Annotated in this window: 97 protein-coding genes and 1 pseudogene; 54 read left to right on the forward strand and 44 right to left on the reverse strand. The window is 64.5% G+C overall.

Features of this window, described 5'->3' with window-relative positions; translation table 11 throughout:
• From N5C28_RS03730 to N5C28_RS03740, 3 genes and pseudogenes are all read left to right on the forward strand, one after another.
• A pseudogene (locus tag N5C28_RS03730) lies at positions 1-190 on the forward strand (cysteine hydrolase); the annotation flags it as partial.
• Between the two features lie 106 nt (positions 191-296).
• On the forward strand, positions 297-1,733 hold the full coding sequence (locus tag N5C28_RS03735; RefSeq protein WP_279820340.1) for a catalase: 1,437 nt from the start codon (positions 297-299) through the stop codon (positions 1,731-1,733).
• A gap of 97 nt (positions 1,734-1,830) precedes the next feature.
• The gene (locus N5C28_RS03740; protein WP_279820342.1) at positions 1,831-2,883 is read left to right on the forward strand and encodes an aldo/keto reductase; all 1,053 of its coding nucleotides are present in this window, start codon (positions 1,831-1,833) and stop codon (positions 2,881-2,883) included.
• A gap of 78 nt (positions 2,884-2,961) precedes the next feature.
• Here the strand turns inward: N5C28_RS03740 and N5C28_RS03745 are convergent, their stop codons facing one another.
• Positions 2,962-3,258, reverse strand: coding sequence for a LasR-specific antiactivator QslA (locus tag N5C28_RS03745; RefSeq protein ID WP_279820344.1), 297 nt, complete (start codon positions 3,256-3,258; stop codon positions 2,962-2,964).
• Positions 3,239-3,520, reverse strand: a complete 282-nt coding sequence (locus N5C28_RS03750; RefSeq protein WP_279820345.1) for a hypothetical protein — start codon at positions 3,518-3,520, stop codon at positions 3,239-3,241. Before N5C28_RS03750 ends, N5C28_RS03745 begins: the two co-directional genes overlap by 20 nt.
• A 689-nt stretch (positions 3,521-4,209) precedes the next feature.
• Between N5C28_RS03750 and N5C28_RS03755 the strand changes: the two genes are divergently transcribed.
• The 4 genes from N5C28_RS03755 (at position 4,210) to N5C28_RS03770 (ending at position 6,760) form a co-directional block, all read left to right on the forward strand.
• Positions 4,210-4,584 (forward strand): hypothetical protein, encoded by a 375-nt coding sequence (locus tag N5C28_RS03755; RefSeq protein ID WP_279820346.1) that lies wholly within the window; start codon positions 4,210-4,212, stop codon positions 4,582-4,584.
• 39 nt (positions 4,585-4,623) lie between these two features.
• On the forward strand, positions 4,624-4,932 hold the full coding sequence (locus N5C28_RS03760; RefSeq protein ID WP_279820347.1) for a hypothetical protein: 309 nt from the start codon (positions 4,624-4,626) through the stop codon (positions 4,930-4,932).
• Entirely contained in the window at positions 4,929-5,618 is a 690-nt protein-coding gene (locus N5C28_RS03765) for a hypothetical protein (protein ID WP_279820348.1), read from the forward strand. The genes N5C28_RS03760 and N5C28_RS03765 overlap by 4 nt, the downstream gene beginning before the upstream one ends.
• A 518-nt stretch (positions 5,619-6,136) precedes the next feature.
• Positions 6,137-6,760 (forward strand): cell wall hydrolase, encoded by a 624-nt coding sequence (locus tag N5C28_RS03770; protein ID WP_279820349.1) that lies wholly within the window; start codon positions 6,137-6,139, stop codon positions 6,758-6,760.
• A 125-nt stretch (positions 6,761-6,885) separates the two neighbouring features.
• Here the strand turns inward: N5C28_RS03770 and N5C28_RS03775 are convergent, their stop codons facing one another.
• Positions 6,886-7,782, reverse strand: coding sequence for a LysR family transcriptional regulator (locus N5C28_RS03775; RefSeq protein WP_279820350.1), 897 nt, complete (start codon positions 7,780-7,782; stop codon positions 6,886-6,888).
• 133 nt (positions 7,783-7,915) lie between these two features.
• On the opposite strand from N5C28_RS03775, the gene N5C28_RS03780 reads away from it, so the two are divergent.
• The gene (locus tag N5C28_RS03780; RefSeq protein WP_279820351.1) at positions 7,916-8,767 is read left to right on the forward strand and encodes a nitroreductase family protein; all 852 of its coding nucleotides are present in this window, start codon (positions 7,916-7,918) and stop codon (positions 8,765-8,767) included.
• Positions 8,768-8,825: 58 nt separating this feature from the next.
• Complete coding sequence (locus N5C28_RS03785) at positions 8,826-9,701, forward strand: DMT family transporter (RefSeq protein WP_279820352.1); 876 nt, start codon at positions 8,826-8,828, stop codon at positions 9,699-9,701.
• 105 nt (positions 9,702-9,806) lie between these two features.
• Here N5C28_RS03785 and N5C28_RS03790 read toward each other — a convergent pair whose 3' ends face one another.
• Entirely contained in the window at positions 9,807-10,766 is a 960-nt protein-coding gene (locus tag N5C28_RS03790; protein ID WP_279820354.1) for a LysR family transcriptional regulator, read from the reverse strand.
• A 90-nt stretch (positions 10,767-10,856) separates the two neighbouring features.
• Between N5C28_RS03790 and N5C28_RS03795 the strand changes: the two genes are divergently transcribed.
• The 10 genes from N5C28_RS03795 to N5C28_RS03840 all read left to right on the forward strand — a co-directional run bounded on the left by N5C28_RS03795 (position 10,857) and on the right by N5C28_RS03840 (position 21,581).
• Entirely contained in the window at positions 10,857-11,675 is an 819-nt protein-coding gene (locus tag N5C28_RS03795; protein WP_279820355.1) for an NAD(P)H-dependent oxidoreductase, read from the forward strand.
• Positions 11,672-11,962: a hypothetical protein gene (locus N5C28_RS03800; protein ID WP_279820358.1), complete on the forward strand. Its 291-nt coding sequence runs from the start codon at positions 11,672-11,674 to the stop codon at positions 11,960-11,962. The genes N5C28_RS03795 and N5C28_RS03800 overlap by 4 nt, the downstream gene beginning before the upstream one ends.
• Positions 11,963-12,484: 522 nt before the next feature.
• Positions 12,485-13,408 (forward strand): LysR family transcriptional regulator, encoded by a 924-nt coding sequence (locus N5C28_RS03805; protein ID WP_279820360.1) that lies wholly within the window; start codon positions 12,485-12,487, stop codon positions 13,406-13,408.
• 511 nt (positions 13,409-13,919) lie between these two features.
• Positions 13,920-14,657: an SDR family oxidoreductase gene (locus N5C28_RS03810; protein ID WP_279820363.1), complete on the forward strand. Its 738-nt coding sequence runs from the start codon at positions 13,920-13,922 to the stop codon at positions 14,655-14,657.
• Positions 14,658-15,105: 448 nt separating this feature from the next.
• Positions 15,106-16,818 (forward strand): sigma-54-dependent Fis family transcriptional regulator, encoded by a 1,713-nt coding sequence (locus N5C28_RS03815; protein WP_279821057.1) that lies wholly within the window; start codon positions 15,106-15,108, stop codon positions 16,816-16,818.
• A gap of 298 nt (positions 16,819-17,116) precedes the next feature.
• Positions 17,117-17,695 (forward strand): nuclear transport factor 2 family protein, encoded by a 579-nt coding sequence (locus N5C28_RS03820; RefSeq protein ID WP_279820365.1) that lies wholly within the window; start codon positions 17,117-17,119, stop codon positions 17,693-17,695.
• A gap of 237 nt (positions 17,696-17,932) precedes the next feature.
• Positions 17,933-19,408: an aldehyde dehydrogenase family protein gene (locus tag N5C28_RS03825; RefSeq protein ID WP_279820367.1), complete on the forward strand. Its 1,476-nt coding sequence runs from the start codon at positions 17,933-17,935 to the stop codon at positions 19,406-19,408.
• Between the two features lie 382 nt (positions 19,409-19,790).
• Positions 19,791-20,342 (forward strand): AraC family transcriptional regulator, encoded by a 552-nt coding sequence (locus N5C28_RS03830; protein WP_279820370.1) that lies wholly within the window; start codon positions 19,791-19,793, stop codon positions 20,340-20,342.
• 149 nt (positions 20,343-20,491) lie between these two features.
• A complete protein-coding gene (locus N5C28_RS03835; protein WP_279821058.1) occupies positions 20,492-20,674 on the forward strand; it encodes a polymorphic toxin type 44 domain-containing protein in 183 nt (60 codons plus the stop codon).
• 214 nt (positions 20,675-20,888) lie between these two features.
• Positions 20,889-21,581: a YetF domain-containing protein gene (locus tag N5C28_RS03840; protein WP_279821059.1), complete on the forward strand. Its 693-nt coding sequence runs from the start codon at positions 20,889-20,891 to the stop codon at positions 21,579-21,581.
• A 36-nt stretch (positions 21,582-21,617) separates the two neighbouring features.
• Here the strand turns inward: N5C28_RS03840 and N5C28_RS03845 are convergent, their stop codons facing one another.
• A complete protein-coding gene (locus tag N5C28_RS03845; protein ID WP_279820372.1) occupies positions 21,618-22,157 on the reverse strand; it encodes a hypothetical protein in 540 nt (179 codons plus the stop codon).
• 270 nt (positions 22,158-22,427) lie between these two features.
• Here N5C28_RS03845 and N5C28_RS03850 point away from each other — a divergent pair, with 270 nt between their 5' ends.
• Positions 22,428-22,874 carry a hypothetical protein gene (locus tag N5C28_RS03850; protein WP_279820374.1) on the forward strand — a complete coding sequence of 149 codons (447 nt, stop codon included), beginning with the start codon at positions 22,428-22,430 and terminating at the stop codon, positions 22,872-22,874.
• A 44-nt stretch (positions 22,875-22,918) separates the two neighbouring features.
• Here the strand turns inward: N5C28_RS03850 and N5C28_RS03855 are convergent, their stop codons facing one another.
• A complete protein-coding gene (locus N5C28_RS03855; protein ID WP_279820377.1) occupies positions 22,919-23,500 on the reverse strand; it encodes a hypothetical protein in 582 nt (193 codons plus the stop codon).
• A gap of 70 nt (positions 23,501-23,570) precedes the next feature.
• Positions 23,571-24,875, reverse strand: coding sequence for an FAD-dependent oxidoreductase (locus N5C28_RS03860; RefSeq protein WP_279820380.1), 1,305 nt, complete (start codon positions 24,873-24,875; stop codon positions 23,571-23,573).
• A 267-nt stretch (positions 24,876-25,142) separates the two neighbouring features.
• Here N5C28_RS03860 and N5C28_RS03865 point away from each other — a divergent pair, with 267 nt between their 5' ends.
• The 5 genes from N5C28_RS03865 (at position 25,143) to N5C28_RS03885 (ending at position 30,290) form a co-directional block, all read left to right on the forward strand.
• Positions 25,143-26,576: a PLP-dependent aminotransferase family protein gene (locus N5C28_RS03865; protein WP_279820381.1), complete on the forward strand. Its 1,434-nt coding sequence runs from the start codon at positions 25,143-25,145 to the stop codon at positions 26,574-26,576.
• A 183-nt stretch (positions 26,577-26,759) separates the two neighbouring features.
• Positions 26,760-28,076 carry a PAS domain-containing methyl-accepting chemotaxis protein gene (locus N5C28_RS03870; RefSeq protein WP_279820384.1) on the forward strand — a complete coding sequence of 439 codons (1,317 nt, stop codon included), beginning with the start codon at positions 26,760-26,762 and terminating at the stop codon, positions 28,074-28,076.
• A gap of 316 nt (positions 28,077-28,392) precedes the next feature.
• Positions 28,393-28,848 carry a nuclear transport factor 2 family protein gene (locus tag N5C28_RS03875; protein ID WP_279820386.1) on the forward strand — a complete coding sequence of 152 codons (456 nt, stop codon included), beginning with the start codon at positions 28,393-28,395 and terminating at the stop codon, positions 28,846-28,848.
• On the forward strand, positions 28,841-29,272 hold the full coding sequence (locus N5C28_RS03880) for a PaaI family thioesterase (protein ID WP_279820388.1): 432 nt from the start codon (positions 28,841-28,843) through the stop codon (positions 29,270-29,272). The genes N5C28_RS03875 and N5C28_RS03880 overlap by 8 nt, the downstream gene beginning before the upstream one ends.
• Positions 29,273-29,276: 4 nt before the next feature.
• Complete coding sequence (locus N5C28_RS03885) at positions 29,277-30,290, forward strand: alcohol dehydrogenase catalytic domain-containing protein (protein WP_279820390.1); 1,014 nt, start codon at positions 29,277-29,279, stop codon at positions 30,288-30,290.
• Between the two features lie 5 nt (positions 30,291-30,295).
• Here N5C28_RS03885 and N5C28_RS03890 read toward each other — a convergent pair whose 3' ends face one another.
• Positions 30,296-30,763, reverse strand: a complete 468-nt coding sequence (locus N5C28_RS03890; RefSeq protein WP_279820392.1) for a MarR family transcriptional regulator — start codon at positions 30,761-30,763, stop codon at positions 30,296-30,298.
• Positions 30,764-30,853: 90 nt separating this feature from the next.
• Here N5C28_RS03890 and N5C28_RS03895 point away from each other — a divergent pair, with 90 nt between their 5' ends.
• The 3 genes from N5C28_RS03895 (at position 30,854) to N5C28_RS03905 (ending at position 34,125) form a co-directional block, all read left to right on the forward strand.
• Positions 30,854-31,462 carry a glutathione S-transferase N-terminal domain-containing protein gene (locus tag N5C28_RS03895; RefSeq protein ID WP_279820393.1) on the forward strand — a complete coding sequence of 203 codons (609 nt, stop codon included), beginning with the start codon at positions 30,854-30,856 and terminating at the stop codon, positions 31,460-31,462.
• 191 nt (positions 31,463-31,653) lie between these two features.
• Positions 31,654-33,015 carry a CSLREA domain-containing protein gene (locus tag N5C28_RS03900; protein ID WP_279820396.1) on the forward strand — a complete coding sequence of 454 codons (1,362 nt, stop codon included), beginning with the start codon at positions 31,654-31,656 and terminating at the stop codon, positions 33,013-33,015.
• Positions 33,016-33,162: 147 nt separating this feature from the next.
• Positions 33,163-34,125, forward strand: coding sequence for a LysR family transcriptional regulator (locus N5C28_RS03905; RefSeq protein WP_279821060.1), 963 nt, complete (start codon positions 33,163-33,165; stop codon positions 34,123-34,125).
• 20 nt (positions 34,126-34,145) lie between these two features.
• Here the strand turns inward: N5C28_RS03905 and N5C28_RS03910 are convergent, their stop codons facing one another.
• Positions 34,146-34,607, reverse strand: coding sequence for a Rid family hydrolase (locus N5C28_RS03910; RefSeq protein ID WP_279820398.1), 462 nt, complete (start codon positions 34,605-34,607; stop codon positions 34,146-34,148).
• 277 nt (positions 34,608-34,884) lie between these two features.
• Here N5C28_RS03910 and N5C28_RS03915 point away from each other — a divergent pair, with 277 nt between their 5' ends.
• From N5C28_RS03915 to N5C28_RS03940, 6 genes are all read left to right on the forward strand, one after another.
• Positions 34,885-35,571 (forward strand): hydrolase, encoded by a 687-nt coding sequence (locus N5C28_RS03915; protein ID WP_279820400.1) that lies wholly within the window; start codon positions 34,885-34,887, stop codon positions 35,569-35,571.
• Positions 35,572-35,635: 64 nt separating this feature from the next.
• Positions 35,636-36,211, forward strand: a complete 576-nt coding sequence (locus N5C28_RS03920) for an antibiotic biosynthesis monooxygenase (RefSeq protein ID WP_279820402.1) — start codon at positions 35,636-35,638, stop codon at positions 36,209-36,211.
• Between the two features lie 137 nt (positions 36,212-36,348).
• Entirely contained in the window at positions 36,349-38,190 is a 1,842-nt protein-coding gene (locus N5C28_RS03925) for an amidohydrolase (RefSeq protein ID WP_279821061.1), read from the forward strand.
• Positions 38,191-38,240: 50 nt separating this feature from the next.
• Entirely contained in the window at positions 38,241-39,467 is a 1,227-nt protein-coding gene (locus N5C28_RS03930; protein WP_279821062.1) for an OprD family porin, read from the forward strand.
• A gap of 1 nt (position 39,468) precedes the next feature.
• Positions 39,469-41,070: an MFS transporter gene (locus N5C28_RS03935; protein WP_279820404.1), complete on the forward strand. Its 1,602-nt coding sequence runs from the start codon at positions 39,469-39,471 to the stop codon at positions 41,068-41,070.
• Between the two features lie 207 nt (positions 41,071-41,277).
• Positions 41,278-42,987 (forward strand): amidase, encoded by a 1,710-nt coding sequence (locus N5C28_RS03940; protein ID WP_279820406.1) that lies wholly within the window; start codon positions 41,278-41,280, stop codon positions 42,985-42,987.
• Positions 42,988-43,137: 150 nt separating this feature from the next.
• Here N5C28_RS03940 and N5C28_RS03945 read toward each other — a convergent pair whose 3' ends face one another.
• The gene (locus N5C28_RS03945; protein WP_279820408.1) at positions 43,138-43,584 is read right to left on the reverse strand and encodes a GNAT family N-acetyltransferase; all 447 of its coding nucleotides are present in this window, start codon (positions 43,582-43,584) and stop codon (positions 43,138-43,140) included.
• A 205-nt stretch (positions 43,585-43,789) separates the two neighbouring features.
• Between N5C28_RS03945 and N5C28_RS03950 the strand changes: the two genes are divergently transcribed.
• On the forward strand, positions 43,790-46,537 hold the full coding sequence (locus N5C28_RS03950) for an autotransporter outer membrane beta-barrel domain-containing protein (protein ID WP_279820411.1): 2,748 nt from the start codon (positions 43,790-43,792) through the stop codon (positions 46,535-46,537).
• Between the two features lie 224 nt (positions 46,538-46,761).
• On the opposite strand, the gene N5C28_RS03955 is transcribed toward N5C28_RS03950, so the two are convergent.
• The 3 genes from N5C28_RS03955 to N5C28_RS03965 all read right to left on the reverse strand — a co-directional run bounded on the left by N5C28_RS03955 (position 46,762) and on the right by N5C28_RS03965 (position 49,884).
• Positions 46,762-47,718, reverse strand: a complete 957-nt coding sequence (locus tag N5C28_RS03955) for an LLM class oxidoreductase (RefSeq protein ID WP_279820413.1) — start codon at positions 47,716-47,718, stop codon at positions 46,762-46,764.
• Between the two features lie 105 nt (positions 47,719-47,823).
• Positions 47,824-48,810, reverse strand: coding sequence for an MBL fold metallo-hydrolase (locus N5C28_RS03960; RefSeq protein WP_279820416.1), 987 nt, complete (start codon positions 48,808-48,810; stop codon positions 47,824-47,826).
• 63 nt (positions 48,811-48,873) lie between these two features.
• Positions 48,874-49,884 (reverse strand): NAD(P)-dependent alcohol dehydrogenase, encoded by a 1,011-nt coding sequence (locus N5C28_RS03965; RefSeq protein WP_279820419.1) that lies wholly within the window; start codon positions 49,882-49,884, stop codon positions 48,874-48,876.
• Positions 49,885-50,049: 165 nt separating this feature from the next.
• Between N5C28_RS03965 and N5C28_RS03970 the strand changes: the two genes are divergently transcribed.
• From N5C28_RS03970 to N5C28_RS03980, 3 genes are all read left to right on the forward strand, one after another.
• Positions 50,050-50,964, forward strand: coding sequence for a LysR family transcriptional regulator (locus N5C28_RS03970; RefSeq protein ID WP_279820423.1), 915 nt, complete (start codon positions 50,050-50,052; stop codon positions 50,962-50,964).
• A 613-nt stretch (positions 50,965-51,577) separates the two neighbouring features.
• Entirely contained in the window at positions 51,578-51,847 is a 270-nt protein-coding gene (locus N5C28_RS03975; RefSeq protein ID WP_279820426.1) for a hypothetical protein, read from the forward strand.
• Positions 51,828-52,124: a LasR-specific antiactivator QslA gene (locus N5C28_RS03980; protein WP_279820429.1), complete on the forward strand. Its 297-nt coding sequence runs from the start codon at positions 51,828-51,830 to the stop codon at positions 52,122-52,124. The genes N5C28_RS03975 and N5C28_RS03980 overlap by 20 nt, the downstream gene beginning before the upstream one ends.
• Before the next feature lie 66 nt (positions 52,125-52,190).
• Here N5C28_RS03980 and N5C28_RS03985 read toward each other — a convergent pair whose 3' ends face one another.
• Entirely contained in the window at positions 52,191-53,867 is a 1,677-nt protein-coding gene (locus N5C28_RS03985) for an inverse autotransporter beta domain-containing protein (RefSeq protein WP_279820431.1), read from the reverse strand.
• A 411-nt stretch (positions 53,868-54,278) separates the two neighbouring features.
• Here N5C28_RS03985 and N5C28_RS03990 point away from each other — a divergent pair, with 411 nt between their 5' ends.
• Together N5C28_RS03990 and N5C28_RS03995 are read left to right on the forward strand one after the other, a co-directional pair.
• Positions 54,279-54,707 carry a DUF2231 domain-containing protein gene (locus N5C28_RS03990; RefSeq protein ID WP_279820433.1) on the forward strand — a complete coding sequence of 143 codons (429 nt, stop codon included), beginning with the start codon at positions 54,279-54,281 and terminating at the stop codon, positions 54,705-54,707.
• Entirely contained in the window at positions 54,704-55,996 is a 1,293-nt protein-coding gene (locus N5C28_RS03995; RefSeq protein ID WP_279820436.1) for a sorbosone dehydrogenase family protein, read from the forward strand. Before N5C28_RS03990 ends, N5C28_RS03995 begins: the two co-directional genes overlap by 4 nt.
• Before the next feature lie 36 nt (positions 55,997-56,032).
• Here N5C28_RS03995 and N5C28_RS04000 read toward each other — a convergent pair whose 3' ends face one another.
• The 6 genes from N5C28_RS04000 to N5C28_RS04025 all read right to left on the reverse strand — a co-directional run bounded on the left by N5C28_RS04000 (position 56,033) and on the right by N5C28_RS04025 (position 73,143).
• A complete protein-coding gene (locus N5C28_RS04000; RefSeq protein WP_279820439.1) occupies positions 56,033-56,425 on the reverse strand; it encodes a GFA family protein in 393 nt (130 codons plus the stop codon).
• Positions 56,426-56,599: 174 nt separating this feature from the next.
• Positions 56,600-60,820, reverse strand: a complete 4,221-nt coding sequence (locus tag N5C28_RS04005) for an OmpA family protein (protein ID WP_279820440.1) — start codon at positions 60,818-60,820, stop codon at positions 56,600-56,602.
• On the reverse strand, positions 60,817-67,275 hold the full coding sequence (locus tag N5C28_RS04010; protein ID WP_279820443.1) for an SdrD B-like domain-containing protein: 6,459 nt from the start codon (positions 67,273-67,275) through the stop codon (positions 60,817-60,819). Before N5C28_RS04010 ends, N5C28_RS04005 begins: the two co-directional genes overlap by 4 nt.
• A gap of 368 nt (positions 67,276-67,643) precedes the next feature.
• On the reverse strand, positions 67,644-69,977 hold the full coding sequence (locus N5C28_RS04015) for a TonB-dependent receptor (protein WP_279820446.1): 2,334 nt from the start codon (positions 69,975-69,977) through the stop codon (positions 67,644-67,646).
• 2 nt (positions 69,978-69,979) lie between these two features.
• Positions 69,980-72,355 (reverse strand): ATP-binding protein, encoded by a 2,376-nt coding sequence (locus tag N5C28_RS04020; RefSeq protein WP_279820449.1) that lies wholly within the window; start codon positions 72,353-72,355, stop codon positions 69,980-69,982.
• On the reverse strand, positions 72,352-73,143 hold the full coding sequence (locus tag N5C28_RS04025; RefSeq protein WP_279820451.1) for a helix-turn-helix domain-containing protein: 792 nt from the start codon (positions 73,141-73,143) through the stop codon (positions 72,352-72,354). Before N5C28_RS04025 ends, N5C28_RS04020 begins: the two co-directional genes overlap by 4 nt.
• A gap of 144 nt (positions 73,144-73,287) precedes the next feature.
• Between N5C28_RS04025 and N5C28_RS04030 the strand changes: the two genes are divergently transcribed.
• Positions 73,288-74,259 (forward strand): LysR family transcriptional regulator, encoded by a 972-nt coding sequence (locus N5C28_RS04030; protein ID WP_279820454.1) that lies wholly within the window; start codon positions 73,288-73,290, stop codon positions 74,257-74,259.
• A gap of 6 nt (positions 74,260-74,265) precedes the next feature.
• Here the strand turns inward: N5C28_RS04030 and N5C28_RS04035 are convergent, their stop codons facing one another.
• Positions 74,266-74,823 (reverse strand): hypothetical protein, encoded by a 558-nt coding sequence (locus tag N5C28_RS04035; RefSeq protein WP_279820457.1) that lies wholly within the window; start codon positions 74,821-74,823, stop codon positions 74,266-74,268.
• Between the two features lie 118 nt (positions 74,824-74,941).
• Here N5C28_RS04035 and N5C28_RS04040 point away from each other — a divergent pair, with 118 nt between their 5' ends.
• On the forward strand, positions 74,942-75,985 hold the full coding sequence (locus N5C28_RS04040; RefSeq protein ID WP_279820459.1) for a hypothetical protein: 1,044 nt from the start codon (positions 74,942-74,944) through the stop codon (positions 75,983-75,985).
• Between the two features lie 63 nt (positions 75,986-76,048).
• Here N5C28_RS04040 and N5C28_RS04045 read toward each other — a convergent pair whose 3' ends face one another.
• Complete coding sequence (locus N5C28_RS04045) at positions 76,049-76,444, reverse strand: ester cyclase (RefSeq protein ID WP_279820461.1); 396 nt, start codon at positions 76,442-76,444, stop codon at positions 76,049-76,051.
• Between the two features lie 230 nt (positions 76,445-76,674).
• Between N5C28_RS04045 and N5C28_RS04050 the strand changes: the two genes are divergently transcribed.
• The gene (locus N5C28_RS04050) at positions 76,675-77,715 is read left to right on the forward strand and encodes a GGDEF domain-containing protein (protein WP_279820463.1); all 1,041 of its coding nucleotides are present in this window, start codon (positions 76,675-76,677) and stop codon (positions 77,713-77,715) included.
• Positions 77,716-77,756: 41 nt separating this feature from the next.
• Here the strand turns inward: N5C28_RS04050 and N5C28_RS04055 are convergent, their stop codons facing one another.
• The 5 genes from N5C28_RS04055 to N5C28_RS04075 all read right to left on the reverse strand — a co-directional run bounded on the left by N5C28_RS04055 (position 77,757) and on the right by N5C28_RS04075 (position 82,122).
• Complete coding sequence (locus N5C28_RS04055; protein ID WP_279820466.1) at positions 77,757-77,987, reverse strand: transmembrane sensor/regulator PpyR; 231 nt, start codon at positions 77,985-77,987, stop codon at positions 77,757-77,759.
• Between the two features lie 26 nt (positions 77,988-78,013).
• Entirely contained in the window at positions 78,014-79,213 is a 1,200-nt protein-coding gene (locus N5C28_RS04060; protein WP_279820469.1) for an FAD-dependent oxidoreductase, read from the reverse strand.
• A 200-nt stretch (positions 79,214-79,413) separates the two neighbouring features.
• The gene (locus N5C28_RS04065; protein ID WP_279820471.1) at positions 79,414-79,806 is read right to left on the reverse strand and encodes a response regulator; all 393 of its coding nucleotides are present in this window, start codon (positions 79,804-79,806) and stop codon (positions 79,414-79,416) included.
• Between the two features lie 82 nt (positions 79,807-79,888).
• Positions 79,889-80,542 (reverse strand): response regulator transcription factor, encoded by a 654-nt coding sequence (locus N5C28_RS04070; protein ID WP_279821063.1) that lies wholly within the window; start codon positions 80,540-80,542, stop codon positions 79,889-79,891.
• 83 nt (positions 80,543-80,625) lie between these two features.
• Complete coding sequence (locus N5C28_RS04075) at positions 80,626-82,122, reverse strand: ATP-binding protein (RefSeq protein WP_347881253.1); 1,497 nt, start codon at positions 82,120-82,122, stop codon at positions 80,626-80,628.
• Positions 82,123-82,452: 330 nt separating this feature from the next.
• Here N5C28_RS04075 and N5C28_RS04080 point away from each other — a divergent pair, with 330 nt between their 5' ends.
• A complete protein-coding gene (locus N5C28_RS04080; protein ID WP_279820475.1) occupies positions 82,453-83,388 on the forward strand; it encodes a LysR family transcriptional regulator in 936 nt (311 codons plus the stop codon).
• Between the two features lie 7 nt (positions 83,389-83,395).
• Here the strand turns inward: N5C28_RS04080 and N5C28_RS04085 are convergent, their stop codons facing one another.
• From N5C28_RS04085 to N5C28_RS04100, 4 genes are all read right to left on the reverse strand, one after another.
• On the reverse strand, positions 83,396-84,337 hold the full coding sequence (locus N5C28_RS04085; protein ID WP_279821064.1) for a DJ-1/PfpI family protein: 942 nt from the start codon (positions 84,335-84,337) through the stop codon (positions 83,396-83,398).
• A 400-nt stretch (positions 84,338-84,737) separates the two neighbouring features.
• A complete protein-coding gene (locus N5C28_RS04090; RefSeq protein ID WP_279820476.1) occupies positions 84,738-86,540 on the reverse strand; it encodes an ATP-binding protein in 1,803 nt (600 codons plus the stop codon).
• Between the two features lie 162 nt (positions 86,541-86,702).
• Positions 86,703-87,242: a hypothetical protein gene (locus N5C28_RS04095; protein WP_279820477.1), complete on the reverse strand. Its 540-nt coding sequence runs from the start codon at positions 87,240-87,242 to the stop codon at positions 86,703-86,705.
• 238 nt (positions 87,243-87,480) lie between these two features.
• Positions 87,481-88,500: an AraC family transcriptional regulator gene (locus N5C28_RS04100; RefSeq protein ID WP_279820478.1), complete on the reverse strand. Its 1,020-nt coding sequence runs from the start codon at positions 88,498-88,500 to the stop codon at positions 87,481-87,483.
• 251 nt (positions 88,501-88,751) lie between these two features.
• On the opposite strand from N5C28_RS04100, the gene N5C28_RS04105 reads away from it, so the two are divergent.
• Positions 88,752-89,591, forward strand: a complete 840-nt coding sequence (locus tag N5C28_RS04105; RefSeq protein ID WP_279820479.1) for a metal-dependent hydrolase — start codon at positions 88,752-88,754, stop codon at positions 89,589-89,591.
• A 309-nt stretch (positions 89,592-89,900) separates the two neighbouring features.
• Here N5C28_RS04105 and N5C28_RS04110 read toward each other — a convergent pair whose 3' ends face one another.
• From N5C28_RS04110 to N5C28_RS04130, 5 genes are all read right to left on the reverse strand, one after another.
• Positions 89,901-90,842, reverse strand: a complete 942-nt coding sequence (locus N5C28_RS04110) for an alpha/beta hydrolase (RefSeq protein WP_279820481.1) — start codon at positions 90,840-90,842, stop codon at positions 89,901-89,903.
• A gap of 175 nt (positions 90,843-91,017) precedes the next feature.
• Positions 91,018-93,753: a LuxR C-terminal-related transcriptional regulator gene (locus N5C28_RS04115; protein WP_279820483.1), complete on the reverse strand. Its 2,736-nt coding sequence runs from the start codon at positions 93,751-93,753 to the stop codon at positions 91,018-91,020.
• A gap of 218 nt (positions 93,754-93,971) precedes the next feature.
• Positions 93,972-95,339, reverse strand: a complete 1,368-nt coding sequence (locus N5C28_RS04120; protein ID WP_279820485.1) for a DUF1329 domain-containing protein — start codon at positions 95,337-95,339, stop codon at positions 93,972-93,974.
• Positions 95,340-95,370: 31 nt separating this feature from the next.
• Positions 95,371-97,323 carry a DUF1302 domain-containing protein gene (locus tag N5C28_RS04125; RefSeq protein WP_279820487.1) on the reverse strand — a complete coding sequence of 651 codons (1,953 nt, stop codon included), beginning with the start codon at positions 97,321-97,323 and terminating at the stop codon, positions 95,371-95,373.
• Positions 97,324-97,553: 230 nt separating this feature from the next.
• Positions 97,554-99,236 (reverse strand): fatty acid--CoA ligase, encoded by a 1,683-nt coding sequence (locus tag N5C28_RS04130; protein ID WP_279820489.1) that lies wholly within the window; start codon positions 99,234-99,236, stop codon positions 97,554-97,556.
• 183 nt (positions 99,237-99,419) lie between these two features.
• On the opposite strand from N5C28_RS04130, the gene N5C28_RS04135 reads away from it, so the two are divergent.
• Positions 99,420-100,595, forward strand: a complete 1,176-nt coding sequence (locus N5C28_RS04135) for an acetyl-CoA C-acyltransferase (protein ID WP_279820490.1) — start codon at positions 99,420-99,422, stop codon at positions 100,593-100,595.
• Between the two features lie 188 nt (positions 100,596-100,783).
• Here N5C28_RS04135 and N5C28_RS04140 read toward each other — a convergent pair whose 3' ends face one another.
• Positions 100,784-101,413, reverse strand: coding sequence for a LysE family transporter (locus N5C28_RS04140; protein ID WP_279820491.1), 630 nt, complete (start codon positions 101,411-101,413; stop codon positions 100,784-100,786).
• 80 nt (positions 101,414-101,493) lie between these two features.
• Here N5C28_RS04140 and N5C28_RS04145 point away from each other — a divergent pair, with 80 nt between their 5' ends.
• The 4 genes from N5C28_RS04145 (at position 101,494) to N5C28_RS04160 (ending at position 104,870) form a co-directional block, all read left to right on the forward strand.
• The gene (locus N5C28_RS04145) at positions 101,494-102,459 is read left to right on the forward strand and encodes a 2-hydroxyacid dehydrogenase (protein WP_279820492.1); all 966 of its coding nucleotides are present in this window, start codon (positions 101,494-101,496) and stop codon (positions 102,457-102,459) included.
• 27 nt (positions 102,460-102,486) lie between these two features.
• A complete protein-coding gene (locus N5C28_RS04150; protein WP_279820494.1) occupies positions 102,487-103,485 on the forward strand; it encodes a class I SAM-dependent methyltransferase in 999 nt (332 codons plus the stop codon).
• Between the two features lie 246 nt (positions 103,486-103,731).
• The gene (locus tag N5C28_RS04155; protein ID WP_279820496.1) at positions 103,732-104,316 is read left to right on the forward strand and encodes a TMEM165/GDT1 family protein; all 585 of its coding nucleotides are present in this window, start codon (positions 103,732-103,734) and stop codon (positions 104,314-104,316) included.
• A 110-nt stretch (positions 104,317-104,426) separates the two neighbouring features.
• Positions 104,427-104,870 (forward strand): ketosteroid isomerase-related protein, encoded by a 444-nt coding sequence (locus N5C28_RS04160; protein ID WP_279820498.1) that lies wholly within the window; start codon positions 104,427-104,429, stop codon positions 104,868-104,870.
• A 7-nt stretch (positions 104,871-104,877) separates the two neighbouring features.
• On the opposite strand, the gene N5C28_RS04165 is transcribed toward N5C28_RS04160, so the two are convergent.
• Positions 104,878-105,867: an NAD-dependent epimerase/dehydratase family protein gene (locus tag N5C28_RS04165; protein WP_279820499.1), complete on the reverse strand. Its 990-nt coding sequence runs from the start codon at positions 105,865-105,867 to the stop codon at positions 104,878-104,880.
• Between the two features lie 63 nt (positions 105,868-105,930).
• The gene (locus N5C28_RS04170; protein WP_279820500.1) at positions 105,931-106,752 is read right to left on the reverse strand and encodes a M48 family metallopeptidase; all 822 of its coding nucleotides are present in this window, start codon (positions 106,750-106,752) and stop codon (positions 105,931-105,933) included.
• A gap of 221 nt (positions 106,753-106,973) precedes the next feature.
• Between N5C28_RS04170 and N5C28_RS04175 the strand changes: the two genes are divergently transcribed.
• Positions 106,974-109,124 carry a methyl-accepting chemotaxis protein gene (locus tag N5C28_RS04175; RefSeq protein ID WP_279820502.1) on the forward strand — a complete coding sequence of 717 codons (2,151 nt, stop codon included), beginning with the start codon at positions 106,974-106,976 and terminating at the stop codon, positions 109,122-109,124.
• Positions 109,125-109,133: 9 nt separating this feature from the next.
• Here N5C28_RS04175 and N5C28_RS04180 read toward each other — a convergent pair whose 3' ends face one another.
• From N5C28_RS04180 to N5C28_RS04190, 3 genes are read right to left on the reverse strand one after another with little or no spacing between them, the layout of a single operon-like run.
• Positions 109,134-109,751 carry an SOS response-associated peptidase gene (locus tag N5C28_RS04180; RefSeq protein ID WP_279820503.1) on the reverse strand — a complete coding sequence of 206 codons (618 nt, stop codon included), beginning with the start codon at positions 109,749-109,751 and terminating at the stop codon, positions 109,134-109,136.
• 45 nt (positions 109,752-109,796) lie between these two features.
• On the reverse strand, positions 109,797-110,057 hold the full coding sequence (locus N5C28_RS04185) for a DUF2007 domain-containing protein (protein WP_279820505.1): 261 nt from the start codon (positions 110,055-110,057) through the stop codon (positions 109,797-109,799).
• Complete coding sequence (locus N5C28_RS04190) at positions 110,057-110,239, reverse strand: CPXCG motif-containing cysteine-rich protein (protein WP_279820507.1); 183 nt, start codon at positions 110,237-110,239, stop codon at positions 110,057-110,059. Before N5C28_RS04190 ends, N5C28_RS04185 begins: the two co-directional genes overlap by 1 nt.
• 93 nt (positions 110,240-110,332) lie before the next feature.
• On the opposite strand from N5C28_RS04190, the gene N5C28_RS04195 reads away from it, so the two are divergent.
• Positions 110,333-111,502 carry a 1-acyl-sn-glycerol-3-phosphate acyltransferase gene (locus N5C28_RS04195; protein ID WP_279820509.1) on the forward strand — a complete coding sequence of 390 codons (1,170 nt, stop codon included), beginning with the start codon at positions 110,333-110,335 and terminating at the stop codon, positions 111,500-111,502.
• Between the two features lie 60 nt (positions 111,503-111,562).
• Here N5C28_RS04195 and N5C28_RS04200 read toward each other — a convergent pair whose 3' ends face one another.
• Complete coding sequence (locus tag N5C28_RS04200) at positions 111,563-111,844, reverse strand: hypothetical protein (RefSeq protein ID WP_279820511.1); 282 nt, start codon at positions 111,842-111,844, stop codon at positions 111,563-111,565.
• A 370-nt stretch (positions 111,845-112,214) separates the two neighbouring features.
• Between N5C28_RS04200 and N5C28_RS04205 the strand changes: the two genes are divergently transcribed.
• On the forward strand, positions 112,215-112,421 hold the full coding sequence (locus N5C28_RS04205; protein WP_279820513.1) for a hypothetical protein: 207 nt from the start codon (positions 112,215-112,217) through the stop codon (positions 112,419-112,421).
• Between the two features lie 67 nt (positions 112,422-112,488).
• Here N5C28_RS04205 and N5C28_RS04210 read toward each other — a convergent pair whose 3' ends face one another.
• Complete coding sequence (locus tag N5C28_RS04210; RefSeq protein ID WP_279820515.1) at positions 112,489-113,076, reverse strand: YajG family lipoprotein; 588 nt, start codon at positions 113,074-113,076, stop codon at positions 112,489-112,491.
• Positions 113,077-113,245: 169 nt separating this feature from the next.
• On the opposite strand from N5C28_RS04210, the gene N5C28_RS04215 reads away from it, so the two are divergent.
• Positions 113,246-113,479: a hypothetical protein gene (locus N5C28_RS04215; RefSeq protein ID WP_279820516.1), complete on the forward strand. Its 234-nt coding sequence runs from the start codon at positions 113,246-113,248 to the stop codon at positions 113,477-113,479.
• The last annotated feature ends 19 nt before the right edge of the window (positions 113,480-113,498 follow it).

A 113,498-nucleotide genomic window follows, 5' to 3' on the forward strand; every position in this document is an offset into this window, starting at 1 on the left:
TGCCGCCGTGGATTTCGGCTACGACACCACGGTGCTGCACGACGCTTGCGCCACCCTCGACCTGGAGTTCAACGGGGTCAAGGTGCCGGCCGAGCAGGTGCATGCGGCGTTCATGGCCGCCCTCAGCTTCGGCTATGCGCCGGTGATCTCCACCGCCGAGTACCTCGGCAAACTCAGACACGCCGCCTGACGGCCTGCTGACTGGCGGACCGTGGGCGAGTCATCCGGCCGAACCGGAACTCGCCCTGCCGCACCGTGATGTTCAAGCCCCCTCCCCTCATTCGAAGAAGCCAACCATGAAGAAGCTCACCACCGCCTTCGGCGCCCCCGTCGTCGACAACCAGAACATCCAGACCGCAGGCCCGCGCGGCCCCGCATTGCTCCAGGATGTCTGGTTCCTTGAAAAGCTCGCCCACTTCGACCGCGAAGTGATCCCCGAGCGGCGCATGCATGCCAAAGGCTCCGGTGCTTACGGCACCTTCACCGTGACGCACGACATCACCCGTTACACCAAGGCCGCCCTGTTCGCACAGGTCGGCAAGCAAACCGACATCTTCGTGCGTTTCTCCACGGTGGCCGGTGAGCGCGGGGCGGCGGATGCCGAGCGTGATATCCGGGGTTTCGCCCTGAAGTTCTACACCGAGCAAGGCAACTGGGACCTGGTCGGCAACAACACACCGGTGTTCTTCCTGCGCGACCCGCTGAAGTTTCCCGACCTCAATCACGCGGTAAAACGCGACCCGCGCACGGGCATGCGCAGCGCGCAGAACAACTGGGACTTCTGGACCAACCTGCCGGAAGCCTTGCACCAGGTCACCATCGTCATGAGCGACCGGGGCATCCCCCGCAGCTACCGTCACATGCATGGCTTCAGCAGCCACACCTTCAGCTTCATCAACGCCGCCAATGAGCGGCACTGGGTCAAGTTCACCTGGCGAACCCAGCAAGGCATCCAGAACCTCTCCGATGCCGAGGCGGCCCAGCTGGTCGGTGGCGACCGCGAGAGCCACCAGCGCGACCTCTTCGAGAGTATCGAGAACGGCGACTTCCCCCGCTGGACCCTGTACGTGCAGGTGATGCCGGAGAACGACGCCGGCAGCTACCACCTCAACCCGTTCGACCTCACCAAGGTCTGGCCCCACGACGACTACCCGCTGATCGAGGTCGGCACCCTGGAGCTCAACCGCAACCCGGACAACGTCTTCGCGGAGGTCGAGCAAGCCGCGTTCAACCCCGGCAACGTGGTCCCCGGGGTGGGCTTCTCGCCCGACAAGATGCTCCAGGGGCGGCTGTTCTCCTACGGCGACGCGCAGCGCTACCGCCTGGGCGTGAACCACTCGATGATCCCGGTGAACGCGCCGCGCTGCCCCTTCCACAGCTACCACCGCGACGGCCAGATGCGCGTCGATGGCAACCAGGGCGGCCGCCTCGCCTACGAGCCCAACAGCGCGGGCGAATGGGCCGATCAGCCGGATTTCGCGGAGCCGCCACTGAGCCTGGAAGGCGCAGCCGACCACTGGAACCACCGCGTCGATGACGACTACTACTCGCAGCCCGGCGCCCTGTTCCGCCTGATGTCACCGGCGCAGCAGCAAGCGCTGTTCGACAACACCGCGCGTGCCATCAACGGCGCCTCGTCCGTGGTCATCGAACGGCACATCGGCAACTGCAGCAAGGCCGACCCCGCCTACGGTGCCGGCGTCGCCGCGGCCATCGAGCGCCTCGGCCAGTAACCGTTCAGTCCCTTGCATGGGGCGGCCGCTACCAGCCCCCCATGCTTTTTTACACCCTCGGGTCGCCACCGGGCGGCCTGTCACCAGGAGATCCCCCATGCGTTACAGCACATTTGGCCGGCGTACCGGCTTGCGCGTATCCGAACTGGCCCTGGGCACCGGTAACTTTGGCACGGGCTGGGGCCATGGCGCCGAGCGTGACGAAGCCCGGCAGATTTTCGAAGGGTACGTCGAAGCGGGCGGCAACTTCCTCGACACCGCCAACGGCTACCAGGCCGGCCAGGCGGAAGCCCTGCTCGGCGAATTCATCGCCTCCGACCGCGATCACTTCGTCCTGGCCACCAAATACACCCTGGGCACGACCCCGGCCGCTGGCGTCTCCCAACTGGGCAACAGCCGCAAGAACATGGTGCGCGCCGTCGAAGAAAGCCTTCGACGCCTGAACACCGACCATATCGACCTGCTGTGGGCACACATCAGCGACGGCCTGACGCCCATGGAAGAAATCATGCGTGGCTTCGACGATCTGGTCAGCGCCGGCAAGATCCATTACATCGGCCTGTCCAACTTCCCGGCCTGGCGCATTGCCCGCGCCGACCTGCTGGCGGACCTGCGCGGCTGGTCTCCAGTGGCGGGCATCCAGCTGGAATACAGCCTGGCCGAACGCAGCGCCGACCGCGAGCTGATCCCCATGGCAGAAGCCCTGGGCCTGGCCGTCACCCAATGGTCACCGCTGGCCGGGGGCTTGCTGACAGGCAAGTACCGCAACGGCAACGACAACAGCCGCGCGACCAAACTGGGCATGCTCGTGCATGCCGAAACCAGCGCCCGGGAAACCGCGATCATCGACACCCTGATCGATATCGCCGGGAACCTGGGCAGCACCCCGACCGAGGTCGCGGTTGCCTGGCTGCTGCACAAGGCCCGGCAGTCCAGCACCAGCCTGATCCCCATCCTGGGCTCGCGCACCCGCGCGCAGTTCGATGCCACGCTCGGTGCGCTGCGCCTGAGCCTGTCCGAAAGCGACTACGAGCGCTTGAACGACGCCAGCGCCATCGCCCTCGGCGTGCCCCACGAGCAGACCCTCGAGATGCAGGCCGCCCTGGCCGGCGGACGTCACCTCGAACCAGCCAGGATACCCGTCAGCTAAACCCATCCCGCCTGGCCACTCACCAGGCACCAGCAACGGATAGAGAAGCAGGGCGCTCAGCGCAAGCGCCCTGCCGGGCTACAACCTCAGCAGCGTTTGCCGCGCCTGGTGATTGCCGCCCAACGGCGAACACAGACGCTGGTGCACACGGCTCAGAAAGCCCACCTCGAACGCCCGCCGCTCGATGCCGCTGGGCAACGCATCGCGCTCCACGATCAGGTTGGCCCACAGCCACCCCGAACCGTCGCTGCCCAGCCAGGCATTGGCGCACGCCACCCCGTCGCTGAACGCCTGCTGGCAATCCTGCGACCAGGCGATGGACGCCCCGGCATGACCGTCATGGCTGACCAGGTGACTATCGAAGGGCCTGTGCATCACGCGCCCTCCTCTCGGCCTCGACCAGGGCGTTGCCGTACAACTGCGCGACCTCACGCAGCAACTCGCGGGCATGCCGATACTGCTGCTCAACATCGTTCGCCAGCTCGGGCCGAACCCGGGCGTGCGCCAGCGCCTTGAACAACCGGCGCAGCATCGCCAGCCGCAACTCGGCCTGGGCCTGGAATGGGCAGCTTTGCCGCGGTTTATCGTGTGAAGGTTTGGGGTTTAGTGGAAAGGGAATGATCGTGTCATCGCGCATGACACACCTCCAGGCTGGAGGTTGATGGCACAGCAGGCAGCCCAAGGTGGAGCCCTTGGGTAAAAGGGGGAAAATGCATAATCCGTATGCTCCTTCGTGTTGGTAAAGACCGCCTCTTTCGCTACCACACGAATGGAGGCGGACCGTGCAAGGGTGGTAGACCAGCTCACGAAGGAACGCCGGCCAGGCCGAAGCCTGCCTCACACGGCCCGCCATAACTGCACGAGAAAACAGCAGGCACAAAAAAAGCGCCTGCTCTCGGCTATGGCGCTACCGCGCCTTCGTGAAAACTCCGGGCTACCACACCCGGCCGCGGGATTGACCGCGACGGAGGGACTTTAGCGTGAGGGTGGTTTGAAGGGCAAGGCTGTAGGTTGGTTTTCCAGTCGCACGGGGTTCGGGCCAACTCTCGCAGCGCCGAAGGTGTTAGACGCTATACGCCCCTATACATATCAACCAAGTACCATCATGATTCGGCCACTCGCGTAGAATCATTTCGACAGTACGGACACCTCGGCATCCTGGCAAATGGACTTGGTCAAATCCACCATGATCTTCATAGCCTCACTCCCTCGCCAATCAAGGGGCGGGTACAAAAACTATTGCAGCGCCCCTCCTTACTCGCTGAGTAGGCGACGTTTCTGGCTGCCCAAGAAACACACTATTAATCATCCCTAACGAGATAAACCATGACTAAAAAAACATTTATCGCACTGACATTACTGGGTCTGTCCGCAAGCGTCAGCGCAGCAAATTTTGTACACCCGATGGAATTTGACGGCTCAGAAGCGCAAAAACAGCAAGTAATCGCCTACATCAAGGAACGGGTGAAGCATGACTACTGCGAAAGCGGTCTCGACATGTGCCAAAACACAACATTAAGAATGATGGAAGAACAAAGCCTCACTGCATTCAAATCGGCCACCAAGGCAACAGACCGAGCGGTAATGGATCGCGTAATCAAAGACTACTGCCAAAGCGGTTTGGATATGTGCAACTACCCGACCATTTTCATGATGTATCAGCAAAATGAAAAAGCTGGAGCCAAGTCACTAGAGTGGTAATGCCTGAGGCTAGCGCGAAACTGCTAGCAGGCGATAACGATGAATGATCCGCTCATAGATATCCATGACTTATTGCACAAAAACAGGCATGAAGACGCCCTTGGAAAAATATACGACAAAACCAGGGGCCTCATAAAAAATATTGCCAGATCGATGAGAATCATGCCTGACATAGCGGATGAAATATTCTTCAAGCAGTCCAACTATGAAGTGGCCGCGCACTTATTCAAGGAATCACTAAAAAGCCGCGAGGATGACATCAAAGTCTGCTGCGCTCTGGCCAATGCTTATTCGGCAACGGACGATCGCTACAGGAAGCCACCTAACGAATACGGATGCCAACCATGAGACTCTTACTGAACGCATTCCTGGCCGCCGCTTTAATTTTTTCCCCCGACGTGAGGCCTCAAGAATATTTGTCTCCTCACAATTCAACGCTAGGAATGGCAGGGCAGTATTCAGAAAAGCTAAAAACTGTATTCAAGGATGCATACACCAGTGATTCAACTATACAGGTCCTGATCCGCAGCAGCTTGCCGGAAAGGGTGATATACATTAAAGACACTGCGCAAGGCCATAAACTTTCTATCTCAACAGCATCGGCGCGAGTGTATGACTTTGATATCAAGGACAACTGGCAAGAAATCGAGCAAGCTCGCGGAGTAAAATTTCAAAGACTCGATGCACTACAGTCCTTAGGTAGCGTGCAAGATATAAAGTTATCAACAAAAAGTCGCAACATCAGCCCAGAGCTGTACGCAAAAATTAGAACGCTATGGCAACAGGAGCTGATGTCTGTAAGACGTAACACAGGAGGCAAGCCAAACTTAACTCTGGACGGGGCAACTTACGACTACTCGATGCGACTCTCGCGAATGGTATTTATAAGTGGCACCGCAGCAGACGGAGCAAGTCAGCGCCTCGACAGGCTAGCCTCAATTGCTTACGACCTTGGCTCTTTCGTTGATGGAAAAAAGTCTGAGGCCGAGATCCTCGAAGAGATATCTATCTTCAATAAAATACCTGCCACGTAGGCTTGCATTAACAGATAAAATATCAAAAATTCAAAATTGTTAATCGCAAAACTACCCACAGTTCCATTTATGCCACAGTCAAAATGGAATTTTACTCATGCAAACATTAATCGAAAACCGTCAACCACCAAGAAACAGGCAAATCAATCATGCGATCACGGCTTGCAAACCAAGGCAACGAGACAAATATCGACGCCGACTACGTTGCAAAAGAACTGCATTCAAAGCGGGCAGGTTTCTACAGAAGCGATAGAAAAATTTATACCCCATGACTACTCCACTTTGAAAAAAGGGACAGATTTATTTATTGGGATCGCTGTCCCTCCTGGCCGATTGCGGACCTCCGCGAGTGGCAGCTATCGGTTGAATCCACAGCCAAAAGCAGACGCGTGGACTATGAATAATTTGTCCGCCCCTTTGCCACCAACGGGAAAGAAAACGGAACCGGGTTGTCTCCTTTGTGCACCGAGTACACTCGGCACTATCACTACCCTGCGGTTTAACAGGAAGTACCAACCATGCACGGCCTCTCAAAAGTCATTTGCGTCAGCCTCATGCTGTGTGGGGGCCAACTTCACGCCGCCGACGCCCAACCGGCGGTAAAAACCGCCGCCGAAGACAAGGCTGAAGTGCTGGAGCTAAAAGCCGCCGAGAAGGACAGTTTGAAGGCCGCCCCACAAGCGACGCCGCTGAGCAAAACTGAAGTTCAGGCCGTCGACCCCGCCGGCAAGGCCCCCATGGACGACGCCATTACATGCCTGTCACGGACGATTTATTGGGAAGCAAAAGGCGGTGCGATTGAGGATATGGAGGCGGTGGCGAATGTGGTGCTGAACCGCCTGGGCAGCAAGGATTTTCCCGATACGGTTTGTGCAGTGGTCAAGCAGGGTTCGGAAAAAAGTCCCTGTCAGTTTTCCTGGTGGTGTGACGGTCGGTCCGATCAGGTCGAGGAGGAAGATCGCTACACCATCGCCAAGGAAATCGCCCGCAAAGCCCTCAACCAGCAACTGCCAGACCGCACCAATGGGGCGCTGTTCTTCCACGACCGCAGCGCTTCTGTGGATTGGTCCAAGACGTATATCAAGACCAAGGAGATCGGCAGTTTCCTGTTCTATAAACCCAGAGGGGTGGCCGCGCGCTAGCGGCGAGGTTTGGCCGGTAGCAGCCAGCAAAGAGGGACTGCTTCCGGCCAAGAGCGGACATGCACTGAAGACTGCTTCTGGCCGATTGCTATCTGTGGCGATCGGAAGAAGTCGACCAATCGCGGCTATCGATACTCAGAAAAGCGCTCGATGATCCAGTCCAAAAAAACTCTGAGGCGGGCGTTAAGCTGCTGAGTCGGGGGATAAATAATTGATATTGGAATCACTGAGTTCGTGCACGTGTCCAAAACCGGCACAAGTTCACCCGATTGCAGAAACCGATTAGCTACAGAGCGGAAGGTCTGACCGACACCCATGCCATTCACCATCATCCCGATCAGCGCAGCGCTGTCGTTAGCCGCAATATCAAACCGAACAATTTGATGCTCCTTGCCCCGATTGCGAAAACGCAGCGGCCATACCTCTCCAGACGCAGCACTGAAATACCCTACAATCTTATGGCTGTTTTCCAGATCGGTCGGATTTCTAGGCACGCCGTGGCGTTCGAGATAGCCAGGGCTGGCGCAGGTGATCAGTTGATCTCTGTAAAGCGTTTTTGCAATCAGAGAGGAGTCCGCCAACTTACCTGCACGGATCACGCAGTCGACACCCTCCTCGATAAGGTTCACGGGCCGATCACCTACGCCAAGCGCTAACTGAATGTGTGGATAACGCTCTCGAAACTCCTCAAGAACAGGTATCAGCACAAAGTTCGCCATTGATGAGTGCAGGTCTATCCTCAGCCGACCGCCAGCGGCGGCGCCCATTCCGCGCATGGCCTCCTCGGTTTCGTCCAGCTTGTCGACGAGTGTGCTGATCCGGCGGTAATACTCGGCGCCCTCCATGGTCAACGCCACCGATCGGGTGGTGCGTTGTACAAGCTTGGTGCCCAGATGCGCTTCCAGGTCTTGGAGTGCCTTGCTCACGGTCGAACGAGGCATGCCCAAGTGCGCAGCGGCCTTGGTGAAGGAGCGCGTCTCAACGATGCGCTGAAAGGTGCGAATAGCGACGAGATGATCCATGCCAGCATGCTACCTACATCTCGGGGATTGTCCATGAGTATGAAAACAGAAGGCGGCTTTGACGGGATTATCCGACGGCTCAAGCCACGTATTCTGCGGTCATTGAATTTTCTCAGTTACGGAGATACATCACATGATCGGCCCTACAGACAACCAGGCTGCATTACTTGAACAACGGTATGGCTCGGCTCAGCAAAAGCCGGAGCACATCATCTGGACACCCCAGGTAGAAGCGATGGTGAGCCACAAGTCCGTCAGGACGTTTCTGCCGGACGCACTTCCTCAAGGTGCCCTTGAAACGATGGTGCTTGCGGCTCAGTCCGCCTCAAATTCATCGGGGTTTAACCAATGGAGCCTAATTGCCGTAACCGATCCGGAATTGAAGCAGAAGCTGTCTGACACCATTGCTCGCACCGTACCTACAGATCGCATCCCTTGGATCGAGGAAGCGCCTGTGCTCCTGCTGTGGATCGCAGATCTGTCTCGGAACGCTGAAATCACCAAAGAGCAAGGCAGCGATCCGGTGGTTCTTGAATATCTCGATTCGTTTCTGATGGCATCCATCGACGCCACCTTGGCCGCACAAAACGCATCGCTGGCCGCAGAGTCCATGGGGCTGGGCATCGTATTTCTGGGGGTAATGAGAAACGCCGCCAAAGAAGTCGCTGAGATCATCAACCTGCCGCACAACAGCTTCGTCAGCTTTGGCATGGCTGTGGGCCGCCCTGACATTTCTCGTACCAGCAGCATGCGACCACGTCCGGCCCAACCTGTAGTCCTTCACCATAACAGCTATAACCATGGCCGATATCGGGAGTATCTCGAACGCTACGAGCAAGCGTGTCTTGAATTCCGTACCACGCAGGGAATGAAGCCCAAGACCTGGCAAGGCGCGGTGCATGAAGGCGCAACGAGCATGGACTACATGGGTGGTCGTGAAAACTTGCGGGACATGGTTGCCAACCAGGGCTTCAAACTGCGCTGAAGACTATCTGACCGGATGAAATAGCACTCGTAACGCCGCCTGCTGAGGACTGCGCACAATGGACAGAGTAACTGGGCCTCAATCTCGCCAGCAGCCTTGGCTATGGTTTGCTGCGACGGCTTTCAGTCTCATCGCCTTTGCAGCGAACTCAGTTTTTTGCCGTCTAGCGCTGCGGAACGGAGATATAGATCCTAATTCCTTCACGGCAATACGTTTGCTCGGCGGCGCTCTCTTTCTTCTACCGCTCTGCTTGAAACCGTTCCGGTCAGGCTCGCTCGGTGGCAGCTGGCGCGGCGGTATACATCTCTTTGTGTATGCCTATCTATTTTCACTGGCCTATGTGCAGCTAGATGCAGGCGTCGGGGCATTGATTTTGTTCGGCGCCGTGCAGCTTACGATGTTCACCCTAGGCTGGAGGAACGGAGAGAAGCTTCGCGCGCGAGTGGCATTGGGAATGATGGTCGCGTTTTCCGGCGTAATCGTTTTGTTATCTCCAGGCGGGGAGGCGCAGCCCCCTAAAAGCGCTTTTCTCATGATGATCGCCGGTATCGCCTGGGGTTGTTATTCAGTGCTCGGCAAGCGCTCTGCGAGCCCTGCTCGGGATACGGCAGGAAACTTCCTGCGGAGCCTGCCGTTAGTGGCTGCTGTCGCGGTTGTAGCATTCTTGCAAGCGGATCTGTACATCACCTCGGCAGGCGCACTGTACGCCGTAGCATCCGGAGTTCTAGCATCCGGGGCAGGTTACGTAGTCTGGTACGCAGTAGTGAAACGCCTTCAGGCGCAAACAGCCGCAACCCTTCAGCTCAGCGTTCCAGTGCTTGCTTCTATTGCAGGTGTGATGCTGCTCAACGAGCCGCTTTCAGCCCGGATAGTAGTGGCGTCCTTAATCGTCCTGGGAGGCATTGGATTAGCTCTGCTTGGATCGAAGCGTTGAGGCAGGTACCACATCCGGGAACGTCCGCTTCTGGCCGGAAGCGGCCCCTCGTCGCCTGCTGCTACCGGCCAATAGCGGACGTGAGGCTGCATTCAAGCAATGCGCCTAACTGCCAGGCGCAGTGCTCGATTCAGGTTGAGCCGGTTCGACGCTGTTAAGGGATGCCCGAGAATCGGCCACGAGAGCGATGAACTCACGCACCCATTTGAAGCCGGCGTGCCCATCCGACCGCTCATGCCAGAACATGCCAATCGCAAAACCTTCCACCGGCAAGGGAGGGGCTACGCACAGCAGCTGCTCGCTACGCCCCTCTACGAGACGACGGGGAACCAGGGCCACACAATCCGACTGAGCGACCAACTCCGGTACTGGAAGGAATGACGACGCTGACAGCACCACGTTACGCCGCAGCCCCCGCGCTACCAAGGCGTTATCCACCGAGGTAGAGAAGCCTCCGCCGCGTAGCGACACCACGACATGTTCCAGCTGCGCGAACTCCTCCACCGTCAGGTCCGCGCGCAGGCTTGGATGCCCACGGCGCCCGATCAGCACGTAACGCTCGTCATAGAGGTGTTGCGAGTGCAGTGCGGGTGGAACCCCGTTCATGTTGATCACGGCCAGATCCACCTCGCCGCGGGTCATCTGCAGCTCCAGTTGCGGTACATCGAGGATGCGCAGTGCGATACGGACACCCGGCGCTTCGCGTCGCATGGCGACCACGAGGTGTTTGATCAAGGCCGCCTGCACGTAATCCGTGCAGGCGATCGATACAGTCAAGTTCGCCGTCGCGGGCTCGAAATTCAGGTGAGTGGTGACGGTGGCCCTTACCTGGTCGAGTGCCTGGCGAAGCGGGACGAGCAGCTCCAGGGCTTTGACGGTGGGTGTCATTCCACGCTGCGCGGGGACCAGAAGCGGGTCGTTGAAGACGTCGCGCAGGCGACTCAACTGTGCACTGACCGCTGGCTGGCTCAAATGCAGACGGGCGGCCGCCCTGGTCACGTTCTGCTCAATGAGAAGGGCCTCCAGTGTCACAAGCAGATTGAGATCAAGGCGTCTGGTATCCATCGGGCTGATGCTAGCAGGAAAATTTTGCGATTTCACAGGTTGTCCGAGCCCCGCGACACTCCCTCCGACATCACAGCGGAGCCGTCATTCATGTCGAAAAAAGTACTGATCATCTATGCCCATCCCGAGCCTTCGTCGCTGACGCGGCAACTGGTGGATGTGTCTGTTGAATGCCTGACTGCCCAAGGGCACGAGGTCCTGCAATCCGATCTATACGCCATGGGCTGGAAAGCGACGTTCGACGAACACGACTTTCCCGAGCGGGCCAACCTTCAGCGGCTGTCGTTCGGCGCAGAGTCCGCCCACGCCTACCGTCATAACCGCCAAAGCCCTGACGTGGCGGCAGAGCAAGAAAAGGTGTTAGCGGCAGATGCTGTCATCTTCCAGTTTCCACTGTGGTGGTACGGCATGCCGGCCATCATGAAGGGGTGGATAGATCGCGTCTGGGCCGCCGGACTCGCCCACGGCTACAAGGGCGCTGGCAACGCCTATCGCTATGGTGACGGGGCCTTCAAGGGAAAGCGGGCCATGTTGTCGGTCGCTGTCGGCGGGCCCGCTGAAGACTACTCACCCCGCGGTATCAACGGCCCACTTGAGCAGTTGCTGTTCCCGATCACGCACGGCTCGCTCTACTTCCCGGGGTTTGATGTGCTGCCTACGTTCGCCATCTACGGCACTGGCAGCTTGACCGCCACAGGTGCTGTCGCAGCCAAAGAGGCTTGGCGCAGACGCCTCGAGGATTTGTTCACCGACACGGCCATACCGTTCCGGTCCCAGAACGGAGGGGACTACACCCCCAGCCACGAGCTCAAACCGCACGTGGCCGTCGGCCAGACCGGCATAATGGCGCACGTTGCTGACGGCGCAACAACCCAGCGACAGCCGCTGGAAACGGAGGGGGTGTTATGAAAACCTTCGTGATTCTGACTCGCCGCGCTGATGGACCGGCAGAGGACTTCAAGCGACTCGCGGAGCCGGAGGTATTACACGTCTGGCAAGGCCTCGCCGACGGCATCGTTCGCGCCGTCCATGGGCTGGCCGCGGGTCCCGGTGCAGCGTTTGAACTGGAGTCCGCCACCTTCGAAGAGGCGCGTGGATATATCGAGGCGCTGCCTTACGTCAAAGAGAATCTGCTGCATGTGCAGTACTGTGCGCTCAAGCCGTTCTCTGACTACGAGAAACTGGTTTCCGCTTGATTGACGATCAGCGCCAAGCCGGGACTCGTTTGATGCGAGGTGGGCTGGAGCAATGCGCTTTAGGACCTCTCAAAGCGCAGGTAATGAGCCAGACGGTGCCCGTGCGCTGTGCTCTACCCAATCGATTTGAATTAATTTCCCGGATCAGGCCTTAGGCCTGTACCGGGGTGTCGTAGAGCTCAATAGCAGAATTTTTCTCAATTGCGGTGAGCGAAACAGCCGTTTACTGAACTTATGAGGCAGCGGCGCGCAGTGGAGCTATGAGGAAACCAAGTCGTTCCTGCTTCATCATTTGAACGTTGATAGGCGGCGGTGAGCTTCACCACCTAACCACCCAGCGCAACCCATGAGTAGCTGTCTTCTGGCCGGTTTGGCTAACCACCCGTGTCCCGCGGAGGACAATTCCATAGAGGTCCCTGGACCCCGCCGATAAATTTGCTTTCTGCTGATATTGTGCAGAACAAGCAGCCCTTGGGCGGTCAGTCTAAAAAAGCATGCAAGTCAATTTCTGTGGATAAGAACATGAATAAACTATCTGAAATGCATGCTTTCGTGGCTGTAGTGGACACCGGGAGTATTTCCGAGGCCGCTCGTCGTTTGGGCACAGCCAAGTCGATGGTTTCCCAGCGCATTCAGCAACTAGAGAAACGCCTAGGATGCATCCTACTGGAGCGTGGCCGACAGACCCGTCTGACTGAGTCGGGTGAGGTTTTTTACCGTCATTGCACCGGAATTCTTGCTGACATAGAAAATGCCGAGAATGCAGTTCTGACCTCACAGTCGAGTGTCCGTGGAAATCTGCGTATTGCTGCTCCGGCGGCTTTCGGTATGCGCTATCTGACGCCGATTTTGGCATCTTTTGCCAAGCAGTATCCTGAGTTGTATCTGGACGTTGAGTTCGACGACCGGCGCGTCAACTTGCAGGAAGAGGGTTTCGATGCCGCGGTTCGTATTGGTGAATTGCCGGACTCTTCGCTGGTGGCCAAGACCATTACTCCCAACCGCCATATCATCTGCGCCAGCCCTGATTACTTGAATGCTCATGGCACACCACAGACACCGCAAGACTTGGCTCAGCATTTCGCCATGCTGTATGTGAATCGAGAACCACATGGCATGTGGACGCTACCGGTGAACGACGCATTGGAGTCATTCCGTGTGCGCTGCCGGATGCGTACCAATTGTGGTCATCAACTGATGGAGGCGGCCAAGGCAGGGCTTGGGCTTGCCATACTGCCCACATTCCTGGCCGCGCAGGCCATTGTGAATGGTGAGTTGAAAGAGGTGCTGGAACCCTATGCGCCGCGTGGCGGCAATATATCTGTGGTCTATCGCCAGTCGCAGAGAGCTTCGCCCAAGCTGCGTGTGCTAAGTAGCTTTCTCAGTGAGCAGATCGGTAGCCCACCGATCTGGGATCAGATGCTGACAGACCATATGCGTCCATAGGTTGAAGCGTTCGAGAAAACCGAAACAGCTATTCATTTTTCTCTGGATTATGGATCGGTAAACCCTTGCTTATCCTTTTTCCAACAGGCGCTTTATCTGTGTCTGAAAAAAATAGGGAAAGGTGTCGATGACAAATACCTTAAGCCTCTTTTCGCCGGTGGTGTGGCTGCGGCTACCCTTGCAGCGGACAGATAGCTCTGTCCAGCAATAGCCAATTCGGCGTGGCGGCGCGATATCGATTGCTCATTACGGATTGCCCGCGGGTTCAAGGTCGGTGCTGTATGGGGCAATGATCAGGCTGTCGTCTACGACGTTTTCGAGGGGGCAGTGTCAAGCGATCGGGCCGAGATCACCAGAACAAATCACGGCGATGGATGATTTACAAACACGCCGCTTTCAATACTGCCTCACATCACTACTACACCGATCTCGCCGATTGTCATCAATCAGCAACGGTATCTTTATTCAACCCTGGCTAGACATGCCTTGCTGTCTTCATGGAGGGCACAGTATGAATCTCATTGGCAAACGTGCACTGGTAACCGGAGGCTCCCGCGGTATTGGTGCCGCGATCGCACAGGCCTTGGCTGCAGACGGCGCGGACGTTGCAATCACTTATCGGCGCTCTGCTGAGCAGGCAGAACACATTGTGGCTTCCATGGAAAAAATGGGTAGACGCAGTTTGGCCATTCAGGCCGATAGTGCTGATCCGGAGGCTATCCAGCGGGCCGTCAGGGAGATCGTCGATACATTGGGTGGCCTCGATATCCTCGTCAACAGCGCGGCCATCGGTTTGGTAGGACCGGTCGCGCAGGTCGACCTCGCAGAATTTCAGGCGATGATGGATGTTAACGTCCGCGGGCCGTTTGTGGCCGCACAAGCCGCAATACCGCACCTGAGCGAAGGCGGCCGTATTATTTCGATCGGGTCGGCTTTGGCTGAGCGTGTCCCGTTTCCGGGCATCACGGCTTATGCCATGTCGAAGTCGGCACTTCTTTCGTTCACCCGTGGCCTGTCACGTGAACTGGGCCCGCAGGGCATTACGGTCAATCTTGTCCTGCCCGGATCGACCGATACTGAGGCGAATCCTGCCAATGGCGAAAGTGCTGATTTCCAGCGAGGTCTGACATCGATAGGGCGTTACGCCGAGCCGCGAGAAATCGCCAGCGCAGTCGTATTTCTTGCAAGCCCTGCCGCGAATATGGTGACTGGCATCAGCCTGACGGTCGACGGCGGTGCGAATGCATAGAATCGGAATGCATATCTAGAAGGGAATGCCTGACAACGCTGGTGTAGCGTCAGTCATATCGTTCCCCCGGCCCACGAGCGGGCATTTGCCGAATGTCGGGCTCCTGGTCGGGTAAAGGTCGTAGATATTGACCCGACTTTTACCTGGTAAGTCGTGAGTTGTTGTCCACGGCTATGTCCAGCCTGGCTGCAGGTATCGGCCGTCTGTATATGAATCGCCCCTCTTAGCGGTTGCAGTGACCAGCCTTCGTCGTTGAAGCGACAATCGAGGCTGCGGTGTTTTCCGTAGAGCCGGAGAGCGCTATCTAGCTAGCTTCGCGTTGTGAAGATAGCCCTTGCTCAACACGCTGCACGGACTCGTACCGGTTGGCATCACAGATGCTCTTTTCGCACCTCTTATCCAGGGGCGAAATCAAGACCTCCCCAAAACAACAATCGAGGCCTTACTGATGACTACCAGTTACAACGCGACGCTTAAATACTCCGACTATCAGGACCTGAGTGAGCAGATTCGCTTTCAAAGCACAGAAGGCAAGATCTGGTTCGGCGAGCAGCGCATGTTGCTGATGCAGGTGTCGGCGATGGCAAATTTCCGCCGTGAACTCATCAATAGCCTGGGTATCGAGCGCGCCAAGGGATTCTTCCTGCGACTTGGCTACCAATCTGGACTCAAAGACGCCGAAATGGCCCGCAAGCTGAGACCGAACAGTCCAGAGCTGGAAATGTTCCTGGTTGGACCGCAGTTGCACTCCTTGAAGGGCATGGTCAATGCGAAGCCCATTCAGTTGGAAGTGGACCAGGAGGCTGGCCATTTTTACTGCGAGCTTGAATGGATTGATTCCTTTGAGGTCGAGAGCTGCCTGACCGAGGTGGGCCTGATGGATGAGCCCGTTTGCTGGTCCCTGCTTGGCTACGCATGTGCGTACAGCTCCTCGTTCATGAAACGCGAGATCATCATCCAGGAAACCAGCTGTCGCGGGTGCGGCGATGAACGCTGCATTATTATCGGCAAACCCGCCGAGCAGTGGGAAAACGCCGCGGAATTCAGACGCTACTTTCAAGCCGATCCAATCATCGAGGAGCTGTATGAACTGCAATCGCAGATCAGTTCGCTGCGCACGTGCCTGGAGAGGCAAGAGGGCCAGTACTACGGTATAGGACGCTCTCCCGCCTACATGACCGTTTGCAAGACGATCGACAAGGCAGCCAAGGGCAAAATCTCCGTCCTCTTGCTCGGAGAAACCGGCGTCGGCAAGGAGGTAATCGCACGGAGCGTCCATCTTCGCAGCGATCGCGCCGAGCAAGCGTTTATCGCCGTGAACTGCGCTGCCATCCCGCAGGACTTGATTGAGGCCGAACTGTTCGGCGTTGAGAAAGGGGCGTTTACCGGCGCCAATCAGACCCGCCCAGGGCGCTTCGAGCGCGCCAGCGGCGGGACCATCTTTCTGGACGAAGTGGTAGAACTGACGCCCAGAGCGCAGGCGACCTTACTAAGGGTGCTGCAAGAGGGGGAACTCGAACGCGTAGGCGGCTCTCGGACCCACAAGGTCGATGTGCGGGTCATTGCTGCCACCAATGAGAGCCTCGCCGATGCGGTCGAGGCAGGCCGGTTTCGCGCGGATCTTTATTACCGTCTGAATGTGTTTCCGGTTCAGGTCCCTCCGCTTCGCGAGCGGCTTGAGGACCTGCCGCTGCTGGTCGAGCACTTCCTAAGCAAGTTTCATCTGCAGTATCACAAGCGCACGTTAGGTTTGTCAGACAAGGCTCTAGAGCTGTGTCTCAGTTACGCTTGGCCGGGCAATATCCGCGAATTGGAGAATGTGCTTGAGCGCGGCGTCATTCTGACTGACAGCAATGAAACCATAGGGCAGGACGCTCTTTTTGCGGTCTCCCCGAAAGCGGGCACTCTGCATGGTAATCGTCTCAATGCCGATGGCTCGCTGATTCAGGCTGAAGACAGGGAAAGCGCAGCCGATTGGGTCACGCAGATATTCGAACGAAGCATAAGCCTGGAAGCGGTGGAAGAGCAGCTGATGCGACGCGCAATGGATCTTGCTCAGCAAAACGTTGCGCAAGCCGCTCGAATCCTCGGATTAACTCGGCCTGCGCTGGCTTACCGTCTCAAGAAGAGCGGCATCCTTGATGAGGATGCGACTGAGTGAGTTCGCTTACCTTCGCGAATGGGACAAATCGATCGTGAAGTTTCTGTGACTTAACCAAATAATCAGTACGCCGCCATGATTTATCAAATGATTAATTCCGCTCTCTTCGACAAACAATAGATTTGCTCTGAACTTCTTCCATCACCACCCTATCTCGCTGATAAATATAGATTTTCTATACGCCCTCCGGTGATGGCATACCCTTTGCTGATGTACTAACAGTTACTAAGTGCGCACCAGCACTTAGCGACGTATTAGGTCTCACGCCTCACAAACGGTAGTTAAACGGAGAAAGCTCATGATCATCCTTAACATCAAGTCGCTATTTGCAGCAATCACGCTAGCTGCGTGCCTTGTGACCGTTACTCCAGCGGTAGCGCAGTCAACTAGCGAAGCACAGTCCGCGGCTTCACTTTCGGTAGTCATGGAGTTCCTGGCCAATACTGCGCCCGATAAAGTTGAGGCAGCTGCCGAGAAACTGGCGGCTCCCGACGCCACTTATGTTTCTCTCAACTTTGACAACCCCGAGCTGAGGGAAATCATGCCTTGGACGGGTACAAACAAGGGGCCGAAAGCCTTTAGTTCATTATTCCTGCAGGTCCAGGATTACTGGAAAATCGAAGACTTTACCATCAGCACTAAAATAGCCTCCGGAGAGGACGTGGCGATTTTCGGTAAGTTCACCTATCGGTCCGTGGCAGTCGACCAGGTATTCACGTCGCCGTTCTCCATCCATGCCAAGGTGCGTGACGGCAAGATGACCTATTTCCAGTTCATGGAAGATACCTACGCGTCTGCCAGTTCCTTCCGACAGTCTGGCTCCTGGACTGTGAAGACCTCTGCGAACGCAGCCCCCTTTACAGTGGCCGCGGATTAACGATTTCGGTCGCGAGGACGAAGCCTTGCGCCGGCATCCCAGAGAACGAAAGCATTCCTGGCGTGCCGGCAGATGGCGCCCAGAGGGGGAAGCACATCATTGCCAACCTCTCTCTGTGCGCCGTTTCCAGAGATGCCGTTGGTGCCAACCAGAGTGACCTAATGGTCACCGAACGGATCGCAACCATGCGGGGACAGGTCCCGATACTTCACATCAGGCAACACGCAGGAGTTAGCCATGAATATTCATACCCCACACGCATCCAGACATGCGTTGAATTGGGTGGGTGGCGAGTGGATGGGCGGGGATACGATCCGTGGATCCATCAACCCTGCCACCTACGAGGTCATAGGTACCTATGCCGAAGGGGGTGTTGAAACCGCCGAAGCGGCCATCGCCGCGGCGAAACGCGCAATGCACGAGACCGATTGGGTGCACGATCGCAAGCTGCGCGCGCGCGTGCTCGACAACCTTGCAGACGTGTTCGAACGCAACCGGGGCGAGCTTATCAAGATCCTCTGCACCGAAAACGGCAAGATTCAACGCGAGGCCAGCTTCGAAGTCGATCTTTGCGCGCCGTCACTGCGATATTTTGCCGGTATTGCGCGCACTGAGGCCGGACGGGTCGTGGATTCCAAGCCGGGCAGAATCGCGATGATGATGCGACAGCCGATGGGCGTGGCGGGAATCATCGTGCCTTGGAATTCCCCGATAATCCTGACGGTACGATCACTCGCACCTGCATTGGCGGCCGGCTGTGCGGTAATCGTCAAGGTGCCGGGCAAGAGCGCGCAGATCGCCTCGACCTTATCCAAGATCTTCAGCAACGTAACGGCACTGCCCCGCGGCGTGATTAATATTTTTACCGACGAGACTGGCGATGGAGCCAAGCATCTGGTCGCCTCACCGAAGGTTCCGATCATCAGCTTTACCGGTAGCACGGGCACCGGCAAGGCGATCGCGCTCAGCGCCGCACCACACTTCAAGCGCGTTGGACTGGAGCTCGGTGGAAAGACGCCATCGATCGTGTTCGACGATGCCGATCTCGATCTAGCGCTACCGATCCTCGAAAAGTCAGTGACGGTGTTTGCGGGCCAATTCTGTGTGACGGGTCAGCGGGTGATTGTGCAGGAAGGGATCGCCGACGAGTTTCGCAAACGCTTTGCCGAGCGCCTACGCACGGTAAAGGTCGGGCCTGCAGCAGACCTGTCGAGCGACATGGGCCCGATGATCGACCGCGAGAACGTCGAGCGCGTCGATAACCTAGTTGAGTGCGCCATTGCGCAGGGCGCGGAGGCCATTGTGCGAGGCGGTCCGGTGGTCGAAGGCCCGCTGTCGAAAGGCGCATTCTTTCGCCCCGCGTTCCTAGAGGTGAACGATCCGACGATGCCAATCGTCCAGGAAGAGACGTTCGGGCCGGTGGTCACCATGCAGAGGTTTGCTACGGAACAGGAAGCCGTTGTGTTGGCCAATGACAGCATCTATGGCCTGGGAGCGAGCATCTGGACGCGCGATCTCTCCAAAGCGCTGCGGATCGCGCCCCGTATCGAAGCGGGTATGGTCTGGATCAACGAGTGGGGCGCACTCGGCGAAGACACCGAAGAAGGCGGTTCCAAGCAGTCGGGCCTCGGCCGTCTGAATGGTGTGGCTGCGATTGAGGACTTCACCGAGATCAGAACGATCACACTCAACCCGGGCCAGATAAGTAACTAAGCGTGCTCTTATGTCATGGTGCGATACGTCAATACCAGGGCAACTTCAACTTCAGCGATCAAGGTGTCGCCCAACAGTGTAATCATGAGAATGTCGATGTATTTTGGCGGCAAATGCCACGCAACTGGACATCTAGTTCATCTAGCCCCACTAGTGGGGCCATAAAAGTACGGAATAAAGAAACAGTCGTTGACTGCAGTACATGTGTACCGGTTGAGTCAGTTTGCTTCTTTGAGCGGTTCCCGCAAATTTTGGCGGCGCTACAAGCATCAAAAATATTTCTCAAATAATTGTCATGATCTCAATTATTTTGAGAACCACCCATTTGGCCATCTCGTAAGTAACACTCATGAATTAACCACCCAATCTTGGGGCGCGAGCTATGAACGGAATTATCGATACGGGTATCATGTTGAGTAACCGTGACACCGGTCATCCTGATCGTGCAGAACAAGCAAGACGACTGTTGATGTTGCTAATGGAGACGGAAAGGGCAATTTATCGTGATCCTGACATCGCTTCGACTTATCTGAATCAGGCAATTAGCTTGCTGACGGTCACCAAGCATAACAAACAAAACCCATGCAGGCCTCGCGGAGGGCTGGCGAGTTGGCAGATATCACGAGTAGATAAATTCATAACTGACAATATCAGCAGCAGTATACGGACAATCGAGCTTGCCTCATTGCTAAGGTTGAGCGTCAGCCATTTTACACATGCGTTCAAACAAACGACCGGCACGACCCCTTTGATATATATAGCGACCATTCGCATAAAGGCTGCGCAGCAATTCATGCTTTGCTCTACGCATTCATTAAGCGACATTGCGCTAAGTCACGGCTTCTGTGATCAGGCACACTTTTGCCGTGTATTCAGACGGGAAACAGGCTTGTCGCCACAAACTTGGCGAAGGTTATATGCCTCTAACGCCTGACTATTTGATCCATGATTTCAAAAGCTTCCTGGATATGCGCGCCTTTCACCGCCTGATTTTCAGGCAATGGAGCTTGATAACACCGCTGCGGCGATGGCCACTTGGGCTGAGCGGGTCGGCCGAATCGGCCATGGGATCACAAGTCCGCGATTGGGCAACAGTTCGGCGGGGCTTGGCAGAATTGCGGTCAGATGGACTACGTCTACGATATCTGGTCGAACATCCACTATGGCTACGTAAGACGCGCGGGATTTTTTTCTGAAAGCGTTCTGCCGGACGGCGCAGGACTTGAGCAGATTGCATCAGACTCCATTCGGAAAATTCAGAAATGAGACGAACGAAAAGGGCCTCACCGCTCAGCGGACATCAAGAGAATGAGGGCTTGGGATGACATCGGCGACCGGATTTCCATCAGCATCCAACCAAAAGGGGACAGATTTATTTTCATAACCCCGGGTGTGCCTGACGGCACCTGCTCGCGTGAAACTGATCCGTTCGCCGATCCGATGGTCTCAACGGTATGTGAATCGCTCGGTGGGGCCGCAGATGATCGCTTTCGATTGGCAACGCATACTGTTGGATGATTTTCCGGTTATGTTCCTGGGCGAGGTCGCGTTTCGCGCCTTCTTCGCTTTCGCTGTCGTGTTTCTGTTTCTCAAGATCAGTGGTCGCCGTGGCATTCGCCAGTTGTCGCTGTTCGAACTGGTGATGATCCTGACACTGGGTTCGGCAGCCGGCGATGTGTCGTTTTATGAAGATGTGCCCCTGCTGCCAGTGGCAATGGTATTCGCCACGCTGCTGTTGCTTTATCGCTTCACCGTCTTTGCGATGAGTCATAGCTCGCGGCTTGAGAATTGGATGGAAGGCAAGCCGGTGACGATCATCAAGGATGGGCTGTACGAGCTGAACAGCCTGGACCGTCTCAATATTTCGTCCGACGAGTTTTTCATGGAGCTGCGTCAGCAAAGCGTCGACCACCTCGGTCAGATACGCCTCGGCATTCTTGAAACCGACGGCGATGTCAGTCTGTTCTTCTACTCCACCGAGGACACCAAGCCAGGGCTGTCTGTCCTGCCGCCGGAACACCGGCCGGTGTACGAACGGGTTCCCGCGAGTGATCTGTATGCCTGCGTCCGTTGCGGTAATACGCAACGGCTGGAAGGCCAGCAGCAAGGATGCTGCAGTCGCTGTGAGCACGGCAGTTGGTCAGTCGCGCTGACGCAGCCCCGGTTGCGCTGACACCTGCCCCTGCGGGCGGGATCTCATCTGTAACCTTTACAGCCTCACCGCACTCAACTGCAACCACAACGAAAACGCCCCCAGCACCCACCAGAACACGGCGAACAGCCAGGGCGAGCGGAGCGAGAACAGCAGGGATTTGTGGTAGTTGTCCTTGCTCGATTCATGCTCGCTGAACAGCGGGGAGTCGTCGTAGGCGTGGCCGAACTGGGGTTCGCTGCGCAGCAGGTGTTCCTGCTTGAAGTGCCAGTGGCCGATGATGTGTGCCGAGGCCTTGATGCCCGGCCAGGCGTGCAGCGAGCTGACGATACCGAGCAGCGCCAGCAGCACCGGCACCACCAGGGTGAAAAGGTCACCCCACTCGGTGTTGGCGTTGGCCATGGATGAGGCATAAGCGATCACCAGGAACGACTGCGCCGACAGGTAGGCGTTGGTGCGATTGGCCAGCAGGCTGGTTTCGTACTGGATTTCCCGCCGGTAGAAATCCAGCCGCTCTTTCGGGGTGCCGAACATCAGCGAGTTCGAGACATCGCTGGGCTCTGGGGCGGGGTTTTCAGGGGAGATGATTCTGGACACGTTCGGCTACCGTTTCGCTGGGCATCCCTGGTCGCTACACACCTGGCACGGCCTCGTGCCCCACCTGCTGGTGGGACTGGGCCGGGCAATCATCGGTTCAGACTCTTTGCGGCATGGCCAGGCCCAACCTGCCCTGAAGGCGAAGCGCGCCACACAGGCCAGCAACCTGAACGGTCGCTCAAACCGGGCATGACGCGTGGCAATGGACCGCGCAGTTGCTTAGGCTATGCGCGCCACACTCGCCTCATCCCATTTCCAGGAAGGAAACCCATGTCCGCCAACCCTTACCAGGCCCCTGAAGCCGACCTCGCACGCCCTGAAGTTCAGGTCGAGATTCCAGACAAGATCGCCAGGAAGATCAAGCACTGCTGGGTGGCCGGGGTCATCTCCTCCAGCGCCACACTGTTCCTGATCGCCAGGCTGCTGAGCAGCGGCGCGACATCCGCTAACGGCATCGATGAATGGGCACTGATCGACGTGGCGATCATGCTGGGGCTGTGCTTTGGCGTGTACAAGAAGAGCCGTGCGTGCGCGATCCTGATGGTGCTGTTCTTCACCATCGGCAAGCTGTCGATGCTTGCCGACGGCGCCTCGCTGATCGCGCTGCCCATCGCGCTGGTGTTCCTGTGGTTCTTCGCCCAGGGCGTGGTCGGGACGTTCCAGTTTCACCGCTGGAAGCGCGCGGCCAGCGCGGCCCCTGCGTCGAACATCCCGTAAGGCTCCCCTGTGCCCTGCCCGCCCATAGGTGGCAGAACACCCACTCAGGCGTGGGTGTCGACGTTCTCGCCCGGAGCAGACGCGGACGAGCTGGACGGTGAGGCGGAGTAGACCGGCGATGCCCCGTCCGGTGTAGGGCTCGCCGAGCCTACGGCGGCAGCCTCGGGAGTCTCCGCGGCCTCCCCGGTCGTGGTCGGGGCGCTGCTGTCCGCCGATTCGGCGATCTCTTGCCCGGCCTCGAGAATGGCCTGCGCGTCCGCGCTCGACGCCTCGAGGATCTTCTCTTTCTCTTCCTGTTCGGCCCGGAGCTCGGCAATGTCGACGAGGCTCTTGTTGGCCTGCTCCAGGGGCTTCAGCAGCTTCTGTTTGGCCACTTCGGACAACGACGTGTCGTTGCGGATTTCCATCATCTTCACGGAGGTTTGCAACAGCGCGCTCAACTGGCCCGAACTCATGCCCGGCGCGGACATCGGCTTGGCCATGCTGGACGCGCCCGTGGGTTTCATCGCCGAGAAGGACGCCGCCGGTTCGCTGCGCGCCGTACCGTTCTGGGCAGGGGCTGCCGGGGGCTTGGCCGCGTCGGTCCTGGTGGCTGCTGGCATGGGCGGTAGAGAAGGGATTTTCATCGTTGTCTCCTGGGATCACCGATGCATCTATCGGGTATCGGCATAGGGGGCGAAAACGTGATCAAGCACCTCACGGCTCACACGCCGCTGCAGGCTGAGCGCGCGCATGGCGGTGCTTGGGTGGAAACGGCGACAACCACAGGCGCACCGCCCGCGCCGCCTTGATGGCGCTGGCGGCGGCCGCGTCGGCGATCATGCCCTCCTCGCCCACCCAGTCGCCGGCCAGGAACAGACCCGGTGCATCGGCCACGCTGACGCCGGGGCGGGGACGATCCCAGCGCGGCAAGCCATTGGAGACGGGCATGCCGCGCAAGGTCTGCCGCGAGACTTCCAGCTCACGCCAGCCGGGCATCGCCAGGTCGGCGACGGCCTCCAGCTCGGCGACCACATCGCTGGGTGTTTCGCCAACCGGCAGGTACTTGGCGATATGCACCAGCGCCCCGCCCACCGGTGCCAACCGGGCCGAGCCGGAGTGCACGGACAGGTAGTGCGCGGTGTCGATGCCCAGGACGAAATCATGGGCCTGGGACGGAAAGCGTCGCAGCGCGAGGTCCAGGGTGCTGGCCCGCACCGCCCGCACCTGCTCCGCCGCCTTTGCCAGGGAGTCGACCTCCGGGGCCAGGGCAGCGGCTTCGTGCGGTGCAACGGCCAGGATCACGACATCGACAGTGATCGACTCGCCGCCGTGCAACAGCAGGTGCAGCCCCTCGTCGCTGCGCACCACCTGGCTGACGCGCGACTTTACGCGCAGCTCGGCCCCTGCTGCACGCGCGGCATCGGCCAGGCCGTGCACCAGGCTGATCCAGCCGCCGTCGACGTACATCGTGCCGCCGGTGGTGAGGCGAATCTGCTCCAGCAGCGCCCGTGCGGAGATCTCTTCGGCCCCGTTGGCATAGCTCGACAGGCGCCCCACGGCCTCGACCACGGCACGCACCCGGGGCGGCAGGCGCTGCTCGTCCAGCCAGTCGGCAAAGGAGCTGGCGCCCGTGGCACCGCCCATGATGGCCCTGAACACGCGGATATAGGCGAGCTTCTCGCGCAGCCCGAACAGCGAGGTGCGCAGGATCGAGCCCAGGCTCGTGGGCAGCTCATGCAGCTGCCCATCGAAGATGGCCTTGCTCGAACCCGACAGCGAGCGGCCGCCGGAATAGGCAATGCCGAAGCGGTCCAGTTCGCGCTTGAACGCGCCCTGGCAATACAGCGCGTGCGGGCCTCGATTGAACAGGAAGCCCTCGACCTCGCGGGTTCGGGCACGGCCGCCGAATTCCCCTGCTGCCTCGTGCACCACGACCGTTACCCCGGCTCGCGCCAGCTCGATGGCGGCCAGCAGCCCGGCGATGCCGCCGCCCACGATGTGAACCGTCCGTTTCGTCATTTCCCTACCTGCCTTCTGGTGATACTGCCTGCGTTCACCGCGCTGCACGCCCTGGCCGAGTGCGGCGCTGATCAGGGCGATGGCAACGCACAGGTCGACGTTGGCCAGATGCGCGTTCAGCGGCGCGTCGATCCGACGCCTGTATCCGGTCGACGAGATCCATCGGAACGAATTCATATGGTTTCTCATGTCGCAGTGCCGCTAAATTAGGCACGCCTTGGCCTAACGGACAGGGGCAAATAGTGAATGGATAAATAGGACAGCTTCATGGACCTGCAGCACCTGACACCCTCTCGGGAGCACGACGCGCCGATCTACCTACAGCTTTACCGCCGTTACCGGGAAGCGATCGCCAGTGGCCGGCTCAACCCGGGGGACAGGGTGCCCTCCGTGCGCAGCCTGGCCAGTGAGTTGAACCTGGCGCGCGGCACGGTCGAGGTGGCCTACCAGATGCTGGTGAGTGAAGGCTATTTCATGACCCGTGGCACCTCGGGCACGGTCGTCTCCCCCCACCTGGGCAACCTCCTGGAGCCCGACCACAGCGCACGTTCAGCGCTCGAGGTGTCACCAGCGCCCCACCTGACGCTCAGGTCCAGTGAAGCCCTGCCGTTCCAGCTCGGCCTGCCGGCGCTGGATGCATTTCCGCGCAAGGCGTGGGTGCGCCTGACCGGGCGCCGTTTGCGCACGCTGGAGACCGTCGCGATGACCTATCCCGATGCAGCGGGCTACGAGCCATTGCGGCGGGCCATTGCGACCTACCTGGGCATCTCCCGGGGAATCGCCTGTTCGCACGAGCAGGTATTTGTAACGGCTGGCTACCGGGGCTCGCTGGAGCTGATCTGCCGGGCGCTGCTGCAACCCGGTGACCTGGGCTGGTACGAAGAACCGGGGTATCTGCTGGCCCGGCATTTCCTCGAACACGCCGGCATGCGCCTGGAGCCAGTGCCTGTCGACGAGCAGGGGCTGAACGTAGCGCAGGGGCAGCAGCAGGCCATCGACGCGCGCTTCGCCGTGGTCACCCCCACGCACCAGAGCCCGACGGGCGTCGCCTTGTCACTGCCCCGGCGGCTGGCACTGCTGGATTGGGCGAGCCGGCGCCAGGCCTGGATCATCGAGGACGACTATGACAGCGAATTCCGCTACCACGGCCGCCCGTTGCCGGCACTGAAAAGCCTGGATCGTGACGGCCGGGTGCTCTACAACGGCACGTTCAGCAAAGTGCTGTTCCCCGGCTTGCGGCTAGCGTACCTGGTCGTGCCGCAGGCCCAGGTCGACAGGTTCAGAATCGCCGCCGCCCAGTACTCCAGCGCCGGCTCCAACATGACGCAGGCCATGGTGGCCGACTTCATGGAGCAGGGCCACTTCACCCGGCACCTGCGCAAGATGCGCCCCGTGTACGCCGAGCGGCGCCAGCACCTGGTAGAGGCGCTGGCCCAGGTGATGGGCGAACGCCTGCAGGTGCAGCCACAGGTCGGCGGCATCCAGGTCCTGACCCACCTCACTACCCGTCACAACGACAAAACCCTGGCCGCGGCGGCATGGACCCAGGGCCTGGCCGTGCATGCCCTCAGCAACTGGCGGATACAGCCGTCAGACCAGGGTGGCCTGCTGATGGGGTTCGCCAACTTTAAGACCAAGGAGGAAGCCCTCACATCGGTCCGCGCCCTGGATGCCCTGATGGCCGAAACAGGCGAGCGCTAGGCCCTATAAGGCGCTGCCACGGCGGCCTGACGGCCACGGTGACGCTGCCTTTCGGCTGAGCGACACGTCTACGACGGCAGGCGCTTCTGCGCCCGGGGAATATTGTGTAACTACACTTCAGAAACCCCCGGGCACGCCGACTATTCGGTATGGCCGTCCACTAACCAGCGAGTCGCCCCCGTCATGTTCAACAAGCAACTGAAGAAGGAACTGGAAGCGCTCCGGGAAGAGTATTCCAAGAACCAGCAGATCAAGGAGTCGATCTACGAGGAAATGCTGGTGCTGGAGCTGGACGCACGGGGGCAGATCCTGTTCGCCAACGACAACTTCATCCGGGAAATGCTCTATCGCCGTGAGGACCTGATCGGTCGTTCGGTGGAGAACTTCATCCCCGACTCGTTCCGCCGTGAAGCCAACTACACCAAGCTCAAGACCGCCCTGTCGCGCGGCGAGCACGTCAGCGGCGCCTACCGCATGCTGCGCGCCGATGGCGAGGAAGCCTGGCTGCGCTCGATCTGGCAGCCGCTGAAGAACAGCAAGGGCCAGGTCACCGGCTTCACCCTGTGCGCCAACGACCTGACCCGCACCATCGAGACCTCCAAGGAGCACGAGGGCCTGATCAATGCCCTGCTGCGCTCCACCGCCGTCATCGAGTTCAACCTCAAGGGCGAGGTGCTGACCGCCAACGACCGCTTCCTGCAGGGCATGGGCTATCGCCTGGAACAGATCAAGGGCAAGCACCACAGCATGTTCTGCGAGCCGGAGGAGTACAACTCCCCCGAATACCGCGAGTTCTGGGCCCAGCTCAACCGCGGTGAGTTCGTCGCTCACCGCTTCAAGCGCATCGACGCCCATGGCCGCGTGGTCTGGCTCGAGGCCTCCTACAACCCGGTGCACGACGCCCACGACAAGCTCTACAAGGTGGTGAAGTTCGCCACGGTGATCACCGACCAGGTGGAGCGCGAAGAAGAAGTGGCCGCGGCCGCCAGCATCGCCTTCGGCACCTCGCAGCAGACCGACGCCACCGCCAAGAAAGGCGCGGCGGTGGTCAGCGAGACCGTGGCCGTCATGCGCCGCATCACCGAGCAGGTACAGGAGGCGGCGCAGGGCATCGAGGCGCTGGACAAGCAGTCACAGCTGATCAGCTCGATCATCAAGACCATCAGCGGCATCGCCGGGCAGACCAACCTGCTGGCGCTCAACGCGGCCATCGAGGCGGCCCGTGCCGGCGAGCAGGGCCGCGGCTTCGCAGTGGTGGCCGATGAGGTCCGGCAACTGGCCGGGCGCACCAGCCAGGCGGCGGAAGAGATCGTCGAGGTGGTGCAGAAGAACCAGAGCCTGGCGCAGACCGCCGTGGACAGCATGGCCAGCAGTCGCCAGCAGGCGGAACAGGGCCTGCACCTGGCCAACGAAGCCGGCGCGGTGATCGTCGAGATCCAGGACGGCGCGCAGCGCGTGGTCAGCGCCGTCGGCCAGTTCGCCAACCAGCTGAAGACCTGATCGCACCTCGCTGGCGCTGACCGATCAGCGCCAGCGAGGCTTGCCGACGCTCCCTCCCCCTCTTCGGCACTGGCTGCCGACACACTCGAACACCGCGCGAATCAACCGCCCGCTCTCACCCTTGTGGCTGCCACCTTGGCGGTTCGCAGACGCTCGCCAGCGCCACAACCAAATGTACCCCTCCCGCCCCAAGCCTCGCCTGGTGACGGCGAAGATGGCCTGTCTTTTGTCATATCAACAATGTTGACCTAAAGAATCCGCCCCGTTTAAGTTAGCGGCACTCCCTCAGCCAGCACCGCTCCCTTGCGAGGTTTTCATGCCCGATCGCCACGCGTTGACCCAGGTGGTGGAGGCCGCCTATGCCGCCTTCTCCGCCCGCACGCCCCATGACCTGTTGCGCCTGTGCAGCGCCGATTGTCACTGGCAGGCGCCGGGGCTCATCGCCTTCATGCCTTGGGCCGGCGAGCACCATGGTCATGCCGGGGTGCTCGAGTTCGTCGGGCGGCTGGAGCGGCACCTGGAGTTCCTGCGCTTCGAGGCCAACACCCTGGTGGTGGATGCCAAGCAGGGCCAGGTGGTGGCCCTAGGCGTGGCGCACTGCCGGGTGAAGGCGACCGGCCGCCTGTACGTCAATCACTGGGCCCACCTGTTCACCCTGCGCGAGGGGCTGATCACCGCCTTCCGCGAATACCCCGACACCGCGGCGCAACTGGCCGCGATCCACCCGGCGCTGCATGGCGCTGCTTCGCCAGAGGACACCCTGCATGACTGACCACGAGATTTCCGGGCTGCAAGCCCTGCGCGCGCTGATCCGCGGCGAGCTGCCGTCGCCCTCCATCGGGCAGACCATGGGCCTGACGGCCGTGGCCGTGGAACCGGGGCGCATCACCCTGGAGGCGCGGCCTGACGGGCGCCACCTGAACCCGGCCGGTGCCGTGCACGGCGGTTTCGCCGCCACCTGCCTGGACGGCGTCGCGGCCCTGGCGCTGTTCTCCACCCTGGAAACCAGCACCGCCCATTCCACCGTGGACCTCAACGTGAAGTACGTGCGGCCGCTAACCGCCGGCCAGACCTACCGGGTCGAGGGCTGGGTCGTGGAGCGCACCCGCAGCCTGGCGATCTGCGACGCCCAGGTGCTGGACGCTGCCGGCAAGCTCTGCGCCAAGGCCACCACCACCTTCGTCATCCGGAGCTAGGCCGATGAAAGAATTGATCGTGCGCAGCCCCGGCCAGCTGGCCTGGATGGACGTGCCCTCGCCCACCCTGGCCGACGCCCGAGGCGCCCTGGTGCGCCCCATCGCGTCGGCGTCCTGCGATCTGGACCGACGCCTGATCGCTGGCGTCACGCCGTTCAAGCCGCCCTTCGCCCTGGGCCACGAATGCGTGGCCGAAGTGCTGGAAGTCGGCGGCGAGGTGACCAGCGTGCGCCGCGGCGACCTGGTGTCGGTGCCCTGGAAGATCGCCTGCGGCGACTGTCCGCAATGCCTGGCCGGGCGTGCCACTGCCTGCACCACGGTGCCGCGCCATGCCGCCTACGGCCTGCCCGCCGGCGGCCATTGGGGCGGGCTGTTTTCGGAAGTGGTGCATGTGCCCTACGCCGACGCCATGCTGGTACCGTTGCCGCCGGGGCTCAATCCCCTGGCGGTGGCCAGCGCCAGTGACAACCTCACCGACGCCTGGGTCGCCACCAGCCGCCCCCTCGCCACCCGCGACGACGCCCGGGTGCTGGTGCTGGGCGGTACGGAAAGCCTCGGCGTGCTGGCGGTGCAGATGGCAGTCGCTGCCGGTGCGGCCAGCGTCGACTACCTGGACAACAACGACTACCGCCGCGACCTGGCGCTGCGCAGCGGCGCCCAGGTCGAGTTGGACGCGAATCTCGACGAGCGCTATGACGTGGTGATTTCCGCCACCCGCGACCCGCAGGCCCTGCACCGCGGGCTGCTGGCCCTGGCGCCCGGCGGGCACTGCTCGTGCATCGGCATCATGTTCGAGGAGCCGAAGATCCCGCTGTTCGGCATGTACCTGCGTGACGTCACCCTGTCAGTGGGGGTGTGCAACGTGCGGCCGCACATCCCCACGGTGTTCGACCTGGTGGGCAGCGGGCGTTGCGATCCGATGATGGTGAGCCCGAGCGTGGTGCCCTGGGAGGAGGCGACCGAAGCCCTGGTGCAACCGCTGGCCAAGTGCATCGTGGTGCGCGAGCGCATCACGTGAGGCCGTCAGTTCAGGTGCTCGGCCAGCGAACGCATCACCCGCATCCAGGCGTCCTGCCCGCTGGCATCGGTGGTGGCGAATGCCTCGCGCAGGGCCTGGCGCTCCAGTTCGGTGGCTTTCTGCTCCAGCGCCCGGCCCGCCTCGGTGAGCGCCAGCAGTTTGTAGCGGTGGCGCTCCGGCGGGCGGGTGCAGGTGATCAGCTCCCGCTCGAACAGATGGGTCAGCGGCCGGTGCGCCGCCTGCTTGCTCACGCCCAGCGTAGCGGCCAGCTCGCCGACGTTGATCCCCTCGGCCCGGGCGATGACATACAGGATGCGGTGATGAACCCGGGACAACCCCTCGGTCTCGAGAAACGCATCCGCCTGCACCGTCAGCCCGCGAAAGCCGAAGTGCAGCAGTTCCAGGGAATGGTCGAGCGGGTCCAGCGATGCCATGCGCACCGAGGCCGTATTGATCTTCTTGTCTATGACCATGCTGCACCTGCCGACTGAATAGCGGCAAAGCCTAAGCCCTTCCCCCTCGCGGGAACAACCCGCATAACTGTCCACAACGAGCCGATATCCATGCAACTCATCAGCGCACCCGCTTCCCCCTTCGCCCGAAAAGTCCGCGTCCTGGCCAGCGAAACCGGCCTGCTGCCCCGCATCGAACTGATCGACACCGCCGTGCTGCCGGTTACCCACAACGAACAGGTCAATGCCAGCAACCCGCTGGGCAAGCTCCCGGTGCTGCTGACCGATGACGGCGAGGCGCTGTTCGACAGCCGGGTGATCTGCGAATACCTCGACAGCCTGCACGACCAGGCGCCGCTGTTCCCTGCCGAGCCCGCCGCCCGCTGGCGCACCCTGCGCCTGGCAGCCCTGGCCGATGGCCTGATGGACGCCGCCCTGCTGCTGCGCTACGAACGGGCCGTGCGCCCCGCCGAATACCAGTGGGACGGCTGGGTCGACGGCCAACTGGGCAAGGTACGCCGTGCACTGGCGAGCCTGGACGCGCAGGCGCACGAGCTGCAAGGCTCACTGAATATTGCATCGATCAGCGTGGCCTGCGCCCTGGGCTACCTGGACTTCCGCTTCGCCGACCTGCACTGGCGCCAGGATGCGCCCGCGCTGGCGGCGTTCCAGGCGGCGTTCGCCGCGCGCGAGTCGATGCGCAGCACCGAGCCGGCCTGAACCAGCGTGGGCCTCACACGCGGTGCGGTCCTACGCTGACGTGAGATGGCACCTTTGGCGCCGGTTGCAGTCTGCATCTAGTCCGCCAGCCGAACGCTGCGGTCGACCGGGCGCCGCATGTGTGTGGCGCCTACCACAGATGCTGGCCTCAGCCGTGTCGTCGGGTGCTGGATCATGAACGAGGGATCACCATGCCAGGCCATCGCTACCGCCCCCTGCTGCTCGCCAGCACCCTGACCGTTCCGCTGGCTGCCAGCGCCCTGGAACTGAACGTCACCACCTTTGCCGACGAAGACGACGGCGAATGCACACAGACCCATTGCTCGCTGCGCGAAGCCATCTCGGCGGCCAACGCGGCGCAGGAAGACACCCTGATCCGCCTGCAGAGCGGGCAATACCGGCTGGAATTGGCCGGCCCGCCCCCCGGGCAGAACTGGCCCGAGGATGAAAACGACAACGTCCTTGGCGACCTGGATGTGCATGGCCGGGTCAGTGTGATCGGCCGGGGCATGGAGGCAACCCGTCTGGACGGGCGAAGCCTGGACCGCCTGTTCCACGTGCACCCCGGGGCACAGCTGAAGCTCAGGGACCTGACCCTCACCCGCGGCTTCCAGATCTACGACGGCGGCGCCCTGCTCAACCAGGGCCATACGCACCTGCACCAGGTGGCGTTCGTGGAGAACGAGGGGATCGTCTACATGCCCTACCCGGCCGAGCACGCCGGCAACGGGGGCGCCGTCGCCAACTTCGGCACCCTGGAAGTGCACCGCTCGCAGTTCCGGGACAACACCCTTCAGAGCGAAGAAGCCATGGACGCGGGCAAGGGTGGCGCACTCTATAACGCAGGCACGCTGCTGGTCCGCGACAGCCTGTTCATTGGCAACCTGGCCTTCGACTACCACGAACGGGGCATGGGCGGCGCGCTCTACAACCAGGGCACGGCCGACATCGCCCGCACCACCTTCCAAAACAACTGGGTCCTGCGCAGTGGCGTCGGGGGTGCCATCCACAATGCCGGGCAGATGCGCCTGGCCAACAGCACCCTCACGGGCAACCAGAGCGACGAGCGCGCCGCCTTCGACAACGGGCACCCCTGGGACCAGCAGCTGTCGATGAATGCACGCGCCGAGCTGATTCACGTCACCATCGCCGGCAACAACGGCTGGGGGGTGAACAACCGCGGCACGCTGGTGCTGCGCAACAGCATCGTTTCCGGCAACTACTCCAACGAGTTCATGGCATTGCGCAACTGCCAGAACCTGCCGAGCGCCGTGGACTTCCAGGCCCGTGGCCTGCTGCTGGGCACCGATGGCGGCAACTGCATCGCCGACACCTACATCGACGACGCCACCACCTTCACCCACCACCTGTTCCCCGTGCAGGACAACAACGGCCACCCGGTGCACCCGCTGCGCCGCACCAGCGCCGCCATCGACGCGGGTGTGGGCAACTGCGCCAGCCACGACCAGCGCGGACTCGACCGCCCCCGGGACGGCAACGGCGATGGCCTCGCCAACTGCGACCTGGGGGCCTTCGAACGGGCCTATCCCTGAGGTCGCTCGCTATCGCTCGTGCAGCTGGCTGCGAGCGGCAATGAACCGGCAAGGTGGCTGGCGGCATCAGCCACCGCGGGTGCATTGCCTTGGTTCTCCCCTGGCCTTTTTCGTATGATGGCGGACCCCTTCCTGGAATGCTTCGGCGTGAAATCGTCATCTAAAAGTGCTGTACCGGGTTCAGCCGCGCTGGATTTGCACGACGCTGTAAACCAGCTTTCCTGGGACGATCTGCGCATCATCAAAACGCTCAGCGAGTGCGGCAACCGCGCTGCCACGGCGAAGAAGCTGGGCGTCAACGTCTCCACCGTGTCGCGCCGCGTGGCGGCGGTGGAGAAAACGCTCGGGGTCCGGTTGTTCGACCACCGTCGCTCCGGCTACATGCTCACCGCCGAAGGCGCGGAATTGCGCGCGCTCGGTGAGCGCGTTGAGCTCGATATCGTCAGCGTCACGCGGCGCGTATCGCGGGCCGGCAAGGGCACGCTGGGCAAACTGCGCATCACCACCAGCGACTCGCTGCTGCTGCACTTTCTCACCCCCATCATCGCGGACTTCAAGACCGTCAACGACGGAATCGCCATCGAGGTGCTGGTGGGCAACGAAACCCTGAGCCTTGCCCGCGACGAATCGGACGTGGCGGTGCGGGCCACCAAAAAACCTTCGGAAAGCCTGGTGGGACGCAAGCTCGCGACCATCGCCTGGGCACCCTACGGCCGTGTGGGAAGTACCTTTTCCGACGATCCCTTTTCTGACGATCAGGTGTGGGTGTCCTACTCGGCAGGCTTGGCCAAGCTCAGTGCCACCTGCTACGTCGAAAGCCGGGTCGAGGCCAACGCCATTGCCTACCGTACCGATTCGGTCGCGGCGGCGAGTGTGGCCATTGCGGCGGGGTTGGGTCTGGGGTTTCTGCCCTGCATGCTGGGTGACATCACCCCGGGGCTTGTGCGGGTCGGCCCGCCCGTGGCCGAGCTCAACGATGAGCTCTGGCTGCTCACCCACCAGGACATCCGCAAGTCGTGGCGGGTCCAGGCGTTCATGACGTTTTGCGCCGCGGCCGTGGCCGACCAGAAACGCCTGATCGAGGGGCAGCTGGCGCTCCCGGTTGCGTAGACCGCAACCGGGAGTCGGGCTTACTCGGCGCGGGCGCCAATGACCGCCTTGCAGGCGATTTCGATCAGTTGCGAACGCTGGGCCAGCCGGGACACACCGATGATGTTGCTGGCGCACTGGGGCCGCTCGAGGCCATAGGCGGCCTTGCGCACCTTGCCGACGACGGCGAACGCCGCGTCCATGTCCAATACGAACAGGGTTTCTTCGACCACGTCGTCGAGTGTCGCGCCGAACAGCGCCAGCACCTCGGCGATGTTCTCGTAGGTGACGCGCATCTGCTCACCCATGGCGGAGAAGTCGCTGGGCTTGCCGTCGTTGTCCAGGGGCGCCGGGGCGACCAGGTTGCCGTCTGCGTCATGGTTGAACTGGCCGGATACATAGATCTCGTTGCCTACCTTTCTGGCTTGCGGATAGCCATAGGCTTCCTCCCACGGGACGCCCCAGTAAGCGGTGTTCTCGTTGAACGGACGTGAAGCTGCCATGTGTATTTTCCTTGTGAGAAACGGACCGCGCCAAGACGGCCGATCCGGGTTGTCGGGAGCCAAATCCTAGCAGCGCAAACGCACGTCGAATGGCGCAATTTTGCGCCACCAAAGACGCAAAATTGCACAAACACAACGCCCGATCATCCGCTAATGTGTGTCTCAGCTCTGGACGACAGCCGCTCTAGAACGCGCCTTTCCAACACAAGGCGACGAGCGTGGCAGCGACCACCAGGGCCCACCATAACTAGACTCACACCCCCACAGGTAAACGCACATGAACACTCCAAAAACAGAAGTCCTCACCCCCCAGAACAGCCAGCTGATTTTCATTGACCAGCAGCCGCAAATGGCCTTCGGCGTCCAGAGCATCGACCGCCAGACCCTGAAGAACAACACCGTCGGCCTGGCCAAGGCGGCGAAGATTTTCAACGTGCCGACCACCATCACCACCGTCGAGACCGAGAGCTTCTCCGGCCACACCTACCCTGAGCTGCTGGCCGTGTTCCCCGAGGCGCCGATCCTAGAGCGCACCTCGATGAACTCCTGGGACGACCAGAAAGTGCGTGATGCGCTGAAGAAGAATGGCCGCAACAAGATCATCGTCTCCGGCCTATGGACCGAGGTGTGCAACACCACCTTCGCCCTGTCCGCCATGCACGATGCCGGCTACGAGATCTACATGGTGGCCGACGCCTCTGGCGGCACCACCCAGGCCGCCCACGACTACGCCATGCAGCGCATGATCCAGGCCGGCGTGGTACCGGTGACCTGGCAGCAAGTCCTGCTGGAATGGCAGCGCGACTGGAAGAACCGCGACACCTACGACGCCGTCATGGCCCTGGTGAAAGAACATTCCGGCGCCTACGGCATGGGCGTCGACTACGCCTACACCATGGTGCACAAGGCCCCCGAGCGCGTGCAGCACGGCCCGACCCTGGCGCCGATCGCCGCCCCCGTCTGACCCCGCGCCGCCCTCCGGGAAACCGGAGGGCCACCCTGCCTTGCCACGCACGCGAGCCATTCCAATGACTCAGACCCACGCCGATACCGCCACGCTGGTGGTACGCCACCAGGTGCATCAGCACCATGAACAACGCTACGAAACCTGGCTGCGGCAGACCATCGACACCGCCAGCCAATACCCCGGCCACCTGGGCGTCGACGTGGTGCGCGAGCACCAGGCCGGCCTGGTGAACTTCACCTGCGTGCTGCGCTTCGACCAGGTGCAGCACCTGCAGGGCTGGCTCGATTCCGACGCACGCAAACAGCTCGTCACCGAGGCCAAGCCCCTGCTGCACGCGGGCGACAACACCGAAGTGCTGCTGGGCAACGACTTCTGGTTCACCCCCGACAACGGCCAGCAGCCGCCGCTCTGGAAGCAGGCCTGCGTCACCTTCCTGGTGATCCTGCCGCTGAGCCTGCTGGTGCCGCTGCTCTGGCAACCGCTGTTCCGCGCCGTGCCGGCACTGGGTGGCTACGTGGCCAGCAACGTGCTGATCACCCTGAGCATCGTGCTGCTGGTGGTGTACCTGTTCATGCCCCTGGCCATGCGCGTCTTCGACACCTGGCTGACGCCCGCCCAGAAAGAGACACACCCATGAGCCAGGACTCGCACGATGAAAACCGTCGCCGCGCGCTCATCGCCGGTGGCGTCCTGGGCGCCGCCGGCGCCGTCTGGTCCGCCCTGCCCTTTGCCGCCTTCGCCGGCACCTCTTCCGCCAATGCCCAAGGAGGCTCCATGAGCGCCGATCTGATTCTGTTCAACGGCCGTCTGCACACGGTCGACCCGGAAAAACCCCACGCCACTGCCGTCGCCATCAAGGACGGCAAATTCGTCGCCGTGGGCAGCGATGCCGAGGCCATGGCCCTGCGCACTGCCGCCACCCGCGTGGTCGATCTGCAGAAGCGCACGGTGATCCCGGGCCTCAATGACTCGCACCTGCACCTGATCCGCGGCGGCCTGAACTACAACCTGGAGCTGCGCTGGGAAGGTGTGCCGTCCGTGGCCGAAGCCCTGCGCATGCTCAAGATCCAGGCGGATCGCACGCCGACGCCGCAGTGGGTACGCGTGGTTGGCGGCTGGACCGAATTCCAGTTCGCCGAAAAGCGCCTGCCGACCCTGGAAGAGATCAACAAGGCGGCGCCGGATACGCCGGTCTTCATCCTGCACCTGTACGACCGCGCCCTGCTCAACCGCGCCGCCCTGCGCGCCGTGGGCTACGACAAGAACACCCCCAACCCGCCGGGCGGGGAAATCCAGCGCGATGCCAATGGCAACCCCACCGGCATGCTGATCGCCCGTCCCAACGCGATGATCCTCTACGCCACCCTGGCCAAGGGGCCGAAGCTGCCGCTGGAATACCAGGTCAACTCCACCCGCCAGTTCATGCGCGAACTCAACCGCCTGGGCGTGACCAGCGCCATCGACGCCGGTGGCGGCTACCAGAACTACCCCGACGACTACCAGGTGATCCAGGAACTGGCCGACAAGGACCAGCTCACCGTGCGCATCGCCTACAACCTGTTCACCCAGAAGCCCAAGGAAGAACTGACCGATTTCAAGAGCTGGACCAGCAGCGTCAAGCTGCACCAGGGCGACGACTACCTGCGCCACAACGGCGCCGGCGAAATGCTGGTGTTCTCCGCCGCCGACTTCGAGGACTTCCTCGAACCGCGCCCGGACCTGGCGCCGAGCATGGAAGCCGACCTGGAGCCGGTGGTGCGCCACCTGGTCGAGCAACGCTGGCCGTTCCGCCTGCACGCCACCTATGACGAATCCATTTCGCGCATGCTCGACGTGTTCGAGAAGGTCGACCGCGACATCCCGTTCAACGGCCTGCCATGGCTGTTCGACCACGCCGAGACCATCAGCCCGCGCAACATCGAGCGCGTGCGTGCCCTTGGTGGCGGCATCGCGATCCAGCACCGCATGGCGTTCCAGGGCGAATACTTCATCGACCGTTACGGCGCCAAGGCCGCTGAAGCCACGCCGCCGATCCAGCGCATGCTGGCCGAAGGCGTCCCGGTCGGCGCCGGCACCGACGCCACCCGCGTGGCCAGCTACAACCCCTGGACCGCGCTGTACTGGCTGGTCAGCGGCAAGACCGTCGGCGGCACCACGCTCTACCCACAAGGCCTGCCACGTTCCACCGCGCTGCAGCTGTTCACCCACGGCAGCGCCTGGTTCTCCAGCGAGCAGGGCAAGAAGGGCCAGATCAAGGTAGGCCAGCTCGCGGACCTGGTGGCCCTGTCGGCGGACTTCTTCAGCGTCGAGGAAGAGCAGATCAAGTGGCTGGAATCGGTGCTGACCGTGGTCGGCGGCAAGGTGGTGCACGCCGCCCGCGAGTTCGACAAGCTGGCCCCGCCCACCGTGCCGGTGATGCCGGACTGGTCGCCGGTGGCCATCGTGCCCGGCCACTGGAGCCCCAGCGCTGCGCCGCTGACCGCCAGCATCCACCAGTGCATCGGCTCCTGCGCCGTGCACCAGCACCAGCATGACCGCGCGCGCCGCAGCAGCGTGCCGGTCAGCGATCACCAGGGCTTCTGGGGGGCGTTCGGGTGCTCGTGCTTCGCGTTCTGAGTCTGGCCCGCTGCCGGCCAGCTCCGCTGGGCTGGCTGCTGGGCACGCTGATGGTCGGCAGCTGCGGCCAGGCGATCGCCGCCGATGCCGCGGACGCCGGCAGCTGGAACCTGCTGCTGCGTAATTACTTCCTGCACAACGACCTGCGCGACGACGCAGGTCCGCAGAGCTATCAGCAGGAGTGGGCGCAAGGCTTCATCGGCAACCTGCAGTCGGGCTTCACCGACGGCCCGATTGGGCTGGGCGTGGATGTGCACGGTTTCGTCGGCATCAAGCTCGACGGCGGCCGTGGCCATGCCGGCACCGGCCTGCTGCCCGTGGATTCCGATGGCCGCAGCCACGGCTACGCCTCTGCCGGCGGCGCGCTCAAGCTGCGCGCCGGCAACCACCTGCTGCGCATCGGCGAGATGACGGTCGAGACCCCGGTGTTCGACACTGGCGACAAGCGCCTGCAACCGGAATACGCCACCGGCCTGATGCTCGACAGCACCCTGTCACCCGACCTGCAGCTGCAGGCCGGGCGCTTCACGCGCTTCAGGAACCAGGACGGCAGCTCCGGCCACGACGACTTCAGCGGCGTCGGCGCGTCTACCCGTGGCGCGGCCATCAGCCTGGCCGGCATGCGTCTGTTCGCGACCCGCGACGTCAGCGCCGCCGTCTACGCCTCGCAACTCGACGACACCTGGCGCCAGGGCTACCTCAACCTCAAGGCCCGCCACGCCGGCTGGACCCTGGACGGCAACCTCTACCGCACCCGCGATGAGGGCGCAGCCCGTGCCGGCGAGATCGACACCCTGGCCTACAGCCTGCTGGGCAGTTACCAGCGTGGCGCGCAGACCTTCACCCTCGCCTACCAGCGCGTCGACGGCGACACGCCCTTCGACTTCGTCGGCGGCGACTCGATCTACCTGGCCAACTCGGTCAAGTACGCCGATTTCAACGGCGCCGGGGAGCGCTCCTGGCAGGTGCGCTACGACCTGGACTTGGCCACCTTCGGCGTCCCCGGGCTGAGCCTGATGGCGCGCTACGTGCGCGGCCATGGCATCGACGGCAGCCATGCCCCGGCCGACGGCGCCTACGCCGATACCCGCCAGCACAGCGGCGGGCGCCACTGGGAGCGTGACATCGACCTGCGCTACACCGTGCAACAAGGCCCGGCCAAGGACCTGCGACTGAGCCTGTCCCACGTCAGCCACCGGGGCAACGACGCCCAGGCGCAGCGCGACATCGACCGCCTCTACCTCATCATCGAATACCCACTACAAGGCCTGCTCTGACATGACCACCGCCAAGCAATCGCCCTGGGGCGCCCTCAACCACAGCACTTTCCGCTGGCTGTGGCTGGCCAGCATCGCCTCCAACATCGGCACCTGGATGCACGAGGTCGGCGCCGGCTGGCTGATGACCAGCCTGTCGAGCAACCCCATGCACGTGGCGCTGGTTCAGGTGGCCGGCTCCGCGCCGATGTTCCTGCTGGCGCTGCCGGCCGGGGCCATGGCCGACATCATCGACAAACGGCGCTACCTGCTGATCGTGCAAGTCTGGATGGCCACCGTGGCGACCGCGCTGGCCGCCCTGACCCTGCTCGGCCTGACCACCATCTGGCTGCTGCTCGGCCTGACCCTGGCCATGGGCGTGGGCACGGCGCTGATGATGCCGGCCTGGTCGGCCCTGACCCCGGAGCTGGTGAGCAAGCGTGACCTGCCCTCGGCCATCGCCCTGTCGAGCCTGGGCATCAACGTCGCCCGCGCCCTCGGCCCGGCCATCGCCGGCGTGCTGGTCAGCCTCAGCGGGCCGTGGGCGACCTTCGCCCTCAACGCCTTGTCGTTCTTCGCGGTAATGGCCGTGCTGCTGACCTGGAAGCGCGAGCGCCAGGTCGCCGCCTTCCCGGCCGAGCGCCTGCTGGGTGCGATCCGCGCCGGCTGGCGCTACAGCCGTGCCTCGCGCCCCTTGCAGGCGGTGCTGGTGCGGGCGGCGGCGTTCTTCGTCGGCGCCAGCGCCGGCATGTCGCTGCTGCCGCTGATCGTGCGCGGCGAGCTGCAAGGCAGCGCCAGCGACTTCGGCATGCTGCTGGGCAGCGTCGGCATCGGCGCCGTGCTCGGCGCCATGCTGCTGCCGAAACTGCGCGAGCGCATCAGCGCCAACACCCTGGTGGTCATCGCCAGCGTGCTCTACGCCCTGGTGCTGCTGGCCCTGGCCTGGGTGCGCGACTTCATCGCCCTGCTGCCGGTGATGCTGCTCAGCGGCGCGGCCTGGATCGCGGTGCTGTCGAGCCTGCAGGTCAGTGCGCAGACCTCGGTGCCGGACTGGGTGCGCGCCCGTGCCCTGTCGGTGTACATCCTGGTGTTCTTCGGCAGCATGGCCGCCGGCGGCGCGCTCTGGGGCTATGTGGCCAGCCATGCGTCGATCCCGGTTGCCCTGCTCGCCGCGGCCGGCTGCCTGGTGGCCGGCCTGGTGCTGACGCCCCGTTTCGCCCTGCCCGTGACCGACAGCGAAGACCTCGCCCCCTCGCTGCACTGGCCGGCGCCGATCCTGGCCGATGAAGCCGACCGTGAGCGCGGCCCGGTGATGATCACCCTGCACTACGACATCGCCCCGGAAAACGTGGCCAGCTTCCGCACGGCCATGGCCGAGGTGGCGCGCATGCGCAAACGCAACGGCGCGTTCTCCTGGGGGCTGGTGCAGAACAGCGAGAACCCGCGGCACTGGCAGGAGTTCTTCTTCGATGAGTCCTGGCTGGAACACCTGCGCCACCACGGCCGGGTCACCCAGGCCGAACAACGCATCGAGGCCGCCGCACGGCAGTACCAGACCGCTGGCGTGGCCCTGCGCATCGAGCATTACCTGACGCCCGCCAAGGACGTTCGGCAGGTGCCGTAACCAGTGCCTGGCAGGCACCGACACCTCGGCGCCTGCCAGCCGTATGGCGTCAGCCTGCCCATCAGCGTGGGCCTGCCGGCCCACGAAGCACCACCTACCCCCTACCGTTGCCGGCTGCTTGGTGCAAAATAGGGCACCTGGCGAGCAGCGCTCGCGCCCCAATCCCGAGGGCACCCTACGGCCCACCCTGCAGCGAGTGATGACGACATGATCGAGGTAACCGAGGTTTCCATTGCCGAACTGCGCGCCGCGCTGGAGGCCGGCCGCACCACGGCGGTCGAGTTGGTCCAGGCCTACCTGGCACGTATCGACGCCTACGACGGTCGCGACACCGCCACCGCGCTGAACGCCGTGGTGGTGCGCAACCCCGAGGCCCTGGAAGAAGCCCGCGCCTCGGACGCCCGACGCGCCCGGGGCGAGACGCTCGGCCCGCTGGACGGCATTCCCTACACCGCCAAGGACAGCTACCTGGTCAAGGGCCTGACCGCCGCCTCCGGCAGCCCGGCCTTCAAGGACCTGGTCGCCCAGCGCGACGCCTTCACCATCGAGCGCCTGCGCGCCGCCGGTGCCATCTGCCTGGGCAAGACCAACATGCCGCCGATGGCCAACGGCGGCATGCAGCGCGGCGTCTACGGCCGGGCGGAAAGCCCCTACAACGCCGCCTACCTGACCGCGCCCTTCGCCTCCGGCTCGTCCAATGGCGCCGGCACCGCCACGGCAGCCAGCTTCGCCGCCTTCGGCCTGGCCGAGGAAACCTGGTCGAGCGGCCGCGGGCCGGCCTCCAACAACGGCCTGTGCGCCTACACGCCCTCGCGCGGGGTGATCTCGGTACGCGGCAACTGGCCGCTGACCCCGACCATGGACGTGGTGGTGCCCTACGCGCGCACCATGGCCGACCTGCTGGAAGTGCTCGACGTGGTGGTGGCCGATGACCCGGACACCCGCGGCGACCTGTGGCGCCTGCAGCCCTGGGTGCCGATCCCCAAGGCCTCCGACGTACGCCCGGCCAGCTACCAGGCCCTGGCGGCCGGCGCCGGCGCCCTGGCGGGCAAACGCCTGGGCGTGCCGCGCATGTTCATCAACAAGGACGAACAGGCCGGCACCAGCGAGGCACCCGGCATCGGCGGGCCGACCGGCCAGCGCATCCACACCCGCGCCACGGTGATTGCCCTGTGGGAAGCCGCCCGCCAGGCGCTGGAAGCGGCCGGCGCCGACGTGGTCGAAGTGGATTTCCCGCTGGTGTCCAACTGCGAGGGCGACCGCCCCGGCGCGCCGACCGTGTACAACCGCGGCATCGTCAGCCCCGAATTCCTGCATGACGAGCTGTGGGAGCTGAGCGGCTGGGCCTTCGACGATTTCCTGCGTGCCAACGGCGATCCGCAGCTCAACAAGCTCGCCGACGTCGACGGCCCGCAGATCTTCCCCCATGACCCGGGCACCCTGCCCAACCGCGAAGGCGATCTGGCGGCCGGCATGGACGAGTACGTCAACATGGCCAAGCGCGGCATCAAGCCCTGGGACCAGATCGCCACCGTGCCCGACGGCCTGCGCGGCCTGGAGCACACCCGCAAGATCGACCTCGAAGACTGGATGGAACAGCTGGGCCTGGACGCCGTGCTGTTCCCCACCGTGGCCGATGTCGGCCCGGCGGATGCCGACGTGAACCCTGCCTCCGCCGACATCGCCTGGAGCAACGGCGTGTGGGTGGCCAACGGCAACCTCGCCATCCGCCACCTGGGCGTGCCCACCGTCACCGTGCCGATGGGCGTGATGGCGGACATCGGCATGCCCGTGGGCCTGACCTTCGCCGGCCGCGCCTACGACGACTCGGCCCTGCTGCGCCTGGCAGCGGCCTACGAGTCGACCGGCAGCAAGCGCCAGGTTCCGCCGCGCACGCCGCCGCTGTCGCGCGGCTGAGCCAGGAGGGATCGGCATCCGCGGGTGCCGATCCCCTTCACCAGCAACGTGACCCGCGCAGCCTCGACCGCCCCCGGAACGGCAACGGTGATCGCCTCGCCGACTGCCCCAGGGGCCTTCGAGTGCGCCGATCCCTGACCGACCGCGGGCTCAGCCCAGGGACTTCTCGAAGAACACCCGCCGGAAGCCATCCTCCTCACGACGCCCCACTTCCCGGTACCCCAGCCGTGGGTAGATCGCCAGGTTGTCGGTCATCTTTTCATTGGTGTACAGGCGCACGGCGCACAGGCCCTGCCGCCGCGCCGCGTCCTCGCAGTGCCGGATCAGCGCCTTGCCGATCCCCTGCCCGGCGGCCTCTGGCTGCACGGCAACGCTTTCCAGCAGCATGTGATCCGCCGACGGGTAAAACACGATAAACCCCACCACCTCACCACCCGCCGCCACATACACCTGCACCTGCCCCGCCTCGATCAGCGCCGCAAAATCCGCCCCCATCGGCGCCGGCGGCCGGCCAATGGCCGCGACATACCGACCATAGGCTCGCTGCGCACAGGTGCGTATGGCCGTCAGGTCGGTGGTGTTCGCTTGTCTGATCATGGGGGCTCCAGATGGTCTTCATGGATTTTTCCTCCCGTACGGAAGGACAAGGATGGCCTCGATAAAATCAGGGCGATTCCGTGGTCGCCATCCATCAGGCGATGTTCTATAAACCTATAACTGATACAGCCGCCTTACACATTGAGCCTGGAACAACGCGCGGTAAAGCGGATGGACGACCTGTAATGACATAAGGAATTGCGCCATGAAGTACAGCGCTGCAGCATTCCCGCTTCGCCATTCCCTGATTCTCTCCGCCGCGATTGCCACCTGCATATGGGGCGCTGACAGTGCCCGACTGGCGAGTGCGCAAGTGACCTTCACGGGTGACGTGAATCCCCTGCCGCCCCCTGGCAGTGACTGGGTCGTCGGCGGCGATCTTATTGTGGGTGATGGTGCTGCCGGAACCTTGCTTATCGATGCCGGTGGAACCGTCAGCGGCACCGCAGATGCCTATGTCGGCAACTTCGACAGCGGCACGGTGACCGTCCAGGGACAGGGTGGAGCAGGCAATGCATCCACCTGGACGATAGACGGTGAAACCTATATCGGCGCCGAGACGGGCAGCACTGGCCGGCTGGATATCCTCGATGGCGGCGTGGTGAGTAGCGAGGGCGGCGTTTCTGTCGGTCGCGACGTTGGCAGTATCGGCAACGTCACCGTGTCGGGGGCCGACTCCTTGTGGGACGCCAGGTCGACCACGAACCCCAGCCCCAGCTTTCAGATCGGTGTCGGTGGCGTTGGCACGCTGGATATCAACGATGGTGGCGTGGTGCGCAGCCAGCAGGGGTTGATAGGCGTCATTGCCGGGGGCAATGGCCGTGTCACCGTCAACGGTCTTGGGTCGAGCTGGGCTCCGATCGACAACATCTATGTCGGTTTCGAGGGCACGGGTCTGCTGCAGGTGGAGGACGGTGCCGCGGTCAGTACCGAGCAGGCCGGCGGTGGCGCTGCGACCATCTACATCGGCTATTACGCAGGCAGTGACGGCACGGTGAGCGTATCGAGCAGCACGGGCGATGTCTCGACGCTGAGCGCGACCGACGACCTGCGGGTGGGCGTCGAGGGCAGCGGCTCGATTTCGATCGACAGCGGTGGCCTGGTGCAGATCGCCGACAACGTGCATATCGCCGATACCGCCACCAGCAGCGGCACGCTGCAGCTCAACGGCAGCGCCGCCGGGCGCGGCGTTCTCGAAACCGGGGCGGTGATTGCCGGGCTGGGCGCGGCAGACCTCGATCTCGATGGCGGCATTTTGCGCGCCAACCGCGACGAGAGCGACTTCCTGAGCAACTTCACGACGGGATTGGCCGTCGGCGCGGAAGGCGCCTGGTTCGATAGCAACGGCTATGACATCGGCATCGACACGGCCTTTTCCGGCTCCTCGACCTTCAACAAGCTGGGGGCGGGAACGCTGACGCTCACCGGCAACAGCGCCGCCTTTACCGGTGACGCCCTGGCACAGGCCGGAACCCTGCAGGTCGATGGCACCCTGGGCGGCACCATGGACGTGCTGGCAGGGGCACGTCTTACCGGTATCGGCCAGGTCGGCGTCACCACCAACCGCGGGGTGATCGCGCCGGGGCAACCCGGCAGCCTGGGCACGCTGACGATTGCCGGGGATTACACGCCAGCCGGTGGCAGCATCGAAATCCGAACCCAGCTGGGCGACGACAGCTCGCCGACCGACCGCCTGGTGATCACCGGCTCCACCTCCGGCAGTACGCCCATCACCGTCATCAACGTCGGCGGTGTCGGTGCGCAAACCACCGAAGGGATCAAGATCATCGAGGTCGGTGGTGCGTCCAACGGCGTATTCACCCTGGCGAGCAGCACGACCTACGAAGGTGACCCGGCGGTGGTGGCCGGGGCCTACGCCTATCGGCTGTATCAGGGCGGCGTCTCGACGCCCCTGGACGGCGACTGGTACCTGCGCTCGGTCATCCAGAACACCTCTGCGCCGCCCGGCACTCCGCTCTACCAGCCGGGGGTGCCCAGCTACGAGGCTTATCCGCAAATCCTGCTCGGGCTCAATGGCGTGCCGACGCTGTATCAACGCGTGGGCAATCGCCTCTGGGAGGAAGGCCATGCGGCGTCGTCAGCCGAAGATCCCAGTGGCCGTTTCACCACCCCAGGTGGCGTCTGGATACGGGTCGAGGGTGGGCACAACCGTGTCGATCCGCAGCATTCGACCTCCGGCAGCGAGTACCGCTATGACATGAGCAAGACGCAGATCGGTGTCGATGCGCTGTGGCTGCAGAACGACGGCGGCCGCCTCGTTGGCGGCCTTTCCCTGCATTACGTCAACGGCAGTGCTGATACCTCGTGGCGATATGGCGCGGGTGACTATGGCTCTGGCGACATTTCCACCGATGGCTATGGCCTCGGCGCCACGCTGACCTGGTATGGCAACGACGGCTTCTATGTCGACGGTACTGCGCAGGCGACCTGGTACGACAGTGACCTGTCGGCGCGCCCGGTGCGTGGCCTGGTCAGCGACAACGATGCCTTCGGCTACGCGTTCTCGCTGGAAAGCGGCAAGCGCATCACCCTGGATCGCGGCTGGGTCATCACCCCGCAGGCCCAGGTGACGTATTCGAAGGTGCGTTTCGACAGCTTCAGCGATGTATTCGGCACCTCGGTTCGCCCTGGTCGTGACGACAGCCTGCAAGGGCGTGTGGGCGTCAGCCTGGAGCGTCAACTCGACGGTACGCGCCTGTATACCATTGCCAATCTGTACAACGAGTTTCTCGACGGTACCTCGGTGCGTGTCGACGATCAGGTGTTTCGCAGCCGCGACGACCGCATGCGTGCCGGCCTCGGCTTCGGGGGTTCGCATGACTGGGACGGCGGCAAGTACTCGCTCTACGGTGAAGGCAACTTCACCCGCAGCCTGGCCAACAGCGACTCCTACGGCTATGGCGCCACGGTCGGTTTTCGCGTCAAGTGGTGAGCACGAACCGCGACCGTCAAGAAAAGGGGGCGGATTTGCTGATCGGCGCACACACCAGCCCCCCAAAAACAAATCTGAACGAGCCCCGGCTTCAAGGGCGCCGACCTAGGCGACACGGGGGCTGTGCCAAAGGGAGCGTTGTGAACTGGCTGTTATCGGCCAATAGCGGCCATTTGCTTCAGCCGTGAAGGGCCCCCGCACCATGCACTCTTCCGACGAGAAGCTCAGGCGAAAAGAGGCAGTACATACTCCCCAAGCTCCTGAAGAGTGTCCTTCACCGGTCGATGTGACACACGCATATTTAACGCAACGTGCGAGACACCCTGATCGTATTGCCGAAGCCATAGATCGATGAGCGCTTTGCGGCCACCGCGTACGCCTCTGCCCCAATTCAGAGGGGCATTCGGATCACTGTCCAGCTCGAAGAATGTACCGTAACCGTAAGGCTTGAAGGTTTCAGGCCCACAAGCTGATCGCCATAACTCAATCACCTTCGGCAGGTGTTCAAGATTACTTTGATGCCAAATCCAGCCATCCAGATTTTCGGCTAGCCAAGAAATTTCCTGCCCACAGCGACCAACCGCAACCATCGGCAACCTAGAAGCAAAAGCCTTGGGAACTAGGTCGAGCGAACCATCTAATGAGCCGAAGTGCATCGACTGATGAACCGGGAAAGACTCGTTGGCCACCACCTTTATCAGCGAGTAGGCATCGCGGAACCGTTCTGCACGTTTTCCGAAATCGACTCCGAATGCAGGGTACTCCGATGGTCGGTCTCCAATGGATACGCCCAGCAGGAAGCGGCCGTTCGATATTTGATCCACTGACAGCGCTTGTTTGGTGATGGCGATAGCATCACGCAGCGGCAGGATCATGCCAGCCGTCCCGATGGCGATACGTTGAGTAACCGCAGCAAGCCAGCTTGCGTAGACCATGGGGTCGAAGATCTGCGCAACATCACCGAAGTTAGGATCACGAAATGGTACATCTCGCAGCCAGAGTGCAGCGAAACCTAGTTCGTCTGCCAGTTTGGCCAACGCGGTATGCCCCTCCATGGACGGGGTATCGCTCAGCGGGTACCCCTCAAGTGGAGTCAGAAGCCCGAACGTCAGTTTTTCCGGGCGAAAGACCTTGCTGAAAACACTGTTATCCAGTTCAGCAGGGGGAAGTCGGTCAGACATAACGTACCTCTCAAGATGAGCTTTCAATCCAGCAATACGGATGGGCCCGTCAATGAAAAGAGGCCACGGTTTCCTCGTGACCTCTCATGACAGTGCAGATGCTAATTAGCGGTCAGAGTTAATCGGGCTGCGGTATTCAACGGGTACCCAGCTGTATCCCTTCTGCTCTTTACGCAGATGGCCTATGCCTGGAAATGGCAGGTGTGCAGCTGCAACCATCCAACGCTCTTTAGTCGCTTCAGCCAGTAGCCGAGTACGCGACGCCATCGCTGCCTTCGGGTCGACATCCACGGATATTGTGACCTCTGGGTTTTCCAGCTGCACCGCGTGCATGTGGATGATGTCGCCCCACAGCAGCAGCTTTTCCGAGCCTGAACTCAGCAGGAAGGACGTGTGCCCAGGAGTATGGCCGTTCGACGGTACAACTTGAATATCCGGAACGATTGACTCGCCATCGTTAAAGGTCTTGAACTTACCGGCGTTGACATAGGGCTCAACGGCCTTACGAGCCATCTTGAAGAATGGGCGCTGATCTGCGGGGAGACGGCTTTCCATTTTCTCATTGAGCCAAAAATCTGCATCACGACGGGCTGCCCAGACGGTTGCATTGGGGAATGCTGGCTTGCCATCAGGTAGCGTCACACCGCATGCATGGTCTGGGTGCATGTGGGTCAACAATACCGTGCTGACATCCTCAGGGTTGAAGCCGGCAGCGCGGATGTTGTCGACCATGCGCCCCATAGTTGGGCCGAAGCAGTCCGAGGAACCGGAGTCGATCAGCACCAGGTCTTTGTCGTCAGAAACCAGAAATGCGTTTACTGCGGTCTGTACGGCTGGGGCCGCCTTTTGATATTCGTTGAGGATGCGCGCCTGGATCTTCTCTTGGCTCATACCAGAGAGTTCTTTCGGATCGAGATTGACATAGCCGTCATAGACAGCCGTGATCACCTTTTCGCCGACCATCTGCCGATAGAAGCCAGGCGCCTGTTGGTAGTGATCCACTGGGGCAGCATAGGCTGTCTGAGATGCAGCAAGAATTACGAATAAACCCAAGACACTTCCGAATTGGGGGATTTTCTTGAATGCGTTCATATAATTGCTCTTATTGTCCTGCTAAGGCTGTTATTAGGCCGATTATTGAAACGGCAATTGGCTTCAAGAAACCTTGATAACCACTTTGCCAAACGCACCTCGTGCCAGATGTTGATAGGCTTGGTGCGCTTCTTCGAATGAGTAGGTCTGATCGATCACTGGCCGGATTGCGTGCTGGCTCAGGAAGGCATTCATGCGGTCGAAGGATGAACGAGGAGCCACTGCGATTCCGCGAATGGTTGTCTGCCGGAATATCAGCGGCATCAGGCTGAGCGTGGTGGTCTGCCCGGTCAGGAAGCCGATTTGGGCAATACGGCCCGCCGCCTTTGTTGCTGCGATGGACTGGTTCAGACCCTCTCCGCCCGCAACGTCCAACAGGAGGTCTACGCCCTTGCCGTCGGTGAGTTCCAGAACTTCCTCTTCCCAGCGTGGAAAGGTTCGATAGTTAATGCCGGCAACGGCTCCGAGCTTCTTCACCGCGTCCAGATTTTCGTCGCTGCTGGAGGTGACGATCACCTTGGCACCCAGAGCGGTCGCCAGTTGCACGGCGAAGATCGAGACACCGCCAGTGCCCTGTACGAGTACGGTTTGGCCTGGCTGGATTTGGCCGTAATCCACCAACGAGTACCAGGCTGTCAGCGCAGCAATCGGCAGGGTCGAGGCTTCTTCGTCAGACATGTTGTCAGGCGCACAAACTGCGCTTTCTTCGTGGATGATCATGTATTCGGCCAGACCACCTGGAAGCGGCATCCCGAAGCAGTAGGCGGGCTCGTTGGGGCCTGGCTCGCCGTCAATCCAGCGCGAATACAGGTGCGAGTTGACGCGGTCGCCCACCTTGAAGCGGCTCACACCTTCGCCGACTGCAACTACAGTGCCGGCAGCATCGCTGACTGGGATCAGCTCCTTGGGCACCAAGTGCGGTTCGTAGATGCCATCGACGATGGCCTTGTCGCGGAAGTTAAGGGAAACGGCACCGACCTTCACCAGCAACTCGCCCGCTTTAGGCTCGGGGGTGGCCGTGTCGCCAAGTACCAGGTTGTCCAGACCAAAATCTTTCAAAAGCCACGCTTTCATCTGTCTATCTCCAGCTGGGTTAGGGAACCTTCTGGCGATATTGTTCAAGAGTGTCAGGGTTCGATAAATGCGCAGGGCGGCACAGGATTGTTATTTTAAAAGGCAACAATTAACTTGTTTTCCTTCTGGAAACCGAAACAAATTCGATAGGTGAGCGAGGACATTATGGAACTGCTCCAGACAATGCAGGTGTTCGCCCGGTTGGCCGAGTTGGGGAGCTTCACTAAAACAGCAGACGCCATGCAGATAGGACGCCCCCAAGTGACTCGGGCGATCCAAGAGCTAGAGACATCTTTAGATGTACGGCTATTTCAGCGCACCACCCGCAAGGTGCGGCTTACCGCTGAAGGCGAGCGGTTCTATGAGCGAGTCAAAGAGATACTCAGCAATGTCGCCGAGGCCACGTCGATGTTCGGACAATCCGGCACCGCCCTGCGTGGGCGGCTACGGGTCGACATCCCGACTGCATTCGCCCAGCCAGGGCTTATTGCGAGTCTCCGTGATTTCACCGTCCTCTATCCGGAGATCGAACTGGCCCTCGGGGTCACAGACAGAACCGTCGATTTGGTAGCGGAGGGAGTTGACTGTGTATTACGCATTGGTGAGCTGCCTAGTTCGAGCCTGGTTGCCCGGCGCATCGGCCAAGCCACCATGGTCACCTGCGCATCTCCCAGGTATCTCCAGGAACATGGCGAACCCAAGACGCTGAGCGATCTGAGCGCACACCGTGGAGTTACCTTTCTCTCCGGTCAGAACAATCGTTCTCTGCCTTGGCAGTTTCTCGATGGCAGTAGCGACCAAACCTATATCTGTCGCCACGGCATTACGGTTAACGAATCCAACGCCTACGTGGAATGTGGTGTGGCTGGGTTCGGCATTTTGCAGGCACCAGGTATTACCCTCGACCGCTACCTTGCAGACGGGTCACTGGTCGAAGTGCTCAGGGCCTATCGACCTCGGCCTCGTCCCGTTTCAGTGCTGTACCCAAGTCGATCTCACCTGGCACCGCAAGTCCATGTCTTCGTCGAGTGGGTGCGCGAGCGATTCCCGAATCTTTATGGGCGCTGGCTAGAGAAGTAATTGTGTGGCTGATGCCAAGATATTCGAGGGTACGCATCGCAGGGAGCGTTGACGTTGCTTACACCACGCAATTATCGCTGCATGGTGAATTCACATTTGGGCACGGAAGCCCCGACGTCACCGCCTTGATGAGTGACCGCCTCTGGCCGATTGCAGTCGGTGGCAGCGGGCAGCTATTAACCGATACCAGCTATCCATGCCTAGAGCCCCCAACCAACACCAATCCTCCAAAACCCCACACCCAGCCTTGCCCTCTCCATCCCCCTCGGGCTACAGTCCGCCCGTCGCGGTCAATCCTGCGACCGGGTGTAGGAACCTGGATTTTCACGAAGGCGCGGTAGCGCCATAGCCGAGAGCAGGCGCTTTTTTTGTGCCTGTTGCTTTCTCGTGCATCTATGGCGGGCCGTGCGAGGCAGGCTTCGGCCTGGCCGGCGTCCTTCGTGGCCGGTATTCCTACCCTCGTACGGTCCGCCACCCAAACCCGTAGGAAGGTTAGTTGGCGGCTCCTTAATCTCACGAAGGAGCATAGGGATTATGCATTTTCCCCCTTTTACCCAAGGGCTCCACCTTGGGCTTGCCAGTGCGTCATCCACCTCCCGCCAGGAGGTGCGCCATGCCTGATCACACCGTCATCCCCTTCCCTCTCACCCCCAAACCGTCAAACGATAAACCGCCACAAGACTGCCCGTTCCAGGCCCTGGCCGAGTTGCGCTGGGCAATGCTGCGCACGCTGGTCAGGGAGCTGGCTCGGTTGCAGCCGACCGGCAACCGTGACGAGCAGCGCCACCATGCCCGCGAACGGCTGCGCGACGTCGCGGCGCGGTATCGCGCGCCGTTGGCCGAGGCCGGATGGAGGGCTCGCCATGCAAAAGCGTTTCAATAGCCACCTACTCAGCCACGACGGCCACGCGGGCGCATCCATCGGTTGGCCGCAGGATTGCCAGCAGGCATTCAGCGAGGGGGTGGCCTGTGCCAATGCCTGGCTGGACAGCGACGGCTCCGGCTGGCTGTGGGCCAACCTGATCGTCGAGCGCGATGCATTGCCCACGGGCGTGGAGCGGCGCGCGTTCGAGGTGGGGTTCTTGAGCCGGGTGCACCAGCGCCTGTGCTCGCCCCTGGGCGGCAACCACCAAGCTCGGCAAACCGCACTGAGGCTGTAGCCGACCAGGGCCGTAAAACAACCAAGCCCGCACAGGGCGGGCTTGGTTGGCGGCATGTTCAGCGACTTACGGGCAGACCGTTCCGTCGGTGAAGTACAAGGTGCCGATGGATGACCCGGGCGCGCCATTGAGCAGGCAGGTTCCGCCCTGCTTCACGTTGTCCACCGAGCCCGACAGAAACTCCGGCGCGATGCCGTAGGTATCGACCAGGAACACGGCATACGAACCGCTCGCGCCGCTGGCATACAGGGTATTGCCGTAGGCCCTGGCGCTGGCACTGACAAGCTGCAGGGCCACGGCGTTCGCCGTGGGGTGCAGGGCGGTGACATAGTTATTGGCCACCGTGATGTTGAAGGCGTTTTCCAGGCGTATGCCGAACGACGTACCCCCCTCGGACGCGCTGAACACGGTGTTGCCGATCACGCTGGCGTTGCTGACGTTTCTGACCTCGACCCCAATCGGGTTGTTGAGGAACGGGTCCGTGGTGGTGTGCGTGATGTTCAGGCCGGTCAGGGTGCTGTTGTCAGCCATCCTGACGAGCCCAGTGCTGCCGACAAGCGAGCCACTGATACTGGCACCCGGCAGCGAGACGGTCGCCGCGCGGCCGCTGGCGGTGCGTACCTCCAGGTTGCCCCTGCCGATCAGGCTCTGCCCCGGTTGCAGCCGGAGCTGGCCGACGTTGGTGAAGTCGCCTGACAGCACCACGGTGCTGTTGGCACCGGCCCCTGTCACGGCGCCCGACAAGGCGCTGCCCGCGAGGTCGGCACTGGACAGGGCGACGAGCTGTTGCCCATTGGCGGTGGCGGTGGCCAGCTCCCGCTCGGTGTGGGCACGCACCTGGCTGACGATGTCCACGTCGCGCACGATGGGCGCCAGCATGCGCCGTTCCTGGGCGTTCAGCGACGAGGCGCGCGAGGCACCGCCGCCCAGCGGAATGCGCAGGCGCAGCCCCAGGAAGCCCTGGTCGTCACGCGCGTTGTCGTCCTGGTACTCGGCACTGAGGGTCAGCTGAGCGCCCTGCAGCCAGCCGCGAAACGGCGTCATGCTGTATTCGCTGCGCACGCGGGCGCCTTCGACCTTGATGCCATCGTCCTCGAAGCGGTAGCCCGCGAGAAAGACCCGCAGCTGGCGCTCATCCTCGGCATCGAACAGCGGCAGGCGCCAGCCGGCCTCGAGGTCGAAACCGGGCAGTGCCTGTTCCTGCTGGTACGTGGTGGCGACCATCAGGCCCGAGCCGACCACCTCGCCACGGCTGGACTCATCGAACGTGTGGCGGCGGGTGCCGATGGGCTGGTAGAGGTTGGCGCGCCATTCCAGGTTCGGGCCGAGGGCCTCCAGGCCGAACGTGGCCTGGTTGAAGGTGTTGTCGAACTCCGTGCGGCGGTGGTCCCAGAAGCCGTAGGCACCCAGGTTCCAGCCGCTGTCGAGCATATGGCGCACGCCGCCGCCGATGCTGCCTTCGTTGTCGCTCGAATCATCGACCCGGCCGCGCAGGTTGGCGAAGTACAGGGTGCGCTCGCTCTGCAACAGCGGGAAGAAGAAGTTGCCCTCGCCGATGCTGCGCTCCGTGCCCCACTTGCCTTCGAGGTCTAGGTACGGCGACCACTTCCCGGCCGGTGCCTGCTCGGCAGCCAGGCAGCCCGTGGCCCCCACCAGCAGGACGCCCGGCAAGAGTGAAGAAAGACGCGAACGGTTGGCGTGGCAACGGGCGTGGCGAGGCCGGCGGCTCGATGGCTTTTGCATGGACTGCTCCGATCATCCAATCGAATGACATTTTTTGTTGTGTGAGTGCGCTCAGCGACCGCGGTTGGCTAGGCGGCGAGGTGCTCTTTGGCACCTTCGTACTGATAGGCAAGTAGTGTGCGGGGGCGCTTCGCCACTGTCCATCGCTCCCGGGCCACACAGCCGACCAACGGCCGGTTGTGGGTCACGATTCAATCCGTTCACGGGCTAGGGCCCGCCGGGTGCCCATCGTGCGCCCAATCCGGCAATGACCGGGGCCTGGGGCCGTCGTCTTATGGCAGTGGCATGAAATGAGGGTGAACTATCACGACAACGCAGCGATCCCTTCTTAGACGCAGTCAGCGTGAGCCTGACGGTCCGTGCGCCTGCAGCGGGCCTCAGTCCAGGACCTCTGAACGTTAAGGAGCTACCGTGACCGTTACCACCCACCCCGCCTACCGAAGCACGCCGGGCCCGCTGCACGCGATCCTGCTGGCCGGCACCGTGCCCCTCTTTCTCGGCGCCCTGCTGAGTGACATCGCCTACTACCAGACCTACCAGATCCAGTGGAGCAACTTCGCCTCCTGGCTGATTGCCGGGGGCCTGGTGTTCGGCGGGCTGGCGGCGCTGTTCGCCCTGGTCAACCTGCTGCGCGCCCAGCCGAAGACCGGGCGGCCGCTGGTCTACTTCCTGCTGTTGCTGGTCACCTGGGTGCTCGGGCTGCTGAACGCCTTCGAACATGCCAAGGACGCCTGGGCCGTGATGCCCCAGGGCCTGGTGCTGTCGGCCGTCGTCACGCTGCTGGCACTGGTCGCGTCCTGGATCGGTCTTACCAGCCTGCGCGCGGGAGGTGAGCAATGAAAACGTCGAGCACCCTGACCCTGCTCAGCCTGGCAGTCCTGCTGAGCGCCTGCGGTGGCGAACAGGACACCGCCCAGGAATACGGCAGCAACCCGACCCTGCCCGAGCCCCAGCGCGGCCTGCTGCCGAGCATGAAGATCGCCGAGCCCGCCGAGTGGGGCGAGCGCACGCCCACCGTGCCGGAAGGGTTCACGGTCACGGCGATCGCTACCGACCTGAAGATCCCGCGCCAGAGCCTGGTGCTGCCCAATGGCGACATCATCGTTGCCGAAGGCCGGGGCGGTAACGCCGCCAAGCTCAAGCCCAAGGACGTGATCGCCGGCGTGATCAAGGCCGAGGGCAATACCAAGGTCAAGGGCGGCAACCGCCTGACGCTGCTGCGCGACGCCGACGGTGACGGCACCTACGAGGTGCAGACGGTGTTCGCCGAGAACCTCAACGCGCCCTATGGGCTGGCGTTCGCCAACGGCAACCTGTACGTGGCCAACCAGGATGCGCTGGTGCGCTTCGAGTACCAAGACGGCCAGACCGAGGCCGGCGGCCCGCCGATCAAGGTCACCGACCTGCCCTCGGAGATCAACCATCACTGGACCAAGGCCCTGACCGTCAGCGAAGACGGCCGCTACCTGTATGTCGGCATCGGCTCCAACAGCAACATCACCGAGCGCGGCATGGAGGCCGAGGTCGACCGCGCCCTGGTGTGGCAGGTGGACGCCGAGACCGGCGCCTACAAGCCCTACGCCACCGGCCTGCGCAACCCCACCGCACTGACCATCCAGCCGGACACCGGCGTGCTCTGGGCCGTGGTCAACGAGCGCGACGAACTCGGCCCCGACCTGGTGCCGGACTACCTGACCTCGGTGCGCGAAGGCGGCTTCTATGGCTGGCCCTACGCCTACTGGGGCAAGAATGTCGACCCGCGGGTGAAGCCGGAAAACCCGGACAAGGTGGCCGCCTCCATCACCCCGGACTACGCCCTGGGTTCCCATGTGGCGGCGCTGGGCGTGGACTTCTCCATCCCGGAAATGGGCGAAGCGTTCGCCGACGGCGTGTTCGTCGGCGAGCACGGCAGTTGGAACCGCGACAACCCGGTGGGCTACAAGGTGATCTTCGTGCCGTTCAGCAACGGCCGCCCGGCCGGCGACCCGATCGACTTCGCCACGGGCTTTCGCGGTGATGACGGGAAAACCCGCGGCCGCCCGGTGGGCGTGACCGTGGACCCGAAAGGCGCGCTGATCATCGCCGACGACCTGGCCAACACCGTCTGGCGCGTGACCCGCACCCAGTAAGCCGTACCGCACGGGGCGTGCAAACGCCCCGTGTGGCTAGCCTTCGGAACGCCCCGTGGCATCGCGGTCGTGGGCGTAGCGTCGGCTGAGCGGGAACGCCGGCAACCAGGGTTCGCGGCGCACGATCCAGCTTTCGTAGGTCGGTTTGAACTGGTCCGGTATGTCCAGGGTGCCCAGGTTCACTTCGACTTCATCGCCACTGCGGGCGAACACCGAAGAGCCACAGCGGGGGCAGAAAAAACGCCCCTCGTAGTCCCGCGTCTCCCCTTCGACCGTCACCGCCTCCTCGGGGAACACCGCGGCCGCATAGAACAACGCGCCATGGTGCTTGCGACAGTCCATGCAGTGGCACAACCCGACCCGGTAGGGTTGGCCCGAGGCCACGAGCCGAACGTTGCCGCACAGGCAACCGCCAGTGAACGTCTCCATCTTGCGCCTCCTCTGAGATCGAACCTCACCCCTTGCTATAGCGCTCAATCCGCGCCCGGGAAAGTGGCCAGGCCATCGCGCCCTGCCACGTCGCCCACATGAGTTGTGATCGTTTCAGATGAGTGTCGTTCAGGGAGCGCGTCAACCGGCCCGCCCAGTGGGCGGGCCTTGCGATCAGTACTTGCCGACCGCGTTGAAGAACCAGCCCTGGCTGCGGTACGACAGGTCGGTCAGGTCGTCGCTGAAGTCGCTGAAGTTGTAGCCCACACCAGCCTTGAAGTGGTTGCCGAAGTGCCGGTAGACGCCGAACAGCGCGCCCACGCGGCTGTCCTTGGCGGCGAATTCGTCGCGGCGGCGGATCTCGGTCATCAGGTCCCACTTCTTGGTCACGTGCCAGTCCACCCGGGCGGCGATCAGCTGGCCGCGGCTGTCGAACCAGTCGGCCGAGGTGTCGCGGCTCATGCGCAACTCGCTCAGGCGGTAGGCGTACTTGCCGCCCACGCTCCAGCGCTCGTTGAGGTCGTAGATGCCGTCGACGGCGAATACGTGGCTGCGCTGGGCGTAGTCCACGGTGCTGCCGGTGGCGGTCGAGACCTGGTCCGGGGGCGGCATGTCCGCCAGGTAGGTGTACTTGGCGAGCAGGTTCAGGCGGTCGTTGAACACCGGGCGGTAGGCATAGCCCAGGGACGCTTCGACGAAATCACCGTCGAAGTAATCGCCGCGGTCGGAGTCACCCACCGAGAAGTCCAGCTTGCTGATGAAGCGCCAGTCCGGGTTGACCTGGTAGCTCAGGTTATTGCGCATCAGCCAGACCGACAGGTCCTGCACGTCGCTCTGGTCCTTGCGCAGTTCCAGGCGGCTGGCGTAACGCACATCGCCCCCGCTGTAGCCGACCTTGACCCCGGCCGCGCGGCGCTTGAGCTCGTAGTCGCTGCCGCTGTTGAAGGTGCCGAACTCGGTGGTCAGGCCGTAGCTCCAGCGGTCGTTGGGCGCAAAATCCAGGCCGTAGCCCTGGATCACGCCGGCCTGGTCGCCGTGCTGCATGCGCTGCTCGGCGTAGACGCTGGTGCTGTCCGTCCAGCGCGAACGGGCGCCGGAAACGAACTGGCCGTTGCGCCCGTTGCCGTACAGGCCGCTGCGGTCGGCGAAGCCATTGTCGGTACGGTCGCTGTCCAGTTCGTAGTTCAGGTACAGGTTGGTGCGGTCGGAGGCGTCGTAATTGACCCCGCCCTTCATGCCCAGGCCCAGGTTGCCGCCGGACACCTCGCCGTTGAGCGAGGTGCGCTCGTTCAGGCGGTAGTCACCACCGACGCCGATGCGGTTGTTGGCCTGGCGGCCACCGGAACGGCTCAAGGTGCCCTGGGTCAGGCCGTACACCGACCAGTCGTCCTCGGCGTGGTACAGCGCCTGGAAGATGGCGTCGTTGCGCGTGCCTTCGTCATAGTTGCCCGTGTCGTAGCCGGCGTAGGTGCCGGTGTACAGGTTGCGGTAGGCGCTGCCGTAGCGCTGCTGGTCGTTGCGCACGCCCGCCGACAGGCGCCAGGCCTCGCTCAGGTCATAGGCGACGCTGCCCTCGGCGGCGCGCCGGGACCGGCCGCCGTCTTCCTCGGTCTGGTCGGCCTTGATCTTCATCTCGGTGCGTTCGTTCAGCGGCGTGGTGAAGCTGCCGCCCACCTGGTCCGCCGCCAGGGCTGACAGACGCCCCGGCGAGGAGAAGCCGGCGTCGCGGCTCTCGTAGTAGAAGGTGCCGCGCCCTTCGGAATCCTCGACCACGTCCTTCAGGTCGAACGCCGTTTCCACCCGGTTGGCGTAGGCCGCCGAATCGCTGCCGGTGCTCTGCAGGCCGAAGCCGAAGCCGCCGTCATAGGAGAAACGCTGGTCGAAGCTGTCGCCCTCGCTCTGCGCCGATTCCAGTTTCAGCCAGGTGCCTTCGCTGTGGCGCAGCAGCAGGTCGCCGCCGGCCAGGGTCTGGTCGGCACGACCGGTCTGCTCCTGCATGCTGCCAGTCAGGCCGACCCGCACGTTGTCGTTGAGCCAGTAGGCGGTGCGCCCGCCGTAAGCCAAGTCGTCGAGCTTGTCCAGGCCCGGCGAGTACTCATAGCCGATCACCAGGTACGCGGGGTTGCCCGACAGGCTGCCGCCGGAGCGGATCAGGGTGTTGGCGTCGGCGTTGGCCGACAGCGGGCGGCTGAGCATCACCCGGCCCTGTAGCGAACTGATCTCGTAGTCGATGCCGGCCACCAGGTCCTGGCTGTAGAGCACCAGCCCGGAATCCTGGTCGCGCACCTCGATGCGCACCCGCTCGCTGCCCTCGGTGATGTCCTGGTGACGGAGGTAGTAGAGCGAACCGCCGGTGCCACGGAAATCTTCCCGCGCCGAGGCCGTGCCCGGCTCGGCAGCGAAGCCCTCGACCTGCAGGCGACGCTCGCCGAAGCTGGTGAAGCCGTCGCTGCGGTAGCGTGCCTGGGCACCGTAGAGGCTGCGGTCGATCTGGGTCAGTTCGGTGTCGCGGATCTGCGCACGGAAGTTACCCCACATGGCGTGGGACTTCTCGTCCTCGACCTTGACGTAGAACTTGCCCCGCGTCGGCGCGTCCTCGACCAGGGTCGAATCGTCGCCGAAGGTGGCCCAGCCCTTGTCCGAATCGGAGTCGAGGCGACGCAGGAACTCGCGCGGGTCCTTCTCGTTGAAGTTGCTGAACAGGCTGTCGGCCGGCTCTTCGCCGGTGTCGACGCTGGCGGTGACGGTGTACTTACCGTCCACCTTGCCCTTGCTGTAAAAGGCCAGGCGACCGTCGGCGTACAGCTCGTCGTCGTAATAGCGGTCTTCCTGGGTCACCAGACGCGCCGGGCCGCTGGTGTTCTGCTGGCCCACGGTGAAGTCCGCGATGGCCACGGTGAACCAGTCCTGTTGCGGCAGGCGCAGGTCGCGGCGGTAGATACGGCCCTTGCCGGCGTCGTCCAGCACCGCGACTTCCACGGTGTGCAGGCCGCGCGGGATGATCTGCGCGGCAGCGAAGGTGCCATTGCGGTCGACCGGCACCGGGCGGCCCATGACGAACACATGCTGGCCGTCCTTGATCTGTTTGCCGTTGACCGTGACGGTACCGCCGGCCACTGGAATGTTGTGGCGCTGCAGGCGGTTGCCGCCGTAGCCGGCCAGCAGGTCGGCGGCCTCGTCCTCCTCGCTCGGCGCTGCAGTGCCGCGGGTGACCTCCAGGGTCTGGGGCGCTGTTTCGTCGAAACGCCCCTGCTCGTCGTACACCCGCAGCTGGTAGTGGACCCGCTCCGGCAGGTCGGCCGGCGGCGTCCAGCTGCCGGCCAGTAGCGGGTCGAGCGGCACCACGCCGAGCAGCTCGGGCTCGCCGAACAGGCGCTTGCGACCGAGGATGCGCACCTCGGCCCGGTCGATCCAGTGCAGGTAGTTGCTGTAGCCGTTGAACTGCAGCGGCTCGCCGACCGTGGCGGTACGGGCGCCGCTGACTAGGTTCAGGCGCGGCTGGGCCGACAGGTTGTCGAAGCGCACCTGCAGCAGGTCGCGGGCCAGGCTGAGGTCCACGCAACGCTGGGCATCCGCACTGCCACGGGCGCCTTCGTCCCCACCCCGGCTCTGGGGCTGAGGCTGACCGTCGACGCTGATGCGGAACGGTACGGTGTCCTGCTCGGGCACGCTGCCGGCGGCGCAGGTCGGGGCTTCGTCGGTGCGGGTGACCACCGCCTCGTCGTACCAGATTTCCACCTCGACCCGGCGGTTGACCGCCCAGGCTTCCGGGCTGTCGCCCGCCACCAGCGGCTCGTTCGGGCCACGGCTGTCGACGCTGACCTGCTCGGGGTCGAGCTTCAGGCGCTCGATGAAGATCGCCGCCACTTCCTTTGCACGCTGCAGGCCCAGGCCCAGGTTGTCCTGGTAGATCGCCTGGCTGCGCGGCGACAGGCGCTGCGGGTCGGTATGACCGACCAGGTGCAGGCGCAGGTTGCGCTTGCCGACCAGGCGCTGCATCAGCTCGCCCAGCGCGTCGCTGTCGCGCGCCGGCACCACCGAGCGGCCGGAGGCGAAGCGCACCAGCGGCAGGCCGTCGCGCAGCACCACGCTGTCGATGCGCTCGTCATCCACGCTCAGCAGTTGCTCGCGGTGGCCGAGGGCATCCTCGCGCTGCCAGAGAATCAGTTTTTCGCGCGGCAATTCGCGCTCGGCATTGTGCGGCAGCGCCGGCAGGCCGCCCGGCGTCAGCGGCCGACGCTGCCACAGCGACTCGTCTTCCATCGCGCCACGCGGGCCTTGCAGGCCGCAGCCCTGGTTCACGCCACACTGTTCGGTGGCGGCCGCAACGGCGACCGCCAGGGGGTTCAGGGACAATGCGGCCACACCGCACGCCAACCACTTGCGCATGCTCATCGAACTACCTCCACGCTGTCACCGACCGGTACGATTTCTTCCTCCACTTGCAGGTCGTAACAGCAGTCGTGGGGCTCCCAATGGGCCTTCAGCCAGTCGCTGACATGGGCGATGCGCGTCCGGGCGTCGTCCACCGAGCCCTCCAGCGGCAGGCGGTAGGCGATGCGCAGCACCGATGGCTCGGCGTGCAACAGGTTCAGCACGTCATCCAGCTGCGCCTGGTACGGCTCGGTCAGGCGGTTGTCCGCGCCGAAGGCCGCGTCCGACAGGTCCAGGCGGATCACGCGGTGAATGCTCGCGCCGAAGTTGGCCTTGACCAGGCGACCCTGGGTCATGCGCACCACGCGCGGGTTCTCGGTGATGATCCGGTAGCCGCTCGGCAGGCTGCGCTCGTCGACCTTGACGATGAAGTTGCTGCCGCGCATTTCGCTGGGCACGTCGGCGCAGGCGATGTGATACCGGCCGTACTGGTCGGTGGTCACCAGCCAGCCCTTGGGCGTGGCCAGGCGCACGCCGGGGATGCCGGGCTCGCCTTCGTCCTGGTAGCCGTTGCGGTTCTGGTCGTCGAAGACCTTGCCGATCAGGTCCGAGCAGTCGAAAGTCGGGTCGGCCACCACGCGCACGGTGGCGCTGGCGACGTTGGAAACCCGCGCATCGGCCAGCATGTTCAGGGCCCAGGCCTGGTTGACGTATTCGTTGAAGCCCACGCCCGAACCCACCACCAGCAGCAGCTTGACGGTCAGGCTCTGGCCGGCGGCCAGGGTCTGGTTCGGCCAGCGCAGACGGCGGCCCACCACTTCCGGCTCGGTCGGCACGCCTTCGATCTGCGCCGACCCGGCGATGTACTTGAAGCCCGGCGGGATCTGGTCGTCGATGGCGACGTTGGCCAGGGTGCTGCTCAGGGTGTTGCGGGCAGTCAGGGTGTAGGGCACCAGCTCGCCACGGGTGACGTTCACCTTCGGCGTGGTCTTGGTCATCACCACCGCGCCACCCAGGACCGGGTCGAGCGGGATGTGGTTGTTCAGCACATCGTCCACCACCCCGCCGAGGATGAAGCGCAGGTAGTACTGGGTGGTGCCGCTGCCCACCGGCAAGGCGCCGGACGCTGCCGGGCACGCCGCCGGGTCATGGGCCGGCACACCGGCGCCAGGGGCCAGCGCGCTGTTCTGCACGTACACCGGCGCACCGGCATTGCCGACCGACAGGGTCGCCTGGCACGCCGGGATCAGCGTCGACGGTTCCGGCAGGTAGCCGGCCGGCGCCGTGACGTCCAGCAGGTAGGTGCCGCTCGGCGCCGCCGGGGTCAGGAAGAACTGGTAGAAACCGTCCGGACCGGTGGTCTGGCTGGCGCCGGCCACGCCGCCGACCAGGTGGGCCGCCGGGTCGAAACCGCCCGGACCGACGATGCGCACCACCGCACCGGCAACCGGCTCGCGGGTGACGGCGTCATAGACCACGCCCGACGGATCGACCGGCAGGTTCTGCTCGATGATGTCGCCACCACCGGTGACGTTGATGGTCAGGGTGCGGGTGGCGGTGTCGACGGTGCCGTTGACCGCGCCGTTCGGGTCCTGCGGCACCGGCGTGCCGTACACCGCGCGGCTGACGGGGTGGTAGAAGGCCAGGCGGTACGTACCTGGCAGCAGGGTCAGGCGGTAGCTGCCGTCTGCACCGGTGATGGTGCTGGCCTGCAGGCGCCCGGCGCTGTCGCGCGCCTCCACGGTCCAGCCTTCGAGGCCGCGTTCGTTGGTGTTCTGCTGCTGGTCACGGCTGGACGACTCGAACCAGACCTTGCCCGACACGCTGGCGCTGGTGGCGGTGCCGTCGCGCTCGCCGAACAGGTAGCCGCTGACGTCGCTGCCGTTGATCTGCACATTGTCGATCACGTCGGTGCCCGGGCCGCCTGGCACGCCACCACCGGTACCGGCGGTGTCGCGCCCGTCCTGGTAACCGGCCGGCTGCGCTTCGGTAACGCGGTAGGTGCCGTTGGGCAGGCCGTCGAAGCGGTAGGTGCCGTCGGCCTCGGTAACAGTGGTGCAGGCGCTCGCCGGCAGCAGCGTGCCGCAGATCGCCGTGCCGTCGGGCGTGGTGCCGCTGAGGGTAATGGTCACCCCGGGGATGCCCTGCTCGTCCGCGCTGCGCTGGCCGTCGTCGTTGCCGTCCAGGTAGACCAGGCCGGACAGGCTGGAACCGGTCTCGCCGAAGTCGTACTGGGTGCCGCGGTCGTCCGGGGCGACCACGATGGCGCTGATGCTGTCGCTGCCGGTGGGGTTGTCGTTGACCGTGCCGCCCAGGCTACCGGCGTGCTCGCGGCCGTCGGCGAAGGCGTTCAGCGGCGCGCTGCCGTTGGCCTGCTGGGTCAGGGTGTAGCCGCTGGCGTCGCTGGCCGGCACGGTGAACTGGTAGGCGCCGCTGGCATCGGTCTGCACCGTGCAGCTGGTCTGCACGTCGCACACGTCGACGCCGTTGATGGTGGTGCCGGACAGGGTGATGGACACGCCCTGGATGCCGGTCTCGCCGGCCTCGCAGATGCCGTTGTCATTGCTGTCCACGCACACCCGGCCCGCCAGGCTGGCGCTGACCAGCTCGCCGAACAGGTAGCCGGTGGCCGCGGTGTCGCGCCCCAGGGTGATGCCGCCGACTTCGTCGGTGGTGCCGTTCTGGGTGTGGCTGCCGCCGGCGTCGCCGATGCTGTCGCGGCCGTCGAAGTAACCGGTGGGCAGGACTTGGATCAGGGTGTAGCCGGTGGCATCAGCCGAATTCAGGTCATCGAACAGGAAGGTGCCATCGGCACGGGTCTGCACGGTGACGTCCACGGCATTGCCATAGGCATCGTTGCCGGTCAGGCGCACCGGGGTGTTGCCGATGCCGCTTTCGCCGCTGTCGAAAATCCCGTCGTTGCTGGCGTCGACGAACACCGCACCGGCGATGCTCGACTTGATCACCTGCACCGTGCCGCAGGCGCTGACGTTGTTGCCGGAAATCGGGTCGATCTGGTCGGTGGTGGCGCTGGCGCAGTTCTGCGCGGTGCCGCCGGTGGGGTAACGGATGAAGCGCACCGGCGCGGTGACCACAGCGGTGGCGCCGGCGGTCACGGTGCCGAAGTCGCAGGACAGGGCCTGCCCCACCACGCTGCAGGTGCCGTTGGTGTTGTCGGTGGCGTTGACCCAGGTGACGGGCGTACCGCTGATGTACTCCATGTCCGCCGGCAGGGTGCTGGTCAGGTCGGTCTGGCCGGAGGTGCCGGGGCCGTTGTTGGACACGTTGAACTGCCAGTCGAACGGCTCGCGCACTTCCACCGGGCCCTGGTTGGGCACCGCGATGTCGATGTCCGAACGCACGCGGATGGTGGTGGTCTCGGTGTCGATGTCGTCGGCCGGGTTGGTGTCGTTCTCGTTGGTGCTGACCTGGGCACGGGTGCTGACGGTGTAGCCGCTGGTGTCCGGCATGCTCAGCACGCGGTAGGTCAGGTAGCGGGAAATGCTGGCGTCGACCGCGAGCTGGCTTTCGTTGCCGGTGAACTGGCAATTGACGGTCAGGGTCGCCGGGCCGGTGACGCTGCTGCCCACCTGGTCGCACAGACCGATGTTGGCACCGCCCGGCGCCAGGGCGGCGCCGGTGAAGCGTACGGTCTTGCCCGCTGGCGGGGTCATGTCGTAGGTGAAGCGCACCCCGGTGGCCAGTGACGGCCCCTGGTTGGTGATGCGCACCAGGTAATCGATGTCGTTGTTGGCGTTGTCGCCGCCGTTGTCCGGGTCGAAGCCCAGCGGGTCCGGGCCGGCCGGGGTGTTGTCGTTGGTGACGATCAGGGCGTTGAGCGCGGCATTGACCACCGTCACGCTGGCGCTGGCGAAGTTGCCCTGGGTGCCACGGGTGACCGAGGCGTCGGTGCCGATATCGCCGACCACGCCGGTCAGGTCCTCGGCAGTGGTTGTGCTGTAGACCCGCGCCTGGTTGACCAGGGTCGCGGTGCCCTGGGTGCCGGCCTGCCAGTTCGGCCGCACCACCACGGTGACGGTGCGCTGCTCGCCCGCCGGCAGGTTGAAGCCGGTACAGGTCAGGGTGTGGCGCCCGGTGGTGGTGTAGGAGGTGCCGGCGGTCAGGCCGCTGCAGGTGCCGCCGCCCGTGGCGCTCGCGGACAGGAACGTGAAGCCAGGGTCACCGGCGCCGAGGATAAAGTCATCCTTGACCACCACGCTGCTGGCGGTGTTCGGCCCGGCGTTGCGGAAGGTCAGGGTGTAGGTGGCGTTGGTACCGGCCTGGAGGCCGGTCGGGGTGACCACCTTGGACACCATGTGCAGGTCGGCGATCGGCTGGATGCGCAGGTCCGCCGAGGCCACGTTGTCGCCACGGCGCGGGTCGCCCTGGCTGGTGGAGTACACGGAGGCCTGGTTGGTGAAATCACCGGCATCCAGCGCACGGCTGACCGGGATGTTCACGGTCACGGTGTCGCCGGTCTTCAGGACGCCGCCGGTCTGGTCGCAACTCACCAGCCCGGTGCCGCTGACCGAGCAACCGAAGGCAGCAGTGGAGCCATTGACGGTGCTCACCACCGCGCTGGGCGCCGCCACCACGGTGCCGCTGCGGTAGGCCGGCAACTGGTCGCGGATCTGCAGGTCCACGGCGTCGATCGGCGCGCCGGTGGTGTCGCCGTTGTTGCGCACCACCAGGGTGTAGGTGAGGCCGCTTTCGGTGTTGAGCAGGGTGATGCGGTTGCCGGGGGCGGTTCGGCTGTTCGAGGGCGTGCTCACCGATTTTTCGATGGACAGGTCCACCGAGTTGGTGGCGGCGGTCGCGGTGACCGAGGCGGAAATGACCCCGATCGGGTTCCACTGGCCGGGGTGGCTGACCGTGGCAGCGTTGGTGAGCACGCCGGCCTGCTGGGCGCGGGTGACGATCACCAGCGGATCGTTGTCGTTGTTGCGCACCGGAATCGCCTCGGTGTTGGTGCACACCACCGAGGTGCGGCCGGCGCTCGGCGTGTTCCCCTGCACCGCGCAGTTCCAGGGGCCGCTGGCGCTGACGAAGGTTTCCTGGTTGTCGTTGAGCACGTCGGTCAGGGTCACGCTGCCGGCTTGCGCCGCGTAGGGGCCTTGCTCGTTGGTGACGCGCAGGACGCTGGTGATATCACTGCCAACCGCCACCGGGTTGGGGCTCTTGGCCTTGGTGAAGGCCAGGTCCACGGCGTTGTCCGGGCTGACCAGCAGGCTGCGCACCGCGGTGTTATTCGCCGGCAGCGGGTCGACCGGGCCGGCCGCGCCGCCGGTGATGGTCGCGCGGTTGTCGTTGGCGCCATCGTAGAGACGCGGCGTCGGGTCGTTCGGCGCCAGGGCGGTGATCGTGACGGTGTCGCTGCGGCCACTGGCGAAGCTGCCCGCGTGGGGGCAGGTCAGCAACTGACCGCTCCAGCTGCAGGCGCCCCAGCCCGCGCCGGCCGGCACGGCGCTGCCGGGGGTGAAGCCCGCTGGCAGCTGGAAGGTCACGCTCAGGCCATCGCTGGCGGCGCTCGGGCCGGCGTTGCGCGCCGTCAGCACGAAGCGCACTTCCTCGCCCGGGCGGACCGGGGACGGCACCGGCACCGCCTGGGTGATCTGCAGGTCGGCACCGGGGCTGACGCTGACGGTGGCACTGCTGCTGTTGTTGGCGGTGTTCGGGTCACCGGTGGCCGAGCTGATGGAGCCGCTGACCGTCACGTTGCCGCTGCTCACCGCATTGGACAGGCGGGTGACGAACGACAGCGCCGGGTAGCTGGCCCCGGAGGCCAGGCTGGCGCCGCGGGTACAGGTCAGGGTCTGGCCGGCTGTGGCGCAGTTCCAGCCCGAGCCCGAGGCGGACTGGTAGCTCAGGGTGGCGGGCAAGGTGGTGGTGAAAACCTGGTTGCTGGCCGCATCCGGGCCGGCGTTGTTGCCACTCACGGTCCAGGTGATGTCGCTGCCGCCGGGCGCGTTCGCCGGCCCGCTCAGCGTGGCGGCCAGGTCGGCACCGTTGTTGATGGTGGCGCTGCAGTTCTGCTGGTTGTTGGCCGCGTTGGGGTCGGTGTCGGCCGGCCCGGTGGCGAATACGCTGATGCTGCTGATGCTCGGGCCGGTGGCCGCGGTGGTGCGCAGCTGCAGGCTGACCGTGCCGGACGAGGCGCCCGGCAGCGTCGGGAAGCTGCAGGTGACCGCCCCTGGCGTCGCCCCGTCATGGGCACAGCCGGCGGAGGCCGAACCGGCGACGTAGGTGGTGGTGGCCGGCAACGGGATGCGGATCGACGCGCCGCTGGCACTGGCCGAGGAGCCGTTCTCGTAATTGAGATCGACCGTGACCACGCCGCCGCGGATGCCCGGGTTCGGGCTGGTCAGACACTGGGTCAGGCTCAGGTCGACGCTGGCCGCATGCGCCGCCCCGCCGACCAGCCAGACACTCCCCAACAACGCTTGCAGCAAGCGCTTCCTGCGAATCAAACCCGACACGTCGCGACGCTCCGTTATAGCCGTTGCCCTTTTCGCCGTTCGCAGACGCGCGTCGCGGCGGGGGCAGGAACGAGAAAACGTCTCTGCCCGGAAAGGTCTTGAACGGCGGTGCCAAAAAGTGCGGCGAAGATCGGGGAACGCGGGAGGTGGAACAAGACAGCAGGCGGCAATCAAAGGTCGCGCCTGGCGCAACGCCCGTCCGGGCAATCAAAGCCCGGCACGGCGGCGCTTCACGCCCTTGGAAGGTGGGAATTCAGGCAGGCCGGGGGCCGGCTGGCGCGCGCAACGAAACGCTCACCTTTGCCCGGGCGGACGCCCGCATGCGGTCGTTGCGCGCAGGCAAACGACCAGTGGCAGGAACCATTCGATCAGTAGCGTGTCCGCAGCGTCACCCCGACGCTGCGCGGGTCGCCCACCAGCACCCCGTAGTCGCCGGCACCGAGCTGCGCATAGACGGCCGTGAGGTACTGCGTGTCGAACAGGTTGCGCACCCACAGCTCGGTCTCCCAGCGCCCGTCACCCTGGCGCAACCCCAGGCGCAGGTTGGTCAGCGAACGGGCCGGCAGCCGGCTGCCGGGGCCACCTTCCAGGGTGCCCTGGTAGCCGCTGCGGAAGCTGTAGTCCAGGCCGCTGTAGGCCTGCCAGCCGGCACTCAGCGGGTGGCGGTAGTCGAGGCCGGCGCTGACGCTCCAGGGCGGCGCGTTGAACAGCCGCTCGCCACTGCGGTCGCAGGAGAAACGTTGCACGCCCGGGCTGCACGGCGCGTTGTCGAATTCGCGGTAGCGGGCGTCGCTCCAGGCGATGCCGAGACGCAGGTCGAGCCGCTCGCTGGCGCGCAGCGCCCCTTCCAGCTCGATGCCGCGCAGGCGGACCTTGCCCACATTGATAAGGTTGTTGCGGATCGGCGGCGCGAACTCGTCCACCGGCGCACTGTTGGAGAGCGCCTGGTAGTCGTCCACATCGGTCTGGTACAGGGTCAGGTCGATGGACGCGCGCTCGTTCCACAGCGTGTGCTTGAGACCCAGCTCGTAGGCGGTCGCCCGCTCGGCATCGAAGGTCGGCTGGGCGCCGGGCTGGATCACTTCCAGGTTGATGCCACCGGCCTTGTAGCCCCGCGACCAGCTGGCGTAGCCGAGCAGGTCGTCGCGAAAGCGGTAGCTGACCGCGAGCTGACCGGACAGGTTGCCCTCGTCGATGCTGTCCTGCCGGTAGTAGCGGCCGCCCAGGGTGGTGGCCCGCAGTTGCGCGCCGCCCAGTTGCGAGACCGGGTCCAGGCCCAGCGGCGCCAGGTCGTGGACCTCGCGCGACAGCCAGCCGCGCTTGCGTTCCTGGGTGTAGCGCAGGCCGGGGGTGATCGCCAGGCGCGGCGTGGCCTGCCAGGTGAACTGGCCGAACACGGCGCGGCTGTCGCTCCGTTGCTCGCCGTCGAATGCCTGGCGTGCGCCGGACAACAGCGAGGCCGGGATCATCGCCGGGGTGATGCCCAGCGCCTTGAGTTCTGGCCGGTCGCCGAGGAAGAACGACGCGGCATCGTCGCCGAAGCCGACACCGATCTGCCGGTTGAAATGCTGACGCAGGTAGTAGAGGCCGACCACGTACTCCAGGGTGTCGCCGACCGAATCGCTCAGGCGCAGCTCCTGGCTGAACTGGTGCTGGTCGAGGTCCGCGCCGACCTGGGCGACATCCAGCGCCCCGCCGTCGCCGTCCAGATCGGCCTGGTAGCGCCAGTCCCGGTAGCCGCTGATGCTGGTCAGGGTCATGCCGTTGTCCAGCTGGTGCTCGAGCTGCAGGGTCAGGCCGTTCTGCCGGGTGCGGGTGACGTTGCGCTGGTCCTGCTGCACCTGCCGGGCGTAGGGGTCCACCGGCAACGGCCGGTAGCCGACGTAGGCCGAGCGTTCCAGGGTCTGCCGGCTGTAGTGGCTGGGCAGGAACACGTTGCTGTGCTCGTCCTGCCAGCCGTACTCGCCGATCAGCCGGGCACTGAAGCGCTCGTTGGGCGTCCACAGCAACTGCCCGCGAAAGCCTTGGCGCTGCTGGTCGGCGAGGTCGCGGCCGTCGTAGCGGTTGTCGATCAGGCCGTCGCGCGACACGTCATAGGCGGTGAAGCGCCCCGCCAGCACCTCGTCGACCAGCGCTCCGGAGACGGTGCCGCGGTACTCGCGCTGGCCGTGTTCGCCATAGGTCAGCTCGGCGCTGCCCTCGGGTTCGAAGGTCGGCGCGCGGCTGAACAGGCTCACGGCCCCGGCGGTGGTGTTCTTGCCGAACAGGGTGCCCTGGGGGCCGCGCAGCACCTCCACCCGCTCGATGTCCGTCAGCTCGGACACCGCCATGCCGGCACGCCCCAGGTAGACCCCGTCGAGGAATACCCCGACGCTGCCTTCGAGGCCATCGTTGTAGGCGCTGGAACCGAGCCCGCGAATGCCGTAGCTGGCAAAGCGCGTGTTGGGCACCGACACCAGCAGGGACGGCACGGCCTGCTGCATGTCCTCCAGGCGGTGCTTGCCTTCGGCGTCCAGGCGCGCGCCGTCGAGCACACTAAGGGCAATGGGCACGTCCTCGGCACGCTCGCTGCGGTGCCGGGCACTGACCCGCACCTCTTCCAGCTGCAACACCGGCGCCGCGGCCGGGGCTTCGGCCGCGCCGGCACCGGGTGCCAGCACCGGGGCCCAACTGGCCAGCAACAGGGTCTTGAAACGCTTCATCCTCACCACACCGCCTGCCCCGCCGACGCCAACGGACACAGGCGGTCGATGCTGGCCAGCAGCTCCGCGCTGGCGGCGGGCTTGAGCAGCACGGCGTCGAACTGCAGCGCCTCCCCCGCCGGTGGGCGCGCCGGGGCGGCGGAATAGAGCATCACCGGCAACTGCGGATGGCGCCGACGCACGGCGCGCAGCAAGGCCCAGCCGTCCATGCCCGGCATCATCTGGTCGCAGATCAGCAGCGCATAGGGCGCTTCGTCCAGCACGGACAGCGCGGCCTCGGCATCGGCCACCACGTCCACGTCGAAGCCGTAGCCGGCGAGCAGGTCGAACAGCATGTCGCGGTTGTGCGCCACGTCGTCGACGAACAGCACCCGGCGCCCGGCACCGTCGATGTCGCCGCCGTGGCTTTCCGCGAGGCTGGATTCCAGTTCGTCTTCTTCGGCCAGCTCGAAGCTCAGCTCGAAGACGAAGCGGCTGCCGGTGCCCGCCGGCGCATCGAGCTGCAGCTCGCCGCCCATGTGGTGCAGCAGCTGGGTGACGATTGACAGGCCCAGGCCCGTGCCCTGGAAGTCCGCCGCGTTGCGCCCGCGCCGGAACGGCAGCAGCAGTTGCTCGCGCTCGTCGGGGTGAATGCCGATGCCGGTGTCGGTCACGCTGAAGCGCAGGCGCGCGGTGCCGGCCTCGCTGTCCAGGCACTCGACAGCGAAGCGCACGTCGCCATCGCGGGTGAACTTGGCGGCATTGCTCAACAGGTTGATCAAAATCTGCCGCAGGCGCTGGAAGTCGGCGCGCACCAGCAGCGGCAGGTCGGCGGCCAGGTGGCAGTCGAAGCGGTTGCCCTGACGCGCCGCGAGGAACGCGCCCTCCTCCTCGATTTCGTGCAGGAAGCCATAGAGGTAGCCGGGGGCCAGGCTCAGCTCCATCTGCTGCAGCTCGCTGCGGGAGAACTCCAGCAGCTCGTCGATCATTTCCAGCTGCTGGCGGGCATGGCGTTCGATCTTGCGCGGGTAGTCGCGCAGCTCGCCGCCCTGCAGCAGACGACTGTAGTCGATGATGCCGATCAAGGGCGAACGCAGGTCGTGGCTGATCCGCGCCATCAGCGAGCTGCGCGCACGCAGTGACTCGCGGAGCTGGCGGGTACGGCGCTCGACGGTGCTTTCCAGGCGCTCGTGCTCGGCCTGGCGCTGGGTTTCCAGATCGCTCAGGGCGCCCTTCTCGCGGCGACGGCTGAGGGTCACTTCGGTGATCAGGGTGCAGACCAGCAGCACCACGCCAGGCAGGGTCGACGACAGGCTGAGAAAGGCCTCGCGCGACTGCCCGGGCACCAAGTCGTTGAGTTGCAGCACGTAGCGCACCACGAACTGCAGCAGGAACAGCAGCGGCACGGCCCAGGCCATCCAGCGCAAGCGCAGGCCGTGGTACCACGCCGCCAGCAGCGTGGCCGGCAGCAAGGCATAGACGCCGATGCGCATCACCCACTCGACCACGATGCGCCCGTCCGGGCGGGCCACCAGCCAGTCCCAGGCATAGCCGCCCAGGTACGCCACGAGCAAGAAATTGAACAGCATGCCCCAGACCCGCGGCAGCTGGCGCACTTCGAGCAGCACCCGGGCATAGCCGAGCACGCAGATGAACGAGACCATGCTGACCAGGGCCGTGATCTCCTGCGCCCAGTGCAGCAGCGACGGCAGGAACACCAGGTAGCCGTTGATCACGGCGGTCAGCACGACGTAGCTGAACACCGAGGTGGCGTGCACCTGCAGCAGCCGCGAGCCGAGAATCCAGCCCACGATCAGGCTGAAGGGTACGATCAGCAGCACGATGCCCAGGGTGATGCCGTCGGCCATGTACACCGACTGGCGCTGCTCCAGCAGGGCGTCATCGGTCCACAGCGAGGGCGAGAGGATGAACAGCGAGGCGCCCGCGACCCGGATCAGCACCGTGGCCTGCTCGCCAGCGCCCAGCAGCAGCGGAAAGCGCGGCTGCCGGTCGGCCACCGGCCACTGTTCGAGCGGGTAGTCGCTGCCGGCGCGCATCACCTCCAGGTGCCCCGCGCGCTGCGGGTACACGCGGATGTCCTGCAGGCGCGGGTCACCCACGGTGAGCCAGCGCGTGCACTCATGGTCGCTGTCGTTGCGCAGTTCGAGGCGCATCCAGTAGGCGTTGCGGCTGTATTCGCGCACCAGCGGCTGCTCGCCCATGACCGTGAACGCCTCCTCGTTCAGGGCCAGCACCTGCTCGGCGTTCAGGCGCGCGCCGCGGTCTTCCAGCAACCCGGCATGGGGCGCGAGGTCGGTCCTGCCGGAGGTGCACAGCGAGGCCGCCGAAACGACACCCGAGACGCACAGGCAGAACAGCAGCAGCCACAGTCGGGTCATTGGGAATCCGGCGCCGAAGGATCGCGCACCTGCTGGCGAAACTGGCTGGGCGTCATGCCCTGGCGTTCACGGAACGCCGTGGTGAAATTGCAGGCACTGCGAAAACCCACCAGTTCGGCGATGTCCTGCATGCTCATGGCGCTGTCGGCCAGCAGCTCCTGGGCGCGGCGGATGCGGGCGTCGCGCACGTAGGCGAACACCGTGGTGCCCAGGTGCTTGCGGAAGATCGCGGAGAGGCGCTTGTCGTGGGTGCCGACCTTGCGCGCGATGTCGGCCAGCGACGGCAGGTCCTCGAGGCTCTGGCTGATCAGGCGCATGGCCGCGCGCAGCATCAGTTGCTCGTCGTCCGCCGCCTCTTCCGTGCGGGCCGGGCTGGCGACCGCCGGCTCGCGCCAGGACAGTTGCAGGTGAATCTGGATGCGCGCCAGCACTTCCTCCGGCGCACAGGATTTCAGCACGTAGTCGACGCCGCCCAGTGACAGCCCTTCGAGGCGCTCTTCCAAAGCACCGGCCGACGTCAGGTAGATGATCGGCACGCGGGCGGTGGCGGGCGACTCGCGCAGCAGGCGGCCGAGGGTGAAGCCGTCCATCTGCGGCATGCGCACGTCGAGCAGGATCAGGTCGGGGCGCAGCGCCAGTGCCCGCTGGTAGCCCTGCCGGGCATCGGTGGCCAGGGACAGGCGCCAGGGTTGGGCGCGCAGCAGTGCCAGCAACGAGCGAATGTCCTCGGGTACATCGTCGATCACCAGAATCTGCGGCACATGACCTGCCGTCATGCGGTCGTTCATCCCACGTTCCCCTCACCTGTCGTCGCTGTCGATCTGATTGTTTTTTGTTCGGCAGCGTCCCCGTAAGCAAAAGCGCCATACGCCCATTCAAAGGCGGCGCTTTTACGGGGTGCATAAGATAACGCAACAACGCCAGGGGGACACATGTCAGAGCGTTCTTATCAGACCAACGAACCGTTGCCGAGACAGCAACCTCAGGCCGTTACCCAGGCCGGCCTGCTCAGCGACTTCTACTGGTACGTCCGGGTCATCGAGGCGGGCGGGTTTTCCGCGGCGGCCGAACAGACCGGCGTGGGCAAATCCAGCCTCAGCCGGCGCATCGCCCAGCTGGAACGCCAGCTCGACGTGCAGCTGCTCAACCGCAGCGCCCGCCTGTGCACCATGACCACCATCGGCGAGCAGATCTACCGCCACGCCCTGGACATGATCAACGCCATGGAGGCGGCCCTGCGCAGCGCCCAGGAGTCGGCCGAGAGCCCCGGTGGCCTGCTGCGCCTTGCCGTGCCCAGCGCCCTGTCCGACTGGGCGCTGGGGGCGATGGCGGCCTTCCAGCGCAGCCATCCACGGGTGCAGTTCGCCCTGATCCTGCAGGACAGCCCGGTGGACATGGCCGGGCAGCGCCTGGACCTGGCCCTGACCCTGGACAACATCCCGGACATGAGCGCCTCGGTGGTGGCCCGGCCGCTGGCCGCGCTGAAGATGGCGATCGTCGGCAGCCCGCCCCTGCTGGCGCGCCTGGGCCACCCGAAACGGCTGAACGGCGTGCCCGACGGCGCCCTGCTGACCAACGGCACCCCGGAGCTGCCCAGCCCCTGGGTGCTGGCGGGCGGGGTGCGGACCCTGGTGCAGCCGGCGCTGATCGTCGACTCCACCCAGACCCTGCTCAAGGCGGCGCGGGCCGGCCTGGGGCTGGCCTACCTGCCGCTCTACACCTGCTCGCGCTACGTGGACACCCAGGAGCTGTTGCCGGCCTGCGTGGAGGAAACCCTGCCCTCGGCCACCCTGTACGCCATGACGCCGCCGCACAAGGGAATCACCTCAACGGCCCGTAGCCTGATCGAGCACATCAGAGAATCCCTTAAGGCGTCCCCTCAGGACGGCATCAGAGTGATCTGATATCGCCTAGCGCGCCATCAGCGACGAGCGCACCGGCAACGTGCTGCGCTCGGGGTGCTTGCGCAGGAAACTCCGGACCGCCTGCGCCTGCCGGTCGACGATGCACACACCGACGGTGGGCGACGGCACCGAGCAGGTGCCCAGGGCCAGGAACCCGCAGCTTTTCACCCCATAGAGCGCTTCCGGCCGCGTGCTGGCCGAGCAGCCGTAGACCATCTCGCCCAGGTAGTTGATCTGCCCCTGGACCACGTCGAACCGCAGCGGCGCCTGGTACGGCCCCATCACGCCCCGGCGCGAGCCCAGGGCAGACACCTCGTACTGGCCGGCCGGCAGCCAGGCCGAATAGTAGTCCTTGGCGCCCCAGCCGTAGGTTTTCCCGGTCTTGATGTCACGAAACTCCAGCCAGGTGCCGTAAGGGCCGCCCTGGATCAGCGCCCCGACCACCAGGCCGGCATTGGCCTCGGACTGCACGGTCGAATTCAATGCCATCTCCTCGGGCATCGTCGAGCAACCCGCCATCGCTCCCACCAGGCAGATCGCCAGGAGTCCACCAACCTTGCGCATTCATGACCTCTATCAATCAAAAACAAAGACGTAAGCCCCACATCCCGTCCGGTCCACTGGACGCCTGGGTGCTCGTTCACTAGCATGGCCGCCCCCTGCATCAAGGACGATAACCACCATGTTCGATTTTCCCCCATTGCGCGCCCTCGGTGCGATGACCGCCGTCGCTGTTCTGCTCAGCGGGTGCAGTATCCATGGCAGCTACCCGGATGCCGTCGAACCCGACGCCGCCAAGCTGCGCTTCATCAGCGACCTGGATAACTCCACGCTCGACCTGTTCGATACCCAGCACTGCGACGGGCGCACCACCGGGATGCTCAACAATATGTTCATGGCCAACAGCACGCGCCGGGTGGACATGACCATCCCGCCGCCCGCCAACGCCGCGCCATACCTGGAAATCCGCCTCAAGCCCGGTGCCGAGCTGTACATGCAGACCAACACCCTGGGCCGCAGCACCGTCTGCACCACGCGCTTCAACTTCACCCCGCAAAGCGGTGCGGAATACGAACTGACCTTCGACTACGAAGGCAGCCGCTGCATCACATCGCTCAAGCGCCTGCACCAGGCCAACGGCCAGGTGGTGCGCACACCGATCCCGCTGACCAACAAGGGCCTGCCGTCCTGCGCCGGCAGCAACGCGATCTTCCCGAAGATGCCCAGCCCGCAGGCCGACACCCCCGAGCGCACGGCGATGATCGAGCAGATCGTCAACGAGAGCGTCATCGATTCCATGACGCTGGAACCCGGCGTCGCCGAGCGCGTCGCGGCCGGGGTCAACCTCGACAAGCTGATCGAAGAGCGCAAGCAGCGGGTAGGTTTCTCCCTGCCGGATGCCTACTGGGACGAATACCGCCAGAACATGAACACCCTGACCAGCGAGGCGGTGAACAACAAGGCGCGTACCCTGCAGCTGTACAAGGACGAGTACCGCGCTCGCCTCAAGCGCATGGACACCGACGAAATCCGCAAGCGGGTTCCTGACACCGACGCCACCGACCTGACCCAGGCCCTGCTCACCAACAATGCGATGCTGCAGTACTACCAGCAGCAGAGCAAAGAGGTGCTGCGCGAAAGCCTCAGCGCCCACGTGGCGCGCATGGCGGACCTGGATCGGCGCTACAAGGTGTGCGAGCGCTTCGCCGATTGCTGGAAGAACTGACGCCCCCGCTCGGCCCACCCAGGGGCTTCGATTTGTTGCCCCTGGGTTTCCCTCCCCTCCCGATCAGTCAGCCAGCAGCTGGCCTTCGATCGCCGCCTTGTCGATCACCGACCACACGCGCTCGATCCTGCCGTCGCGGAACTGGTAGAAGACGTTTTCCGTGAAGTGCACGGTCCGGCCGTTCACCGGCAGCCCCATGAACGTTCCCACCGGCGTGCAGGTGAAGGCCAGGCGGCTGGCGACCCGTTGCGCATCGGCGACCAGCAGCTCGATGGTGAAACGCAGGTCGGGGATCTGCTGGAAATCCTGTTCCAGCATGCGTCGGTAGCCGTCCAGGCCGATCCGCTGGTCGTTGTAGTGCACATCGGCGTGGACGAATTGCCCCAGGGCCGGCCAGTCCTGTCGGTTGAGGCAGTCGATATAGGCCGCGTAACGCTGGGAAAGCTGGGATTCAGTCATCGTCGTCACCCCGGATTGGTGAGAAATCGGCATGGCGCGGCCTCTTGCAGGACGGCCGTGCCGGACCAGCATGCGACCCCGAGGCGTCTGGAAACGTTCACCGGCAGTGGCCAATGGTCGGTGCGGGCCGCGCAGAGCTTGACCCAAGTCTGACTGTCGCCACGCCCCTGTTTTCAAGTGCCGGAGAATTGATAACAATCAAGCGAAACCGCACGCGCATCGGACCCCTCATGGACCAGCTACTGTCGTTCCTGACCGAAACGGTTCCCAAAGCCCAGACCGTCGAACAGCTCACCCGCCCGCTGCTGGCGCTGCTGGGGCGGATCACCGGCATGGAATCGACCTACCTGACCACCATCGACACCGAGCAGGGCATCCAGCGCGTCGAGTTCGCCCGCAACACCGGCGAGATGGCGATTCCCGAAGGCCTGGTGGTGCCCTGGGAAGACACCCTGTGCAAACGCGCCCTGGACGAGAACCGCCTGTATTCCGATGACGTGGCCCAGCACTGGGGCGACTCCGAGGCCGCCAAGGCGCTCGGCATCAAGACCTACCTGAGTGCGCCGATCAAGGGCCAGGACGGCAAGGTCCTGGGCACGGTGTGCGCCGCCAGCTCATCGCAGATGCCCCGCGCACCGGACGTGGAGCCCCTGCTGGCGTTGCTGTCGAGCCTGCTGAGCCACTCCCTGGAGCGGGAAATCCTCATCGAGCGCCTGCAGCTCGCCTCCACCCAGTTGGCCAAGCTGGCGCTCACCGATGCCCTCACCGGCCTGTACAACCGGCGGGCGATCCTCAGCGAACTGCCCCGCCTGTTCGCCCTGGCCACCCGGGAACACAAGTTCGTGCTGGTCGGCGTGGTCGACCTGGACGGTTTCAAGCAGATCAACGACACCCACGGCCACCAGGTGGGCGACACCTTCCTGCAGGCGGTGGCCGAGCGGTTGAAGGACAGCCTGCGCGCCAGCGACGTGCTCGGCCGTACCGGGGGCGATGAGTTCATCGTGCTGGCCCTGGGCACGCCGTCGGGGGACAGCGACCTGGCCAGCGACATGCAGCGTTCCGCCGAACTGTTGCAGGCGCGCATGACGGAGGCGACGGTGGGCCTGTACGAGCCCGGCGATGGCCTCGAACCGTTCCACTATGCCGGCGCCAGCGTCGGGGTGATCGGCGTGGAGCCGGAAACGGTGAGCGTGGACGATGCCATCAAGCTGGCCGACCGCGAGATGTACCGGGTCAAGCAGCAGCGCAAGCACGGCCAGGCGCCGCGCTGAGCAGCGACCACGGCCGTGACCGTGGTCGCTGGTTCATGCCGTCACCCGTGCCGGGCGAGGCGGTGGAGCACATGCAGGCGCAGCACGTAGCCGAGCTTGATCAGGGTCGGCCCCAGGATGGTCATCAGGTGCGCGAGCAGCAGCGCCGGTATCGACAACCGGGCCTCCAGCCCGTAGGCCAGCACCACGCCGACCAGCAGCATCACCAGCCCGCCGATCAGCAGCAGGCCAGACAGCGCCATCAACCGCTGCGGGTGTTCGAACAGGCTCATCCCTCCCCCGGCCGTCGCCACGGCCATCACGCCACGGGAATCGCAGGATCGGCCGCGGCCAAGGCCTTGGCGCGATCGGCCACCGGCGGGTAGATCCACACGGTGTTGATCTGGGTCTTGAGTTCCTTGGCTTCCTGTTTCACCAGCTTGAGTTGACGGTCCCAGCCTTCGGTGAACACGGCGCCCCAGGCCCCGAGGTCCAGGCAGGTCACGTACTTGGGCTGGCGATAGGGGGTCGGCGCAATGCCCAGCAGGTCCGCCGCGACGTTGTTGCCGGCGTGGCGCCCCAGGGCGATGGCGTGCTGGCAGGACATCGCCGCGAAGTTGCCGAGGTCATCGGTGGCGGCATAGGCGACGTCGCCGGCGGCGTAGATGAAATCCTGGCCGAATACCTTGAGGTTGTTGTCCACGTGCAGCCGCCCCTGGGCGTCACGCACGCTGGTCAGTTGTTCGGTCAGGGCGCTGGCGCGGAAACCCACGGTCCAGATCACGGTACTGGCCTCGATGCGCGACCCATCGGCGAGCATCACCCCACCGGCATCCACCGAGGTGACGCTGGTGTCCAGTACCCACTCGATGCCCAGGTGCTCGGAGGCGTCGATGATCGACGGCTGGATACCCGCGCCCTGGGACGCGGCGATCTGCGGCGCACGGTCCACCACGATCACGCGGATGTCGTGGTCATAGCCGAGCACCGAGCGCAGGCGCGCCGGCATTTCGGTGGCGGTCTCGATGCCGGTGAAACCACCGCCTGCCACGACCACGGTGTTACGTGCCACGCTGTAGGGCTGGTCCTTGAGGGCCTTGAGGTGGTTTTCCAGGAAGGACGCCGATTCGATCTGGTCCACGTCGAAGGCGTAGCGGCTCAGGCCCTCCACATTGGGACGCATCAGCTGGCTGCCGGCGGCGAGCACCAGGCGGTCGTACGTCAGGGTGGCCTTCTGGTTGGCGCTGTCCATGTAGGTCACCGCCTTGCCCTGTTCGTCGATGGCCATGGCCGTGCCTTTGACGAACCGCACGCCCACGGCCTCGAACAGCTCGTCCAGCGGGGCGAACATCTTGTGCACGTCCGCCTCGTAGAAACGCGGGCGGATGCGCAGTTCCGCCTGGGGCGCCAGCACGGTGATCGCCACGTCGTTGCAATCGTGCATGTCCAGCAGGCGCGCCGCGCTCAAGGCGCTCCAGACACCGCCGAATCCCGCGCCAATGATCAGAATCTGCTTCATGGGGTACTCCTGAAATAAGAATGAATGACCGGGACGTTTCACAGGGCGCGATGGATCCCGACACTCCGGGCGGAGTCTTCAGGGCGCTTGCTTGCCGGTGATTCATGCTAGAGGCGGGGGGTGCGGGAAACACTTGTACCCAGGTGCCGGTCGGCTATGCCTAGGTGCCGGCAGGTCATACCGCGGTATAGGGCGCGGCGTCAGGCGTGGCGCGCGAGGGCCAGCTCAATGAAGTCCATCAACTGGTCGGCCTGGAACGGCTTGGCCAGGCAGGCGATCAGGTCCTGGGCGCCGGCGCTGACCACCGGCAGTTCGCCCGGGTAGCCGGTGATGAAGATGATGGGAATGTGCACGCCGCGGGCGACCAGCGCCTCGTGCATCTGCACGCCGCACATGCCGGGCATCTGGATATCGGAAATCAGGCAGTGGGTTTCGCCGGGGCCGGCGGACTGGAGAAACGCGAAGGCATCGGCGTAGGTGCGCACGCTGTACCCGCTGGCGCGCAACAGGCTCTCAACCGCCGTTCGAACAGACTCATCGTCATCGACAACCGCAATAACGGACCGGCTGCGTGTATACGCTTCTTGCATCATGTGCGGGGTCGCTCGTACGGCGCCTATCGTGGGTGCACGATACGCGGTCCAGCGAGGCAAAAAAGTATACCTGCGTATGGTTTCACGAGACCAAGGCGTTGACGCCGAGGGCTTCGGCCATGCGCACCAGGTCCGCGAAGGTGCGCGCATTCATCTTGCGCATCGCGTGGCCGCGGTGGGTCTTGACGGTGATCTCGCTCAGGCCGATTTCACCGGCAATCTGCTTGTTCATCAGGCCCGAAACGGCCAGGGCCATGACCGTCTGCTCGCGGGCGGTCAGGCTCGCGTAGCGGCTGCGCAGCGAGGCCAGGCCGCGGTCGGCTTCGCGGCGCAACCGGTCGCGGGACAATGCCAGGGACACGGCGTCGATCAGGTCCTGTTCGCGAAACGGCTTGGTGAGGAAGTCCACCGCCCCGGCCTTCATCGCCCGCACCGTCATGGCGATGTCACCGTGACCGGTCATGAAGATGATCGGCAGGCTGATGTTGGCGGTGGCCAGGTAGTTCTGGAAATCCAGGCCGCTGGTGCCCTGCAGGCGCACGTCCAGCACCATGCAGCTCGGCACGTCGGGGCGGTTGAACGCCATGAACTCGGCGGCGGAGCTGAACAGCCCGACCTTGAGGCCGATGGAACGCAGCAGGCTGCCGAGGGACTCGCGCAGCAGAGTGTCGTCGTCGACGATGTAGACGAACGGGTCGGCGCTGCCAGGGCGGCTCGGGGTGAAGGCTTCGTGCATGGACATTCTCCGGGCTCCGGGGCCCGCTATCGGTATGGCGAGCGGCGTCGCCCCTGCGGGCGGCGCCGGTTTTGCGTGATGCGCTACAGGGGGTCGCGGCTGACCAGCGGCAAGGCGATGAAGAACGAGGCGCCCTGCCCCGCCGGGCTGCTGGCCCAGATCCGGCCGCCGTGGAATTCGATGATCGAGCGGCAGATCGACAGGCCGATGCCGAGGCCGTTTTCCTTGGTGGTGAAGAACGGGTTGAACAGCGACGGCAGCACGTCGCTGGCGATGCCCGGCCCCTGGTCGGCGATTTCCAGCACCACCTCGTCGCCCTGCACCCCGGTGCGAATGTGCAGGGTTCGCCGCTGCACCTCGACCGCGGCCATGGCCTGGCAGGCATTGATGATCAGGTTGATGATGACCTGCTGCAGTTGCACGCGATCGGCGCTGACCCGGCCGTCCAGGGCCGCCAGCTCGACCTTGGGGGTGATCCGGTGGTGCACGATGTCGTGCTGAACCAGGCTCAGGGTCTCGCAGAGAATGGCGTCCAGCGACTCGACCTGGCGCAGCGGGTCGCACTTGCGGGCGAGCGCGCGCACGCGCCCGATGACTTCGCTGGCGCGCCCGGCGCTGGCGATGATCCGCTCGATGGATTGCCGGGCCTCGCCGAGGCAGGGCTCGGGGCGGTCCAGCCACTTGCGGCAGGCCTCGCCGCTGGCGCTGATCGCCGTCAGCGGCTGGTTGACCTCGTGGGCGATGGAGGCCGCCAGCTCCCCCAGGGAGGTCAGCCGGGTGACGTGGGCCAGTTGCGACTGGGTGCGCACCAGGGCGTCCTCCGCCTGGCGGCTGACGGTAACGTCCATCAGCGCGCCGACGTATTCACAGCGCCCGTGATGGATGGACAACGGGCTGGCGATCATGTGCACGTGCTTGATGCGGCCATCCGGCATCAACAAACGGTGGCGGAGCTCGATCAGGCGCTCATGGCGGGCGGCCTTGTCGAACACCTGCTGCACCATGGCGCGGTCATCGGGGTGGGTGCGCGCCATGATCAGCGACACCGTCGGCTGCTCGGACAGCGGGTACTCGAAGATGCGCGCCGACTCGTCCGACCAGGACAGCGCCTCGCGCCCCGCGACGAAACCGATGCTGCCGGTCTGGCTCAGGCGCTGGGCGCCGACCAGGTAGGCCTCGTTGTGGCGCAGGCTGTCGGCGGCGTACTTGCTGCGCATGGCCAGGAAGGTGATGGCCGACAGGGCCGTGAGGCAGCGGAAGAAACCGGTGGCCGATTCCCAGCTGTGGTAGCCGCCGTTGAGCAGGAAGGTGAAGGTGAGCAGCAGCATGCAGATCACCGCCACCAGGATCACCACGTTGATGGAGAACAGGTTGGCCGCCATCAGCAACAACGTGATGTAGAGAATGGTCGGCGCCAGGTGGCTGTGGGTCTCGGCGTTGATCACCAGGATGCCGCAGGCCACGATCAGCCCGACGATCCAGCCCAGGGCATTCTCCAGGGGCTTGGGGCTGATGCCGATCAGTGGCCGGGACGAGCGCTGCCCCGGGCCGTTGCGCCACGAGCCGTTTGCGGGCCTCAAGCTGTGCCACCAGCGTGCGGGGGCAGTTCGGCTGCTGTTCATGTCGCGTCTGCCTTCCTTGTGAGTGAACGGAGCGCACCGGTGCGCTGGCTCATCCTAAAAGCCAGTCCGATCAGAGGGTTAGGCCAGAAAACCCTGAGTTTCTGCCAACCGTTCCGATACCCGAGGACGGCGCGCCATACCCAGGCATGGCAGCACTGACCTCAGGTACAACTGACGCCCCCGGGGCGCGTGCGTAAGCTGGACCGACGTCGATCGAGGGTGCCCTGGCGCGGCGATCCGTCGTTCGAATCCACTTACCTGAGCGGCCCCGGCCGGACGGCGAACCTGATGAACAGAAATGACCTGCGGCGTGCCGACATCAACCTGCTGGTTGTCTTCGAAACCCTGATGCGCGAGCGCAACCTCACCCGCGTGGGTGAAAAGCTGTTTCTCGGCCAGCCGACCATCAGCGCGGCGCTGGGGCGGCTGCGCTCGCTGTTCAACGACCCGCTGTTCATCCGCGTGGGGCGGGCGATGGAGCCCACGGCCCGGGCCGAGGAAATTCATGCGCGGCTGACGCCAGCCCTCGACGCCATCGCCGCGGCCCTGGCCAGCAGCCAGACCTTCGACCCGCAGACCAGCGACACGGCGTTTCGCATCGGCCTCTCGGACGACGTCGAATACGCCATGCTGCCGCGCTTCATGCAGCGCCTGCGCGACGAGGCGCCGAACATCACCCTGGTGGTGCGCCGGGCGGACCAGTGGCAGCTGCCGCAGTTGTTGGTGGCGGGCGAGATTTCCCTGGGCATCAGCCACACCGAGGACCTGCCGGCCAACTCCCGGCGCATGAACCTGCGCCCGATACGCCCCATGCTCCTGCACGCCGGCGCTGCCGCCGAGCCCCTGGACCTGGACGCGTTCTGCCAGCGCCCCCATGTGGTGGTGTCGTCGATGGGCAATGTCACCGATGAGACCGACCGGGCCCTGAGCCGCCTCGGCCGGCAGCGCAAGGTGGTGCTGGCGGTGCCGCAGTTCAGTTGCCTGCCGACGCTGCTGGCCAACAGCGACCTGGTCGCCCTGGTGCCGGACTACGTGGCCCGGGCCATGGCCCAGCGCGAGGGGCTGAACGCAGACCGTGCACCGCTCGACCTGCCGGTACCGGACCTGTCCATGGCCTGGCACGGGGCGAGCCACAACGACCCACGGGAACGCTGGTTGCGCTCGCGCTTCAGCGCCTATTTTCGCCAGTGGCAGGAACGCCCGGACTCGCGGGCGGTGGCCTGAGAAGGGTTCAGTCGAGCCGCGAAAAACGGCTGCGATAGTCCCGCGGGGAGATCGACAGGTTGCGCTGGAAGGCGCTGCGCATCCGCTCTTCATCACCGAAGCCGCACAGGCGCGCCACCTGGTCGATGTTGCGCGGCGAGCTTTCCAGCATGCGCCGGGCCGCTTCCAGGCGGAACAGTTCGATGGCCTTGGCCGGGGTGCGGCCGGTCTTGAGCTTGTAGACCCGGGCGAAGTTGCGCGGGCTCATTTTCGCCTGCTCGGCCAGGCGCTCCACCGTGAGTTTGTCGTTGCCCAGGTTGTCCGCCAGCCAGACATGCAGGTCGTCGAACACGCTGCTGTCGTGGGACTGCGACTGCAGCAGTTCGCTGTACTGGGCCTGGCCACCGGGACGCTTGAGGTAGACCACCAGTTCCTTGGCCACCTGCATCGCGACCTCGCGGCCGCAGTCGGCCTCCACCAGGGCCAGCGCCAGGTCGATGCCGGCGCTCACCCCGGCCGAGGTCCAGACAGTGCCCTGCTGGATGAAGATCGCGTCGGCATCCACCTCGACCTCCGGAAAGCCGTGCTTGAGCGTGTCGCACATGGCCCAGTGCGTGGCGGCGCGCCGGCCATCGAGCAGCCCGGCCTTGGCCAGCAGAAACGCGCCGCTGCAGACCGAGGCGATGCGCCGGGCCTGGTGGCCGGTGTCGCGCAGCCAGGCCACCAACTCGTGGTAGTCGTCCAGGGTACGGCAGATATCCGGGGCGCCCGGCACGATGAAGGTGTCCACCGGCGCCCCGCCCAACTGGTCCAGGCGCGTGGTGTTCACCGCCAGGCCTTCGACCGTCTGCATCAGGCCGCCTTCCAGGCTGGCGGTCTGCAGCTGATAACCGGGCAGGCCGCGTTCATGGCGGGCCTTGGTGGCGGCCCAGAACACGGTCTGGGCGCCGCTCAGGTCGAGCAGCCCCATCTGCTGGTAGGCGACGAAGATCACGTGCCTGGGCTGATCCAGGGCATGCGGGATGACCGCCTCCGCCGATTGCGTGTGTGCCGCTTGCGCGCCTTGGGACCCCACCATCGCTGCACGTACCCTGCCGGTTGAAAAAGGGCTGCCGAAATACGGTCTGCGCCGCGGCCTGTCAAGCGAACCGCCCCGGGAGCCGACGCCCGGCACACAGGCGCCGGAAGTGGCGGAAATCCGGGGTTATCCGTCAGGGCACAGGGTGTCGCAGCGCCGTAGGATGCTTGAGGATAGGCCAGTTTCGTGCCGCGTTCACGCCACGATTTGGCCGGGCATCGGCGTGCCCAGGGAGGCGCTCGGGTAACGGTCATCGCGAGGCCCGAACGGGCCCTGGTGAGAGTCGGCAGGTTCAGCCGTGTTTCGCGGTCGATTGGGCCAGCGCGGGCAACGAACAATGGAAGGCCGCGCCGCCCGCCAGGCGCTCGTCGACCCAGATCCGCCCGCCGTGCCGTTCGACGATGGCGCGGCAGATGGGCAGCCCCATGCCCATGCCATCGGTCTTGGTGGTGAAGAAGGGGTTGAACAGCCTGGGCAGCGCCTGCGGGTCGACCCCCGGCCCGGTGTCGGTGACCACCAGCAACGGATCGCCCTGGGCGTCGCGCCAGACGCGCACCCGCAGCCGGCGCTCGCCCTCGGGGCAACCCGCCATGGCCTGGATCGCATTCATCGCCAGGTTGACGATCACCTGCTGCAACTGCACGCGGTCCCCGCGCACCGCCAGGACCTCGGCGGTCAGCGCCACCGACAGCAGCACGCCGTTGTGCACCGCCTCGCGCTGGACCAGCGCCAGGGCGTCCTCCACCACTTCGCGCAGATCCAGCGGTACGTACTGCGGGTCGGATTTTCGCGACAGCGCCCGGATGCGCAGGATGACGTCGCTGGCCCGGCGCACCTCGCTGAGAATGCGCTCGATGCCGCTGCGCACTTCCCTGATATCCGGCTCGGCATGCTGCAACCAGCGCAGGCTGGCTTCGCCATTGGCGGCCATGGCCGACAGCGGCTGGTTGACCTCATGGGCGATGGAGGCGACCAGCTCGCCCAGGGTCGTGACTCGGGTGACGTGGGCCAGCTCGACCTGGGATCGGTGCAGGGCCTCCTCGGCGATCTTGCTGGCGGTCACCTCCATCAGCGCGCCGATGTACTCGCAGTTGCCGGCCGCATCCAGCACCGGGTGGGCAAGCAGGTGCACATGCTTGATCCGCCCGTCCGCCATGGCCAGGCGGAACTCGACGTCCAGCGTCGGCTCGCGCCCGAGGGCACCGGCGATCACCTGTTCGATGATGCCGCGGTCATCAGGGTGGGTGGCCTGCAGGATGCCTTTGAGCGCCGGCGGCTGCTCGGCCGGGAACTCGAACAGGCGCAGGGCCTCCTCGGAAAAGTACAGCTCGCCGCCGGGCACCCTGAACCCGATGCTGCTGGTGCGGCTGATGCGCTGGGCACCGGCCAGGAATGCCTCGCTGCGGCGCAGCGCTTCCACCGCCTGGTTGCGCTCGGTGACGTCGTTGTGGGTGGCGAGGATGGCCACCGGCCGCCCGTAGCGGTCGCGCAACAAGGCACAGCGGCAGGCCACGGTGATCGCCTCGCCGCTGCGTCGATGGACGTCCAGCTCGCCTTCCCAGGTCCCGGTGCGGTGCAGCGTGCCCAGGATTTCGCCCATGGGCCGGGGGAAGCGGGTCTGCAGCAGCGCATGCAGGTTCTGCCCCTGGGCTTCCTCCTGGCACCAGCCGTAGAGCTTCTGCGCGCCCGGGTTCCAGCGGGTGATGATGCCCGCGAGGGTGCGGATGATGATGGCGTCGTGGGTCTGCGACAGCTCCTTGAGCTGCACCTGCAGTTCGTCGTTGGCCACCTTGTTCTTGAGCGCGAAGACCGTGGTGATGGTGATGGCGATCAGGCTCACCACGCAGCGGATGGACGCCGGCGTGGCCACTTCGCCGGGGTGGGAAACCAGGAAGGAAATGGCCGTGAGGGCCATACAAGTCACCGCCACGACCAGCACCCCCCGGCGACTGAACACCTCCACCGCGATCAGGATGACCGTCACGTAGAGAACGGCGACGGCGATCTCCAGGCCGGTCACGGTGTCAATGATGAAAATCAGCGCCGCCAGCGCCAGCGCGCCCATTCGCAACAGGGTTTCTCGAATCGTCTGCATGCGCCTGCATCACCTGGGTTGACCGTGTGGGGCGTGACGCCGGTGAAAGGCAGGCGACATCCCGCTCGGCAATGACACGCAGCCGGAGCATAGGTCGATGTGACGAGGGGATGAACTATACCTAGGTGTCTGTGCGGGACACCCCGGGATGGGCGGCGAGGGTCATGGCCTGGACCGGCAGGCCGCCAGCACGCCGCTGACGGCCAGGGTCTGCCGCTCCGGCTCGGGGCTCAGCAGGTGGCGGATGCGTCGCACCAGATCGAGGCTGGCGTCATTCAGCACGTTCAGTGGCTCGCCCCGGGTCGCGACCTGCTCCAGCAGGTGCTGGACGGCCCCGGTCAGCGTAGCCAGCTCATCACAGTCGCGCTGCACGCTGGCGAGGCAGAGGGTGAAGGAGGTGTCATCGAACCACCACGGCGCCGCGTCCAGATTCCCCGGGCCGACGAAGCCTCCCAGCTCACGGATGTACCCCGCCTGCGCCACCAGATGCCGTCCGGCTGTCATCGCCATGTCCCGCAGCACCGTACGCGGCACCTTGAAACTCACCTTGCGCAAGCGCCACTGGGCCCGCTGCAGGCTGACATACAGGTCGCGCGTCGTGTCGTGCTGGCGCAGCAACAGGTCGATCAGCTCCACCCGGTTGTCACGCGACAGGGGCCTGGCCAGGATGGCCACCGCGTGGGGTTCTGGTGCATGACGCATGGTGACGCTCCTCTTCCGGTGCCTCGATGGGCCGAGCGGTGTATCGATCCTGGGAAAAACGATACGCCTGGCGCCACGCGCCAACACTTCTACATGCAGGTGAAGCGGCTCATACCCTCGAATGCGGTCCCCATACGTACGTTCACCGCGGCGTGTCACGGCCGGGTCTCGCTCTACGCCCGCAACGTCACCAACAACGACTACATCGAAACCATCGCCAACTGCTGAGCGTGGGGCTCTAAGGCTCTACGCGGTACTCGCTGGGTGGCTTGCCCGTCCACTTCTTGAACGCGCGGCGGAAGTTCGAGGGGTCGCTGAAGCCCAGCAGGTAGGCGATCTCGAAGAGCGGCAGGTGGGTGGTGGTGAGGTACTGCAGGGCGAGTTTCTTGCGCACCTCATCGAGCACCTGCTGGTAACTGGTGCCCATGCCCGACAGGTGCCGGCGCAGGCTGCGCCCGCTGGTGTGCAGGGCGCGGGCGGCGCTGTCGAGGTCGGGAAACTCGCCTGGGCGTGCCAGCAACAGGCGGCGCACCCGGGTCAGCAGGTCGTCCTGCACGTCCAGGCTGGACAGCAGCGCCTCGCACTGCTGCTCGCACATCTGCACGGTCGCCGGGTTGGCCAGGGCCATGGGCCGCTCCAGGTAGGCACTGGGCATGCTCAGCCAATGGCAGGCCTGGTCGAACGCCACCGGCACCCCGAACAGGCGCTCGTAACGCTCCGCATAGCCGGGCGCGGCGTGGGCGAAACCCACCGCCATGCCCTCCAGGCGTTCACCGACCAGAAACCGCGCGATGGTATGCAGGCTGGCCAACAGGCCTTCGGCGGCGAAGCGACCCAACGGTCCCAGGGGCATGCTCTCGCTGGCGCGCAATTCGACCCGGTTGCCCTGCTCGACCATCTCCAGCTCGTAGGTCAGGCCCAGCACGCGGTAGTACTTGAGGGCGAACTGGATGGCCTTGCCCAGGTTGGCGCTGGACAGCACCGCATAGCCCAGGATGCCGTGGGTGGAGACGTTCAGCCGCTGCCCGAGCAGCAGGCCCAGCGCGGGTTCGTCGCAGCGCAACAAGGCGCAACTGGTCAGCTGGTTGAAATCGAGAAAAGACAGTCGTCCCTGGGGATTGTCGAGAATCTCGGGCCGCAGCCGCGCCTCGGCGAACAGCTGGTGGCGCGGTACACCCAGTTCTTCGACCAGGTCGAGCAAGGCCACGGCGTAGGCCACGGGTACCAGTTCAGCGGCGAAGTTGAGCGATGGTTTCATGTGCCTGCGGTGTCGGCCGGTGGCCGCTTATGACCCAGTTCGCCCCACCATAGCCGCGCCCTCGCCCGCGCAGCAAGGCGAACCGGCCAGCCGAAGGTTGGGTCCGTCTGGCCTGCCCGTTTACCGTGACGTGGCGAATCGACACGCGGATGGCCGGAAATGACCGCAAACTTGGCTGTTGTGAACCTGTGCCAACCGCACCGGGACTTCCATAGTGGTGCCATGGTTAATCACAGACTCGAGGAGTCCGTATGGTCAGCACCACACCGGCCGGTTTGCAGATTCGCCCACGGCACATGGATTTCGACCTGCCCAAGCCCCTGCCCCGTCACTGGCACAGCGGCGATGCGTTCAAGAGCCACCTGTTCGATGCCATGTCGGTGCTGTTCCCCGATGGCGAGCGGTTCTTCATCGATTCTGTGCGGCACTTTCGCGACCGCATCGATGACCCGGTGCTGAAGGAGCAGATCCGCGGCTTCATCGGCCAGGAAGGCCACCACAGCCGCGAGCACCTGGAGTACAGCGACCGCCTGCGCGACCTGGGCTACGACATCGAGACCATCGAACGCCGGGCCCGGGCGCGCATTCGCTACACTCAGAAGCGCTTCTCGCCCCAGCGTCAGTTGGCGGCCACCGCGGCCCTGGAGCACATCACCGCGATCATGGCCGACGGCCTGCTCAAGGACGCCCGCGTCATGGAGGGCGCCCACCCGACCATGGCGCGCCTGTGGCGCTGGCATGCCCTGGAGGAAACCGAACACAAGGCGGTGGCGTTCGACGTGTACAACCAGGTCTGCGGCAGCCGCCGCCTGCTGCGCAGGGCGATGGTGATGGGGACCTTCTTCTTCGTCCTCGATACGACCCGCGGCCTGGTGCATATGCTCAAGCGTGACGGTTTGCTGTGGAACTGGCGGGTGTGGCGCGACGGCCTGCGCTGGACCTGGGGCAAGGACGGCGTGTTCCGGCCCCTGCTCGCCACCTACCGCGACTTCTTCCGTCACGACTTCCACCCCTGGCAGCACGACAACCAGGACCTGCTGCACCAGGCCCGCTGGGAGTTCGACGGTGAGCCGGAACCTCGGGTGGCTTGAGGCCCGACCTCCCGGGTATCGCTTCGCTCGACCCGGGCTACGTTCGTACGACCTGCAAACCGTAGGAGAGGCCTTGGCCTCGAGCTCGGCGATTTGTGTTTCGCACCGATCTGACCGCTGAATCAAAAGCTCGCGGGCAAGCCCGCTCCTACAATTCCAGCCCGCGACAGGTCGCTCGATCCAGGCAACGTCTCCGTAGGAGAGGCCTTGACCTCGAGCTCGGCGGTCTGTGTTTCGCACTGATTCGACCGCCGGATGAAAAGCTCGCGGGCAAGCCCGCTCCTACAATTTCAGCCCGCAACAGGGCGTTCAGGCTTGAAGGAAACGCAGGGCGTCGGCAGCGCTTTGTTGGGGGATTTCTTCCATGGGGATGTGCCCGACGCCGGGGTAGGTCCTGGCCTGCAGGTTCGGTGCGTCGCGCTGCCACAGCAGCACGTGCTTGGGCGAGATCCAGCGGTCGCGTTCGCCCCACAGCAGCAGGGTCGGCGTTTCGAGCCGCGCCACCCGCTCCGGGGTGCCGTGCAGCTCCTGGCGGTTGACGGCCAGCAGGATACGGAAGATGTCCATCATCGCCCGGCGGTTGCCCGGTCGACGGGTCAGGTCGTTGTAGCGGTCGATCACCCCCGGCTTGATCCGCGACGGCTCGCCGTACACCTCTTTCACGCCCTGGGCGATCAACGCCCGGGGCATCCACACCGGCATGGCCACCGTCGCGCCTGGCAGCGCCGCGGCGGCGATCATCCAGGGCACCTTGCGCATGGGATAACCCGCCGGGTCGATCAGCACCAGTTTCTCCACACGCTGCGGCGAGGCCAGGGCGAAGTTCCAGGCGATGTAGCCGCCCAGGGAGCTGCCGGCGATGGAGGCCTGCTCCACCCCCAGGTAATCGAGCAACAGCCCCAGCACCCTGACCATGCGCTCGGCCGAATACACGCCATCACGGGCCGGACCGGTCAGGCCGAAACCGGGCACGTCGAAGCGGATCACCCGGTAATCCGCCGCACAGGCCTCGACCCAGCCGTCCCAGGTGTGCAGGGACGCAACGACCCCGTGGATCATCACCAGTGCCGGTTTGTCCCGGCTGCCTTCGTCCCGGTAATGGACGGTGAACCCATCCAGCTCGACGTAGCGCGAACCGGCCTCGGCGCTGCCGTAACGGGCCTTCAGGCGATCCAGCGGCAAGGCGCCGAAACCCAGGCGGGCGAAACCGGCCGCCAGCGGCGGGGCCAGGGAAAGACTGCTAGCGGGCATGGTGTACCTCTGATCGTGGTGATGAACGACAGCGCTCATCACAGCACGCCCTGCGGCCCCTGACGCCTAACCTAGGTTGAGCACCGCCGGTGGGCGCTCAGGGGCGATCGCGGGTATGGGGCGCACCACTCAACCAATGGCCGGTGGGAAGATCGAGGGAAGACGTGTTGCGCCCTCAGCGCAGCAGGCCCAGCCCCTTGGCCCGCGCCACCGCCTGGGTGCGGCGTTCGACGCCCAGCTTGCTGTTGATGTGCCGGGCGTGGGTTTTCACCGTATGCAGGGAGATGAACAACTGCTCGCTGATCTCCTGGTTCGAACAGCCCTGGGCAATCAACTGCAACACCGCCAGCTCGCGGGAGCTGAGCGCGTCCACCACGCCACCCGACGCTTCGGCGGCATCCGCCTCGCCCTCCGGCAGGTGCTCCAGCAAGGCCTGGCGTAGCGGACACGGTGCCAGGCGCGACAGCTGCTCGCGCAGCCAGTGCGGGTGGTGCTTGATCAGTTCGCCGTAGGGCAATAGGCCGCCCCCGCAGGACACCTCGACGGTGGCCGCCAGTTGCTGCTGCGCTTCACGTTCATCGCCTCGCGTACGCAACACCGCCACCAGGTGCACCTGGGCGGTGATCGCCAGCAACTGGCTGCCCGCTGTCTGGGCCCGCTGGCTGAGGGCGCGCAGGCGCCGCTCGGCGGCTGGCAATTCGCCCTGCATGCGCTCCAGCACCGCGCGCTGCAACTCGATGTACAACGGCAGTTGCGGGTGCGATTCCGGCGCCGCCGCGGCCTGCTCGCCGCTGTAGGTATCCGCCAGGCGCTCCAGCCAGGCACCGGCCAGTTCGACCTGCCCCTGCAGCAGCCACAGCTCGCACTTGGCCAGGGTGATCATGGCCAGGTAATAGATCGGCGGGACATCCCAGATGTGCATCAGCCGCTCGACCTCGGCCAGCAGCGCGAACGCCTCCGGCAGCCGGCCGCTGCGCCCTTCCAGGCTGGCCAGCACGCAGTGCCCGATGAGCACGCCGATGTCGCGGCAGGCGCGCGCCTCATTGATGCCGGCGCGCAGGCGCTGGCGGGCCTTGTCCGGTTGCAGGCGCAAGGTCAGCAGGTAGCCTTCGTACAGGCTCAGGCGAGCCCGCGCCCCGTAGGCACGCTGCGAGGACAGGCCACTCAGGCAGCCCTGCCCGTGGCGGACCTCCTCGCTGGCACGCAGGACTTCGCCCCGGGCCTGCAGCACCCGGGCGCGGTCGTAATGGGCCAGGGCTTCGAACAACGGGTTGCCGACCCGCTGCGCCAGCTCCAGGGCCTCACGGTTGAGGCCGCGGGCGCGCCACATGTCGCCCTGCACGATGGCCAGATTGGCCAGGGTGGAAAAACACATCAGGCGCGGCCCGTAGCGCTCCGGCGGCAGCCCGGCCAGGGCCTCGCTGCAGTACTGGGCCGCCCGCGTGCTGTCACCGCGCCCGCGGGCAATCACCCCGCTCAAGGCCAGCCACTGGGCCATCAGGCTGTTCTGCTGGGCGGCCGGTTCGGCGGGCAGGAACCGGCTCAGGTGCCCGGCCAGCTCTTCGGCGGCATCCAGTTGGCAGGCCAGCGCCAGCGCCCAGCCGTACAACACGATCAGCCGAGGGGTGCTGGCCAGCAGGCTGTCCGGCAGGTCCATCTTCCAGCGCAGCAGCGTGGCGACGTTCTGCTCGGCCAGCATCTGCTCTTCGGACAGGCTCTGCACCAGATTGGCCGCGACGTCCGGCTGCCCGGCGCGCAGGGCCTGCTCGATGGCTTCGTCCAGCAGCCCCTGGGCGGTGAACCAGCGGCAGGCCCGCAGGTGCAGGGCAGAGGCCGGCAACGAGCCGCCAACCGGGCGCTCGCGCAGCAGATCGGAAAACAGGTGGTGGTAGCGAAACCAGCGGCCCTGGTCGTCGAGGGGCACCAGGAATACCTGGTGCGCCTGCAGGTGGCGCAGGATCGCCGCGCTGTCATGGGCATCACGCAGGGCGTCGCACAGCTCGGCGCAGAAACGTTCCTGGCACGCGGTTTCGTAGAGAAACGCCTGGACCTCCGGCGGCTGCAGCTCGATCACTTCTTCGAGCAGGTAGTCGCGAATCAGCCCTTCGGCACCGTGGGGCGCGGGCGCCAGTTCCGGCGGCGCGTCGGTTTCCGCCGCGGCCAGCAGCCACAGGCGCAGGCCGGCCACCCAGCCCTCGCTGCGCGACAGCAGCGTGTGCAGGGCATCGCCGGACAGGTGCGCCCCCTGGCTGTCGAGCAAGGCGCAGGTTTCGTCCTCGGTCAGGCGCAGGTCCTGTTCCTGCAGCTCCAGCAATTGCCGGGAAAGCCGCAGGCGTGCCAGGTGCCAGTCCGGCCGCTGGCGGCTGGTCACCAGCAGCACCAGGCCCGCCGGCAGGTGGTTGAGGAAGAATTGCAGGCAGCGATCGAGCACCGCGCCCTGGGCCAGGTGGTAATCGTCCAGCACCAGCAACAGGGGGCGTTCGGGGTCCAGGCGCACGGCCAGTTCATCGAGCAGGCCGTCCAGCCATTCCTCGAAGGCGAAGGGCTGGTGGCGCTGACGCAGTTTCAGCAGGCCCAGGGCATCGTCGCCCAGGCCCGGGTAGAACGGTTGCAGGCCACCGAGCAGGCGTTCGAGAAAGCGCCCGGGGTCGCTGTCGCGGCTGCTCAGGCCCAGCCACAGGCTCTGCCAGTGAGCCGGCAGGCGTTCACAGAATTCGATGGCCAGGGAGCTTTTGCCGAAGCCGGCCGGGGCACTGACCAGCAACAGGCGACCATTCAGCCCGGCCGTCAGCCGCTCGCACAGGCGCGGGCGCAGCACGTAGCCTGACGGCAGTGGCGGACGGAAATAGTGCCCTTCTGCGGGGGACGCCGCGGGCAGCGCGAAACGGTGCGAACGAGAAAGCTCTGTCATCACCCGGCTTCTTGGTCTGGTCTGTCCATGAGGGTGTATCAATGCCAGCAGCCTAGCCCCTCGGGCCAGGGTTTAGAAGCCCGATCACACTTATGGATGATTCAAGATACATCGACGGTCATTCCGACGCGGTAACGCGCCGCGCCGCAGGACCGTGCAGGCAAGAAAAAACCGGCCCGAAGGCCGGTTTTCAGTACCGCAGGGGGATGCAACGGTGATTAGCGAACACCCGCCTGGCGCAGCGCGGCCGGGGTGTAGTCGCTTTCGCGTGCCGGGTAGTCGAACTCGTAGGCACTCTTCTCTTCGTTCTTCATACCCAGGGCCAGGTAGCGACCGGACAGCAGGTCGTACAGGGTCTCTACGCTGTACCACGGCACTTTCTTGTCGTAGTAGTGCTGGGCATGGGCCTCGGCGACGCGCCACAGGGTACCGCGACCGTCGTAGTGGTCGATGGCAGCGGCTTGCCAGGTGTCCTCGTCGATGAAGAAGTCACGCTTGGCATAGATGTGACGCTCGCCGGACTTCAGGGTCGCGGTCACGTGCCAGACGCGGTGCAGCTCGTAACGGGTCAGGTCCTGGTTGATGTGACCGGCCTTGATGATGTCGCTGTACTTGAGCTTCGGCGAGTCCAGGCGGTAGCTGTTGTACGGGATGTAGATTTCCTTCTTGCCGTTGAGCTTCCACTCGTAGCGATCCGGAGCACCGTTGTACATGTCGAAGTTATCCGAGGTGCGCAGGCCGTCGGCTGCGGTACCCGGACCGTCGTAGGACACCTGCGGGGCGCGGCGTACGCGACGCTGACCGGCGTTGTACAGCCACGCCAGACGCGGCTCCTTCACCTGGTTGAGGGTCTCGTGCACCAGCAGCACGTTACCGGCCAGGCGCGACGGTGCGGTTACCCGCTGCTTGAAGTAGAACAGCACGTTGCTCGGCTTGCTGGTGTCGGCATCCTTGAGCGCACCGCGGAAGGTGAACTCGTCCTGGAAGTACACCAGGCTGTAGGAGCCGTTCGGCTGCGGGGTGGCCTGGGTCACCAGGCGCTTCACGCTGCCACCGCGGTAGCGGGTGATGTGGTTCCAGATCGCTTCCAGACCGTCCTTCGGAATCGGGAACGGGTTGGCCTGGTCGAAGTTTTCCAGGCCGTTCCCCCCCTCCACCAGCTTGGTGTTCACCGCGTTGTTCTTGGTCGCGGCGATGATCGAATCCGGCACGTTGGCCGAACGGTGGGTGGTGAACACCGGCATCTTGTAGCTGTCCGGATAACGCTTGAACATCGCCAGCTGGCCCGGGGTCAGCTTGTCCTTGTACTGCTCGGCGTTCTGCGCGGTGATGGTGAACAGCGGCTGCTCGTTGGGGAACGGATCGGACAGGAAGCCCGCCGAATCCACGGTACCGGCGTTGGTCGGCAGACCACCGGTCCAGGCCGGGATCGAGCCATCGGCATTGCCAGCCATTTCAGCGCCCAGCGGCGTCAGGGTGGTGCCCAGCTTGGCCGCCTCTTCGGACGACACCGCCGCCATGACGCTGCACGCCATCAGCGACAGGGTCAGGACACCGGTTTGCAACAGACTTTTTGTTGTTTTCATAAGTAGAGTCTTCCTCAAATTTCCTGGCCGCTTAGAAGTTCATGCCGAAGCTGAGAGCCACGAAGTCGCGGTCAATGGAGGTGTTGTACTTGCCACCAAAGAAGTCGGTGTACGACAGGTCCGCGGTGTAGGTGTTCTGGTACTCGGCGTTCAGGCCCAGGCTGACGGCCTTGTTACCTTCGTTGAACAGACCGTTCGGACCATAACCGTCCACGTCATGCGACCAAGACACGCTCGGGCGCAGGTTCACACCGGCGAACACGTCCGGGTAGTCCCAGATGGCGCGAGCGCGGTAGCCCCAGGAGGTGGAGGTCACGAAGCCGTCGTCATTACAGTGCTTACGGGCGTTAGCAGCATCAGGGCTGGTGGACCCGTTAACGGTCAGGTCATTCAACAGGCCGCAAGTAGCGGTACCCGCAGGGAACCCAGGAGCAGTGACATTCGGCAACTGCCCAGGACCAAATACCGGATCACGACCATAGCGACCGTTGCTCGTATTCTCCAGGCCACCGACGTGAACAACAGCAACCTCACCCACCAAGGTCAGACGGCTTGCACCCATGACCTGATCAAAGAAGTGAGTAAGCGTGGTCTGGAACTGGGTGATTTCCTTACGGCTGTAACCATGCAGGTCTTGTCCTGGCGTCGCGGACAGCGGAGACGCGCCACTGAAGAAGCTGGTGCCGCCCTCCAAGGGAGTGACTGCTGAGAACAGGATATCGGTGGTGTTGTAAGCAACCGGCGCATTGGGACGATAGCTCAGTTCACCGCTCCAGGCGGAGCCTGTGGGCAAGGTCGTGGAGAAGCTCATGCCGTAAAGACGAATATCTTCTGGATACTCCATGAAATAGGAGGAGTTACCCGCCAGAATCAGCGCAGCAGCCGGGCCAGTTGCCAGAGGGGCCGCCGGGTTATACACCTGGTTGGCCGCCGCATATACGTTCGCTCCCGGAGCAGTGGCGCTCAGGAACGGGGTACGGCTGTGGTAGTTCATCGCATAGAAGCCGAACTCGGTATCGAGCGGCTCGGCGAAGTAACGGAAGGCCAGCCCCCACTGCCCGCTGTCGCGTGCATCACGGTCACCGGCGCGCTTCACCAACACACCTTCGGAATTGCCATCGATATTGCCGATGGTGCCAAAGAGGCCAGTGCCATTGAGCCCGTTAATAATGCCGTTGACGGTTGCCTGGCTAGTCGGGTTGTTAGTCAACAACCGCAGGCCATCATCACAACCGTCGGCCGCCACATCTGCCTGCGAGAAGAAAGTGCCGCAGTTATCAATAACGGTCTGGTCCCACTCCAACTGATAAAACGCCTCCATCGAGAGGTTGTCAGTCAGGCTCTGGGACACGAAGAACATGTTGACCGGAATCAGGCCTTCTTTGATTTCCGCGCCAGGACGGCGGAAGGCCGCGACATCGAGCGGGTTGATCGAGTTGATGCTGTTCAGGATGAAGGTACTTTCACCCCAGCTCACAACCTGCTTGCCCAGACGAACGCTGCCTGGCTGATTGCCAATGGCGTAGTTGTGATAAACGAAGGCGTCGAGGATTTCCCCGCCGGATGCCTGGGCGCCTTCTTTACGGTTATGGTCGTCGATGTCCTTGAACTGACGGCTTTCATCCTTCAGTTCGAAGTCGTACCAGTACTTGCCACGGACGAAAACACCCGTGTCGCCATACTTCAATTCCAGGTCATGGATGCCCTTGAAGATCTTCGAGAAGGTTTCACCCTTCTTGAAATTCAAGCGGCCATCATCAGTGGTCTGCGACAGGCCTTGCCCGCCATTGTTAACACCGATCAGATCCCTGTCAGCGTCGCGCACCGACCAGCTTGCCCCCACGGACAGCGAGGAGTCGAACTGGCCTTCGATTTCACCGATGTTGAAAGTAACGCCGAATGCTGGGGCGGCGAGGGTAGATGCGAGGCTGACGGCCAGCGGCAGTTTTGCCAGGCGCCAGAACGGTTTTGTAATTGTTGTCATCGACGCTACTCCATGTACTTTTTTTGTTATGGATGGTTCGGACTATAGCCAGCGGGTGATTCTGCTTGATCCCTCGAAAGTGTGATTTGCAGCCCCAGGCACTCTGGCTCGCTGGTTTCGGCGGACTAGTCAATTCCGCGACAAGCCAAGAATGGCTCGAAAACAGCAATTAGCAAGCCAAACGCTTGTTTGACTGATCAGTCACACCGCCGGCACTCCATTTCCGGGCCTCAGACCGTGGACAAAAATGTGCTGCCTGCGGCCTGCCATTGGGCGATATCCACGCGGATGCGTTTCTTATCGAGCTTGCCGACACTGGTCTTGGGAATTTCAGTAACAAGGGCGATCTGCGTGGGGATGGCCCACTTGTTGATGTGCCCCTGCTCCACGAATGGCTTGAGGTGTTCCTTGAGTCCCTTGGCGTCCAGCGCCTGCCCTTCGCGCGCCACCAGCAGGGCGAACGGCCGCTCGCCCCACTGCGGATCGGGCACCCCGACCACCGCCACTTCGCGCACCGCCGGGTGACGGCTGATCAGGTCCTCCAGCTCCAGGGAGGAAATCCATTCGCCGCCGGTCTTGATCACGTCCTTGATGCGGTCGCGGATCTCGATGAAGCCCATGCCGTCGATCGTGGCGACGTCGCCGGTGTGCAGCCAGCCATGCTCCCAGAGCTCCTCGCCCTTCTCCGGCTCGCGGAAATAGCCCTGGGTGAGCCAGGGTGAGCGCAGCACCAGCTCGCCCTGGGCCTCGCCGTCGGCCGGCAGCAGCGCACCGTCGGCGGACATGATCGCCGCCTCGACCAGCGGTACCGGAACGCCGGCCTTGATGCGGTAAGTGATGCGCTCGTCTTCGCTGCCCTCGCGCAACTCTTCGTTGAGGTAGGCGCAGGAGATCAGCGGGCAGGTCTCGGACATGCCGTAGGCGGCGGTCAGCTGGATGCCGCGGGCCTTGGCCGCGTCGTACAGCGCCCGGTTGAGCGCGCTGCCGCCGATGATCATTTTCATCCCGCCGAAATCGTGCCCCTGGGCATTCGGCGCGCCCAGCAGCATCTGCAGGATGGTCGGCACGCAGTGGGAGAACGTGACCTTCTCCGACTTGATCAGGTGGCACAGCATGTCCGGCTCGTAACGCCCCGGATAGACCTGTTTGACCCCCAGCATGGTCGCCACGTACGGCACGCCCCAGGCGTGCACGTGGAACATCGGGGTGATCGGCATGTAGACGTCATCGGTACCCATCAGGCGGATGCTGTCCAGGCTGCCCAGGGTGCTGGCCATCGACAGGGTGTGCAGCACCAGCTGCCGGTGGGTGAAGTACACGCCCTTGGGGTTGCCGGTGGTGCCGGTGGTGTAGAAGGTGGTGGCCACCGAGTTCTCGTCGAAGTCGGCGAAGTCGTAGCTGGGCGAAGCCGCCGCCAGCAGGTGCTCGTACTCGCCCACCAGGCCCGGCAGGTCGGCCTGGGTCTCGTCGCCATCGGTGAGCAGCAGGGTTTTCTCGACCGTGGTCAGTTGGCCGGCGATCCCCTTGTACAGCGGCACGAACTCGGCGTTGACCAGGACGAACTTATCCTCCGCGTGGTTCATGGTGTAGAGAATCTGGTCCGGCGACAGGCGGATATTGATGGTGTGCAGCACGGCGCCCAGCATGGGGATGGCGAACATGCACTCCAGGTAACGGTGGCTGTCCCAGTCCATGACCGCGACGGTGTCACCGGCCTTGACCCCGGCACTGGACAGCACGTTGGCCAAGCGGGCCACCCGCTCGTTGAAGATGGCGTAGCTGTAACGCACGCGGTCCCGGTAGACGATTTCCCGGGTTTTCTCGTAGCGCCCCCCGGACAGCAGCAGCCGCTTGATCAGCAACGGGTAGGGGTGAGCATTGGGTGCAGGGGGAATGATGCGGGTTGGCAGCATGGCAGTTACCTGGGGTGGTTTTCCGATGAGATGCACTCTAGAGCGGTTGCCACGGGGCAAAATCAGTCAAAAGAATGATTTGAAACGTGACTCTATGGCCACTTTCAGTCACACGATAGAATCGAGCAAACGTGCGGTCGCAATCCGTCACGGCCAGACCACTTACGTATAGAGGTAACTGCAATGTCCGATATCGTCATCGTCAGCGGCGCCCGTACGCCCATGGGCGGCTTCCAGGGCAACCTGTCGAGCGTGCCGGCCGTGGACCTGGGCGCAGCCGCCATCCGCGAAGCCGTCGCCCGTGCCGGCATCCAGGCCGCCGATGTCCAGGAAGTGATCATGGGCTGCGTGCTGCCCGCCGGCCTCAAGCAGGGCCCGGCCCGCCAGGCCTCGCTGAACGCCGGCCTGCCCAGCGCCACCGGCTGCACCACCATCAACAAGCTGTGCGGCTCCGGCATGAAAGCGGTGATGCTGGCCCACGACCTGCTCAAGGCCGGCACCAACCAGGTGATGGTCGCTGGCGGCATGGAAAGCATGTCCAACGCGCCCTACGTGATCGAGAAGGCCCGCACCGGCCTGCGCATGGGCCACGGCGAGATCAAGGACCACATGTTCCTCGACGGCCTGGAAGACGCACGCACTGGCCGCCTGATGGGCTCCTTCGCCCAGGAAACCGCCGATAAATACGGCATTACCCGGGAACAGATGGACGCCTACGCCATCGAGTCGTTGAAACGCGCCCAGGCCGCCATCGCCGACGGCTCGCTCGCCGCCGAGATCGTTCCGGTCACCGTCACCACGCGCAAGGGTGAGGTGCTGGTGAAGGACGACGAGCAGCCGCTGACCGCCAACCTGGAAAAGATTCCCGGCCTGAAACCGGCGTTCCGCAAGGACGGCAGCATCACCGCCGCCAACGCCAGCTCGATCTCCGACGGTGCCTCGGCGCTGGTGCTGATGACCGCCGAAGAAGCCGCCCGCCGCGGCCTCAAGCCACTGGCGAAGATCGTCGGCCACGCCACCCAAAGCCAGGACCCGAGCGAATTCACCATCGCTCCGATCGGCGCTATGAGCAACCTGTTCAAGAAGACCGGCTGGAGCAAGGACGAGGTCGACCTGTTCGAGATCAATGAAGCCTTCGCCATGGTCACCATGCTCGCCATGCGCGAACACGGCCTCGACCACGCCAAGGTCAACGTCTACGGCGGCGCCTGCGCCCAGGGCCACCCGGTGGGCTCGACCGGCTCGCGGATCATCCTCACGCTGATCAATGCCCTGAAGAACACCGGCGGCAAGCGCGGCGTGGCCTCCCTGTGCATTGGTGGCGGCGAAGCCACGGCGGTGGCGGTCGAGCTGCTGTAACCGTCAGCCTGAAATGAAAAAAGCCCCGCCAGCGCGGGGCTTTTTCTTGGCTGCTTGGAACCCCACTGCCCCCTGTAGGAGCGGCTGGGTGGCAATCCGATTGCCCGCGAGCTCTTCGCTCTACTTTCAGATCACCACGAGGCTAAAGCCGACAAGCTCGCGGGCAAGCCCGCTCCTACAAGAATGCCTTACCGCAGTTCGGTGAACGCCAGCTTGATGCCCAGCCCCACCAGCACCACGCCCATCAGGCGGTCGAACCAGTGGCCGAGCCGGGCGAAGCCGGCGCGTACGCGTTGCTGGCTGAACAGCATCGCCACCAGGCAGAACCACAGGGCCGTGGCCACGGCGAGGTAGACGCCATAGCTGGCCTGGACGGCCAACGGGGTGTGGGGGTTGATCACCACGGTGAACAACGACAGGAAGAACAGCGTGGCCTTGGGGTTCAGGCCATTGGTCACGAAGCCGGCCATGAACGCCCCGCGGACGGAGCGCTCGTCGATCACACGGCCGGGCTCGGCGCTGGCCGGGTCGGCCGGCCGGGCGCGCAGGGCCTTGATCCCGATGTAGAACAGGTAGGCGGCGGCCAGCCATTTCAGCGCATTGAACAGCATGACCGACTGCGACACGATCAGGCCGATACCCATCAGCGAATAGGCGACGTGCAGGAAGATCGCCGACCCCACACCCAGCGCCGTGAACACCCCAATGCGACGCCCGTGGGCCACGCTCTCGCGCACCACGACGGCGAAGTCCGGCCCCGGGCTGGCGACCGCCAGCAGGTGGATAAGGGCCACGGTAAAAAACTCGGTCCAGTACATAGGGGCTCCGCATCGGCGAATGAGGTCTGTTAGGCTCGCCACATTACGCCCTCAACGCCCTGGAATTAAAGGTACAGCTGATGAGCAATACGAGCCGCGCAGTCTTTCTCGACCACAGTTCCCTCGACCTCGGGGACCTGGACCTGACACCGCTGGCCCAGTGCTTCGACCACCTCGAACTGCACGGGCACACGGCACCGGAGCAGGTGGCCGAACGCCTGCAGGGTGCCCAGGTGGCCATCAGCAACAAGGTGACCATCGATGCCAAGACCTTCGCCGCCTGCCCGGACCTCAAGCTGGTGCTGGTCACCGCCACCGGCACCAACAACATCGACCTGGCGGCCGCCCGCGAACACGGGGTGACCGTCTGCAACTGCCAGGGCTACGGCACCCCGTCGGTGTCCCAGCACACCCTGATGCTGCTATTGGCCCTGGCCACCCGCCTGCCGGATTACCAACAGGCGATCCGGGGAGGCGCCTGGGAAAAGGCCCAGCAGTTCTGCCTGCTGGATTTCCCCATCGTCGAACTGGAGGGCAAGACCCTCGGCCTGCTTGGTCATGGCGAACTGGGCAGCGCAGTCGGTCGCCTGGCCGAAGCCTTCGGCATGCGCGTGCTGCTCGGCCAACTGCCGGGCCGCCCTCCACGCGCCGACCGTATCCCGTTGGATGAACTGCTGCCGCAGGTCGATGCCCTGACCCTGCACTGCCCGCTGAATGCCGACACCCTGAACCTGATCGGCGAACGCGAATTGAACCTGATGAAGCCCACGGCCTTCCTGATCAACACCGCCCGCGGCGGGCTGGTCAACGAAGCGGCCCTGGCCGACGCCCTGCGCCGCGGCCACCTGGGCGGCGCCGCCACGGATGTGCTGACCCAGGAACCTCCGCGGGACGGCAACCTGTTGCTGGCCGGCGATATCCCGCGCCTGATCATCACCCCCCACAGCGCCTGGGGCAGCCGCGAGGCCCGGCAGCGTATCGTCACCCAGGTCCAGGAGAACGCCCAGGCGTTCTTCGGCGGTGCGCCGCGTCGCGTAGTCAGCTAAGCTGCGCGGCTTTTTTGAGGAGCATCCATGGACCCGCGAAGCGAAGTGCTGCTGCGCCAGGCCGAGCTGTTCGGCGGCCCGCTGCTGATCGCCGGCCTGCCGGCCGATGACCTGCTCGGCCAGTTGCCCGACGCCCGGGGCTGGACCTGGCACGCCGGCGACCAGGCGACCCTCGAGGCCCGCTTCGCCGGGCGCAGCCATTTCGGCGTCAGCCCGCCCACCGGCGGATTCGACGCCGCCGTGCTGTTCCTGCCCAAATCCCGCGAATTGACCGAGTACCTGCTCAACGCCCTGGCCGCGCAACTGGCCGGGCGCGAGCTGTTCCTGGTCGGTGAGAAACGCGCCGGGGTGGAGCGGGCTGCCAAGCAACTGGCCGCCTTTGGCAAGCCGCGCAAGCTCGACAGCGCGCGCCACTGCCAGCTCTGGCAGGTACGGGTGGACGAGGCACCTGCCACGCCGGACCTGGAGGCCCTGGCCCAGCGCTATGCACTGCAACTGCCCGACGGCCCGCTGACCATGGTCAGCCTGCCGGGCGTGTTCAGCCACGGCCGTCTGGACGTGGGCAGCGCGCTGCTGCTGGAGCACCTGGAGGCCCTGCCGAACGGCCACATGCTGGACTTCGGCTGCGGAGCCGGTGTCCTGGGCGCCACGCTCAAACGCCGTTACCCCGACAGCCGGATCACCCTGCTCGACGTCGATGCCTTCGCCGTGGCCAGCAGCCGTCTGACCCTCGCAGCGAACGCGCTGGAAGGCGACGTGATCGCCGGTGACGGCATCGACCATGCACCCCACGAACTGAGCGTGATCCTCAGCAACCCCCCCTTCCATCAGGGCGTGCACACCCATTACCAGGCCACCGAACACCTGTTGCGCGAGGCCGGCCGCCACCTTGCACCCAAGGGGCAATTGCGCCTGGTGGCCAACAGCTTCCTCAAGTACCCGCCGCTGATCGAGCAGCACCTCGGCCCCTGCCAGACCCTGGCCGATGCCCGCGGTTTTCGCATCTACCGGGCGGACAAGCGCTGAAACGGGCTTGCCCAATTCCCGGGCCTTGGGCAAAATGGCGCCCGTCCTAGGGGAGTAGTCTCCCGCGAGCGCCCTGCTCGCCCGGTACGCGTCAACACACTTGCTCCGCAGAGCATGGCGCGTGCGACCCAAGGCCCACACAGAGGGGCCTGCGGTTTGACAAGACCTATGACACGCACACCTTACCCGGGGCGGGAAGGCTGTACGTGTCATAGCCGTGTCGACCCGCCCCCTTTAGGAAGCCTGATGTTCGAATCCCTGCTGGTACCTACCCTGATCGTTGCCTTGGCCGAAATCGGTGACAAGACGCAGCTGCTCGCCCTGCTGCTGGCCGCCCGTTTCCGCAAGCCGTGGCCGATCATCTGGGGCATCGTCGTGGCGACCCTGGCCAACCATTTCGCAGCAGGGGCCATCGGCAACTGGGTCGCCGGCTTCTTCTCCCCGGCCACGCTGAGCTGGATTCTCGCCGCCAGTTTCGTTGCCGTGGCCCTGTGGACACTGGTTCCCGACAAGCTCGATGAAGACGAGGAGTCCGGCCTGAAGAAATACGGCCCGTTCCTCACCACGCTGATCGCTTTCTTCCTGGCCGAAATGGGCGACAAGACCCAGGTCGCCACCGTCATGCTCGCCGCCCAGTATCCGCACTTCGTGCTGGTGGTCATCGGCACCACCCTGGGCATGCTGCTCGCCAACGTACCGGTGGTGCTGGCCGGCAACTTCGCCGCCGAGCGTCTGCCCCTGACCCTGATCCGGCGCCTGGCCGCCTGCGCCTTCGCCGCCCTGGCGGTGTACGCGGGTTATCAGGCGATCATGCTGAGCACCGCCCCCTGACACCCCATTGACGTCAGTCGACTGGCGTTTCGGCCAATGCTTCGCGCGCCCTCCCCTCGCTAGATTGAGCAAGAACTTGCGCATTCACTACGACAGCCACGGAGAGCACCATGTCGTTGGACGAGCGGAAAAAGGTGGTTCGCCAGCATATCGACCTGTCCTGGAACCGGGGCTGCCTGGCCCTGGCCGAGCAGTCGCACAGCAAGGATTTCCTCTACAAGAGTTCCTTCCTGGGGCGACCGCTCAACGGTCAGGCTTTCGCCCAGATGGTCCAGGAAATCCGCCACGCGATGCCGGACCTGGAAGTCCTGGTGGAGGAATGCATCGCCGAGGACAACAAGGTGGTGACCTGGTGCACGCTGATGGGAACCATCCAGCGCCCCGCCCTGGGTTATCTGCCAAGCGACAAGGTGCTGAGCATCTCGGCCATGGCGTTCTGGACGCTGAATCACAGCAACGAGATCCAGGAAATCTGCACCATGTTCGACATGGAGAGCTTCCGCGCGCAGCTCGGCCTGGAAACCCGCGCCTACGCCGAAAAAGCGCTGCCCTGAACGCGGATCAGCGCTCGATCATCCCTTGCTCGCGGAACCACTGGAGGGTACGCGCCAGCGTGTCATCCAGTGACTGCCGCGCAACGAAACCCAGTTCGGCCTGGGCTTTCGCCCCATCGAGAAACTGCCCGCCGGCCATCACCGCGATCGCCGTGTCATCCAGCAGCGGCAACTGGCCGGTCAGCGCGTAGCGCATCCGCCCCAGGGCCGCGACGCAACGGGCGGCCAGCAGCGGTACGGGCCGAGGCGCCGGTACGCCCAGCAGCCCGGCAATGCGTGCCGTCAGGTCAGACAACGCGATGTTCTCGCCCGCCAGCACATAGCGCTCCCCCACCCGCCCTTTTTCAAGGGCCAGCACCAGCCCACGCCCGGCTTCGGCCGCGTCGATCACATTGCGGTTACCGGGGACATAACGGGTCATGCTGCCGTTGGCGATGGCGGTGATCAGCCGGCCGGTGCTGGGCCCGGCATCGAATTCACCCAGGGTCATGCCCGGGATGCCGATCACCACTGGCAAGCCGGCACGGGCCTGCTCCCGCGCCTGTTCATCCAGCGCCCATTTGCACAGCAGGTAGGGGTTGCGCCAGCGCGGCATGCCTTCATAGAACAGGCCTTCGTGTCCTGGCAGCCCCTGGGGGTGCCGCGGCAAGGCGATGGCGGCGCCGACATACAGGATGCGCGGCACCGCCGCAGCCAGGCAGGCCGCATAGAAATGGTTGTTGAAGTTCAGGGCCGTGGCGACTTCATCCTGCCAGGGCCGGGGGCGTGTCGGGTAATGCCCGGCACAGAAGATGACGCCATCGAGCCCCTGCATGGCCCGGGTCAGGGCCTCGTGGTCGAGCAACTCGGCCGCGCGGCTTTCGCCCTGCAGGTAGTCCAGGCGCTCGATGCGCGACGAGGGTCGGTGAATCAGCACCAGCTCATGGCCGGCGGCGCGAATGGCACGGGCCGCGTGGTGGCCCAGCAGGCCCGTGGCCCCGAGTACCGCAATCTTCACCCCAAATCCCTCTGGTAGGTTGCCTGGCAACCCGGCGTCCTCACGAACGCCGGGCACGGTCCGTCAGCGCGACGCCTTGGCCTGCTCGTACAGCGGCATGACCTTCGGAATCGCCGCCTGCAAGGAGGCAATGCGGCTGCTCGACGACGGGTGGGTGCTCATGAACTCCGGCGGTGCACCCTCGCTGGCCGCGGCCATTTTCTGCCACAGGCTGACCGCGGCATTGGGGTTGTAGCCACCACGGGCCGCCAGCTCCAGGCCGATCAGGTCCGCTTCGTTCTCGTTGCCGCGGCTGTTGGGCAGGGTCAGGCTGTACTGCACCACGGTGTCCGCCATGGCCATGGTGCCTTCGCCCAGGCCGAACAACGCACCGGCGCCCTGCTTGGCCACCTGCACGCCATAGGCCTTGGACATGGCCTCGCGGCCGTGTTCGCGCAGGGCGTGGGCCATTTCGTGGCCCATGATCGCGGCGATCTCGTCGTCGGTCAGCTTGAGCTTTTCGATGATGCCGCTGTAGAAAATGATCTTGCCGCCCGGGCCGCAGTTGGCGTTCAGCTCGGGGCTGTCGATCAGGTTGACCTCCCACTGCCACTGCGCCGAATCCGGGCGGAACAGCGGGGCCTGCTTGATCAGACGATCGGCGATAACACGCAGGCGCTTGGCGTTGGCGCTGTTCTTGTCCAGTTTGCCCTGGCCCGAGGCTTCGCTCAGGGTCTGCTGGTAGGACTGGGCGTACATCTGGTTGACCTCTTGGGTCGACAGCATGCTGAACATGTATTGCTTGCGCTCGACCCCGACCGCACCACCGCTGGTGGTATTGACGGCTTGGCATCCTGCCAGCATCAGAGCCGCGGCCAACGCGGATAACGACAACGACCGATTCATGCTGAATCTCCTGGTGAATAAGGCCCGTATGCTAGGCCGCGGGCTCAAGCCCGGCAACCACCAGGCTTGCAGGTTGCGCAACCAGCGTCTTACATCAGCTCGGCGGCAGCGAATTTTCAGACACCGGTTGCCCATTTGCGACACGGCACCAGCACCGCCTCATGCTTTCAACCCGGCCTGCCGATAGCCAGGAAGCAGGCCCACCGTTGCGCGGAGTCTCCATGAAACTCAAGTCGATCCAGTTTTCCGTCGCTGCATTGGCAGGGGCGAGCGTGCTCGCCGTGGTCGTCGCTCTGGTGCTGTATGCGCTGTTCGCCAGCGGCCGCAGCCAGGCACTGGTGCAGGAGCGGACCCAGGCTCTGCTGGAGCAAGTCATCGAACAGCGCCTCACCGCCCTGGCCCGCGCTCAGGTCCTGCAGATCCAGCGCGAACTGGAGATGCCCCTGCAGGTCACCGCCGACCTGGCCCGGGTCAACGCCCTGCTGGGCATGCAGGACAGCAACGGCAACCCGATGCTGTCCGCCAGCCGCGAAGAGCTGGCCAACCTGGTGCACGAAACCACCGCACAGAACCCCAAGCTGCTGGGCAGCTACATCGGCTGGGAGCCCAATGCCTTCGATGGCAACGACGACCTGTATGCCGGCCCCAAGGACAACGGCTACGACGGCACCGGCCGCTTCATCCCCTGGTGGTTCCGCAACGCGGATGGCAGCCTGGGCATCGACTCCCTGGGCTCGCTGGACAGCGAGAAGCTGTCCGCCACCGGCGTGCGCGAAGGCGAGTACTACCTGTGCCCGAAAGAGCGCAAACGGCCCTGCGTGATCGACCCGGCACCCTATGACGTGGGCGGCAAGATGACCATGCTCGCCTCCTTCACCTCGCCGATCCTGGTCAATGGCGAATTTCGCGGCATCGCCGGGGCGGACCTGGCGGTGAACTTCATCCAGGACCTGCTGCTGGAGGCCGACCGCCAGCTCTACGACGGTGCCGGCGAGCTGGCCCTGATCGCCAGCAACGGCCGGCTGGTGGCCTCGACCCAGGCCCCCGACAAGCTCGGCAGCCCGGCGACCGAACTGCTGGACGCCAACGAAGTGGCCAACCTGCAGGCGCTGGCGGCGGGACAGGCCACCTACGACATCGACGAGCAGGCCGATCCGTCGAAAAACCACATCGAGCTGTTCCTCAGCTTCAATGTCGGCAACACCGACGCGCGCTGGGTGCTGATGCTGGTGCTGCCGGTCAGCACGGTGATGAGCGACCTGCACGCCATGCAGGCCGACCTGCGCGATCAGGGCGAGGCGGACACCCTGGGCATGGCCCTGGTGGGCCTGCTGATCGCCGCCATCGGCCTGCTGGTGGTGTGGTTCGTCGGCTACGGGATTGCCCGTCCGCTGCGGCAGATGGTGGCCATGCTCGACGACATCGCCAAGGGCGAAGGCGACCTGACGCGGCGCCTGAACACCGACCGGGCCGATGAGCTGGGGCTGATCGCCAAGGGCTTCAACACCTTCCTGGGCAAGCTGCAGGCCATGATCAGCCAGGTCGTCAGCTCGGTGCAGAAAGTCAGCGACTCCTCCGAACACACCGCCGACATCGCGATCCGCACCAACCAGGGCGTGCACAAGCAACTGGCGGAAATCGAGCTGGTGGCCACCGCGGTTCACCAGATGACCGCCACCGCCCAGGACGTCGCGCGCAACGCGACCCACGCCGCGGAAGCGGCCAACCATGCGGACCAGGCCGCCAGCCAGGGCAAGCAGATCGTCCAGCACACCAGCGACGCCATCACCGCCCTGGCCGGTGAAATCGGCCGTGCGGTGGGCGTGGTGCAGAACCTGGCCAAGGACAGCGAGAACATCAACGCCATCCTGGTGGCCATTCGCGGTATCGCCGAACAGACCAACCTGCTGGCCCTCAATGCCGCCATCGAAGCGGCCCGCGCCGGCGAACAGGGCCGTGGCTTCGCCGTGGTGGCCGACGAGGTGCGCAACCTGGCGCAAAAGACCCAGCAGGCCACCGAAGAAATCCAGAGCATGATCCAGCAACTGCAGCACGGCACCCGGGAAGTGGTGAAGGTCATGGAGGACAGTCAGCAGAAGACCGACGTCAGCGTGCGGCAGGCCAGCGAGGCGGCCAGGGCACTGGAATCCATCACCCAGGCGGTGTCGGTGATCAACGACATGAACACCCAGATCGCCAGCGCCGCCGAGGAACAGAGCGCGGTGGCCGAAGACATCAACCGCAACGTCACCAGCATCGGCCAGGTCGCCAACGAGGTGGCCGGCGGGGCGGACGAAGCCAGCCAGGCCAGTGCCGAGCTGACCAAGCTGGCCGAGCAGCAGCGGCGGCTGATCAATCAGTTCAAGGTCTGACGCGGCGACTCAGGCCGGGGTCAGGCACTCGGGGGCGTCGAGCTTGGGGTCGTTGACCAGGTTGGCCAGCACCCGCTCACGCAGCGGCGGCTGGGGGCTGTCGAGCAGCGCCCGCAGCGTCTCGAGCGGCGTCTCGGGGTTCAGCCAGGCCGCCTGGCCCGCTTCATCCAGCAGCATCGGCCGACGGTGCGTGGCGGCGGCCTGGGTCACCACCGCGGTGCTCAGGTAGACCTGCCCCTCCACCGGATAGGCTTCCCACAGCGCTGCGAAATACAGGGTCGGCGCCTCGCCGGTCAGCCAGTAGGGCCGCTTGCGCGCTGCGCCCCGCCACTCATAGAAACCATTGGCCGGCAGCAGGCCGCGGCGCAGGCGAAAGGCGTCGCGAAACATCGGCTGGTCGGCCAGGGTTTCCGCCCGCGCCTGGGCCGGGGTTTTCGACAGGTCGGTCAGCCAGGGCGGCGTCAGCCCCCAGCGCACCCGGGCCAGCTGGCGCGCGCCATCCACCTCACGCAGCAGCAACACCTGGGCGTTGGGCGAAATGTTCCAGTGAGGCATCTGGTCGGCGGGGAATCCGGGCGTGGCGGCAAAGGCCGGCGACCAGCGGAACAGGGCGTAACGTCCACACATGGGCAACTCGATAACGGAGGGAAAAACAGCGGAGCCGGACCGGCCTCAACAGAGCAGCACGCCCTGGATGGGGTTCGGCTCGTCGCCTGGCAGCGGCTGGGCGGCATTGTACGCGGCGATCAACTGCTGCGCGCGCTCGGCATGCGGGTTATCGACCAGCAGCCCCAGCAGCCCGCACACCGGCAACTCGCCAATGCCCCCGGTCAGGTGCCGCCCCGTGAGGTGCGCATCGATGCCTTCGCTGGCGAGCATGCTCAACAGCAGCTCGCCCTCCATCAGGTCCTGCGGTTCGTAGATTCGCTGCATCACTCGTTCTCCCCCCGGACATCCAGTGACCATTGCACCCCATCGGTCTGCACATCGAACACGATCGGCCGGCAGCACACCGGGCAATCCTCGATGTACTGCTGATCCCCCGCCGACAGGTCGAGCACGGCCTCGACCGGCTCGCCGCAATACGGACATTCATACGCCTGTGTTTCCAGCATCGAAGCCTCCGTGTGACTTGCAGGTATAATCGCTGGTCTATTGCTGGCCCCTTCCTGCGGGGCGACCACCCCTGACCGACACAAGAGAGCATGATGGGCGAATTCGATGCCATCCGTCCCTACGCCGACGCCGAAGTCCCTGCCGTTCTGCGGCGCTTGCTGGCCGACGAGGTTTTTCTCGACATCCTCACCCGCTTTCGCTTCCCGCAGATGGCCGGTTCGCTGGGCTGGTTGCTTAAACCACTTATAGCCTATCGCCTGCGTTTCGAGTTCCGTTCGATCACATCGGTTTCAGCGCTGCAGGACAAAATCGAGCCCTACGTGGACCGCAGCATCGAGCGGGCCACCGACGGCGTGACCTACTCCGGCGTCGAGGGGCTCAAGTCGGGCAGCGCCCACCTGTTCCTCGCCAACCACCGCGACATCGTCATGGACCCGGCCTTCGTCAATTACGCCGTGTACCACGCCGGCCTGCAGACGCCGCGCATCGCCATCGGCGACAACCTGCTGCAGAAGCCCTTCGTCAGCGACCTGATGCGCCTGAACAAGAGCTTCATCGTGCACCGCTCGATCTCGGGCCGTCGCGAGAAGCTGGCGGCTTATCAACTGCTCTCCGCCTACATCAATCACTCGATCCGCCACGACGGCGAATCGATCTGGATCGCCCAGGCCGAGGGCCGGGCCAAGGACGGTGACGACCGTACCGATTCGGCGATCCTCAAGATGTTCCACATGAGCCGCAAGGACGAACCGTTCGCGGACGTCATCGGTGCGCTCAAGCTGACGCCGGTCTCGATCAGCTACGAGTACGACCCGTGCGACCAGGCCAAGGCCCGCGAGCTGTTCATCCGCGCCACCACCGGCAGCTACGAGAAAGCGCCGGGCGAAGACGACAAGAGCATCGCCCTGGGCATCACCGGCTATAAAGGCCGCGTGCACGTGCACTTCGGCACACCGGTCAGCGAGCCCGAGAACCTGGTCGACAGCAAGCAACTGGCCATCGAAATGGACCGCCGCATCCTCTCCGGCTACCGCCTGTTCCCCGTGCACTACCTGGCGTACGCGATGTGGAGCGGCCGCGACCCGGCGCTGGACGTGCCCGATGCCTCCGACCTGTTCTCCGTCCAGGAGCTCGCGGCGGCCCAAGCCGAATGGGACAAGCGCCTGGCGGCCTGCCCGCTCGACCAGCAGCCCTACCTGGTGCTGCAGTACGCCAACCCGGTGCGCAACCAGTACCGGATCAAGGCCGGCCTGCCGCTCTAAGGTCTGGCAGAAACGAAAAAGGCAGCCCAAGGGCTGCCTTTTTATTGCCGGTGAATCGCGTCAGAGCTGGGTGCTGCCCCACGACAGCAGGGACGCCAACACCAGCGTCACGGTGCCGAAACGGTAGAAGAAGCGGTTGATCCGCTGCACCGGCTCCTCGAGCAGGCAGGCTTCGGCGTCCAGGGCATCGCCCTCGGCCACCAGCCGCGCCATGGCCCGCTGCTCCCGTACACGGGTGGCCAGCAGCAACCAGCTGCCGCACAGGGCGAAAAACAGTGCCAGGCCATTCAGCGCCTGCGACGGGTAGGTGTGGACGATGGACCACAGGAATTGCAACGACATCCGCGACCTCGACATCAGAGTGGTGCACGAAACGCAGTGGGCGCACCAGGAGAGGGAAAACCGGTCGATCGCAGGGGGTACAGGCTGGCTGGAACGCCCCAGGAGAAGGGACAACGCCAGGTTTTCCGGGCTTTGCAGGCAGCGCCTGCGCCCTGTTTCGCACCACGCGGGCAGATCGACTCGCCCGAAATACCGGGCGCAGTGTACTGGAGGCGCCTTTTTATTCGTTTCGTTTCCGACGAACGCACCGTGCTATCCCGATTCTGTCTGAAAACCGTCACCTTCCTGGCCTAGGGTTTGAATCTCTTCAGATACGCCACCGAGATTGCCGTACGGGAGCGCACTCAATACTGTCTTCGGAGGAATTGACATGCTCAACCCACAACCGCTAGATCGCGACTACCTGATCGACTCGCTGGACGACGTGGAAGCCGTGGTCGACGAACTCTCCTTCAACGTGCAGGACTACCACTGGCTGGTGTATTGCAGCCTGGGCGGCCATGAACATTACGACCTGCCCGACGTGGACCTGCACACCGGCTTCGCCCTGCCGGAGCTGTACGCCGAAGCAGCCTGACACACGACACTGCCCCAACGAAAAAGCCCGGCATGAGCCGGGCTTTGTTGTTTCTGCGAGCTGCCTGTTACTGGCCGCCGAGCATCTGGCCGATGGTCGGGTCCTTGAACGCGCGGGTCAGTGCATCGCTCAACACGTCGCTGATCAGCTTGGTGTTGGTTTCCTGGTTCGGCGCCATGCCGAAGCGCTGGTTCAACGACGCACCGTAGCGGCCGCTGTAGCGACGCGAGCTGTTCTGTACTTCAGCGCGGAATGTGGCGGTGATGTCCGCCTCGGTGACGTACATGCCTTCCTTCGGCGACTGGTACTTCAGCTCGGCCAGGGTCAGGGTCAGTTGTGGTGCGTTGTAGGCGTTCGGCGTCGGGGTGTAGCCGAGCAGGCGTACGGCAGTCTCGGCCTGGGTCTGCAGCTTGGGCAGGATGTCCTGGCCGCTGACGCTGATGGCGCTGGTTTCAGGGTACAGGCCACCACGGGTGCCGAGCACCGGCGACGGGCGACCGTCGGCAACCCGGACCACGACCGGCTGGCCCTGACCGACGGCGGTCAGCGGACCATTGATCTTCGGTTGCGGGCTGAGTTGTTGCGGGCTGTGGGCACAACCGACCAGGGTCAGGCTGACGACAGCGATCAGACCAAACATCAGGCGTTGCAGCATACTCATCTCTCCATGGTGAAACGCAAAGTGGCCGGCAGTATAACCACCGGCACGTTACGCTAACAGCGCTGCGATTAAGACCCGCCCGCGCCCATCGGGGTTCCTGTCATCAGGCTGTAACAGGAGCGCGGCATAAGACTTTAGTCGTTGTCCATTCGAGCGCCCGCTGATGTTTTCCCTCCTTTCACTGCTCATCCCCCGCCAAGCCGATCGCCTGTTCGCCCTGCTCGATGGCGACGGCCTGTGCCGTGCCTTCCATCGCGCAGCCCAGGCCCCGCAAGGCTCCGGCTGGGTCGAGGTGAACGAACAGCGGCTCACCTGGCTGCACAAGCCCCTTCCCCAGAGCGCGCTCATCGCGCCAGTCGTCGCACACGCAAGCACTGGCAAAGCGTTGGCGGCCTGACCGCTGGCAGAATAAAAGT

Source organism: Pseudomonas sp. GD03944 (genome assembly GCF_029839275.1).
In the GTDB taxonomy this organism is placed as follows: Bacteria; Pseudomonadota; Gammaproteobacteria; order Pseudomonadales; family Pseudomonadaceae; genus Aquipseudomonas.

What these genes read in the sequence shown, in the direction of transcription:
- N5C28_RS03735 (WP_279820340.1), top strand. Translation starts at nt 297, where the DNA reads ATGAAGAAGCTCACCACCGCCTTCGGCGCCCCCGTCGTCGACAACCAG.
- N5C28_RS03740 (WP_279820342.1), top strand. Translation starts at nt 1,831, where the DNA reads ATGCGTTACAGCACATTTGGCCGGCGTACCGGCTTGCGCGTATCCGAA.
- N5C28_RS03745 (WP_279820344.1), bottom strand. Translation starts at nt 3,258, where the DNA reads ATGCACAGGCCCTTCGATAGTCACCTGGTCAGCCATGACGGTCATGCC.
- N5C28_RS03750 (WP_279820345.1), bottom strand. Translation starts at nt 3,520, where the DNA reads ATGCGCGATGACACGATCATTCCCTTTCCACTAAACCCCAAACCTTCA.
- N5C28_RS03755 (WP_279820346.1), top strand. Translation starts at nt 4,210, where the DNA reads ATGACTAAAAAAACATTTATCGCACTGACATTACTGGGTCTGTCCGCA.
- N5C28_RS03760 (WP_279820347.1), top strand. Translation starts at nt 4,624, where the DNA reads ATGAATGATCCGCTCATAGATATCCATGACTTATTGCACAAAAACAGG.
- N5C28_RS03765 (WP_279820348.1), top strand. Translation starts at nt 4,929, where the DNA reads ATGAGACTCTTACTGAACGCATTCCTGGCCGCCGCTTTAATTTTTTCC.
- N5C28_RS03770 (WP_279820349.1), top strand. Translation starts at nt 6,137, where the DNA reads ATGCACGGCCTCTCAAAAGTCATTTGCGTCAGCCTCATGCTGTGTGGG.
- N5C28_RS03775 (WP_279820350.1), bottom strand. Translation starts at nt 7,782, where the DNA reads ATGGATCATCTCGTCGCTATTCGCACCTTTCAGCGCATCGTTGAGACG.
- N5C28_RS03780 (WP_279820351.1), top strand. Translation starts at nt 7,916, where the DNA reads ATGATCGGCCCTACAGACAACCAGGCTGCATTACTTGAACAACGGTAT.
- N5C28_RS03785 (WP_279820352.1), top strand. Translation starts at nt 8,826, where the DNA reads ATGGACAGAGTAACTGGGCCTCAATCTCGCCAGCAGCCTTGGCTATGG.
- N5C28_RS03790 (WP_279820354.1), bottom strand. Translation starts at nt 10,766, where the DNA reads ATGGATACCAGACGCCTTGATCTCAATCTGCTTGTGACACTGGAGGCC.
- N5C28_RS03795 (WP_279820355.1), top strand. Translation starts at nt 10,857, where the DNA reads ATGTCGAAAAAAGTACTGATCATCTATGCCCATCCCGAGCCTTCGTCG.
- N5C28_RS03800 (WP_279820358.1), top strand. Translation starts at nt 11,672, where the DNA reads ATGAAAACCTTCGTGATTCTGACTCGCCGCGCTGATGGACCGGCAGAG.
- N5C28_RS03805 (WP_279820360.1), top strand. Translation starts at nt 12,485, where the DNA reads ATGAATAAACTATCTGAAATGCATGCTTTCGTGGCTGTAGTGGACACC.
- N5C28_RS03810 (WP_279820363.1), top strand. Translation starts at nt 13,920, where the DNA reads ATGAATCTCATTGGCAAACGTGCACTGGTAACCGGAGGCTCCCGCGGT.
- N5C28_RS03815 (WP_279821057.1), top strand. Translation starts at nt 15,106, where the DNA reads ATGACTACCAGTTACAACGCGACGCTTAAATACTCCGACTATCAGGAC.
- N5C28_RS03820 (WP_279820365.1), top strand. Translation starts at nt 17,117, where the DNA reads ATGATCATCCTTAACATCAAGTCGCTATTTGCAGCAATCACGCTAGCT.
- N5C28_RS03825 (WP_279820367.1), top strand. Translation starts at nt 17,933, where the DNA reads ATGAATATTCATACCCCACACGCATCCAGACATGCGTTGAATTGGGTG.
- N5C28_RS03830 (WP_279820370.1), top strand. Translation starts at nt 19,791, where the DNA reads ATGAACGGAATTATCGATACGGGTATCATGTTGAGTAACCGTGACACC.
- N5C28_RS03840 (WP_279821059.1), top strand. Translation starts at nt 20,889, where the DNA reads ATGATCGCTTTCGATTGGCAACGCATACTGTTGGATGATTTTCCGGTT.
- N5C28_RS03850 (WP_279820374.1), top strand. Translation starts at nt 22,428, where the DNA reads ATGTCCGCCAACCCTTACCAGGCCCCTGAAGCCGACCTCGCACGCCCT.
- N5C28_RS03855 (WP_279820377.1), bottom strand. Translation starts at nt 23,500, where the DNA reads ATGAAAATCCCTTCTCTACCGCCCATGCCAGCAGCCACCAGGACCGAC.
- N5C28_RS03860 (WP_279820380.1), bottom strand. Translation starts at nt 24,875, where the DNA reads ATGACGAAACGGACGGTTCACATCGTGGGCGGCGGCATCGCCGGGCTG.
- N5C28_RS03865 (WP_279820381.1), top strand. Translation starts at nt 25,143, where the DNA reads ATGGACCTGCAGCACCTGACACCCTCTCGGGAGCACGACGCGCCGATC.
- N5C28_RS03870 (WP_279820384.1), top strand. Translation starts at nt 26,760, where the DNA reads ATGTTCAACAAGCAACTGAAGAAGGAACTGGAAGCGCTCCGGGAAGAG.
- N5C28_RS03875 (WP_279820386.1), top strand. Translation starts at nt 28,393, where the DNA reads ATGCCCGATCGCCACGCGTTGACCCAGGTGGTGGAGGCCGCCTATGCC.
- N5C28_RS03880 (WP_279820388.1), top strand. Translation starts at nt 28,841, where the DNA reads ATGACTGACCACGAGATTTCCGGGCTGCAAGCCCTGCGCGCGCTGATC.
- N5C28_RS03885 (WP_279820390.1), top strand. Translation starts at nt 29,277, where the DNA reads ATGAAAGAATTGATCGTGCGCAGCCCCGGCCAGCTGGCCTGGATGGAC.
- N5C28_RS03890 (WP_279820392.1), bottom strand. Translation starts at nt 30,763, where the DNA reads ATGGTCATAGACAAGAAGATCAATACGGCCTCGGTGCGCATGGCATCG.
- N5C28_RS03895 (WP_279820393.1), top strand. Translation starts at nt 30,854, where the DNA reads ATGCAACTCATCAGCGCACCCGCTTCCCCCTTCGCCCGAAAAGTCCGC.
- N5C28_RS03900 (WP_279820396.1), top strand. Translation starts at nt 31,654, where the DNA reads ATGCCAGGCCATCGCTACCGCCCCCTGCTGCTCGCCAGCACCCTGACC.
- N5C28_RS03910 (WP_279820398.1), bottom strand. Translation starts at nt 34,607, where the DNA reads ATGGCAGCTTCACGTCCGTTCAACGAGAACACCGCTTACTGGGGCGTC.
- N5C28_RS03915 (WP_279820400.1), top strand. Translation starts at nt 34,885, where the DNA reads ATGAACACTCCAAAAACAGAAGTCCTCACCCCCCAGAACAGCCAGCTG.
- N5C28_RS03920 (WP_279820402.1), top strand. Translation starts at nt 35,636, where the DNA reads ATGACTCAGACCCACGCCGATACCGCCACGCTGGTGGTACGCCACCAG.
- N5C28_RS03925 (WP_279821061.1), top strand. Translation starts at nt 36,349, where the DNA reads ATGAGCGCCGATCTGATTCTGTTCAACGGCCGTCTGCACACGGTCGAC.
- N5C28_RS03930 (WP_279821062.1), top strand. Translation starts at nt 38,241, where the DNA reads ATGGTCGGCAGCTGCGGCCAGGCGATCGCCGCCGATGCCGCGGACGCC.
- N5C28_RS03935 (WP_279820404.1), top strand. Translation starts at nt 39,469, where the DNA reads ATGACCACCGCCAAGCAATCGCCCTGGGGCGCCCTCAACCACAGCACT.
- N5C28_RS03940 (WP_279820406.1), top strand. Translation starts at nt 41,278, where the DNA reads ATGATCGAGGTAACCGAGGTTTCCATTGCCGAACTGCGCGCCGCGCTG.
- N5C28_RS03945 (WP_279820408.1), bottom strand. Translation starts at nt 43,584, where the DNA reads ATGATCAGACAAGCGAACACCACCGACCTGACGGCCATACGCACCTGT.
- N5C28_RS03950 (WP_279820411.1), top strand. Translation starts at nt 43,790, where the DNA reads ATGAAGTACAGCGCTGCAGCATTCCCGCTTCGCCATTCCCTGATTCTC.
- N5C28_RS03955 (WP_279820413.1), bottom strand. Translation starts at nt 47,718, where the DNA reads ATGTCTGACCGACTTCCCCCTGCTGAACTGGATAACAGTGTTTTCAGC.
- N5C28_RS03960 (WP_279820416.1), bottom strand. Translation starts at nt 48,810, where the DNA reads ATGAACGCATTCAAGAAAATCCCCCAATTCGGAAGTGTCTTGGGTTTA.
- N5C28_RS03965 (WP_279820419.1), bottom strand. Translation starts at nt 49,884, where the DNA reads ATGAAAGCGTGGCTTTTGAAAGATTTTGGTCTGGACAACCTGGTACTT.
- N5C28_RS03970 (WP_279820423.1), top strand. Translation starts at nt 50,050, where the DNA reads ATGGAACTGCTCCAGACAATGCAGGTGTTCGCCCGGTTGGCCGAGTTG.
- N5C28_RS03975 (WP_279820426.1), top strand. Translation starts at nt 51,578, where the DNA reads ATGCCTGATCACACCGTCATCCCCTTCCCTCTCACCCCCAAACCGTCA.
- N5C28_RS03980 (WP_279820429.1), top strand. Translation starts at nt 51,828, where the DNA reads ATGCAAAAGCGTTTCAATAGCCACCTACTCAGCCACGACGGCCACGCG.
- N5C28_RS03985 (WP_279820431.1), bottom strand. Translation starts at nt 53,867, where the DNA reads ATGCAAAAGCCATCGAGCCGCCGGCCTCGCCACGCCCGTTGCCACGCC.
- N5C28_RS03995 (WP_279820436.1), top strand. Translation starts at nt 54,704, where the DNA reads ATGAAAACGTCGAGCACCCTGACCCTGCTCAGCCTGGCAGTCCTGCTG.
- N5C28_RS04000 (WP_279820439.1), bottom strand. Translation starts at nt 56,425, where the DNA reads ATGGAGACGTTCACTGGCGGTTGCCTGTGCGGCAACGTTCGGCTCGTG.
- N5C28_RS04005 (WP_279820440.1), bottom strand. Translation starts at nt 60,820, where the DNA reads ATGAGCATGCGCAAGTGGTTGGCGTGCGGTGTGGCCGCATTGTCCCTG.
- N5C28_RS04015 (WP_279820446.1), bottom strand. Translation starts at nt 69,977, where the DNA reads ATGAAGCGTTTCAAGACCCTGTTGCTGGCCAGTTGGGCCCCGGTGCTG.
- N5C28_RS04020 (WP_279820449.1), bottom strand. Translation starts at nt 72,355, where the DNA reads ATGACCCGACTGTGGCTGCTGCTGTTCTGCCTGTGCGTCTCGGGTGTC.
- N5C28_RS04025 (WP_279820451.1), bottom strand. Translation starts at nt 73,143, where the DNA reads ATGAACGACCGCATGACGGCAGGTCATGTGCCGCAGATTCTGGTGATC.
- N5C28_RS04030 (WP_279820454.1), top strand. Translation starts at nt 73,288, where the DNA reads ATGTCAGAGCGTTCTTATCAGACCAACGAACCGTTGCCGAGACAGCAA.
- N5C28_RS04035 (WP_279820457.1), bottom strand. Translation starts at nt 74,823, where the DNA reads ATGCGCAAGGTTGGTGGACTCCTGGCGATCTGCCTGGTGGGAGCGATG.
- N5C28_RS04040 (WP_279820459.1), top strand. Translation starts at nt 74,942, where the DNA reads ATGTTCGATTTTCCCCCATTGCGCGCCCTCGGTGCGATGACCGCCGTC.
- N5C28_RS04045 (WP_279820461.1), bottom strand. Translation starts at nt 76,444, where the DNA reads ATGACTGAATCCCAGCTTTCCCAGCGTTACGCGGCCTATATCGACTGC.
- N5C28_RS04050 (WP_279820463.1), top strand. Translation starts at nt 76,675, where the DNA reads ATGGACCAGCTACTGTCGTTCCTGACCGAAACGGTTCCCAAAGCCCAG.
- N5C28_RS04055 (WP_279820466.1), bottom strand. Translation starts at nt 77,987, where the DNA reads ATGAGCCTGTTCGAACACCCGCAGCGGTTGATGGCGCTGTCTGGCCTG.
- N5C28_RS04060 (WP_279820469.1), bottom strand. Translation starts at nt 79,213, where the DNA reads ATGAAGCAGATTCTGATCATTGGCGCGGGATTCGGCGGTGTCTGGAGC.
- N5C28_RS04065 (WP_279820471.1), bottom strand. Translation starts at nt 79,806, where the DNA reads ATGATGCAAGAAGCGTATACACGCAGCCGGTCCGTTATTGCGGTTGTC.
- N5C28_RS04070 (WP_279821063.1), bottom strand. Translation starts at nt 80,542, where the DNA reads ATGCACGAAGCCTTCACCCCGAGCCGCCCTGGCAGCGCCGACCCGTTC.
- N5C28_RS04080 (WP_279820475.1), top strand. Translation starts at nt 82,453, where the DNA reads ATGAACAGAAATGACCTGCGGCGTGCCGACATCAACCTGCTGGTTGTC.
- N5C28_RS04085 (WP_279821064.1), bottom strand. Translation starts at nt 84,337, where the DNA reads ATGGGGCTGCTCGACCTGAGCGGCGCCCAGACCGTGTTCTGGGCCGCC.
- N5C28_RS04090 (WP_279820476.1), bottom strand. Translation starts at nt 86,540, where the DNA reads ATGCAGACGATTCGAGAAACCCTGTTGCGAATGGGCGCGCTGGCGCTG.
- N5C28_RS04095 (WP_279820477.1), bottom strand. Translation starts at nt 87,242, where the DNA reads ATGCGTCATGCACCAGAACCCCACGCGGTGGCCATCCTGGCCAGGCCC.
- N5C28_RS04100 (WP_279820478.1), bottom strand. Translation starts at nt 88,500, where the DNA reads ATGAAACCATCGCTCAACTTCGCCGCTGAACTGGTACCCGTGGCCTAC.
- N5C28_RS04105 (WP_279820479.1), top strand. Translation starts at nt 88,752, where the DNA reads ATGGTCAGCACCACACCGGCCGGTTTGCAGATTCGCCCACGGCACATG.
- N5C28_RS04110 (WP_279820481.1), bottom strand. Translation starts at nt 90,842, where the DNA reads ATGCCCGCTAGCAGTCTTTCCCTGGCCCCGCCGCTGGCGGCCGGTTTC.
- N5C28_RS04115 (WP_279820483.1), bottom strand. Translation starts at nt 93,753, where the DNA reads ATGACAGAGCTTTCTCGTTCGCACCGTTTCGCGCTGCCCGCGGCGTCC.
- N5C28_RS04120 (WP_279820485.1), bottom strand. Translation starts at nt 95,339, where the DNA reads ATGAAAACAACAAAAAGTCTGTTGCAAACCGGTGTCCTGACCCTGTCG.
- N5C28_RS04125 (WP_279820487.1), bottom strand. Translation starts at nt 97,323, where the DNA reads ATGACAACAATTACAAAACCGTTCTGGCGCCTGGCAAAACTGCCGCTG.
- N5C28_RS04130 (WP_279820489.1), bottom strand. Translation starts at nt 99,236, where the DNA reads ATGCTGCCAACCCGCATCATTCCCCCTGCACCCAATGCTCACCCCTAC.
- N5C28_RS04135 (WP_279820490.1), top strand. Translation starts at nt 99,420, where the DNA reads ATGTCCGATATCGTCATCGTCAGCGGCGCCCGTACGCCCATGGGCGGC.
- N5C28_RS04140 (WP_279820491.1), bottom strand. Translation starts at nt 101,413, where the DNA reads ATGTACTGGACCGAGTTTTTTACCGTGGCCCTTATCCACCTGCTGGCG.
- N5C28_RS04145 (WP_279820492.1), top strand. Translation starts at nt 101,494, where the DNA reads ATGAGCAATACGAGCCGCGCAGTCTTTCTCGACCACAGTTCCCTCGAC.
- N5C28_RS04150 (WP_279820494.1), top strand. Translation starts at nt 102,487, where the DNA reads ATGGACCCGCGAAGCGAAGTGCTGCTGCGCCAGGCCGAGCTGTTCGGC.
- N5C28_RS04155 (WP_279820496.1), top strand. Translation starts at nt 103,732, where the DNA reads ATGTTCGAATCCCTGCTGGTACCTACCCTGATCGTTGCCTTGGCCGAA.
- N5C28_RS04160 (WP_279820498.1), top strand. Translation starts at nt 104,427, where the DNA reads ATGTCGTTGGACGAGCGGAAAAAGGTGGTTCGCCAGCATATCGACCTG.
- N5C28_RS04170 (WP_279820500.1), bottom strand. Translation starts at nt 106,752, where the DNA reads ATGAATCGGTCGTTGTCGTTATCCGCGTTGGCCGCGGCTCTGATGCTG.
- N5C28_RS04175 (WP_279820502.1), top strand. Translation starts at nt 106,974, where the DNA reads ATGAAACTCAAGTCGATCCAGTTTTCCGTCGCTGCATTGGCAGGGGCG.
- N5C28_RS04180 (WP_279820503.1), bottom strand. Translation starts at nt 109,751, where the DNA reads ATGTGTGGACGTTACGCCCTGTTCCGCTGGTCGCCGGCCTTTGCCGCC.
- N5C28_RS04185 (WP_279820505.1), bottom strand. Translation starts at nt 110,057, where the DNA reads ATGCAGCGAATCTACGAACCGCAGGACCTGATGGAGGGCGAGCTGCTG.
- N5C28_RS04190 (WP_279820507.1), bottom strand. Translation starts at nt 110,239, where the DNA reads ATGCTGGAAACACAGGCGTATGAATGTCCGTATTGCGGCGAGCCGGTC.
- N5C28_RS04195 (WP_279820509.1), top strand. Translation starts at nt 110,333, where the DNA reads ATGGGCGAATTCGATGCCATCCGTCCCTACGCCGACGCCGAAGTCCCT.
- N5C28_RS04200 (WP_279820511.1), bottom strand. Translation starts at nt 111,844, where the DNA reads ATGTCGTTGCAATTCCTGTGGTCCATCGTCCACACCTACCCGTCGCAG.
- N5C28_RS04205 (WP_279820513.1), top strand. Translation starts at nt 112,215, where the DNA reads ATGCTCAACCCACAACCGCTAGATCGCGACTACCTGATCGACTCGCTG.
- N5C28_RS04210 (WP_279820515.1), bottom strand. Translation starts at nt 113,076, where the DNA reads ATGCTGCAACGCCTGATGTTTGGTCTGATCGCTGTCGTCAGCCTGACC.
- N5C28_RS04215 (WP_279820516.1), top strand. Translation starts at nt 113,246, where the DNA reads ATGTTTTCCCTCCTTTCACTGCTCATCCCCCGCCAAGCCGATCGCCTG.